Below are 114,412 nucleotides of genomic sequence, written 5' to 3' on the forward strand. Positions count from 1 at the left end.
GACAACTGACAACTGACAACTGACAACTGACAACTGACAACTGACAACTGACAACTGACAAATTTCACAGCTTAGTGTTTTTTGGCATATGCTTCAGCTTGCTTCCATACTCTTAGTGTATTGCCACTTAGTATTTTTTTTATGTCGCCATCGCTGTAGCCTCTATCCATAAGGCCTTGTACTAAGTTTGGATAACTAGACACATCCTTCAAGCCAATAGGTAACGAATCGCCAACACCGTCGTAATCAGAGCCAATGCCAACATAATCAATGCCAATCAACTCTACAACGTGGTCAATATGATCAAGCACTTGCTCAAGGCTGGCAAAAGGATACGGATTTTTAGCGCGATAAGCCGCATCAAAATCATTACTTAATTTAGTGCCTTGTTTTTTAGCAGACTCTTTTGTACTTTTTAGTTGCTTACCCCATGCACCTGCTTTTGCTGTAACAAAGCTTGAACCAAAGTTAATTTGAATCACACCACCGTTCTTTTTAAGGGCTAATAGCATATCGTCATTCATATTACGCTCAAAACCAGGGGTGTACTTACGCAATGATGAATGTGAGGCAATAACAGGAGTTTTAGACAATTCCATTACCTGATAAAACGCATCATCAGAAATATGCGATACATCTATTAACATCCCCATATTATTCATTGCAGTGACCAGCTCTTTACCAAAGGGGCTTAAGCCTTTCCATTTACGGCGAATATCGTAAGATGAGTCAGAAATATGATTACTTTGTGAGTGTGCAAGAGTGATGTAACGTACGCCACGGTCAAAAAAGTGCTGAAGGTTTTTTAAGTCACCTTCAATAGGGGAGCCGTTTTCCATGCCCATAGCAATAGACAATTTGCCATCTTTAAATTGTTGTTCTATGTCGTTTGTAGAGCTTGCCATTGCAAATTTAGCAGGCGCACGTTGTGCAATGGCTTCCATCCCATCAATTAACTGATTTGCTAATTGATAGCTTTTGCCTTTACCTTCAAACTCTAAATGAGCAGGAATATAAATCGACATAAATGGCGCGTTTAAACCGCCTTTTACTGCACGAGGGTAATCAAAATCGCCGCCATCAGTAGCTTTAGTCACATCCGCCCATTTATCATGAATACGGTAAGGTACATCAATGTGGGTATCGATTAAAATGGTATCGTGAGCAAGCTTGATTGCTTTATCCGAAGGGGTAACTTGCGTAGCGTGTGCCCCTGCAACGGTGAGTGCGATGGCGCTAAGTGCTAGACGTAATTTCATGTTCTTACCTGTTTTATTATAATAATGCTAATGATTGTAACAACAATCGATTCGTCCTGCCTACTATCCGTTTATCCTCTTTTTTAGCCATTAATCACTTATTACCCTTAGGTATCAGATGTAATCGTTATAGTCCTAGTCAACAAAGACTCAGTATGCATCTAAGGCGTACTGCAATTTAAGGGGTATCACTATGCAATTTACTATCAACAATAAGCAGTACAAACTATCTTTAAAACCAACCTTAGCAGTATTATTACTGGGGTTGTCATCAATTAGTTACGCCAATGAAACAGATGATAAAACCGATTTAGTGCTTAAATTTCATGAGGGTTTTTCTGTTGACTTTCAAACAGCCAAAATAAAAGACGTGTTTGATGGTAACGGTGTTGGTATTAATTACCAAGCTTCATTGAGCGAGCTTTCAGAAGACCAGCTTAATGGTAAGGTTGATCTTTATGGGCGTTTGCAGCACCAAATAAATGAAGAGGGTAGCAAATCTAATTTAACTCAAACCGAAATCACCTTAGGGGTTAATTGGGCATATTCAGATAAGACACATTTTTATATCGAAAGCGCATTAATGAAGCAGCAACTTGAAGTTAATAATCGCGTTGGTTCTCAAACATTTAATATTACTCGTCTCGGTGGCAAATATAATTTTTATAAGGATTTTGTGGTGAATGCGGCTCTAGAGCATCGCGATGCGTTAAAAAACGAGACCGGGTATAAGTTGGCACTTGAGACAACCAAGGCAAAATATGCTTTATTTAGCGCGGGTTACCTAAGTGTAGGTAATAATCAATCAATGTTTTTTACTTTAATATCAAAGTTTTGAGTAGCAAACTAACATAGCTTGGGTACAATACTGTGTATTATCAAAGGAGTGTACCCATGCGAACTTATTGGCTTTGTCAGTTTTTAGTTTTTATTAGTATTGTGCTTATAAATTTTGGTTTAGGAGTTGCGTTATTAAATACGTCAATTGAGCACCATGCTAATTTGCTTTTAAGGACTATCTCGCATGCATCTGTATTTGTTTTATTGACACATTTTATCCTTTACACCCTAGGTAACAGGCTATGTGGTAAGTTAAAAATAGCACGACTCAATATTTTTTTGCTAAGTGCATTGTCTATTTTGTTAGCGCTAATGCAGACGCTGAATGTGATTTATTTTACGCCTTTCATTTTACCTGAGATCGCGTCGAGTATGAGCATACAAATGTATGGAGAAACAACCGTAGATTTGAATGAAAAACAGTTTACCGGAATAATCTCAAGCTTTTTAAATGCATTAGTAATGAGTTTAATATGGAGTGGTTGTTACTTAGCTGTTGTATCGCGAAGAGAGAAAAAGCTTATTATGAGCCAGCTGAAAGAGCAGCAACTTGAAAGCCTTAAAAACCAAATAAACCCTCATTTTTTATTCAATACTTTAAATTCAATTCGCGGCATGATTTACCAAGATCAAGATAAAGCTGCTGATATTGTTACTCAGCTTTCGGAGTTATTTAGATATAACCTCACCACAGACTTACAAACCCACGTCAACTTTGATCAAGAGTGGAAGGTATGTGAACATTATTTAGCGATTGAAAAAGTAAGGTTTGGTAAACGGCTTTTAGTAACAATGCAGTGTGATGATTCGTTAAAAAAAGTTGTGTTACCGAGTATGGCTTTGTTAACTTTAATTGAAAACGCCACAAAGCATGGCATTGCTCATTTAGAAGAGGGTGGAGAAATAAAAGTAAATGTAGTCAGCACAGGGGAAACTGTCACGATTACAGTGAGTAACCCTTTTGATGAAACGAAACTTAAGTCCGGCACCAAATTAGGATTACAGAATATTCAATCAAGACTTGAACTAATGTTTGCGCAACGAGGTAAATTACTCATTCAAAAACAGAGCGGTCAGTTTAATGCAACTTTGGAGGTGCCCTATGCTGCATAATAAGCCAACCATAACAGCATTAATTGTTGATGATGAGCTCCTTGCTCGAAATGAGTTAGCCCGGTTATTAAAGCCTTATAAGCACATAGATATAATTGATGAGGCTGAAAATATTAGCCATGCCAATGAATTAATAAAAAAGCATAAGCCTGATGTTGTTTTTCTTGATATTGAAATGCCGGGCGGCACAGGTATTGAGCTTGCAGAGCAGCTTGCAGGTGAGACACCTATTATATTTTGCACAGCCTACAACGAGTTTGCTGTAGATGCCTTTAGTCTTAATGCCGTTGACTATTTACTAAAGCCCATTGTAAAAGAGCGTTTAGAAGGCACCTTAGAAAAGCTGGAAGGGCAACTGACACAGCGCCCTGTTAGTTACTTAGATGATAACTTTAAATTGATGGTTAAATTTTCTGAGAACATGAAAATTATCAAATTGGCAGATATTTTAAGGTTTGAAAGTATTGGTAATCATGCGGCGATCTATACTGCTTTCGGGAAGGCCTATATTCATAGCTCTTTAACTAAAATTGAAGCTCGCTTAAATCCAGGTTACTTTTTACGAGCAAGCCGCAGTGACATAATACGACTAGACGCGATAATAGAACTCGAAGAAACTATTAACTATGGGCTATTAGCAAAGCTCAGTAATGGTGCGCAAGTTGAAATATCTCGTCGTCAAGCAAGTAAATTAAAGCAACAATTAAGCTTTAATTTATAGTTATTGCTGCTGATGTTGCTCTTCACTTTGCATAGCTTTGAACTCGTTTTTTGAAATAATGGTGACCGATTCGTGCAGCTCTGAAAAAAACACCATGGCTTCGCCGCTTTTTAATTGTTGATTTACCTGCGCAACTTTACTTTCAATACTGAACTCTTGCTCGCCATAATCAGTGCCTTCACGCAGTACGTAGCTTTCTATTAAGTTGTATAGTGTGTCTTTATCAAGTTGTTCAAAAGGGATAATCATTACTGCTTGTTACTCGTTTTGTTTATTATGTGTTGGCCAAAATAGCTGGGTACAGCTTTTTCTAACCAAAAAATGGGTTTAAACGGATTACTACCGCTAATAAATCCAACGTGCCCACCTTTTTCAGAGACGCACAGGGTAACATCTTCACTCACATCTTGCTTGCTAGGCACCGCTTTAATCGACAGCATTGGGTCGTCTTTCGCATGAATGATTAAGGTAGGTACAGCAATATGTTTTAAGTAGGGCATAGCACTGGCTTGACGATAATAATCGTGTGCATTCTCAAAGCCATGCAAAGGGGCTGTTATATGGTTATCAAATTCTAATAAATCATTAATGTCCATTAATTCATCAGTTGTAATAGGTATTTGCTGCTTAATTTGAGGCAACTTGCGCTGCATCGATTTTTTCATACGATCGAGCAAATACTTTTGATAAATTTTACCTAAGCTTTTGCGTATTACATCACTTGATGATGATAAATCATACGGTGCTGATATAACGGCTGCTGCATTTAATGGGCATCGCTGGGCTTGCTCACCTAAATATTTTGCTAATACATTACCACCTAACGAAAAGCCAACCGCAAATAAAGGCCTGTTTGGAAACAGTAGTTTTAAGTGATTAATAAAAAAGGCTAAGTCGTCTGTGTCACCACTGTGGTACGCACGGGGAAGGCGGTTTACTTCTGTTGAGCAGTTTCTAAAGTGCATGAGTACAACGGCATACCCTTGCTTTTTTAGCGCTTTCATCATGCCTTTGGCATAAAAGCTATTGATATTGCCTTCAAGGCCATGCAATACAATGGCAAGTGGAGCGTTTTCGTTATGCGGAAGTGACCATGCAAGCTCAATAAAATCACCGTCGGGCGTATCAAGCTGTTCTAATTCGTAGCGAGTATTATGAAAAGGGCGGAAAAAACGCGGCATTATGGTTTGAACGTGACGATTGGTCATCCACCATGCGGGTTTAAACTTATGAGTCATGTTTATACTACACACTTTGCAAAAACGAAGCGTTAGTGTATCAAAAAGAATAAAAAGCGCCTAATTAATAACTAATTAGGCGCTTTGTGCGTCGTGCTTAATTTTTTAATGTTGTCCTTTCAGATCAGCGTCGTGTACTTTTTTCATGAAAAAATACACAAAAAATAGGCATAAACTAATAACGACGCCTAAAAAGCCAAATGATAAAAATAACACTGGGTCGCTAAAAAAATCTCTAAAGAATACGTCCATAATTGCCTCCTGATGTTTATGGGGTAATCATAGTCCGGGGTTGTATTGACATATATGATCCAGATCAAGCTATTTCCTATAGTTACCTAGCAGCAAACTAGAAGTTGATTTGGATCATATTTTGAGCGGAATTTGAAATGATAAAGGTTCAGGTTAAAGGTATTAGATAGTGAAACCTTAAGCAGGGGCTATTTTTCTCCAAAAGCAAAGCGCCTCTAACCCTCTTTGTGATTTATTGGCTTAAATATCTTTTGAACAAAGAGAAAAAGAGAGGTAAATGAGGGCTGGGTAATAAACTACTGAGCCAAACAACCGCTCAATAATTATATTTAAGTAATTTAGTTTGTTTTCCTCTAAAAGCGAAGCGTCTTCTAATCTCTTTGTGAATAAATCACTTAAAGACCTTTTGCACAAAGCGAAGAAATTGAGCAGTGCAATAGGGTATAAAACTCATTGCTTAAGTGGTTTTCACATATAGCTCAATATTGTTTGGCTCTGTATGTTTGACTAATTCAAACTCATTTACTGCTTCAATCAACATATGTTGCTGTTGTTTTTCAAGTTTCAGCTCAGTGTTTAGTAACTCTGCGCGTATTGTGGCGTAATCACTTATTGTATTCTGGTTAGCTTTTAAATAGCTGCGTGTGGCTCGCAGAGGTTGTAATGCGAGAGTATCAAACTCACTAACCACTTTTTGTAAGTGACTTAATTGCGCAGTATTAATACTTAAATTTAACGAATCTAAATAATAAAGTAATAAGCATAAATTTACATTTTTACCTTGCTGGTTTTGTAGTGCCAGCAAGGTTTGTTGTTGCCCAGGCTTTGCATACAAGGTGCATGCAAATTGCCAAAAGTCATCGCAGTTAAGCAAGTTCATCGGCAAAGGCCTGTTCTTTTTCTTCCATTTCTTCAAGCGCCATAAGCAACTCTTCTTCAATGTCGTTAAGTTTAGGCGTAAGCGTGGCTTGCTTAGCTATTAATTCTTTTAATTGGGCTTTGTTTTCATCGTTGTAGAGTTCGTTATCGCCAAGTGCAACCTCCACTTCGCTTAGCTCTGCGGCGTATTTGTCGAGCTGCTTTTCAAGTTTCTCAATTTGCTTTTTAAGCGGTTGAATGGCTTTTCTAAATTCAGCCTCTAAGCGCTTTTGCTCTTTTCGGTTAACCCCTGAGTTTGCTTTTGGCTCATCGGCTTGCTCCGATTTAGTAGCCGCTTTATTAGCATTAAGAAGCCATTGGTAATAATCGTCAAGTTCGTAGCCAAATTGAGTTACTTCGCCGCTGTCTACAAGGTAAAACTCATCGGCGGTGTTTTTCAGCATGTGGCGGTCATGCGACACGGTAACCATAGCGCCTTCAAATCCTTGCAGAGCCATAACAAGTGCATGGCGCATTTCTAAGTCAAGGTGGTTGGTAGGCTCATCGAGAAGCAGTAAATTTGGTTTTTGATATACCAGCATAGCCAGCACTAAACGGGCTTTTTCTCCACCTGAAAACGGGGCTACAGGCTCAAGCGCTTTATCGCCAATAAAGGCAAAGCCGCCTAAAAAGTCACGTAGTGATTGTTCAGTAGCTTTTGGGTTTAAACGTTGTAAATGCGTAATTGCGCTAGCTTTTAAGTCAAGGGATTCAAGCTGGTGCTGTGCAAAATAGCCAATATTAAGGCCTTGGTGCTGAAATACATCCCCTGCTTGTGGTTTTAAGTCGCCGGCAAGTAATTTAATTAATGTGGATTTACCTGCGCCATTTCTACCAAGCAGTGCAATACGGCTGCCAGGTACTAAGTTCAGCTTGATACTATTTAAAATAGTTACGTCGCCATACCCGGCTTGGGCTTTGTCGAGCGTCATAAGTGGGTTTGGTAGCGCTAATGGCTCTGCAAACTCAAAATTAAATGGTGAGTCAGCATGTGCTGGGGCAAGCTTTTCCATACGCTCAAGTGCTTTAACACGGCTTTGCGCCTGTTTAGCTTTACTGGCTTTTGCTTTAAAACGAGTAATAAATTGCTCAAGGTGTGCAATTTGCTCTTGCTGCTTGTCGAACATGGCTTGCTGTTGTAATAAACGCTCTGCTTTTTGGCGTTCGAACTGCGAGTAGTTACCTTTGTATACATTGATAAGTTGTTTATCTATGTGCCAAATTTGATCAACCACGGCATCTAAAAACTCGCGGTCGTGCGATATAAGTACCAGTGTGCCTGTGTAAGCACGTAAAAAGCGTTCAAGCCAATATACGGCATCTAAATCAAGGTGGTTTGTTGGTTCATCGAGCAATAGTAAATCAGCGTTTCGAATAAGTGCTTGGGCAAGGTTTAAACGCATGCGCCACCCCCCCGAAAAGGCGCTCACGGGGTTTTCTATTTGATTATTAGCAAATCCTAACCCATGCAACAGCTCGCCAGCTTGCGATTCAATGCTGTAGCCTTTCATGTTTTCTAGCTGAATATGCACTTTGGCTTGGGTATCACCATCGTTATTTTGTTCTGCTTCTCTGAGCGCAATACGCAGCGCGTAGTATTCAGGGTGCCCTTGCAATACATAATCAATGGCGCTTATTTCGAGGGCAGGGGTTTCTTGTTTAACCGAGGCAATAGACCAATCTTTAGGAATACTGCAATTACCAGCATCAAGTTGCAATTCAGATTTTAGTAAACCAAATAAGGTTGATTTTCCACAGCCATTGGCGCCCACAAGGCCTACTTTGTGCTCTGGAAATAACGTAGCTGATGCATTTTTTAATAAGGCTGTTCCGCCACGAAGGAGTTCTATTTCTGATATTTGAATCATGAATGCGTTACTTTACTGTACCCTTGTTAAGTTGGCGCTATCATACCATAGAACTTAATGCGCTTATCAAGCGTATCAACAAGAGTTGTTATACGATAAAATAGTTGTAGTTCAAACCACAGGAAAAATGTTGTGAGACAAAAGAAGCGATTTATTGCTGGTGCATCGTGCCCTGACTGCAAAGCCATGGATACAATGATGCTTTACAGAGAACATGATGTTGAAAAAGTAGAGTGTGTTGAGTGTGGGCATAAAATGTCACAACCAGAGAACGCTGTTCAGGCATCTACTCGCCAATTTGAGCAAGTCATTGGTGTGTTTAAACCGGGCGACTAACCCGGTTTTTATTGCCTAGGTACACACCTTTTAGTAATGCGGAGGCGGAGGCTCTGGCATATTAGACATCATAGAAGGCGAGGTTTGCGCTTCTTTAATTTTTTCTGCCAGCAGTTCTGTTTGGCGTTTCATTTTAGCTAGCATTTGCTGGTGCACTTTGATCTCATCGTTTAAGATTTCAATCGTTTCATCTTGAAAAGCCACTTTGGCTTCAAGTTCCATTACGCGGTGTTCAATTGTGTTCATTAGTGTCTCGTATAATAAATCGCTCTGCGATACCGCCGGAGCTTTCGGTTAACAACGACTTATCGTTATCTATAAATGCCACATCAAGCACAACGGCCGATTTTGGTTTACTGCCTTCTCGCGGCGTAACTTGCCACGTTTGAATTTTTTCACCGCTTGATATTTGCCATAAATCAACTCGCTTATTAGGCGAACCCGTAGCCAGCAATGTGCCTTGCTCGTTAAAGCGCACCGCGGTAAAAATTTTCTGACGCGCAATATACGCCAGTTTACTCACAAGATCACCTGTAGTCAGTTTCCATACATGTGCTTGTGCCATACTGTCGGCGGTAAATGCAAAGCGACCTTGCGGATCAAGGGTTACTTGAGTAACACGAGTTGGGTGGCTAAAGCGATGAATAACTTGGCCTGTATTGGTATCCCAAAAATAGGCAACGTAGTCGTTAGAGCCGCTTAATGCATAACGTCCATTTGGCGCCAAATCAACGGTGTTAACTTTATCTTGATGGCCTAAAAACTCAATGCGACGTCCGGTTTCAAGGTTTAAAAATACAACCACGCCATCGCTGCGGCCATATAATACACTGCGACCTTGGTTACTAATGGCAATATCTCGAATCGTGGCTTTTTGTATTTTGTAGTAGCCTTTGTTTTCGCCAGTGCTGATATCCCACACTGCGAAAGTTGTTTTTTCTGCGGTAACCGCCACGCTGTTATCAAATGCAATAGCCACGCTGTAAACTAAGTTGTCTTGAGATTGCTGCTGAAACCATTGGTATTTTAAAACGTGCTGTTGATTATCCCACAGTGCGACCCCATGGTTGATAGAAGAGATTAAACTGTACTTTCCATCGTGAGAGAGAGCTGACGAAAATGCACCTTGTGCGGTGTGTTCAAAGCTTTCTACCGATTGATTTTTTTTATCGGTACAAGCAATGGCTAAAAAACAGCTAAAAACGATTAAAAAAGTACGAAATATCGACATCTTACAGGTATTTCCTCTTAACTCTTAGTGACTGAGAGGTTAGACTAGGTACGTTAAATGCCTAGGTTGTTTGTCTAATCACTGGATATATATTTCTAAGTTTAGCTAACAATACAGACTTTAGTTATTAAACAAACAGCCTACCATGTAGGGCGTTAATCTTTAACTAGTAATATTACAATAAATGACAACTGCAAAGTATGTCGGAGATTTAAAATGAAAAAGACGATTAGATTGTCATTGATTGCAGCGTCGGTTTTAGCGCTTACAGCTTGTAATCAAGAAGCAAAAAAAGAGCAAGCTGAAGTAACATTAGACACTGTAGAGCAACAACAAGCATACGGTATTGGTGCTTCTGTAGGTAACTTTTTAAATAAAGACCTAGCAGACAAATCTGAAATTGGCATTGAGCTAGACCAAGCGCTATTAATTCGTGGTTTTGAAGATGCACTTGCTGGCAATGCAAAAATTGACGAAGAAAAAATTCGTGAAGTGTTAACCGCTTTAGATACCTCAGTACGCACTAAGCAAGAAGAAAAAGCGAAAGTTGAATCTGAAAAAAGCAAAGCGGCAGGTGTTCAATACCTAGCTGATAACGCTAAAAAAGAAGGCGTAACAGTAACTGAGTCTGGTCTACAATACGAAGTATTAAGCGAAGGCGAAGGCGAAAAGCCAGCAGCAACAGACGTTGTTAAAGTACATTACAAAGGTACTTTATTAGACGGCACTGAGTTTGATAGCTCATACGCACGTAACGAACCAACTACGTTCCCACTTAATCGCGTAATTGCTGGTTGGACGGAAGGTTTACAACTTATGCCTGTAGGGTCTAAGTACAAGTTTACTATTCCTTCAGAGCTTGCTTACGGCGATCGTGACCTTGGTAAAATTCCAGCTAATTCAACACTTGTTTTTGAAGTGGAATTACTAGAAATTCAAAATGCAGAAGCACCTGCAGAATAAGCCAAGCTTAAAACGTAAAAAGGGACCTTAGGGTCCCTTTTTTAATTCGTGTAACTTAATTAAATCTTAATTTAATCAGTATGATTAGAAAACAGGTTGTCAATCAGTTCATCTTCAAGCTCAAAACGAAGCTCTAATGACTCACCAATAACTGAAAGGTCGTTATCAAACCCTTCTAATAAGTCTTCTTTATTTACTTCAGCGTACTTGTCATTGAAATCAAGTGCGACATCGGTGGTGCCTGAAATACGCGGATAAATTGAGTTTGCAAGCTTTTGGCTCTCTAAGCCCTTTTTTTCACAGGCTTTAGCAATATCATCGTACACTTCAAAATGCCCTGCAGAGAGGTAATCCATAAGCAGTTGGCAAAAAGACTGTATTTGTTCAGGCTCGGGTAGCGCGTGATCTTTTTTATCATAAGGCGCAAACCCTGCAATCTTGCAATACAGTACAATAAGTTCTTGGCGTTCATTAAGCCAGTTATCGATTACTGTATGGCTACCACCCCATTTCTGTTGAGCTTTTTCTACACGCGTCAGCATAACTGTTCTCCTAAGCTGGGTTGGTTTTTAGTTACATTCGTTTTTATGTACATCAAGATATATTTAATTTGCGTGTATATCAACAAGTAATGCAGATGTTGTAAAAGTGCAGAAGAATTATTCGTTGAAAGGCTAAATATTTTATTGCAGGCAAGAAAAAACCACCGGTTAAGGTGGTCTAATTTCTTCAAGTGGCTTGTTATAACAAGCTTTCTTATTTTTATTAAATGATTTTTATTGTTATTATTTAAAACTTTTTATTTTTATTGTTTTAATAATTTATTATTGTTTTTGTTAACGCGGGAAAGACAATACCAAGGTTTTTGTTATGTTGCAAACATATTAACAAAAAGTTTTAAATGTTAGTGTTTTTTGCCTAATTTATAATCAAAATGGATTAAAACCATCAATATTATTGATCTGCTTCTATGTAAAGGCGTTTTCGTCTTTAAGAAATAGAGAGGCGATGAATATGGTGGTACAATCTTGCACAATTTCTATAAGCATTAGGATCATTTACGCCATGAGCGAATTAAAAAACGACCGTTATTTACGTGCACTTGCAAAACAACCTGTTGATGTAACGCCTGTATGGATGATGCGTCAAGCTGGACGTTATTTACCAGAGTACCGTGCTACACGTGCGCAAGCGGGCGATTTTATGAGCCTGTGCCGTAATGCTGAGCTTGCTTGTGAGGTAACACTTCAGCCACTGCGTCGTTACCCATTAGACGCGGCCATTTTGTTCAGCGATATTTTAACGATTCCTGATGCAATGGGTTTAGGTTTGTACTTCGAAACGGGTGAAGGCCCTAAGTTTGAACGTCCTATTTCGTCGCTTGCAGATGTTAAAAAAATACCTAAGCTCGATCCAACTGACGAGCTTGGTTATGTAATGAACGCGGTAAGTACTATCCGTCGTGAACTAAAAGGCGAAGTACCACTTATTGGTTTTTCTGGCTCACCATGGACACTTGCTACCTACATGGTTGAAGGCGGTAGCAGCAAAGTATTTGGTAAAATTAAAAAAATGGCGTTTGCAGAGCCGCAAACACTGCATTTACTGTTAGATAAACTTGCTGATTCAGTAATCGACTACTTAAACGCACAAGTAAAAGCCGGCGCGCAGTCGTTAATGGTATTTGATTCGTGGGGCGGTGTATTAAGCCCGCGCGACTACAACGAGTTTTCACTGCAATACATGCACAAAATTGTTGATGGCCTGATTCGTGAGTACGATGGCCGCAAGGTGCCAGTAACGTTATTTACTAAAAATGGTGGCCAGTGGATAGAAGCAATTGCAGCCACAGGTTGTGATGCAGTAGGCCTAGATTGGACCATTAATATTGGCGATGCTAAACGCCGCGTAGGCGATAAAGTGGCCTTGCAAGGTAACATGGACCCGTCAATGCTTCATGGTACGCCAGATCGTATACGCCAAGAAGTAGGCACTATTTTAGAAGACTTTGGTACAGGCAATGGCCATGTGTTTAACTTAGGTCACGGTATTACGCCAGATGTTGACCCAGAAAATGCCGGTGTATTTATTAATGCTGTGCACGAGCTTAGCGGCCAGTATCACAAATAATTAATGTGTTTTATGCATTAATACTAAAAAGCCCGCTTAACAGCGGGCTTTTTGTTTATACGCTTTAAAGTGCTTACTTAAACAAGCGATTTAAACCATTTAATGCTGCAACCCGATAGGCTTCTGCCATAGTTGGGTAGTTAAATGTGGTATTTACAAAGTAGTCGATATTATTGCCACCATTTTTTTGCTCCATAATGGCTTGGCCAATGTGAACAATTTCAGAGGCACGTTCGCCAAAGCAATGTACCCCAAGTACTTCTTTGGTTTCGGTGTGGAATAATATTTTTAAACTACCTACTTCAGTACCTGCAATCTGCGCGCGTGCAAGGTGTTTAAACTGAGCGCGGCCTACTTCGTAAGGTACTTTAGCCGCGGTTAGTTCTTGCTCTGTTTTGCCCACTGAACTCATTTCTGGAATGGTATAAATACCCGCCGGAATATCAATAATTAACTTATCATCACAGTTACCGCAGGCTATTGCATCAGCTGCAATGCGGCCTTGGTCAAACGCAGCACTAGCTAGGCTTGGATAGCCAATTACATCGCCTACCGCATAAACGTTTTCAATCTCAGTTTGGTAGGTTTCGTTTACTTTAATTTGCCCACGGCCGTCGGCTTTTAAGCCAATGGCTTCAAGGTTAAGTGTATCAGTGTTACCTGTGCGGCCATTCGCAAATAAAATACAGTCAGCTTTCACACGCTTGCCCGATTTTAAATGCATAACAACGCAATCGTCGCGCGTTTCTACACGATCAAACTCTTCGTTGTGACGAATAACAATGCCGCTATTCCAAAAGTGGTAGCTAAGTGCATCAGATATTTCAGCATCCATAAAGGCAAGTAAACGGTCGCGAGTATTCACTAAATCAACTTTAGCGCCTAAACCTTTAAAAATAGAAGCATACTCACAGCCAATAACCCCTGCGCCGTATATAAGAACGCGCTGAGGGTCGTGCTCAAGGCCTAAAATAGTATCGCTCTCGTAAATACGAGAATGGCTAAAATCAACTTCAGGTGGGCGGTAAGGGCGAGAGCCCGTAGCAATAACAATTGTTTTTGCAGTAATGCGCTCGGTTGAACCGTCAAGACGTTTTACTTCAACAGTGTGTTTATCAACAAAGCTCGCATCACCTTGAAACATATGAATGCGATTACGATCGTAAAAGCTGCTACGTAAATTAGACTGCTTAGAAATAACCGAACTTGCGTGACGTAAAATATCAGGGAACGTTAAACGACTCGGGCGTTCACCAATATTAAACAACGGGTTGGCTTTGTATTCAATATAGCGGCTAACCGAGTGACGTAATGCCTTAGAAGGGATAGTTCCCCAATGTACACAACCGCCGCCGACTGTTTCTTGGCGTTCTATAACCGCTACTTTTTTGTTGTTTTTCGAAAGGTTCATGGCGGTGCCTTCACCGCCAGGGCCCGTACCAATAATTATTGCGTCATATTGGAAACTTACGGGTGCTTTTTTCTGTTCTGGTTGTTTGGCCACAGCCACTCCTAAATTAATTAAAAGAGGCTTTTAATAACCTCGCATTAAGTGCTAGCCATGCCTGTTTTTGATTTTCCCAGGCGGCTTCCAGCTCGTGATATTGTGCCATTAAAGCCGAACGTTCACACTGCTTTGCCATATTATTTTTTTTAACTTCTAAAACTTGTTTTTGAAGTGAACAATAAGTCTGCAGTTTTTTCAGCAATAAATCGTATTCTTGTTGTAATAATGTAAGCCTATCTTGCGCTAAAGGCAATTTTGCAACGCGTGTTTGCGTTTTGCTCATAAGCGTATCGGCTTTGGCTTTTTCTATGCGCTCAACCGGTGTGCGCTTTAATTTACTGGCTAAACCAATAGCAGCTAAAGAGCGAATGATCCATTTAGTGGGGTCATAATGAAACCACTTAATCCCATTACGGTAATCACTTGCAAAAATATGATGAAAGTTATGGTAACCCTCGCCATAAGTGAATAACGCTAAAAAGCCATTATCGCGCGCAGTATTTTTTTCAGTGTATGGGCGTGAACCCCAAATATGGGCCACCGAGTTAATAAAAAAGGTAAAGTGTTGGCTTAATACTAAACGCAGTAAACCCGCTAAAATCAGCATACCCCACACATCGCCCACCAATAAACCAAGTACCAATGGTAGGCCAACATTCATGGCAATAACCAGTTTTAGGTAGTGCTTGTGTTGCCACATAACGATTTTATTACGCTGTAAATCACGACAATTACTGTAATCGCCATAGCTATCGCCTTGGTAGTCACGTAACATCCAGCCAATGTGGCTGTACCAAAAGCCATTAGTTGCGGCGTAAGGGTCTTTTATTGGGTCGTCAACTTGGCCATGGTGTATACGGTGATCGCAACTCCAGTGCAGAGCGCTGTTTTGCAACGCAAACGCACCGCCAAGGGCAAAAATAAATTCAATAGCAGGATGAGCATTATACGTTTTATGTGCCCATAAACGGTGGTAACCGGCTGTGATAGATAGACCCGCAAAAAACATGCAGGCTACAAATGCAATCCAATGTGCGCTGGTAAATCCGTAGCTAATGCCATACCAAGGAACAAGTGTGATAGCCGCTAAAAAGGTAAGGCTAAAAAATAGGACGTTTGTCCAGATAATCGGTGGTTTATTCATCATTCTCAATCTCAGCGTACAAGTGTAAGCTAAAATAGTATTTCAAACTCTCGCCGTCAAGTATTAGACTGGGGAATTGAGCTATTATCACTAAATATTAATATAAAATTATTCAGGGAGTTGTTGATGTCGGGTGTTAGAGCGCAACAGAAACAAAAAACACGACAAGCCTTAATTCAGGCGGCATTTAATCAGCTAAGTGCAGATCACAGCTTTTCTAATTTAAGTTTACGCGAAGTAGCCCGCGAAGCTGGCATTGCGCCCACCTCGTTTTATCGCCATTTTAAAGACATGAACGAGCTAGGTTTAACCATGGTAGACGAAGCCGGTTTAACCCTTCGCCAGCTAATGCGCCAAGCCCGCAGACGCATAGCAAACGACGGTGGCAGTGTAATCAACACCTCGGTTGTTACGTTTATGGAATTTATAGACAGCTCAAGCAACCAATTTAGGTTATTACTTCGTGAGCGCTCTGGCACATCTAAGGCATTTAGAGCCGCAGTCGCACGCGAAATCAAACACTTTATTTTAGAGCTTGCCCACTACTTAGAAAGCGAAACCAAGTGCGACGCCATGCACGCCTACATTCAATCAGAAGCCATGGTAACACTGGTATTTAATGCCGGCGCAGAGGCGCTAGATATAGAAGGCCAACAACTTGACGAACTTGTTGAGCGTGTTATTTGGCAGCTGCGTTACATAACGCGTGGTGCAACCCATTATGTAAGAGAAACAAATAAAGTAACTTAGCCTAAAAAATAGTAAAAAGTTAATATAAGCAGAGCAGCTTGTTTAGGTTGTATATTTAAGCGTTATTTTGACTTTTTTTGATATTTAAATCCTGAAATTAAAAATTTTTTAAATAATAAAACCTAAAATAATGTGGGTTTAAGTTATTTTTTGGAATTTTTATGCTTGCGCCCCTTGCGTTGTAATGTTAAAAATAGGCCTCACTGAACACACACACAAGAAACAAGATGCAAAATATTCGTTTAATTACACTAAAACTTAACCTCTTACTGCTATGGCAAGTAAGCGGGGATTAGTGTGTTTGCATTGAGTTGAACATTAAAAACCCCGCAATTGCGGGGTTTTTTTTATCTCGCGGCTGGGATAAATTGAAATTTGGGTAATCGAGGAATGAGGGGCAGTTATGCAAGACAAAGATAAAGTATGGATTTTTGATACCACCTTACGTGATGGCGAGCAGGCACTTAAAGCAAGCCTTACAGAAGACGATAAAATTCAGTTAGCGCATACTATCAGCCGCTTGAATGTTGATGTGATGGAAGTGGGTTTTCCAGTTTCGAGCCCTGCTGATTTTCGCTCGGTACAGCGTATTGCAACCGAAGTAAAAGGCCCGATTATTTGTGGTTTAGCACGCTCTGTTGCTAAAGACATTGAAGCCTGTGGCGAAGCACTTCGCACAGCACAGCAAAGCCGAATTCATACTTTTATTGCCACAAGCCCTTTACACCTTGAACATAAATTACGCATGAGCCTAGATGATGCAACGGCCATGGCGGTTAAATCAATTAAATTAGCGCGCAACTACACAGACGATGTGGAGTTTTCGTGTGAAGATGCAGGGCGCACGCCGCACTGGGATTTATGTAAAATTGTTGAGCAGGCCATTAACGCAGGTGCCTCTACTATTAATTTACCCGACACCGTTGGCTTTGTAACGCCAGATGAATACGCCGCGATGATCCGCCATTTAATGAATAATGTGCCGAACATAGATAAAGCGCGTTTAAGTGTACATTGTCATAATGATTTAGGTTTAGCTGTAGCTAACTCGGTCGCCGCGGTACAAGCGGGTGCTCGCCAAATTGAATGTACAATAAATGGTATTGGTGAGCGTGCGGGTAACTGTTCGCTTGAAGAAGTCGCAATGATCATGAAAATGCGCAAAGACCACTTAAAAGTTCACACCGATATTAAAAGCGAAGAAATTTATCGCGCATCTCGCCAAGTGGCAAAAATTTGTAATATGCCAGTACAGCCAAATAAAGCCATTGTGGGCGAAAATGCCTTTGCACATAGCTCGGGTATTCACCAAGATGGCGTATTAAAAGCACAAAATACGTACGAAATCATGTCGCCAGAAAGCGTTGGCGTACCAAACAACCAATTAAACATGACCTCGCGTTCGGGCCGTCATGTTATTGAGCACCGTTTAGAAGAGTTAGGGTATCAAAAAGCGGATTACGATATGGACAGTTTATACGAAAGCTTTTTAGCGTTAGCCGATCAAAAAGGCACGGTATACGACTACGACCTTGAAGCCATGATTTACTTAAATCAAATTAACGACAAAGACGAAAAATACCAGTTAGAGTTTGTAAACTCAGCGTCTAACTCACAGTCGGTAGCCAGCTCAACTATTGGTATGGTGATTGATGGCGAAGTTAAACAAGAAGCCGCAACAGGTAATGGCCCAGTAGAGGCGTCGTTTGCAGCTATTGAGCGCTTAACTGGTATGAGCGTTGAAATGATTGAATATAACTTAGAAGCAACAGGCCAAGGTGCAAGCTCATTAGGCCAAGTAAACATTATTGCTAAATACGATGGCCGCCCTTACCACGGTGCGGGCATTGCAGCGGATGTGGTAGAAGCGTCGGTACGCGCCATGATCCGTGTTTACAACTTAATTTATCGTGCACAAAAAGTGTCTGATTTAAAACAACAAAGGAAAGCAGGATGAGTAAAACAAACTACAGCGTTGCCGTATTAGCAGGCGACGGTATTGGCCCAGAAGTAATGGCAGCAGCAGAGCAAGTACTTGATGCTGTAAGCAATAAGTTTGGTTTTACTCTAAACCGCGAGCATCATGCTATTGGTGGTGCAGCCATTGATGAATTTGGTGAAGCATTACCACCAAAAACACTAAGCGCGTGTGAAAACGCTGATGCTATTTTATTTGGCTCAGTAGGTGGGCCTAAGTGGGAAAACCTTCCACCAAACGAGCAACCTGAGCGTGCATCGCTTTTACCGCTTCGTAAGCACTTTGGTTTGTTTTGTAACTTACGCCCAGCACAGTTATTACCAGCATTAAGTGCAGCGTCGCCATTACGTGCCGATATTAGCGAAAAAGGCTTTGATATTTTATGCGTACGCGAGCTTACCGGCGGCATTTACTTTGGTGAAAAAGGGCGAGGTGGCGAAGGCGAAGAAGAGTTTGCCTTTGATACGCAAAACTACTCGCGTAAAGAAATTGAACGCATTGCCCGCTTTGCTTTTGAAGCAGCAAAATTACGTAGTAACCATGTTACCTCTGTTGATAAAGCCAACGTACTTGCATCAAGCGTATTATGGCGCGAAGTAGTCACCGAAGTAAGTAAAGACTACCCAGAAGTAAGCCTAGATTATATATACGTAGATAACGCAGCTATGCAGTTAGTTAAACAGCCTAGCCAGTTTGACGTGCTACTTTGCGATAACTTATTTGGTGATATTTTGTCAGATGAGTGTGCGATGATCACAGGCTCAATGGGCTTATTACCATCGGCAAGCTTAAATCAATCGGGCTTTGGTTTGTATGAGCCAGCCGGTGGCTCAGCGCCAGATATTGCAGGTAAAGGCGTTGCAAACCCAATAGCACAAATTTTAAGTGCTGCACTGATGCTGCGTTACTCATTAGGGCAAGACGAAGCAGCACGCACCATTGAAAAAGCCGTAGCCGAAGCCGTAGAAGCAGGCGTTGGCACGCCAGATATCTACCCACAAGGTGGATACAGCACAAGCGATGTGGCAGCAGCCATCGTTTCACGTATTTAATTATTAAAGGCGCAGCACCGTTATGCTGCGACTTAACAAAGTAGGGAATTAGCAAGTGGCCCAAACGTTATACGACAAAATTTGGCAAGCACATACCGTTGCCAGCATAAACGAGCAAACTGATTTACTTTATATTGACCGTCATTTAGTTCACGAGGTGACATCACCACAGGCTTTTGCTGGCCTTCGTGAAAAAAACCGCACGGTGCGTTGCCCAGAAAAAACCTTTGCAACGATGGATCATAATGTATCGACTAAAAGCCGATCACTTGATGCTGCAAGCGAAGTCTCTAAAAACCAGTTAATGGCGCTAGATGCGAACTGTAAAGAGTTTGGCATTGTACTTTACGATTTAAACTCAATTAACCAAGGTATTGTGCATGTAATGGGCCCAGAGCAAGGTATTACGCTGCCTGGCACTACCATTGTATGTGGTGATAGCCATACTTCTACGCATGGTGCGTTTGGCGCATTAGCACATGGTATTGGTACGTCTGAGGTTGAGCACGTATTAGCTACGCAAACACTACAGCAAAAAAAGGCAAAGTCGTTAAAAATTCAAATTAACGGTGTGCTTCGCCCAACTGTCACCTCTAAAGATTTAATTATGGCGGTTATAGGCAAGTTAGGTACCGCTGGTGGTACAGGCTATGTTGCTGAATTTTGTGGTGAAGGCATTGAAGCACTTTCAATGGAAGCCCGTATGACGCTATGTAACATGAGTATTGAAATGGGTGCAAAAGCAGGTTTAATAGCACCAGATCAAATTACGTATGATTACTTAAAAGGTCGTCCGTTTGCGCCAAAAGGCGCTGATTTTGACGCAGCCGTTGAATACTGGGAAACCCTAAAAACAGATGACGGTGCACACTTTGATTTAGTTGTTGAGCTTGAAGCTAACGACATTCAGCCGCAAATTACGTGGGGCACAAGCCCAGAGCAAGTCATTGGCGTTGATGAATGCATACCAGATCCAGACCAAGAGCCAGATTTAATTAAAGCCGACGCTATTCGCAGCGCACTTAGATACATGGATTTAAAAGCGGGCGATAAATTATCAAGCGCGAAAGTAGATACAGTCTTTATTGGCTCATGTACAAATAGCCGTATTGAAGATTTACGTGCCGCGGCAAAAATTGTTGAAGGCAAGCAAGTAGTAGCAGGCATTGAAGCACTTATCGTACCGGGCTCTGGCCTTGTTAAAAAGCAAGCAGAAGACGAAGGCTTAGCCGATATTTTTAAAGCGGCAGGTTTTGAGTGGCGCGAGCCGGGTTGCTCAATGTGTTTAGCAATGAACGACGACCGCTTAGAAGCAGGCAAACGCTGTGCATCTACGTCTAACCGTAACTTTGAAGGTCGCCAAGGTCGTGGCGGACGTACACATTTAGTAAGCCCTGCAATGGCGGCAGCCGCTGCAATACATGGTCACTTTGTTGATATAAGAGGAGAAGCCTAATGAGCGTATTTTTTAGTGGCTTAATGGCCCCACTTGATAAAAACAATGTAGATACAGATCAAATTATTCCTAAGCAGTTTTTAACATCAACTAGCCGTGATGGTTTTGATGCAGCACTGTTTTACGATTGGCGTTACCTAGAAAACGGCGAACCAAATCCTGATTTTATTTTAAACCGCCCATGCTACCAAGGCGCACAAATATTATTAACGCGCGATAACTTTGGTTGTGGCTCATCACGTGAGCATGCACCATGGGCGCTTAAGCAATATGGTTTTGAAGTAATTTTAGCGGAAAGCTTTGCTGATATTTTCTTTAATAACTGTGGCAACAACCAAATGCTAGCCATTGCGCTACCCGCTGATACGCTTGAGCAATTGTTTGTACTTAGCGAGCAACACGACGATATAAACATTCAAATCGATCTTGAAAACCAAACACTAACAAGCGATAAGTTTGCGCCAATTAGTTTTGATATTCGTAAAGACGTAAAAGAGCGTTTATTAAGTGGCTTAGATTTTATTGGTGTGACCGAAACGCTAAATCCACAAATTGATGCGTTTGAAAAACAACTAGCAGCTGAGCGCCCTTGGCAGTAACGAAAAGCAATTAATTACATATGAAAACAAAGCGCGGCTGAGTATATAAGCCGCGCTTTTTTTATGTTTAAGTTTTCTAATTATTAATGTCTAAAATCTGCCATTAGCGCAGGTATGCCTGGCAACATACCAACAATAGCCATAACGGTAGTTAAAATAACAAACATAATTAGCGGAATAACCCAGCGGCTCATTTTAGTTAAATTAGCACTGCGCTCTTTACAGCCAATTAAGCCTAAGTTATCAAGCAGCATAGTTAGAGACCAACCAAAAGCAGGGTTAACCAAGCTTGACGCAAACACAACAATAGCGGCCGATTGCGTTGTCTTACCTTCGCGTGTCATTTCCATACCCGCCTCAAGCAGCGGAATAAACACACCTACAATAAGCGCAACACACAGCACAGGTTGCCAAATGGCTAAATCCATCGGGTAGCCCCATAAACCCGCAATAATACAAAATACGGCTGTTAAAATGGCGCCTGCCGGAATAGGGCGTTTAGCAATAGCGGCAGGGACAATGTAAGTCCCCCACGATGAGGTAAAGTTAGCACCACCGGCCAGCGAGCCAAAGGTTTGTCTAACCGATGCGCTTAGCATGGTGTCGTCTATGTTCATTTGAACTTTTTCAGTGCGTTGCGGGTAACTAATTTTTTGAAATACTTGATGCCCTAAAAAATCCGGTGACCACATAGCCACAGCTAATACCGCAAATGGCAGAACAACCACAAAGCTTTCAAGCGTTGGTAGGCCCAGCATCCAACCTGTGTTTTCGCCCCACCAATAAGCTGGGTTCATATTTGGTAAGCCCGGCGCGGTATTAAATTCAAACGGCGCACCGAGTGCAAATGCAACCACACCGCCAATAAGGCAGCTAAGCGGCACCGCTAGCCAGCGCTTTTTAAAGTGCTCAAGTAACGCATACAATAAAATGGTCGCCAAAATAACAATAAATGCAATGTGCGCCATATCAATGGCCTCAGCCCATGCAAACAGCTTTTTAACCTGCGAAATAGTACCAATAAAGCCTAAATATATAAGTAATCCCCCACACACGCCTTTACTCGTTAAGCGTGCCAGCAAGCTCCCTCCTTTGGTTATGGCTAAAATAAAGCCAAAGGCACCAATGAGTAAGCCAAACGCCATAGGGTGGCCGCCAGCGGCAACCACAATAGGAATTAACGGGATAAGTGGGCCGTGAGTACCGGCTAAGTTAGCCGTGGGTAAAATAAAGCCCGAAAACAAAATAATAAAAATAGAAACAATGAGTAATTCATAGCGTACGTTTTCTAACACAAACGCATCACTTAAACCCAGTGGCGCTGCAAAAGTAGCGGCAATAGCCCCCACCATAACGACTTTACCAATGGTGCCCGCCATGGCTGGAATCGTGTCTTCAAATTCAAAGCGGTAGTCTCTAAAAGGTAAATTAGGTCTCCAGCGCTTAGGCTGCATAATTTGCAGCTCGTGCTCTAGGTATTCGTCGCGGGTATTAAACTCTGAACTGGGTTTATGGTTGTTTTGATAGCTGTTGGTATTGTCGTGCAATGTATTTTTGTGATCTGAGTTGTGACCCTTTGGGGTTACTGACATAGTCCCTCCTGTTACTCGTTGCTTATTTACTAATACGGCTTTTGTTAAAGCAAATGAATAGTGAAGGGGCAGGGTAGATCAGCTTTTACTCAGGAATGTATAGGCAAAAGGTCGTGTATGGAGAAAAAGGAAGTCAATATACTAACAATCATTTATGTATAGTTAAAAACAATCAATAAAATTCATTGTTAATCAGTTTGTTATGTTTTTTCTGTATAGGGTGAAAGTAAATTTATTGCAGCTTTTTACAATATAAGCCATTAGTCTAATAACAAAGAGATTACTTATATTCAGCTGTTTTTAGCCACTTGTCGCAGCTATTTCCTATTATTAACTTAAACCGCTATGGTATTAAAAAACTATTATAAGAGTACTTTATGAAATTATTAACGGCAGTAACGTTATTACTTGCTTCATCAGCCGCTATTGCGCGCCCTGCGCCTTTGGTATCTATACCGACACACGATGCGTTTTTTAAAAATATTGCAGCGCACTGTGGTAAAGCGTTTGAGGGCAAAGTAAGTGTAGATAACGCAAAAGGCCCAAGCTCATTTGATAATAAAAAGTTAGTTATGCATGTACGTAAATGTACTGATAGCGAGCTACAAGTGCCATTTCATGTGGGTGATGATGCATCGCGTACGTGGATCATTACAAAAACAGGCAGTGGTTTGAGCTTAAAACACGATCATCGCCATGAAGATGGCACTGACGATGCTTCAACCATGTATGGCGGTCATACACTTGATGCGGGTTATGCACAAATGCAGTCGTTTCCTGCTGATCAATATTCTAAAGAGTTATTTGTAGCACAAGGTATTGCACAGTCGGCAGGGAATACATGGCAAATGTATATTTACCCTGAGGTATTCACTTACCGTTTAATTCGTCAAGGGCGCGAATTTAAAGTGGATTTTGATTTAACTAAACCTATTACGCCACCCGCTGCACCATGGGGATACGAAGAGTAAGCTTATTGTTCAGGCTCTTCGCATTGCAATAAAACCGTTAAAGATGGTTGATAGGCACGTGGCTTAGTAGGAAAACGTTCGTATTCTTGCACGCCTTCAAGCACTTTTAACATAAAGGTATTACCACGGCACAACCTGTCTGCATGGCGAAGTAAAAACATACTTTGATTGGCAAAATGCTTATAGTCGTCTGATTGTATTTCTATTTTATAATTGCTGTCGTCAATTTTGGTTTGGTAGTAATGCACTTTATTATCAAAGTCATATGATTTTTCTTTTTCGACGGTGTCGGCCTGCGCAGTGCCTATACTCGAAAGGCCCACCAGTACGCAACTAATGATAAAGCGCGGTGAAAATAACCCTTTCATAAAATGTATCCTTTAATTTGCGAACTTAATACCCATTAAATACTCATATAAGTTCGATTTATGTACGTTAAGTCTAACACCCAAAAGAGATAATGTGATGTTCAAACAAATAAAACAGCTTTTTACAGCATTCGATGATCCAGCGCCGAGTATAGAGCCGCACGATTTAAAAACAGCGGTAGCAGCGTTGCTAATCGAAGTCATGCGTGCCGATACTAAGCTTGACCATAATGAACAACACACCCTGACTGTAACCTTAAAAAAATACTTTAATTTAACAGATTCAGAGGTTGAAGAGCTCACCACCAATGCTACAAGTAGTTTAGATGGTGCAATTGATTACTTTCAGTTTTCAAAGCAGATTAATGAACATTGCAGTGCAGCCGAGCGCATCGAAATAATAGAATTGCTGTGGCGTTTAGCCTATGCAGACGGTGAAATAGACCCTCAAGAAGAGTACGTAATACGTAAAATAGCGGGTCTATTATATGTAACGCATGTTGATTTTATCGCCGCAAAAATAGCGGCGACAAAGCAAAAGTAAAGCGTATAAGGTTACTTTAATTTGCTTGCAACACTGACTAATTGATGAGCAAGCGAAGATACTTTATCGGCTACTTCTGGGTCGCTAATTTGGCTATTGTCATCAAAAACAGAAAACGCAGACGGTACAGCAAGTTGATCGGCAAGCACTAACGAACCAATGCCGCTTAAAATATCACGTACGTGGTTTAAACCGCGTAAACCTCCTAATCCACCCGGTGAAGTAGCAAATAAGGCCACAACTTTATTACGAAACGCCGGTACTGCACCTTGCTCAGTGCGTGAAGCCCAATCTATAGCGTTTTTTAACGGCGCAGTAATAGACCCGTTATACTCTGGGCTTGCCAGTAAAATACCATCTGCAGAGCGAAGTTTGTCTTTTAAAAGCTGGGCGTCGACTGGTGTGCCTTGCGCTTCAATGTCCTCGTTAAATAGTGGAATATCTAACTCGTTTAACTGAATAACTTCTACTTCAGCACCGGCTTGCAAAGCAAAACGTGCTGCTTCATTAATAAGTTTTTGATTAAAGCTTTCTTTACGTAAGCTGCCCGCAAGCGCGATAATTTTTGGTGCTGACATGGATTTGGCCTTTTTATGTTTTAAGTTACATACCTAATGTAGCAAACTTTTACTTGTAGAAAACCCAAATAAACGCAACACTTATGTGCGTATACGCACACAAGTTAAAGGCAGGGTACATGGCAATAAAATTTGACGACTGGCAAGACGTAAAAGTGGCCTTTGAAGTGGCCCGGCTTGGCACACTTACAGCTGCAGCAGAGGCACTAAATGTACACCACAGCACGGTACTAAGACGAATTAACAGCCTTGAAAAAAAACTAGATACGCGATTGTTTCATCGCCATGCTCGTGGTTACAAGGTAACTGAAATAGGCGCTAAATTATTTGCGACAGCGCAAACAATAGATACCTCGCTCGAACAGTTACATAACGATATTGCCGCTGCCGACAGTACTTTACGCGGAAGTTTATTGCTTACTACGGTGAGTGGGTTTATGGATGTTATGGGTGATGTATGTGAGCAATTTCAGACATTACACCCACAAGTGCAGCTTGAAGTTATTTTGGAGCAAAAACGCTTGCGGCTCGATCACGGGCAAGCACATATTGCGCTTCGTGCAGGCCCTAAACCTGATGAAGGTGATTACATAGCTCAGCACTTAGCAAAGCTTACATCGGGTTTGTATGCTAACAAACGTTACATTACAAAGCATGGTATGCCTAAATCATTAGGTGATTTATTGCAGCATAATTTTGTATCCGGAGTCGCGGGATATAATGCACGGGTACCTTATTTTGCTTGGGCAGACGAAAATATTCCTGCATCGCAAATCAAATTACGTGTATCAGAAACTGCCGAGGCTACACGCGCGATTATTAAAGGCTTAGGGATTGGTGGTTTACAACATGATGTAGCAGCGCAATATAGCGATTTGGTTCCTGTGCTACATAGTGAATTAAATTGGCCCACCGATGTGTGGTTAGTGACCCATCATTTAGTGCATCGCACCGCGAAAGTACAAGCTTTTGCAGGCTTATTAAAAGCGCATTTTAATAAACTTGCTAAGTAAAAAACAGAAGGTTTCCCGATCGAGTTATTTTTTGGCAATCAGCATTTTTTATAGTTTTACAATAAAAAGGCGCACAACAATTAGTTGTACGCCGTTTTAGTTATTAAATTACTGTGCTTTACAACGTACGTTTTTAAGCTCAATAGCGAGATCTTTTTTAGGGTAATAAAGCACGCATTGCTCGCCAATAATTTGTAAAACAAATTTTTCTGACTTTATATTATGCGCACCCATAATGGGCATGCCATTGGGATCTTTACTTGTGCCATGGCTTAGTAATAGCTCACTGCGTTTGGTAAAAACGGTGTCGGCCAGTGTAACTAGCGTGCCGCCTTTAGCTTTTATAATTGCCTGTTGCAGCACAGTTATAACGCCTGGGTTAACTTCTGTTAATAACGCAGGCTTTGCAACGGCATTACTCATACTATTACACCCTCCTATACTTATTAATACAGTGAGTACCGCCAGTAATTTTACCATTATTGCTCCTCAGACAACGTAGGCCATGTTAGGTCCATGTTACCGCGAGTAAGATCATTTGGTGCGTTTAAAGGTTGCAGTTTTTCGCTAGTTGCAGCAAAGCTTGGTACATCTACTTTACTATTAGCGACTGTTGTTGTGATTGGGCACTCGCCGTTATTGTCTATATGAAAAAGTGCTGTAGATAGTAACCTTTCGTTGCTATCACCAAGTTGATTATCAAAGTCATCACTAACAACACACCCTTGTACATCGGCATTAAATTGTGGTGTTGGTGTTGGGGTAAAGCCTGCGGCATATTCGCCAAAGCCTTTACTGTTAACGCCACTAAATTGAATGGTGTAGTAGGTTGTTCCACAGTTGTGTGTAGGCGTAAATCCGTATGGTTTACCACAGGTTGTGTCGCCAATAAGTACCACCTCTGCATCTATTCCCTTTAAGCCATTAATAAATGCTTCAGAGGCTGAACAGGTACCTGATGTACTTAGTACATACACTTTAGATAAGTTTAAATCAGGTAATTTATCGCCAGTACTAAAAAACGTTGAGTAATCTATTTCTTCGTCAATAAACGGAAATGGAGAATCAACAGGCTGTTTATCATTTTGTTGTGTTTGATAGTAAAAGCGGTTTTGTACATTGGCACTTCCTGCCACCATGTACGCTAGCTGCGCAGAAAGCGCTAATAAACCACCGCCGTTGTATCTAAAATCAATAACGAGTTCGTCTACGTTATCGGTTCTAAATTTATTTACTGCATCAATTAGGCCCTCTTGGGCAATACCTATATGACTATTAAACTGCATATAACCAACGCGCGTGTTATTGCTTGTTACAATCGTTTTTACATTTTGAACAGGCGTTTGCTCAATGTTTCCCGCTGTGACGTTAAATGTTTTTTCCGTGCCGTCGTTACTGCGGACAACGATTGTATGTGAATCACCGTTGGTTGGGCTAAATAAGCCTTCGTTTAAAGTATCAATCCCTGCTTGGGTATTGGTATTAATACTTACGCCATCAACTTCAAGTACGGTATCGCCTCGTTGAAAGCCAATTTGGCTTGCTGGTGAGTCATCTTCAAGGTAAGCAACACGTAAAATTCTATCGGCTGAATCTCCAATAAATGCCCAGTTAATACCATAACCAGAGGTAACGCCCGATTGTGCTTCTTGGAAGTAATCTTCAGAGGGTTCTGAAAAATGAAAGTTATCTTTTTTAGCGCCTGAATCGGTTAGTTCTTCAGTTTTCAGTTGAGCAAAATACTCAGCCACGGTATCGAACGATTCAGGGTCGTTATCAGCTATTTCGTCATACCACAGGTATGTTTCGTCGCTCCATGAGCGAAGCCATAGTTTTTCGTATAAGGCTGAACCAGCTTGGTCTGGGTATGGTTGGTTGTTATTAAACGGGTCACTACCTGTGCGCGGTGTTTCACAAAAGTTTTTAAGTTCGTCTGAAGGTTCAAATACACCGGCAGTCCATGTCGGTGTGTTACTAGTAGGTGGCGTGACAGGCGCTGGTGTAGTGTTGCTACCTCCGCCTCCACCACAACCTGTTAAAGCAAATACTGAGAGCGCGCTGATGATTGCAAGCGATAGTGTGTTGTTTTTAAACATATTCAGTACTTCCTGTAAATAAGTTGTTTAAAATACTACAACACCTGATTATTTATTCAACGTTTTGCTTTTTCTTTATGTAAATAATTGTGTCATTTTTTATCGGCAAGGCAGGATCTTATGTTTGCATATTAGCGGGAATATACCATTACATTTTTTGTACAGTATCTTTTAGTGCTAGGTCTTGCTTTTGCCACGCATTAAAAAGTTTTTGTTGTTGTTTTGAAATTTTTAAACCATAGGTTTTTTGCATATAAGCATAGGCGTCGGCAATTTGTTTACGGGCATAAAATGGTGGCTCAACAACACGTTGCTTAAAGTTTACTTTTACATCGCATTGGCCGTATTGAGTCGCGGCTTCACCTAGCATGCCAAAGCGGTAATTAGAACGGTCAGCGTTTATTTCGCCAATTACGGGGGCTAAGTTGTTTATGTCAGCTTCCATTTTTCGAAATTTTTCGCTGACTTTACGGCAGTTTTTACGCCCACCATTTTGCCAACATTGTAGTTGATGCCCAAACTCCCATGCCGATACAATATGCTCCCATTCAATACGTAAGGCGCGCTGGTTTACTTTGCCTGAGCGGGTAAATGTATTACGAGGTACATAGCCACAACCCGTTGGATCTGGCACTAGTTTTTTACCTTGTTTTTTAATATCACAACCGCAATACAGGCTTTTTGCATTGTTCGGTAGTGTTTTTATTAAGTGCTTTTTAGCAGTAGAGAAACGAGTAAAGTCTTTACTTGATACCGAAAAACAGACACAGCAAGCCAGTAAGGCCAAAATCAATCGGGTCATATCCATCACATACGTGAACTACAGGAGCGCCTAGTTTACTGGGTTAACAGGCAAACATACACTTATTTAAAACTGCGTTTAATCCTTATGTTTTGCAATAGCAGCAAAAAACCACTTAAACAAAAAAGTACACTGGTTGCTGCAAAGCTAATTAATAAAGGATTATTAAAGTTTTCACGTTCATCGTAATCCATAATATGTAGCATCCAAAAAAAGTCGAAAATTCGCCACAGTGTACTGCGCACAGTAATCACTTTGCCTGTATCTGATGACAAATAGAGGGTGGTGCTAAATGTATCGTTAAATTGTACTTGCCATACATTTTTTTTATAACCGCTTTCTCGTGGTCCTACAGCTAATAATGCGGTACTTTCGGGTTGAGCATCAATAAGTAAATGTGCGTGCGCATTAGCAATTATTTGCTGTTTATTCGGCGCTTTAAATGGTTGCCCAGTAATGCCATTAAAGCTTTGTTGGTTGTCTTTACTGGTTACAGTTATAAGTGGGGTGGATAAGAAATGTGTGAAGGTTATTTTGATCGGATTGGTTACTTTGGTTGCGATATCATCAATTGATGCGACGTAATCATGGCTTTTAAAAGGGTTGGCTAGCGTGCGTGTTGCTAGGTGTTTACCATGTACTTTTTCAAGCGGGATGGCGCTCATAACCAAACCGCCAAGCAACCAAGCTAGTATTTGTATTCCTAATAAATAGCCCAACCATTTATGAAGTTTACGTGCTGGTTTAAAAATTTTTTTCATGTGTGTTTATCATATTATTTTTAAAAGACATTTTACGCGATGGTTGAGCAAGGTGGGTGCGACAAAATGTCGCACTAATACATTAAAATAGCGTTTCAGCACAATAGCGCCAATTGTAAGCAGCAATAGCACTCTAAAATAAGAGTATTGCCATATAAAACGTCTATTTATAGGGTGTTGATTTGGTATAAAGGTAAAACTGCGTTAAAGTTTGCATGGTAACCATTAGAGGATAAATACGAGACAATGTCGGAAATTCAATTTTTAAATGTAGATCTAGAGCTTGAGTCAAAACAAGATATTAGTGTTCTGGTGGCCGATCTAAAAAAAGTCGCAACGATTTTACATTATGACAAAGACGAATACCGTCAATTAGCACGTATTGAGGTAGCTGGCGATGTAAAATCACCAGACAAAGCAATAAACCATATATGTGAGCTTATTGAATCGTGTTCACGCAATGCATTAAAGCAATGGTTAAGCTGCTCACGTAGAACGTTTGATATAGGGTTTGAGTCAGGCACATCGCCAAAGTGTTTTAATCAAGCTTTACATGCAGATACACTACTTCGTATATCTGCTATTGGCGCGGGTATGGAAATAACAATTTACCCTCTCGAGAAGTAACCTACGCTTTTCGCTCAACAACTGCTGCGGTCATTTTTGATACGCAGCACAGTTCGTTACGGCTGTTTGTGATTTTTATTTCCCAAACTGAACTACGTTTTCCAATATGAAATGCGCGTGCTGTTGCCGTTAATGTACCATTACGAGAAGCCTTTAAATGGCTTGCACTTATTTCTTGCCCAACACAGTAAAATTTTGTGAAATCGACAACAAAATTAGCAGCATAGCTGGCTACCGTTTCTGCCAGTACAACGTTAGCGCCGCCATGAACCATGCCAATAGGATTATGATGTGCAGGGATTGCAGGCATAGTTGCGACTAAGTAATCATCGCCTATCTCTGTTATTTCGATTCCCATGGTTTTCATTAGGGTACCTTGACCATTAATGCCTTCGTCCAATTGTTTACACAATGCTAATGTAATGGGTTGATGCCAAATACTCATATAGATTCCTTTAAATTTAATGAAGCAAGTTACTATTTTTATAGGCTATATTAGAAAGCCCCTAAAATGTACACGTAAGAAAGTAATTTGGCTATTTGAACGGGTAATTTAAATTTGCGATTTTTATTTAACTGTATATACTCACAGTTAAATGTACTGTATGGAAAACCAGTTGTATGCGCCCATTAACTAAACGCCAAGCTCAAATACTCGAATTAATTAAAGTGTTTATTAAAGACACTGGTATGCCGCCTACACGTGCCGAAATAGCACAAACGTTAGGGTTTAAAAGTGCAAATGCCGCTGAAGAACATTTAAAAGCCCTTGCCAAAAAAGGGGTGATTAAAATGAAACCAGGCGCAAGCCGAGGGATTCAACTTGTTGAAGAAGAGGAACCGGAGCAATTGGGTTTACCGCTTATTGGCCGAGTTGCAGCAGGTTCACCCATTTTGGCGCAAGAGCATGTTGAAAGCCACTGTAAAATTGACCCGTTAATGTTCAAACCAGCTGCTGACTTTCTACTGCGCGTAAATGGTATGAGTATGAAAGATATAGGCATTATGGATGGCGATTTACTTGCTGTGCATAAAACACAAGTGGCTGAAAATGGTCAAGTTGTGGTTGCCCGTGTTGATGACGATGTAACCGTAAAACGTATTGAAAAGGCAGGTCGTCAGGTATTACTTCATGCCGAAAATGACGAGTTTGCACCAATTAAGGTCGACCTCGAAACTGAGTCATTCAACATTGAAGGCTTAGCAGTGGGTGTTATTCGTAACGCGGACTGGATGTAGTTTTTTCTTATTTTATGAAAAGCGCACTATTTTGGTGCGTATTTTTATTTTTTTAAATTTATTTGTTTTTTATTCACACTCTTTCATTTCATCCTTAGCCCTTACTACCTCTCGATTTGAGCCATTTTTTTCTACGCTAAACTAAATCAACGCTCTACTTTTTACATATTTATTGTTTGTTTTTAATACAAAAAACTTGCATGCTGGTTAAATATTAACTAATTGTTAATGAACTGACGCTGGCAATACTCATCGCTTTTAAGTTTTGAGCACACACAATAAATTTGTTGCTAGCGCAGTGAATGCCAATTTTTATAAATAAAACGGCATTAATAAAAAAATAAAAATAACGAATTGGCGTTTAAGCCGTATGCCTCTTCGCTTTGCACTAGCAACAGCATCAAAGGAGTCGTCACATGGGTAAACTTAGTTGTACCTTGTGGCTTATATTGTGTGCTTTTCCGCAGTTAGCCTTGGCAAATAGCCAATTTAATATGCGTAAAGGCGTTACAGATATAAGTGAAAATGTTTACGAATTACACATGACCATATTTTTTATATGTTGTGTGATTGGGATAATAGTGTTTGCCATTATGCTTTGGGCACTCATTCATCATCGCAAATCTAAAGGAGCGGTTCCCGCTCAATTCCACGAAAGCACCAAAGTAGAAATTCTTTGGACAGCCATTCCATTTGTTATTTTAATTGCTATGGCAGTGCCTGCTACAAAAACCTTAATCGCTATGGAAGATGCCAGTAAAGCCGACTTAACAATTAAAGTTACAGGTTCACAGTGGAAATGGCATTATGAATACATGGGAGAAGATGTAGAGTTTTACTCAATGCTTGCAACTCCTCAGGATGAAATAACTAATTTAGCTGATAAAAACCCAAATTATTTACTTGAGGTAGACAAACCCCTCGTACTACCAATTAATCAAAAAATTCGTTTTTTAATGACCTCAGATGATGTTATCCACTCTTGGTGGGTACCAGACTTTGCCGTTAAAAAAGACGCCAATCCAGGCTTTATTAACGAAACATGGACCAACATAAACGAAGAAGGTATTTACCGAGGTCAGTGTGCCGAGCTGTGCGGTAAAGACCACGGGTTTATGCCTGTTGTAGTTGAGGCTAAATCTGAGGCTGATTTTAAAGTATGGCTTGCCGATGCTAAACAAGCTAAGCAACAAGCAGCTTTAGCTGATGCAGCTTTACTTGATCAAACATTACCTAAAGAAGAGCTAATGGAGCTGGGCGCTCAAGTATACATGGCAAGTTGTGCAGCATGTCATCAACCTACGGGGTTAGGGCTACCGGGCGTATTTCCGGCTCTAAAAGGCAGCCCAATTGTACTTGGCGATATAAAAGGTCATATAGACATACTTATTCATGGGAGCCCAGGTACGGCAATGCAATCATTTGCCAAGCAGTTATCTATAAAACAATTGGCTGCGGTTATTACTTACAAGCGCAATGCATGGGGTAACGATACCGGTGATGTTATTCAGCCTAGTGAGATTCAAGCAGCACTTGATGCCGACGCGGAGGCTAACTAATGAGTAGCATAGCAGAACAACCAAACGCCAATGAAGCGCATCATGCTCATCATCCAGCTAAAGGCTTTAAACGCTGGCTTTATACAACAAATCATAAAGATATTGGTAGCTTATATTTAATATTTTCGCTGACCATGTTTTTAATTGGTGGCGCCATGGCTATGGTGATCAGGGCCGAACTATTTCAGCCTGGGTTGCAGTTGGTCGATCCCCACTTTTTTAATCAAATGACTACAGTTCACGGTTTAATAATGGTGTTTGGCGCCGTTATGCCTGCCTTTACGGGATTAGCCAATTGGATGATACCGTTAATGATAGGTGCGCCAGATATGGCATTACCTAGAATGAATAACTGGAGTTTTTGGATTTTACCTTTCGCATTTTTAATTTTGCTTGCGTCTTTATTTATGCCTGGAGGGGGTCCTGCTTTTGGCTGGACCTTCTATGCTCCGCTTTCAACCACATACAGTAACGACAATACTGCCTTGTTTGTATTTGCTGTGCACATAATGGGCATTAGCTCGATTATGGGGGCTATTAACGTGGTGGTTACTATAGTTAACTTACGCGCTCCTGGTATGACGTGGATGAAACTCCCTCTGTTTGTATGGACATGGCTAATAACGGCATTTTTGCTCATTGCTGTTATGCCCGTTTTGGCAGGGGCGGTGACCATGGTTTTAACCGATAAATATTTTGCGACTAGCTTTTTTGACGCTGCCGGTGGTGGCGATCCGGTGATGTTCCAGCATATATTTTGGTTTTTTGGCCACCCCGAAGTTTACATCATGATTTTGCCAGCCTTTGGTATCATTTCAACTATAGTGCCTACTTTTTCGCGTAAAAAGCTATTTGGTTATGCATCTATGGTTTATGCCACGTCATCTATAGCACTGCTAAGCTTTATTGTGTGGGCGCATCACATGTTTACCACCGGTATGCCGGTAGCTGCAGAGCTATTTTTTATGTACTCCACAATGCTGATATCGGTACCTACCGGCGTGAAAGTATTTAATTGGGTAGCCACCATGTGGCGCGGTTCGATTAGCTTTGAAGTCCCTATGATGTTCAGCATTGCCTTTATAGTGTTGTTTACATTAGGTGGTTTTTCAGGGTTGATGCTTGCTATTACCCCCGCCGACTTTCAATACCACGATACTTATTTTGTAGTGGCTCATTTTCATTATGTATTAGTGACTGGAGCAGTATTTTCTATCATGGCTGGTGCTTATTACTGGCTGCCCAAATGGACCGGCAATATGTTTAATATCACGTTGGCTAAATGGCACTTTTGGTTGTCGTTAGTCAGTGTAAATGTGCTGTTTTTCCCAATGCATTTTGTGGGGTTAGCTGGTATGCCTCGTCGTATTCCGGACTATGCACTGCAATTTGCAGACTTCAACGCAATTATAAGTATTGGTGGCTTTGCATTTGGTTTATCTCAACTGTTGTTTGTGGTGGTTGTTTTTAAATGTGCCAGAGGTGGCGAAAAAGTCCCTGCTAAAGTTTGGGATGGTGCAGAAGGTTTAGAGTGGGAAGTTGAATCCCCTGCGCCATACCACACTTTTTCAACACCACCGGAAATTAAGTAATGACACATGCACCACTTCTTAAGCGCTTAATACTTATCAGCATAGGTATGTTTGCGTTTGCGTTTGCGTTAGTACCGTTATACGACGTGTTTTGTGATTTAACAGGGCTTAATGGGAAGCCATCGTTAGAGCAAGCACAACAAAGTACTATGGTTCAGCAAACAAGGGACGTCAGCGTGAGTTTTACTACCCATGCGCAAAGTGGTGCACCTTTTGAAGTGAAATCAAAAGAGTACAGTGTGGTTGTAAAACCCGGAGAAATGCGAGAAGTCGTTTTTAGCGCAAAAAATAGTAGTGAACTCGATAAAGTTATGCAGGCAGTACCGTCTGTTTCACCAGGCAAAGCGGCAAAATATTTACACAAAATGGCCTGCTTTTGCTTTGATCAACAACCCCTAAAAGCGGGAGAAGAGCTCGAATTTAAATTGCTTTTTTATGTTGATACAGCGCTTCCAGGTGATGTTGAAGAGCTAACTTTGTCTTACACCGTATTTGATATTAGTGAGCAACTAGTTGCCAGTAATAACTAGCAACAAACACTAGTGCGAAACTAGGAGCAAGTAAAATGAATCAAGAACATGAGCATTATTACGTACCAGAGCAAAGCCCGTGGCCCATTGTAGGGGCGGTTGCGTTGTTTTTTATCGCCGTAGGCGCAGGCTTAACTGTTATGGAGGTTGGAAAAGAAGGAGGTAGCGGTGTTTATTTGCTTTATGCCGGTATAGCCGTTCTTTTATATATGTTATTTGGCTGGTTTAAAAATGTTATACACGAGTCAGGCCAAGGGTTGTACTCAGCACAAATGGATCGTTCTTTTCGACAAGGCATGAGTTGGTTTATTTTTTCTGAGGTTATGTTTTTTATGGCCTTTTTTGGTGCGTTATTTTACGCGCGTATGATTTCGGTGCCTTGGTTGGGGGGCGCGGGTAACAACGCTATGACCAATGAGGTTTTGTGGCCTACTTTTGAAGCTATGTGGCCTTTAGTTGTTACACCTTCCGGTGATACAACCCAAGCTATGGGGTGGCAAGGGCTACCATTAATTAATACCTTAATTTTAATCGCGTCATCAGTTACGTTGCATTTTGCCCATGTCGCAATGGAAAACAATAAACGCAAACCACTTAAAGTATTTTTAGGGCTTACGGTGCTATTAGGTGTGTGCTTTTTAGCATTGCAAGTAGAAGAATATGTTCATGCATATAACGACCTAAACTTAACATTAGATGCCGGTGTTTACGGGAATACATTCTTTTTGCTTACTGGCTTTCATGGCATGCATGTCACGCTTGGAGCCGTACTTTTATTTGTTATTTTAATACGAATATTAAAAGGGCATTTTACAAAAGAAAAGCACTTTGCATTTCAAGCTGCTGCTTGGTATTGGCATTTTGTTGATGTGGTATGGCTGTGCTTATTTGTATTTGTATATGTGCTGTAACGTTTATGGGCGAACTGTTTGCCTTTATAAAACCGAGCTTAACTGCTGCAATTGCAACCACTAATACAATAACCGAAAACAACACTCGGCGACCTAAAAAATGAGACATAGGTCGTCCGTTTGTTTTCCCTGACACCATAATAAATAACGCTCTAAATAAGTTAAAAAGTATAAACATTAACAACAGTACAATAATAATTTTAATAATCACTGAGTTGACCCTTTATGCAAGTAGTTTTAAGGCACAAACAAAAGCTTAGTTCAATAATCACAATTTGTATGGTTGTGGTTGTTGTGCTGGTATGTGTGCGCCTAGGTTTTTGGCAATTAGAACGAGGTGAAAAAAAACAGCAACAGCTCACTGCCATTGCTCAAATACAAACTCATGGTGTTATGAGTTGGTCGCAGTTGCTTAATTTACCAAAGCAGTGGAATAAAACCGGCGTCTTAGTTGAGCTTAAAGGGACACTTTTAAGCGAACATTACTGGTTGTTAGATAATCAAGTATATAACGGACAAGTGGGTTACGACCTACTCGCCCTGTTAAAACCAAATAATGATATGCGTGCAGTATTGGTTAATTTAGGTTGGGTGAGAGCCCCACTATCACGGAATATTTTACCTACAGTAGTTATTCCCCAAGGTGAGTTTACGGTCAAAGCACAAATTAAAGAGAATAACCTCAGTAGTTTTACCCTAGAAGATAAGACTTCGAGTGGTGATCTGCCCAAACGCATTCAATCAATCGACTTAAGCTTTATACAATCACAAACTAATTTCCCATTGGTTAACTTTATGGCTTACCGCCAAGGTGAGGGTGATGAAATTGCGATACCGCATTACGAAGCGGTTGTAATGAGCCCACAAAAACATAACGCCTATGCAGTGCAGTGGTTTTTAATCGCCTTTGCATGTGTTGTTGTAGCCATTTTTGCGAGTAAAAAAAGGAATAAAAATGAAAAATAAACCCCTTTTATTGTTTGTAACCTGTTGTGCTATTCCTTTGCTTTTAGCTTATGGTGCGCTCAAATTTGATTGGTTACCCAGTGCGGTTACAAATCATGGTGAATTTCTAGATGAAGAAATAAAACTAGAAAACTGGCAACAAAATAACCCTAAACAATGGACGATAGCGCTTAATTATTCGAGTGAGTGCAGTGCGTCATGTAACGAGCAACTTGAGGCGCTTAATAATCTTTACATAGCACTAGGTAAAAACCAAGGCAAGGTAGATATGGCTGTTATGGGGAGCCCTTCACAAGCAGACTTACCATGGAAAAAAATGGCCCAGCAAGCAAGCTTGACCCCCGCAAGTTTGTATTTAATTGATCATATGGGGCTTGTGGTACTTGAGTACCCATACAAAGCAAAGCCTCAAGAAAACCGCTTAGTTCAAAAAGGGCTATTAAAGGATTTAAAAAAACTACTTAATTATTCTCGTTCAAGCTAATCCGTTTAGTGTGAGGTTAAAGATGTACAAAAATTATAAGAATTGGGTTTTATTGACCGGACTTTTTGCCTTAGTTGTTGTTGCATTAGGTGCTTACACTCGTTTGAGTGATGCAGGACTGGGTTGCCCAGACTGGCCAGGGTGTTACGGTTTTTTAACGGTTCCTAAACACGAAGCTGATATTGCTTTAGCGACACAAAGTTACCCTGACATGGTGTTTGAAAAAGCGAAAGCCTGGAAAGAAATGATTCATAGGTATTTTGCAGGCACCTTAGGGCTGATGATCTTAGCGTTGTTTATTGTTGCTTTTTTAAAGCGCCAATTTCCAACTACCCCATTGAGGCTAACATCTTTGTTGTTATTGCTTGTTGTGTTTCAGGCTGCATTAGGAATGTGGACTGTCACTATGAATCTGCAGCCACTTATTGTAATGGGGCATTTGCTAGGTGGCTTTAGTATTTTATCGTTGATTACTTTGCTGTATTTAAGGTTAACAGCAAAACCCATTATGGGGGGAGATGAGGGCGCTAAGCGGTACTTCGGGTTGAGTTTGATTGCGCTTTTTGTATTGGTTTTGCAAATAGCGTTGGGGGGTTGGCTTGCGGCTAATTACGCAGCACCACACTGTAATGGTTTACCTTTATGCGATTACGCTCAGCCTTTTTCATTGAGTAGTGTTTTTCAATTACCGTTTGAGCACAGCAACTACGAGTTTGGTGTGCTGTCACAGCAAGCAAGAATGTCCATCCATTTATTACACCGCATTTGGGCATTAGTGACCTGCATCGTATTGGCGCTTGTTATGTGGAAAATTTACAGCCACGCTTATTCTCAAAAAATTAAAAGCTGCGTAATAGCGGTATTGGTCACTTTATTTTGCCAAATTAGCTTAGGGCTTATTTTGGTACATTGGCACTTTCCGTTAGGGGTTGCACTGGCGCATAACTTAATGGCTGCCATACTGTTATTAAGTATGGTTAGGTTGTGTTATTACCTAAAATCACGCTCATAAAGGAGAAATATAATGGCACTAACAATTAACAAAAAAATAATACAGCCTGTACATACTCAATCACTTAGCTTGCGTGCTTACGACTTATTACAAGATTACTTAGCCATCAGTAAATTTAAAGTAGTGGCTATGTTGGTTTTAACAGCTTGGGTTGGATTAGCACTGGCCCCTGATGTTGGACGCGGAATAGGCGTTCAAGTTATTAGCTTATTAGGAATAGGCCTGTTGTCTGCTGCCGCTGCCGTTATTAACCATGTAGTGGATAGCGAAATAGACTCTAAAATGGCAAGAACGCGTCATCGCCCTGTTGCTAAAGGGCGTTTAAGTAAAACACATGCATTAACGTTTGCGGCAAGTATTGGTATCGCTGGTTTTATCATGCTTCTGGTGTGGGCTAATACGCTTACAGCAATATTAACGTTATTTGCATTAGTGGGTTATGCCTTTATTTATACGTCATTTTTAAAACGTGCGACACCTCAAAATATTGTAATAGGCGGACTTGCTGGAGCGATGCCGCCATTGCTTGGTTGGGTATCTGAAACAAACCAAATGGCAGCAGCGCCGTGGTTGCTTGTCATGATTATATTTACCTGGACCCCACCTCATTTTTGGGCTTTAGCCATTGCTCGAAAAAGTGATTACGAGCGTGCAAAAATTCCAATGCTGCCGGTAACCCATGGTATCGACTTTTGTAAAACATGTGTGGTTGCATACTCAGTTTTATTGGCCTTAGTGTGTGTGATGCCATACTTAATTGGTATGTCAGGAGGTATTTACTTAGTTGGAGCTTGTGCGCTAAATAGTGTGTTTATGTACAAAGCCATTAAGTTAAAATTTGCAGCTAATAACGACAAGGCTATGGATTTATTTCGTTTTTCGATAGTGCATTTAATGGTACTCTTCGTGATCTTATTTATAGATAAATGGCTCCCTTTATGAAGCGATTATGGCTTTTAGTAATTGTTATTTTAAGTTTATTCTTATCAGCGTGCTCAAGTGAAAATGATCCTCAAAATTTAAATGCACTTGTTTATGAAGACGCTAAATCACTTTCGGATTTTACGTTAAAAAATCAGCACGGCGAACCAGTGACAAAAGAACAATTTAAAGGGCAATGGAATTTAGTGTTTTTAGGGTACACAAGTTGTCCTGATATTTGCCCGTTAACATTGGCTAAGTTAAACGCAGTTTATAAAGAGCTGGAAGCTGATTACCCATTACAAATATGGTTTGTGTCGGTCGATCCAAACAGAGATACAGCAGAAAAACGAAAACAATATATAGATTACTTTAACCCCAATTTTTTGGCTGTTTCTGGGCAGCACAAAGATCTTTTTCCAGTAGTGAGAGAGCTTGGCCTAATTTACGCAATTAGTGATACAACAGAAGCTGATTATGCGGTTGATCATAGCGCATCAGTTGCGTTGGTTGATGATACTGGAGCGCTAAGAGCTATTTTTAAACCTGAGTTTAAGCAAGGCAGTGTGCCGCTTATAAATTCAACTCAATTAATGCAAGAGTTTAAAGTTATTGCAAACTACTACTAAAAACTGACTTTTTAAATTTTCATGTATTTTAAGGGGGTTTTAGGCTCCCTTTTTTGTTTTTTCATTCCTGTTTATAAATTTATTAAACTTTTTTTTGACCCTTTTATGGCAATTTTAACAACTAGAGCTAAGCTTTTGTTATGAATTGAAATGAAAGGGATTACACAATTTTAAATGTTAAAACTTCCAAGCGAACTTGTGATTACCCAAGTTGAAACGCTCCACCAAGACTTACTACAAGAACTCAATAGCAACGACGATATCAGTCTTGATATTAGCGATGTAGTGTCTGCAGATACTGCATCTATTCAGCTGTTATGTGCGCTTCAAAAACACTTACTTACCATCCAACACAAAATTATATGGGTCGGCAGTAGTGCAGCATTAGCACATACCATAAATCAGCTTGGCTTAAGTCATTATTTAACAATCGAAAGAAATAGTTAGAGGTTTATATGAAAAAAATCTTAGCAGTTGATGATTCAGCATCAATGCGTCAGATGGTGAGCTTTACCTTAAAAACCGCAGGCTTTGATGTAACAGAGGCCAAAGACGGCAGTGAGGCATTGGCTATTGCTAAGCAGCAAGGTTTTGATGCGGTTATTTCAGATGTAAACATGCCCATTATGGATGGTATTACATTAATTCGAGAGCTACGTACATTACCCGATTATAAATTTACGCCATTACTTATGCTAACAACCGAGTCGGGCTTAGAAAAAAAGGTAGAAGGTAAAGCGGCTGGTGCAACAGGCTGGATAGTAAAGCCATTTAATCCTGAGCAGTTACTAGCGGTGATTAAAAAGGTTATTCGTTAGTCAAGGAGCGCAAAGTGAGTATAGATTTAAGTCAATTTTTTGAAGTTTTCTTTGAAGAGAGTTTTGAAGGCCTCGATACCATGGAAGCTGAGCTTTTAAACTTAGTACCCGGTGAGGAAGACTTAGAAACTATTAACACTATTTTTAGAGCCGCTCATTCAATAAAAGGGGGAAGTGGGACATTTGGTTTTTCATCGGTGTCTGATTTTACTCATGTACTTGAAACCTTACTGGACCAAATTCGTCAAGGCGAGCGCACCCTGACAACCGAGCACGTTAATTTATTACTTAAAGCGGTTGATTGCCTTCGTTCGTTACTGGCTGGATTGCAGGCAGAGCAAGAGCCCGACTTAACTGAAGCCGATACTCTACGAGCACAATTTGAAGAAGTGCTAGGAATAAATAGCACAACGCAAGAGTCCAGCATTCAAACGTCTGATAATCAGTCTGATAGCGATACATACCAAATAGACTTTAAGCCTCATCATCACTTATTTAAAACAGGTAATGAACCACTCATTATGATTAGTGAGCTTGAGCAGTTAGGCGAGTTAGATACCACCGTTTTTTATGATGAAGTCCCTGAAATAACCAATTTGAGTAGTGATGAGTGCTTTTTACATTGGCGTTTTTTCTTAAATACCAGCCATGGTGAAAGCGCAATTAAAGAGGTGTTCGAATGGGTTGAAGATGATGCTGATATTACCATTGAACCGTGTGGCGGCCTGTTTACTGATGAGTTACCCGCTCCTGAAAATGACAGTAGTACAGTAGCTCAAGAGCCATTAATCCAAGAGCCAGAGCCAAAGCAGGCGGAACAAGCTAAGCCCATAAAGCCAACCTCTGCTAATACTAATAAAAAATCAACAACACCCGAGTCGACTTCTATTCGCGTTGGGATTGATAAAGTTGACTCATTAATAAACATGGTGGGTGAGCTTGTTATTACTCAAGCTATGCTTAATCAACTTAGCGAGCAAGACATTACGCCAGCAACAATTACGGCATTGCAAGAAGGTTTAGCGCAACTTGCGCACAACACTCGCGATTTACAAGAAAACGTAATGCGTATCCGCATGTTGCCTATTAATTTTGTATTTAGCCGTTTCCCACGTTTGGTTCGCGACATTGCGCAAAAGCTAAATAAACAGGTTGAATTAAAGCTGATAGGCGAGCAAACCGAATTAGACAAAACCGTGATGGAAAAAATTTCTGATCCTATGGTTCATCTGGTTAGAAACTCATTAGATCATGGCCTAGAAACGGTTGAGGAAAGACTGCAAGCCGGAAAAGATCCTGTAGGAACGGTCACTTTAAATGCATTTCACCAAGGTGGAAATATTGTTATTGAAATAATGGATGATGGGCAAGGGCTAAACACTAAAAAAATTCAAGAAAAAGCCATTGCTAATGGACTGATCTCTGCCGACAACCATCTTAGCAATGAGGAAATAAACGAGCTTATATTTATGCCTGGTTTTTCCACTATGGATGAAGTGAGTGACTTATCTGGCCGTGGTGTTGGTATGGATGTCGTTAAGCGTAATATTCAGTCATTAAATGGTTCTGTAGAGGTTACATCCGCGCCTGGTGTAGGATCAACGTTTACAATTAGATTACCACTTACACTGGCTATTTTAGATGGCCAATTAGTTAAAGTGGCCCAGCATACTTATATTATTCCGCTTATTTCTATTGTTGAATCGCTGCAAATCGATATTGCCAAGGTAAGCCGTGTAGGCAAAAACCTAGACGTACTTAGATTGCGTGATGAATACATTCCAATTTTAAGGCTCTACGATATTTTCAATCATGATAACGCCATTGAATCTCTCGATAAAACCTTACTTGTCGTAGTAGAAACTGACAACCAAAAGGTGGGTTTATTGGTAGATGACCTCCTATCGCAACAACAGGTTGTTATTAAAAGTTTAGAGGCAAATTATCAAAAAGTGGATGGTATATCCGGTGCGACTATTTTGGGCGAGGGACGGGTTTCATTGATAGTTGATATAAGCGGGTTGATAAAGCTTTCAGGTTTAAAAAAGCCGGGCAGCCAAGAGTTGAGTATTGAGTCGCAAGCTGCTTTGGAGGCGTTATGATTTCGGAGCTAAATCTGCAGCAGCAAAAGGGCGTGAAACAGTTTTTAACATTCATTATGGCTGATGAAGAGTACGGCGTAGATATTTTAACTGTGCAAGAAATTCGTAGCTGGGAGGAAATAACCGTTTTACCCAACGCTCCCGAATTTGTAAAAGGCGTTATAAATTTGCGTGGCACCATAGTGCCGATTATTGATTTAAGGCTGCGATTTGGTTTGCCCAGTATAGAGTATGGGCCGCTTACAGTGGTAATTGTAGTAAAAATAGAGTTTGAGCACGACAGTAAAATTATTGGTATTACCGTTGATGCCGTTTCTGAGGTTTACAGTATTTCAGAGCAAGACGCCAAAGCGGTACCAAGTATTTCAGAAACAAATAACGACGATTATGTGGCAGGGTTAGTTAACGTGGGTGAAAAAATGGTGGCGTTAATCGACTTGCAAAAAACAATGAATATTTAGAGTCAGTATTTGCTAAATAAAGTAAAAATAACTTAAAGGTGGTGATGAGCATGGGATGGTTTAGTAATCCAAAACAGTCTGAATCAAATAATGATTTAATTGTAAGCGCATTAAATAAGTCATTAGCTGTGATTGAGTTTGAGCCAAGCGGTAAAATAATTACCGCTAATGCTAATTTTCTTCGCGTAATGGAATATCAACTAGAAGAGATTCAAGGCCAGCATCACTCTTTATTTGTTGATAATACCGAGGCCCAAGGGAGTGACTACACACATTTTTGGGTACGATTAAACAGCGGCGAATTTATATCTCAAGAATTTAGGCGTTTTACCAAAAGCGGTAAGGAGGTTTGGATTCAGGCCACTTATAACCCAATTATAAACTCCCAGGGGCAAGTTATTAAGGTTGTAAAATTTGCGACGGATATAACACCACAAAAACTCGCTGCAGCAGAGGCAAGAGGGCAAATTAATGCAATTAGTAAGTCTCAAGCAGTAATAGAGTTTAATTTAGACGGCACTATTATTGATGCAAACGATAATTTTTTAAATACGTTGGGGTATCAGCTTAACGACATTATAGGGCAGCACCACCGATTATTTGTTACACCTGAACACGCAAATAGTGATGAATATAAAGCTTTTTGGGCTAAGTTAGGGCGCGGTGAATTTGACTCGGGTGAATATTTAAGAATAGGTAAACAAGGTCAGGAAGTTTGGATTCAGGCCTCTTATAACCCAATCTATGATATGAATGGCAAGCCATTTAAAGTAATTAAATACGCATCAGATATAACAGCTCAAAAAGAGTTAGAAAAATCTTCACGCAAAGCTGCAGACCTAGCTAGCGCCTTAAAAGTATGCCAAGCAAATGTAATGATTGCAGATCAAGACCTTAATATTGTATTTGTAAACGAGCGCGTGCAAGACATGCTAAAAGCGCGTGAAAAAGACCTAAAAACCGTATTGCCACATTTTTCTGTTGATAATTTAGTGGGGACTTGTGTTGATGATTTTCATAAAAAGCCGTCGCATCAACGAGAATTACTAAAAAATTTAGATAAACCTTACAAAGCAGAGCTGCGTTTAGCGGGGCTGATTTTTACATTAATAGCGACGCCATGGTACAGCCAAGAAGGAAAGAAACTCGGTACCATTGTTGAGTGGGACGATATTACTGAAAAGGTTGCTAAAGCTGACGCAGAGCGTGCTATAGCGCAAGAAAACCTTCGTGTGCGCCAAGCACTTGATACTGTCGCGACTAATACCATGATTGCAGATTCATCAAATGTCATTGTGTACATGAATAAAGCTGTTAGAAATATGATGCGTATTGCTGAAAATGACCTTCGAAAAGACTTACCTAATTTTGATAGCAAAAATCTACTTAATCAAAATATTGATGTATTTCATAAAAACCCAGCGCACCAACAAAACCTACTAGCAACGTTAAAAGATACTTACAGCACGCAAATAAAGGTTGGTGGACGCACATTTGGGTTGGTTGCAAACCCAATAATAACCCCAGAGCAAGAGAGAATTGGCACCGTTGTAGAGTGGGAAGATCGAACCGCAGAAGTTGCAATAGAAAGAGAAATAGCGCAATTAGTGAGTGCTGCAGGAGAGGGGGACCTCGATACGCGTGTAATGGAAGAGGGTAAAGAAGGGTTCTTTTTACGCTTGGCACAAGGGTTAAACAGTTTAGTTAAAATTGTTGACGATGCGGTCGCAGATACCGGCAATATGCTAGATGCCTTGGCAACTGGCGACCTATCTAAGCGAATTGAAAAAGAATACAAAGGCTCGTTTGATAAATTAAAACGCGATGCAAACACCACTGCAGATAAATTAACGGAGGTTATTAATCGTATAAGCTCATCAGCGACCTTAGTGGCCAGTGGCGCAGAGGAAATTTCTCAGGGGAACGCAGATTTAAGTCAGCGCACGGAAGAGCAAGCTTCATCATTGGAAGAAACCGCCTCAAGCATGGAAGAAATGACGAGTACAGTCCGTCAAAATGCAGACAATGCTAAAGTGGCAAATACACTCGCAGAAGAAACATGCGATAAAGCGATTCAAGGTGGTGAAGTGGTTAATCGCGCTGTGACGAGTATGTCGGCAATTAATGAATCGAGTAAAAAGATTGCAGACATCATTGGTGTGATTGACGAAATTGCATTTCAAACTAACTTGCTTGCACTTAATGCGGCCGTTGAAGCAGCTAGAGCGGGAGAGCAAGGGCGTGGTTTTGCGGTGGTCGCGGGTGAGGTGCGTAATTTAGCTCAGCGCTCTGCAGGTGCAGCAAAAGAAATTAAAGAGCTGATAAGAGATAGTGTAGGTAAAGTGGCAGATGGCTCTCAGCTTGTTAATGAATCAGGTGCAACGCTTAAAGAAATTGTGGTGTCGGTACAAAAAGTGACGCAAATGATTTCAGATATTACAGAGGCGTCTGAAGAGCAAAGTGCAGGTATAGAGCAAGTAAATAAAGCTATATCTCAAATGGATGAAATGACCCAGCAAAACGCAGCCTTAGTTGAAGAAGCGTCGGCTGCAGGTGAATCAATGGCTGAGCAAGCAAATGAAATGCGCAGACTTCTTAATTTCTTTTCACTGGGTCAGCAAGACATGGCTATTATGTCGCCCACAATGAATACCCCAAGCTTAGCTCACAAATCACAAAGTAATGCAGTACAAAGCAAGCCAAGAGGCGATAATTTTATTGACTCGGCAGACGAGTGGGAAGAATTTTAATTATTTGATTACAGGCCTTATTGGAAAAGCGCTCAATAAGGCCACACTCACTACTATGTATGAGAGCTGCTAATGAAAGAGTTTTTGTGTACCGATCGCGATTTTAAAGACATTGCCAATTTAGTTTACAACGCTTGCGGTATTGTATTGGGCGATCATAAACGTGAAATGGTGTACTCACGTTTAGCAAGGCGGATAAGAGCGCTAAAATTAAACGACTTTAAAGCCTACTTAGCCTACTTAGATACGCATAAAGACCAAGAGTTTGATGCGTTTATAAATGCAATTACCACTAATTTAACGTCTTTTTTTCGTGAAGTTCATCATTTTGAATTTATTAAATCTGAGCTTATACCTAACTTAATAAAGGCGAACAAAGACACCAAGCGGGTCAGAATATGGTCTGCAGGCTGCTCAACAGGAGAAGAGCCCTACAGCTTAGCAATGACGCTAAATAATGCATTTCCAAGTAATTGGGATGTAAAGATTTTAGCCACCGATTTAGATTCTAACGTGTTAGAAAAAGCGCAAAAAGGTGTGTATACCGCGGCAAACGTAAATGGCTTAGATGCCACTCATCTAAAGCGTTGGTTTTTAAAAAGTAAAGATGGCGAACACTATAAAGTGAAAGACACGCTGCGTGAGCGTATTTCTTTTAAGCGCTTAAACCTATTGCAAGACTGGCCAATGAAAGGGCCGTTTGATCTTATTTTATGCCGCAACGTGGTTATTTATTTTGATAAAGAAACGAAAGATCATTTATTTAAACGCTATGCAAATATTCTAAGCGATCACGGTTACTTATTTTTAGGTCACTCAGAGAGTATGGGTAAAGAGCACTCAAATTATAAAAATTTAGGAAAAACTATGTATCAACTGAGAGCACATGCAGGCTGAATTTAGAAGTGTTTTGCCCAGTTTTGAACACATTAAGCGTTACTGGGATTCAGGAAGAAATCATATAGTTGCCAAAGTGCTTCCAGGAGAATTTTATGTATCTAAAAATAATGAATTGATTTCAACGGTACTTGGCTCATGTATTGCGGCCTGTGTTTACGATGAAGTGTTAGGTATTGGCGGGATGAATCATTTTATGCTGCCGATACAAAAAGGCGTAGAGCTTAAAAGTGCACACGGCTTAAACTGCCGTTATGGTAATTGGGCTATGGAATACCTAATTAATGAAGTATTAAAAAACGGTGCGTCTCGTCATAATTTAAAAATTAAGCTATTTGGTGGCGGAAAAATAATTAGTGCAATGACAGATATTGGGCTGGGTAATATTAGTTTTGCTACCGCCTATGTCAAAGAAGAAGCCTTAAATTTAGTGGCCCATGATATGGGCGGCCCGTGGCCTAGAAAAATATTTTTTCATCCACAAACGGGTAAAGTGTATATGAAAAAACTTAAAAAATTACATAATGATACCATTGAAAAGCGCGAAGTACGTTATTTGCAAAACCTTAAAAAGCAAGAAGTGGTATCGAATATAGAGTTGTTTTAGGAGTCGCTATGATAAATGTATTAATAATCGATGACTCCCCTTTAATTAGAGGGTTGCTTACAGAAATACTGCAACAAGCTAACGACATTAACGTAGTGGGCTGTGCTGAAGATCCATACCAAGCACGCGAAATGATAAAAAAACTTAATCCCGATGTACTTACCTTAGACGTAGAAATGCCAAAAATGGATGGGATTAGCTTTTTAAAAAACCTAATGCGCCTAAGACCTATGCCTGTTGTTATGATTTCTACGCTTACGCAGAAGGGGTCGCCCATTACATTAGAGGCGTTAGAGCTAGGTGCTGTGGATTTTATTGCTAAGCCAACAAGTAACGTAAGAGCCCAGCTGAGTCATTACGCGTCACTGGTTCAACAAAAGGTGAGAATTGCGGCAGGTGCACGAATACGCAGCTTTAAAAAAGCGCCACCCGATACAAAACCTATAAGTTCAGAGACTGAATTTTTATTAAATAAAGTGATTGCAATTGGTGCATCTACCGGGGGTACCGAGGCAATAAAAGAAGTACTAATAAAAATGCCAGTTAATTGCCCGCCTATTGTTATTACTCAGCATATTCCTCCCGTATTTAGTGCCTCGTTTGCTGAGCGTATGGATAGAACATGCTTAATTAATGTGAAAGAGGCACAACATGGCGACAAGCTAAGCCCAGGTTGGGCTTATATTGCCCCCGGCGGGCTTCATTTAAGTGTAAAAAAGCGAGGAATTGCTTTGTATTGCCAGCTCGACGATGGTGAGCCTGTAAATCGGCATAAACCAGCCGTTGACGTACTATTTGATTCGCTTGTAGATTGTGGATCAAAAAATGTAGTGGCAACAATACTCACAGGAATGGGCGCTGATGGGGCTAAAGGACTGTTAGCACTTAAGCAAAACGGCGCGTACACGTTAGCGCAAGATGAATACTCGTCAGTTGTGTGGGGAATGCCTAAAGCCGCTATTGATTTAAATGCAGCCAATGAAGTGGCCGCACTTGATAAAATGGCTGAGCGATTATTAAGCCAAGCAGTTAAACCTAGCTAAATAAATAGGAATCTCAAAGTTATAGAATAACCCAAGGCTGAGAAAACCAATAATAGCTGTTCGGTTTTTTAATTGAAGGCGCTGTACAATTAAAGCGTGAACGGCCTTTGTTCAGTTTTTTAGGTGATGTTACTTCTACGGTGTTATCAGTCACCCAGTTCAAGTTTGCTTTGCCTATCCCCGACACATAACAAGCCAGTTGAGACTTGTTAAAATCATCAACTTGAAACCCAATAGTTAACGCAGGTGGATTTTGCTTTGTTACGCTATTCTCATAGCTTAATTGAGTAATATTAAATGCTTGAGAATTTAATTTGGTTGCCAGTGTTTTTATGTCGCTATAAACGCCAGATGCAGGAAAGCGAGGTAATCGACTGAAGTTGGAGTGTTTATTTAGAGCACCAGAATGCTGGCCAATGCCTATATAGCCAAGCTCTGTCACTAAAGCTTGTAACTCGTTATCAAATTCTCCGTAGGGGTAGGCTAAATACTTAAAGTCGTGGCCTATTTCATCTTTTATACGTTGTTGTGAATGAACAATATCTTGGGTGATACGTTCTTTCCATTGCGTGTTAGTTTCACCGTCAAGTTTTACATGTAAATAGTCATGCTGTGCGGTGTGGTTACTTATAAGTGCACCTTTTTTGCTCAGTTCTTTAAGTTTATCCCAACCCATCACATAGCGTTTACCTTCGTCTATGAGTTTAGGGTTAACAAAAATTGTGTATGGATAGCCAAACTTTTCGAGTATTGGAGCGGCTTGATCATAATTATTGTTGTAACCATCATCAAACGTGATGGCGACGGTTTTATCAGGTAAGGTATGGCCTTGCTTTAAAGCATCAAGTAGTTCATTTAAGGCAATAACATTAAAATTATTATTTTTTAAATAGTTTAGATGCTCTGTGAATGTCTCTTCGCTCACACTAGTGACCGCCGGCAGGGTTTCACTTACATGGTGGTACTGTAAAATAACACCAGCATGAGCACGTAAAGATAACCCAATAAGAGTCAATAAAACTAAATGAAACAATTTCTTATACATAATAAAGCACACCATAAAAGCTTGCTGTTGTTAGCAGGACCAATGATATTATCAAATATCACCGTGCCACTGTTAGGAATAGTTGATACCGCGGTCATTGGCCATTTAGGCAGTGCTCATTATTTGGCCGGTATTGCGTTGGGCTCAGCCGTTATCTCCATTTTATTTTGGCTCGCGGGTTTTTTAAGAATGAGCACGACCGGCATGGTTGCACAAGCCTATGGCCAAAATGACTTAACCCAGCTAGCGGCTTTACTCAAACGAAGCCTATTACTTGCCAGCATAGTGGCATTATTTCTTATTGCTATATCTCCTTTAATCAAACATGCCATAGCGTTTTTATCAGACGCAAATAATGCGGTGCTAAGCGAAGCCTACACTTATTTTAGTATTCGAATTTTTAGCGCGCCAGCGGCATTATGTAATTTGGTTTTACTGGGCTGGATGCTAGGCGTCCATTATGGACGAGGGCCTTTTTACCTATTGTTGGTGACAAATAGTGTAAATATTGTGCTCGATATTTATTTTGTTGTTTTTTTAGATTGGGCTGTTGCAGGCGCTGCATGGGCATCGTTAATCGCTGATTATACTGCGCTAGTATTTGCGCTGTTTTTGGTTACTAAACTCGCAAAAAAACAAGGTGTAGTATTGAGCACTCCGCACTGGTTTAGCTTTAAAAAAATGGCAGGGTTATTAAGTTTAAATCGCGATATTTTTATTCGGTCTTTAATACTTCAGTTGTGCTTTAGCTTTATGACTTTTTATGGTGCGCGTATAGGCGAAACAACCCTTGCAGCGAATGCCGTGCTACTAAATTTTTTGATGTTAGTTAGTTTTGCGTTAGATGGCATAGCCTATGCCAGTGAGGCTAAAGTAGGCCAAGCTAAAGGTCAGCAAAGTGTAAGTAAAATACAACTGTGGGTAAAAATAAGTGTATTTTGGGGGATGTTGTTTGGCGTGGTTTATAGCCTGTTTTTTGCTTTGTTTGGTGCACATATAATTACGCTACTGACCAACGTACCTGAGGTTATTAATGAGGCTACGCAATATTTACCGTGGGTAATTGCTTTGCCATTATTAGCAATGAGCTGTTTTTTATTTGATGGTGTATTTGTTGGTTTAACCCGTGCTAAGGATATGCGAAATAGTATGTTGCTTTCGGCAGCTGTTGGGTTTTTTGGTGTGTTTTGGGTGTTTATTGATTGGCAAAATAATGGGTTATGGCTTGCGATGAGCTGCTTTATGCTAATGCGTGGAGTTACATTAATAATTAAATATCAAAAACTTAAGGCTAATAATCAACTGCTAGATTAAGGTTTATTTCCATAGCTCTGGATCGTGATATTTTGGCCCTATGTCTTTAATTACTTGCGAAAAGCGATTGGCAAAAATGCCACTGTAGCCCCAAAAAGCAAAAAATAGCGCAGGTATTAAAATTAAAACACCAATAATTTGCAAACTATAATGGCTATAGTAACCCGCAAAAATAAAAATCACGGCTAGCACAAACAGTGCTACGCCGCGAAAAAACCGCTTTAAACTTAGCTTAGGGTTGCTCCCTAAGCGGTATATAAGAGGTTTTAGCATTTACTTGGCTTAATAGTAAGAGTGCTCGCCAGCTTCGTGATCAGTAATGTCTGCAACACCTGTGATCTCGTCAAACTTAGCAATCATTTCTTTTTCGATGCCTTCTTTTAACGTTACATCGATCATAGAACAGCCATTACAACCGCCACCAAACTGAAGCACTGCAACGCCAGCAGCTGTAATTTCTACTAGGCTTACTTGGCCGCCATGGTTAGCTAGTTGTGGGTTTACTTCTGTTTCAAGCATGTGCTGAACACGTTCGTTTAATGATGCATCATCACCAATTTTACGTGCTTTTGCATTAGGTGCTTTAAGCGTTAGCTGAGTACCCATTTTATCGGTAACAAAATCAATTTCAGCTTCTTCTAAAAAAGGAGCACTTTCAGCATCAACAACGGCATCAAATCCGTTAAAATTTAAGCGAATATCGTTGTCTTCAACGGCGTCTTCTGGACAATAAGAAACACCACACTCGGCTTGTGATGTACCAGGGTTTACAACAAAAACGCGAATATTGGTCTGTTGTGATTGATCTGCTAATAGTTTAGCAAAATGTGCTTGTGCTGTTTCGGAAATAGAAATCATAAAAACGGCTTTATACCTGACTAAATTACTCGGATACTGCATATCATACTCCGCTCATCGTGTTGCGGCTAGTGTTGAGCGTAAAAAGTTGGCATCTATTTTAAGCAATGCTAGCGTGCAATTAACAAACATTTTTAGAGTGATCTATATGCGTTTATTAATAACAATAATGGTGGTAATGCTGAGCTTTTCAAGTGTAGCAAAACCGCTTTCATACTATTTTGAAGACGATGTTGTATTCGATCCAACCATCCCTACGCCAGAAGAAGTATTGGGTTATCAAGTTGGTGAGTGGCATGTAAGGCACGACCAGCTCGTACGCTACATGGAAGTACTTGCTCAAAAGAGTGACAGAATAAACTTTGAGATAATTGGCCGCACACACGAGCAACGACCACTAGTAATGCTAACGATTACAGCGCCAAATAAGTTAACTCAAATAGAGCAAATACGCCAAGCGCACTTGGCTCGCTTGGGCAATAACAGCAAAAAAGCAAAAGATGAACCTGCAGTCGTGTGGATGGGCTACAGTGTGCACGGTAACGAATCATCGGGTAGTAATGCATCGCTCTTAACGGCTTATTACCTAGCTGCAGCACAAGGTGATGAAATAAATAACCTATTAAATAACACCGTTATTTTACTCGACCCATCACTAAACCCCGACGGACTTGCACGTTTTGCTAATTGGGCAAACAGTAATCGCGGCATGAATTTGTCGTCAGATCCAAAAACTCGCGAGCATACCGAAAATTGGCCAAGCAGCCGCACTAATCATTATTGGTTTGATTTAAACCGAGATTGGCTATTGCTACAGCACCCTGAATCGCGTGCGCGTATTGCAAAATTTCATCAGTGGAAACCAAATGTACTCACTGACTTTCATGAAATGGGCCCAAACAGCAGCTACTTTTTTCAGCCGGGTATTCCAAGTAGAAAGCACCCAATTACGCCAATTGAAAACGTAACATTAACCAAAGCAATTGCTAATTATCATGCCAAAACATTAGATGAAAATAATGCCCTGTATTTTACAGAAGAAAGCTTTGACGATTTTTACTACGGTAAAGGTTCAACTTATCCCGATGTGAATGGGGGGATTGGTATTTTATTTGAGCAAGCAAGCTCTCGTGGCCATATACAAGAGACCATTAATGGCCCTTTAACGTTTCCATTTACTATAAAAAATCAGCTACTAACGAGCTTATCTACCTTTAAAGCGGCGGTCGAAAACCGCCAAGCGTTGCTTGACTATCAAGCTAAATTTTATAATCAAGCAACAGAGCTTGCTAGTGATGAAAACTTTACGGGTTACGTGGTTGAAGGTGCAAAAGACAGCACCCGCATTACCGACTTTTTAGCGCTATTAAAACAACATAAAGTAAAGGCATTTGAGCTTACTAAACCATTAAAAGCAGGTGGCATAAACTTTACTACTAACAGCTACTACGTCCCTTTAGCTCAGCCCCAATATCGTTTAGTTAAAGCGATATTTAGCGAGCAGAAGAACTTTGCAGATAATACATTTTACGATGTATCTGGCTGGACATTAGCGCATGCATTCAATCTACCTTTTGCAAAAGTAAAAAGTAACTGGGGGCTGGGCGTTGCAGACACACCTTGGAGTAACAAACCTAAAGCGCCCTTAGCAAGTTTAGAGTCTGCGTACGCGTTTGGTTTTGCATGGGACGACTACTTAGCGCCTAAAATGCTAAATACATTATTAAAGCAAGGTATAAAAGCACGAGTAGCACTGAGTGCCTTAACGGCCAAATCAAGCGCAGGCGACATAAATTTTGAGCCAGGGAGTATTATTATTCCGGCTGGTTTACAAACACAGCAAAACTGGATTGCTTTGTTAAACACGGCACAAAGTGCATTTGGCATTGCTATAAAACCCATTACAACAGGCTTAACCAGTAAAGGTGCTGATTTGGGCTCACGCTCTATGGCAGTCGTTAAAGCACCTAAGGTATTACTGATTGGCGGGCAAGGTACTAGCCAATACGAAGTAGGTGAAGTGTGGTATTACCTAGATAGGTTTGTAGGTGTTGCCCCCACGATTGTTGAAATGACGCGTTTAAGCTCGCTTGAGCTTAGTGATTATAGCCATATTGTGCTGGCCCACGGCAATTACACTAGCTTAACGGATGCAGAAAAAGTAGCGATTAAAAGCTGGGTAAGAAAAGGCGGGGTTATTTGGGGTCATAAAGGCGGCGCTAAATTTTTAGTCGACCAGCAGCTACTTAAAGCAAATTATTTATCGCGAGAGGATTTAGCTGGTGCTTTCAAAACTGAAGGCCTCAGCTATGGCGATAAAGATCATCTAGCGGGGCGTCAGCGTATTGCTGGGGCTATTTTTAACACTAGCGTGGATTTAACGCACCCATTAACCTTCTCACTCACGCGCGACACCTTACCGGTATTTAAAAACAGTACATGGTTACTTGAAGCGTCAGATGCCCCTTTTGTAAATGTACTAACCTACACAAAACGCCCGTTGTTAGCTGGCTTTACTGACTCTGTAAATGTAGAACAAGTAGCTGAAGGCGCAGGTTTAATAGCACATTCGTACGGACGCGGCAGTGTTATTGCTATGACCGACAACCCCGTATTTAGAGGTTACTGGTATGGTACAAGTCGATTGCTTAGCAATGCACTGTTTTTAGGCCATACATTCCGCGCAAGTGGTCAGTAACATAAATTAACTAAATTGGCGTTAAACAGGTTGTGAATGCCCACACTTGTTTAGCGCCGGCCTTCTTTAAAGCCTGAGTTGCGGCATTTAATGTTGCGCCGGTTGTCATTATGTCATCAACAATAGCGACTGTTTTACCGTTCATATCTTCAGTACATATAAATGCATTGGTTAGATTTTTAATACGTTTTGCTTTAGTGAGCTGCGATTGCGCATGGGTTTTTTTATTACGAATAAGCGCATTACTTAAAACAACGCGAGAGCGTAAACAAGGGTGCCATACTTGGCTTACTTGATTAAAACCTCGTTTTAAAAATCGGCTTTTATGCAAAGGTAAAATTATAAATAAATCAGGTGATTGCGTACTACATGTAAAAAATGCATTGAGCTGCTTGTTTACAACCTGCTGAAGTGCTTTTTTATAATGTATTTGGTTACTAAATTTAAGTTGAGTTAGCCACTGCTCAAATGGAGGGCGGTAAAAAGCGCAGGCAAATAACCTGTCAAATTCGCAGTTAGGAAACATATCAACAATATCGGGTCGGTGAAGTAAATTTGGGTGTTTAGTTACATCTAGTAATGCTAAATCTTCTAAGCAATATTCACATAAACCTAGGCTTGCACTTACAGGGCTTTTGCACTGTACGCAATACGACGGGAACAGCCAGTTAAACAGACCTTTCATGAGATAGTGCCTTCCATTGCAATCATCTTTTTAAACGTTATTATGAGCCTAAGTTTGGTTAAGAATATGCAAATATGCAAAAAGAGTTAGTACTTTTACATGGTTGGGGAATGAATCAAGGCGTTTGGCAACTTATACAGCCAGCGCTTGAAAACTTATATACAGGACAAGTGCGTAGCCTTGATTTACCAGGGTTTGGCAATAGCGCAACCACATTACCAACCCCGTATAATTTGCATGATGCCGCTATGCAATTAAGCGAACAGTTAAAACCTCATTCTATTTTAATGGGGTGGTCTTTAGGTGGTTTGTTTGCTTTATACATTGCAAAGCATTGGCCTGAAAAAGTAGCGAAGGTTATTTTAGTGGCATCTACGCCTTATTTTGCAGAGCAGGATGAATGGCCGGGAATTAGTGAAAAAGTACTAACTCAGTTTAAAGACCAATTGGTTAATCATAGAGAAAAAACCATTGAACGCTTTTTGGCTATTCAGGCTATGGGAAGTGAGTCAGCCAGAGATGACATAAAGCAGCTTAAACAATTGCTAAATCAATATTCAACACCCAATAATGAGGCGTTAGCCGCCGGTTTAGATATTCTACAAAATGACGATTTACGCGATTTATTTGCAGCGTGTCCGGTAAAAATTATGGGTATATTTGGTCGCTTAGATGCATTAGTGCCGTATAAAGCAATAGCTAAAATGTCAGTACTAAATACTGAGTTTGAATACCAAGTAATAGATAAAGCCTCTCATGCTCCGTTTATTTCTCACAAAAATGAGTTTTTATCTATTGTTAAATCAATGCTTTAAAAATGCGACGATAATTGCGCACCGTAAAGCTTTATTTTGCGCACAAACTGAGCGATAATTAAACAATATTTAAGTGGTGGAGGTTTACCATGTCAATCGGATCTGTATTTAATAATGGTGTTGAAGGGTTTAACCGTGCAAGCCAAGGTATTGAAAAGGCCAGCGCAGAAATCAACCGTGCCAGTATAGAACAGCAAGACGATGCGCAACTTGCACAACAGCGACAGTTAGTTGCAGCAACGCCGGACGAAGCAGTAACAGCACCGGTTGCTCAGCCTGCGCGTATTGACGAATCACTTGTTAACCTAAAAGTTGAAGAATTTAACGCTAAAGCTAATGCGCAAACAATTCAAACAGCTGATGACGTACTAGGTACATTAGTCGACATTAAAGTGTAATTTAATGAATATTGTCACGCCATTTCCATCAATTAATATAAACACAGCCAATGTTTATACGGAAACCGCTCGGCGTGACAACCAACTGCGGGAAGTGATCCCTGCTCCGTCTGCAAATAGCGCAAGTAATACCGAAACCAAAGCACAAAGCGATGCTGAAAAAGCCAAATTACCAGGTAATAATGAGGGTGCAACGTATAGTGCATCGGGTAAGTTAGCTGACGAAAAAGTCGTTCAAGCACGTGATGATGAAAACGCCGAGAATCCTGACAGCTCTGAAGAGCAAAAAGCGCAGCAACAAGAGTCTGAACAAGAACAGCAAGTTTTAGAGCAAGAGCAGCAGCAAATAAAAGAGCTAAAAGCGCGTGATACAGAAGTGCGTATTCACGAACAAGCCCATGCTTCTGTGGGTGGTAAATACGCGGGTGCGCCAAGTTACGAATACCAGCGTGGCCCCGACGGCACTAACTATGCAGTAGGCGGCGAGGTACAAATTGACGTTGCTGAAATTCCAGGTGATCCCCAAGCAACCATAGAAAAAATGCAAACGGTTAGAGCCGCAGCCCTAGCTCCTGCCGAGCCTTCGGGTGCTGATCGATCAATAGCGGCAGATGCGACTCAAAAGCTGGTAGCAGCTCAGGCTGAACTTGCAGCGCCTCAAAATGAAGAAGACGACAGTGCTGAAAACAATAGCAAAGCGTCATTCACAAGCAGTGAAACGCAAGAAACTAAAACGGCTGAAAGTGAAGAGCAAACACGAGATGCTGACGTAGAAGCACGCGCAGGACGAATTGCTAATTTTTATCAAATGGCAACTTCGCCATCCACACAAAGTGGTTTTTCAGCAATCTCTTAGCAATAGACTTAACACCGACTATTAAACTCTCCTCAATAAATTACTTTTAATGCTTACTGATTTGAATTGAATAAAAAAACCGCTTTCGCGGTTTTTTTATTTTAAAGCGTAGAGCGCTTTCCGGTTTTTACTTAAAAGCTAAATGGCCAGCTATTTTTTTACTTTGGCATTCGCAAATGCATCGGCAAACGCGTTACCCATAACCGCATTACCGTTATCGCGTTTAGGTTTAGCAGCTTTTGGCTGCGCGTTGCTAGTACGCGGCTGTTGTTTTTGTGCAGCAGGGGCTGGTTTGTTGCTGGTGTCTATTTCGTCGTTTAAACGCATGGTAAAGCTAATACGTTTACGCGAGGCATCAACTTCCACTACTTTAACTTTTACAATGTCGCCCGCTTTAACTACTTCGCGAGGATCAGATATAAACTTATTAGTAATCGCCGAAATATGCACTAACCCATCTTGGTGAACACCCACATCTACAAACGCACCAAAGTTAGCAACGTTCGATACAACACCTTCTAAAATCATGCCTGGTTTTAGGTCACTTATTTTCTCTACACCCGCTTTAAACTCAGCCGTTTTAAACTCTGGACGGGGATCGCGACCCGGCTTATCAAGCTCAGCAATAATATCGGTAACCGTAGGTAAACCAAATTTTTCGTTGGTGTAGTCGTTAGCAACAAGCTTGTTTAAAAATTCGCTGTTACCAATTAATGTGGTTACTTCCGCGTTGTTTTTTTCGCAAATTTGCTTAACAACAGGGTAGGCTTCAGGGTGAACTGATGAGTTATCAAGCGGGTCGCTGCCATTGTTTATTCGTAAAAAACCAGCAGCTTGTTCAAATGCTTTTGGTCCTAAACGTTCAACCTTTTTCAGCTCGCTGCGTTTTGAAAATGACCCATTAGAATCGCGGTAATTTACAATGTTTTGCGCTAAGGTTTTGTTTAACCCTGATACACGTGTAAGTAAAGGAACCGACGCCATATTTAAATCAACACCTACCGAGTTTACACAGTCTTCCACAACCGCGGTGAGTGTTTGCCCCAGTTGGCTTTGTGATACATCGTGTTGATATTGCCCTACACCAATTGATTTAGGCTCTATTTTAACAAGCTCAGCAAGTGGGTCTTGCAAGCGACGTGCAATCGATACCGCGCCACGTAAAGATACATCTAAGTCAGGAAATTCGTTAGCTGCAAATTCAGATGCCGAATAAACCGACGCGCCTGCTTCGCTCACCATAATTTTATTTAGTTTTAATTCGGTGTTTGCTTTCATCAGCTCAGCAACCAATTTGTCTGACTCGCGCGACGCTGTACCGTTACCAATGGCAATAAGTTCTACTTTGTGTTGGCGGCAAAGTTGCTCTAATGTACGCAGCGACTTATCCCAATGATTTTGCGGGGCATGAGGGAAAATAGTTTGCGTAGTTAGCAGTTTACCTGTGCTGTCTACAACAGCAATTTTGCAACCGGTACGTAAACCGGGATCAAGTCCAAGTGTTGTGCGTGGACCTGCAGGTGCCGCCATTAGTAAGTCTTTTAAGTTTTTAGCAAATACATCAATAGCGCCTGCTTCTGCTTTTTCGCGCATGGCTGCAAAAAACTCGTTTTCTAAGTGTAAGCCTAGTTTAATTTTCCACGCCCATTGCACCACGCTTAAAAGCCAAGCACTCGCTGTTTGGTCGGTAATATTTAAGCGGTAGTGCTGTGCAATCATGTTTGCACAAAGTTGAGCAGGGTTTTCAGAACTTGGCTCTGGGTTCACATTTAATTGAAGTATACCTTCGTTGCGAGCTCGCAGCATAGCTAAAGCACGATGAGAAGGAACTTTGGTAAGTAACTCTTGATGATCAAAGTAATCGCGATATTTAGTGCCCGCTTGTTCTTGACCTTTAATTACCGTGCTTTGGATTGCACCGTTTTGGCTTATGTGACTTCTTAATTTAGCGAGTAATTTTGCATCTTCAGCAAAACGCTCCATTAAAATAAACTTAGCACCATCAAGCACGGCTTTTATGTCATTAAAACCATTTTCGGCATTAATGTACTGCTCAGCGTGTTGCTCAGGGTTTAAACTCGCGTCGGTAAATAACGCATCGGCTAGGGGCTCTATGCCTGCTTCTATGGCTATTTGGCCTTTGGTGCGGCGCTTTGCTTTATAGGGAAGATATAAATCTTCGAGTTCTGTTTTACTTTGCGCGCTAGTGATGTCGGCTTTAAGCTCTGCGGTGAGCTTTTTTTGAGATTCAATGGTCGATAAAATAAAGCTACGACGTTCTTCAAGTTCTCGAAGGTAAGATAAGCGCTGCTCTAGCAAGCGTAATTGAGTGTCATCTAAACCGCCGGTGACTTCTTTTCTGTAGCGGGCAATAAAGGGAACTGTTGCGCCTTCATCAAGTAATTTTGTTGCAGCAACAACTTGTTGTTGTTGTGCATTTAGCTCACTGGCTAAACGTGCAGAGATATCGCTCATGCAAAAACCTTTTTAAACAAAAAATAAGACCAGAAATAAATATCTGGGTCGGCTAATTGCTTGAATAATATCACATGAAGTTGTAATAAAAAGCTCTTAAAGCAAGCTATTTAACTTGCTTTAAGACGGTTGCTTTGGTTGAGACAGTTAAGCGATAAAACAGCCTCTAATGAGGGTGGTCTACGCTTTCTAGTACGTCGCTAAACGAGTTGGCAATTGGGCTAATATGCAGCGGAATATGCAATGTTTTAGCTATTTGGCGAGCTGAAATTAATCCACATATTTCGTTATTAGCTGTTGTGACTAATAAAAACATCGACCCTTGATGCTCCATTGTTTGCAAAGCATCGCCCACACAGGCATAACTTAAGCTTTGCATGCTGACACCCATTAGCTGGTTTATTGGTGTCATTATATGGCGAAGGCTTACTTCATTTCGTGGTGCATTTAAACGTTGAGCAATAATAGTAATTTTAGCGCTTTGTAAATCAGCACTTGAAACAATACCTATTAGCTTGTGGTCATCATCTATCACCAATACAAAGTCAGACTGCTGGCTGCTCGTTTGTTTTAGCGCATCAGCGATTGTTGTTTCGTGATGTGCTCGAACAGGTGTTTTTTGCGTAAAGTTATTCACCATTTTTAAAGCGGGTGAGGCTAAATCGATTAACGGTTGATTGTCAGCAAATGGTTTTGCAATAACCCCATGAGAGATATTTTGGGTACGTAATTCTTTAAAGTTAGACATAATATCCACCTATTAGTTAAAAATTTAATTAAATTGAAAGTAATAAATTAAATTAAATAACAGGGGGCCCACGTTGGTAAGCAGTGCTAAACGGTCTACTAAAAGATGAACTCTTATAAAAAGAGTGAGCGCCTTTAGGGAGTGGTTGAGCTGCTTTAAGGGAAGTGACATCAACAAATGAATCTTCGTCAAAGTCAGGGGTTGCCTGATCGGGAATATCCAGGGCAATTAAATTATTTAAAACGGTTGGGTGTTCTAGGTTGGTGTGTTGGTTGCTGGCATGCAAAGTCAAACTCACACTCATAAAAAGTGCAAACAATACGGCATTACTAAATATGCGCTGTACTACGTTTGACATAACCATTACAACCTTTGCTAATCTCACATTAAAATTATGTGCGAGCTATTTATATATAGCCTAATGCCAAAATTTAAACAATCAAAAGTTAATATGATCTGAATCAAATACTACTTAGCCGTTTTTTGATACTCAATTGAGTTTATGTACCATTCTTTTTTTCCCTGCGGGGTCATTACTACAAAATCGTCATCAACTTGTTTTTTAATAAGCGCCCGGGCCATGGGTGAATCGATAGAAATATAGTCTTTTCTGTCGTAAATTTCGTCTGGACCGACAATTCTGAACTTTTTTATATCGCCTTGTTCATTTTCTATTTCGACCCACGCGCCAAAAAATACTTTTCCGTCTTGCACGGGGGAGTAATCAATAATATTTAAATCGGGAATACGCTTTCGCAAATAGCGAACACGTCGGTCTATTTGGCGCAGCAGTCGCTTATTATATTGATAGTCGGCGTTTTCAGAGCGATCACCTAAGCTTGCTGCCCAGCTGACTATTTTTGTTACTTCAGGGCGTTTTACATTCCACAGGTGGTCGTGTTCTTGTTGCAGTTGCAAATAGCCTTCACGGGTAATTAAATTTGTTTTCATCGACTTTTAATTATTAGCTTCAATGATGGGCACGGTAATAAACTTAGAAAAATTTGTCGAGCTTAAAGTGTTTAAAGCAGCCATTATTGTTGTTTGAAATGTTCAGTAACAATCTAAGGCCGTAATTAGTTTTTGATTATTTGGTTTTTCATTTATATTAATACTTAATTGGATATAAAAATAAGAAACAGGTAATGGGACACGAAACGACAAAAGTATTGGTTGTAGACGACGATATGCGCTTACGCAGCTTATTGGAGCGTTATTTAGTAGAGCAAGGTTTTATTGTAAGAACCGCTGCAAACTCAGAGCAAATGGATAGGCTTTTAGAGCGCGAAAACTTTCACTTAATGGTGCTCGACTTAATGCTTCCCGGTGAAGATGGCTTATCTATTTGCCGTAGGTTACGCCAAAAAGAAAACGAAATTCCTATTGTTATGCTCACCGCAAAGGGCGACGAAGTCGACCGTATCATTGGTTTAGAGCTTGGCGCAGATGATTACATTCCAAAGCCATTTAATCCTCGTGAGTTACTTGCGCGCATTAAAGCCATATTACGCCGCCGCGCTAAAGAAGTGCCAGGTGCGCCCGCCGCAGAAGAAAACCTAATTGCCTTTGGTAAATTTACGCTTAATTTAGCCACTCGTGAAATGAGCGAAGGCGATAAAACAATATCGCTAACCAGTGGCGAGTTTGCCGTACTTAAAGCGCTTGTGTCACACCCAAGAGAGCCGCTTAGCCGCGATAAACTCATGAACTTAGCGCGTGGCCGAGATTACAGTGCCCTAGAGCGCAGTATTGATGTGCAAGTGTCGCGCCTTCGCCGCATGATTGAAATAGATGCGGCTAACCCGCGTTATATTCAAACCGTGTGGGGATTAGGGTACGTGTTTGTTCCTGACGGTGAAAAGTAGTTTTTATGGGATTTTTTCCACGTAGCGCGTTTGGGCAAACTGTATTTTTGGTCGCGGCGTTATTACTTATAAACCAAGTTGTATCTTACGTAACAGTTAGTTTATATGTTGTAAAACCCACCATAGAGCAAGTTAACTTAATGCTTGCTAAGCAAGTTAAAACCGTTTTTATTGACTGGGAAGACGGTATAGAAATAAACGACGACTTATCAGAAAAGTTTTTTGAAATAACCGGTATTGATGTCATGACCCAGCGCGAAGCCATGCGCCAAGGGCTTGGTCAAACCCGTGAGTACCCGATGCTTTCACGTAGTATGTCTGCGCAGTTAAATGGCTCGGCGAGAGTGCGTATTACGCAAACTGGCCCACTTGTTTATTGGATAGAGGCCCCGCAAGCGCCTGGCTATTGGGTTAAAATTCCGCTTTCAGGGTATCAAGAAAACAACCTCGAATTTTTAACGTTTTACTTATCAAGTATTGGCTTTTTGAGTGTACTAGGTGGTTGGTTATTTGCACGCCACCTAAACCGCCCGCTTAAAGCACTGCAACAAGCGGCTGTAAAAGTGGGTAAAGGCGATTTTAGCACCAAGCTAGAAGAGGAAGGCTCTACTGAAGTAATAGAAGTGACGCGTGCGTTTAACCAAATGTCGCGCGGTATTGCTGCCCTTGAAAACGACCGGCGTTTACTTATGGCGGGTGTGTCTCACGATTTACGCACACCACTCACACGTATTCGTTTAGCAACCGAGATGATGAGCGATCAAGACGAGTATCTTCGCGAAGGGATTATTTACGATATTGAAGATATGAACGGTATTATCGATCAATTTATTGAATATTTACGTCACCACAAACGCGAAGAACTCAGTTGTGAAGATATAAACGCGTTAGTGGGTGAAGTCGTTAATTGCGAGTTAAAGCATCAGCGTTCTATTACCTTTAAAAGTAACCCTAGTATAGAGAGTATTCCGCTCAGCAGCGTGGCTATAAAGCGTGTTGTAACTAACATGATTGAAAATGCAATTCGTTATTCTGACGGCGATATAGAGGTACTTAGTTATTATAACTCCAATAAAAAGTATGTGGTCATTGCGGTAAACGATAATGGCCCAGGTATTCCTGAAAGTGAATTAGAGTCAGTATTTGAACCGTTTAAGCAAGGTGATGCTGCGCGAGGCAGTGAGGGTAGTGGCCTAGGCCTTGCCATTATTAAGCGCATTGTTGATATGCACGACGGCAAAGTAAAACTTGAAAACCGGCCTGAAGGCGGCTTAAGTGCACAAATTTATCTGCCTATAAAAATACAAAACTCTGCACAGTAACCTGTGCGGAGTTTTGTATTTGTAACACTTATATATCTGTAAAACTGATATAACCGTTGAGCTTAAAGTGCTTTAAAGCGGATGGCAGTGCCGCCGCTGGTGGCAAGTGTTAGTGTTAGCTTGTCGTTTGCGGTCACCATGCGTTTTTGGATACTTAAATCGTACGGGTTGTTTTTCCATTCGGCGTTTTTACCATCTTGGTATATATGCGCTTCAAACTTTTTACCTTTTTCTAAAAAGTCGAGTTTTACCTCAATAGTGCGGGCTTTTTCGTCAGTGACTGCACCTAAGTACCAATCGTTTCCTGAGTATTTATCGCGTTTTCGTTCTTTACGGGCAAATACAATAAAGTCGCCCACCTCGCCATCAAGCGCAATACTTTGCTGCCAATCGGTTGGTACATCTTGAATAAATTGAAATGCATCAGGCTTAGCTAAGTAGTTTTTAGGTAGGTCGGCAGCCATTTGAATCGGACTATACAGCACAACATAAAGTGCAAGTTGCTTGGCAAGCGTTGTTTGTGGGCGGTTTGTATCATCGCCTAAGCCATTAAAGCTCATATCAAATATACCGGGGGTAAAGTCCATTGGCCCTGCCAGCATACGGGTAAACGCAAGCATAGGGATATGCTCTGGCGGGTTAGGCGGTGTGCCCCATGCATTAAACTCTTGCCCACGTGCGCCTTCGCGCGCAATCCAGTTGGGGTAGGTACGGCGCAGGCCAGTGTCTTTTATAGGTTCGTGAGTGTTAATACTAATTTTATGTTTAGCAGCGAGCTTTACGTTATAAAGGTATTCGTTAACCATAAATTGACCGTCGTGCCACTCATGGCGGGCAATGCCGTTTTTATCTATGCGTTTTATGTTTCCGCCATCGGCCACATAGCCCGTTTTAACTTGGCTTACGTTTGACTTTTCGTATAGGGCAAAGGCATCTTCCATTTGATTGCGATAGTTAGTTACGTTGCCTGAGGTTTCGTGGTGGCCAATTAACTGCACCCCTTTTTGCTTACCGTAGCGGGTAAGCTCCTCAATATCAAAGTCGTCGTAGGGTTGTGTAAAACTAAATACATCGCCATTAAAAAACCAGTCGCCATCCCAGCCTATGTTCCACCCTTCTACTAACACGCCGTCAAAGCCATATTCTGCGGCAAAGTCCATGTAGTATTTGGTTGTTTGAGTTGTAGCACCGTGTTTTTCACCACTGCCCCATGTTTGCGTATTTATGTGCATCCCCCACCAAATACCGACGTATTTCCCCGGTTTTACCCACGAAACATCACCTAATTTATTTGGCTCATTAAGGTTTAAAATGATATCGGAGTTAATCAGGTCGACCGCTTTGCTGCCTATTTGAATTGTACGCCACGGTGTATTAAATGCGCCTTGCTTTTTTACTGCAATGCCGTCAGACCACGGTGTTAAGTCAGCTTGAAAAATACCTGGTCGACGCTGGTTAAGGGTCATACCTGCATAATCGACAAGGGCTGCTTCGTGAATGCTAACGTGAACGCCCTCTTTGTTTTTAAACGTAAAAGGGGTGTGTACTAAGGGAGCGTCGTTAACTGGGCTGGTGTTATAAACATATTCGTAACGGTTCCAGCCTCGGGCTGGGATCCACCACGCTGTTGCACTTTGGCTATCGGCAATGGCAAATTCGGTAAGTTCTTTTGTGATTTCTATATTTTCAAAACCGGGTTGTTTAGGTATTTCGTACCTAAACCCTATACCGTTGTTAAACGCTCTAAATTTAACGGTAAATACGCCGCCTTGTGGTTTTTTAAATGTAACGGCAACTTCGTTATGATTGTCGGTAACGGTTTGTCGCTCGCCCCAGGGCTGTTGCCACTGGGTATTTTGTGTGTTTTTTTGTGTATGGGTTATTTTAAAGCCTTCGCTAAAAGGGGCTTGTTGTTTAAATTTAAACCCCAGTGCGGAGCTATTAATAACCGGTTTGTTTTTAAAGTCGATTGAATAGCTTGGGGTCGTTAATTCGTCAGAAATAGTTATTTTAATATTGCCGTTGGGCGATTGTAATGTGGCTGTTTGTGCAAAACAGCTGCCCGAAAAAGCGAAAAGCAAAAGTGCTGATATTCTCATTTAAGAGATCCTTACTGTGTCAGTGTGACTTATCAGAATAAAGGCTGTTGTTAACAAATACGAATATCTACATACGTATTCATTTATCAATAAAATAGAAAGAAATAAGTTACCTAATAGGTCTATACTGTAAATAATTTGAAAAATAAGAATAGTAAGATGATGTTCAAATATTTAACGTTAATGACTGCCATGCTGTTAACGTGGCAGGTACAAGCAGTTTCTATCACGATTAACAATAATAAAAATGAGCCTATGGCTAACGCCGTGGTGTGGCTGACTTCTGATGCGCTTTCTAGTCAACCCAGCCAAGCAGATACACTTTATTCTATGGTGCAAAAGGATAGGGAGTTTACGCCGCGTATTTTAGTTGTACCACAAAATGCAAAAGTGGAATTTCCGAACGCCGATTCAATTTTGCATCATGTGTATTCGTTTTCTGAGGCAAAAACGTTCGAATTAAAGTTATATAAGGAACAACCCAAGGCGCCATTAGTGTTTGATCAAACCGGTGTTGTTGAGTTGGGATGTAACATTCATGACTGGATGCTTGGTTATATTGTGGTTGTTGATAGCCCTATTTTTGCTATTACCGATAACAGCGGACATGTAAATTTAACCGTAGAGCCAGGCGAGTACACCCTTAATGTGTGGCATTCAGGGTTTGGCGATATAAGTCATGTTGAGTCTAAAAAAGTAACCATAGGGCAAGCTCCATTTATATATAAAATTAAACAAGCGATAACTGAGCAGTTTGATTTTGCTACGGATGAATTTGATGACTATTAACCACATGCTTAAATATGCGGTTGTGAGTGGTGTGTTTTTATTTAGCGCGTCAATCAGTGCACAGGTTAAGGGGCTGCTACAAGTACGTGCAGTTCAAGGTGATGCGCTAAAAAGTTTTCAAGAAGGAGGCACCGGCTTATACCGACACGATGCTAAAAACGATGGCTTTTTATTATCGCAAGGCATTATTGACGTGCGCGCCGATTTAGCAACAAGTTGGTCTGCTCATGGGGTGTTAAACGTTAATCAGGACCCTGATGTAGGTTTAGGTTTAACACAAGCCTATTTTACATATAAACCATTAACTAGTAGCGCTTATAAGTGGCATGTACGAGTGGGTGGGTTTTATCCGCTAATGTCGTTAGAGAACCCAGATATTGGCTGGACATCTCCTTACAACTATACCAATTCAGCAATTAATAGTTGGATAGGTGAAGAGCTTAGAACCGTTGGCGCAGAGGTAACAATAAAACGCCCCGCTAAACGTTTTAACAGCCCGCATAGTTTTAGTTTAGTGGGGGCAACATTTAAAGGTAACGACCCTACAGGCACGTTACTATCTTGGCGTGGCTTTGCCATGCACGACAGGCAAACTACATTTAACGAAGGTATTAGGTTCGCACCCGTTGCGGCACTTGATGACTTTTCACTGCGTTGGCAGGCAAATCAGGTTTTACCATTTGAAGAAGTTGATGGGCGCTTTGGTTATTACCTAGGTGCACACTGGGATTATTTAAAACAATCACAATTTAGAGTTTATTATTATGACAATAATGGCGATCCAACTAAACTGAACATTAGCTCAGGACAATATGCATGGCATACACGTTTTACCAGTGCTGCATGGTTATATAAATTTAATAATAAAACGCGTTTTATAACACAGGTACTAAGCGGTAAAACCGAAATGGGGCATAGCAAATTAATAGATAACGACTTTTACAGCCATTATTTAATGCTAAGCCATAAAGAAGGTAAACATAGAATATCGTTGCGGTACGATTACTTTAAAGTAACCGATAACGACACGACGGTATTTGACCCAAATGCAAGCAATGGCGAAGGGGTAACAGCCTCTTGGCGTTACGCGTTTAGCAAACATGGTCAAATTGGTATTGAAGGCTCAGCACTAAAAAGTTTTGTAGACAATAGAGCTGCAATGGGGCTGCAGCAGAGAGCTTCGCAGCAGCAAGTAATGATTAACACGCAATGGAAGTTTTAGGTTTTATCAACCTACTGCAATTTTAGGTTTAATTTGTAAGAGGCGTTTAGGGTCTTGTAGGATGATAAAATGAATTTGCATAGTATTCGCGTTAAAGTGTCGTTTCCGATAGTTGTTTTAGGGCTTGCCATACTCTCGTTAATTGTGGGGTATACCTACTTAATAACCTTACAAAAAAATGCACTTGATGTGCAGTCTGAAAAATTTATTAAGGCGCTGTCTCTTGCTTTAAACGCAGACCGCGACCTATATCAAGCTAAAGTGGCCGAATTAAATTTAGTAACTAGTTCAAAAAATACAGAAAAGTACCAGGCAGAGCACGAAGAAAATGCAATGCAAGTTACTGATAAACTTAATCAGTATTTATCTTTAATGAAAGATTACCCCAGTATAGCTAAAGAGCTAAATGGCTTTGAAAACGACTTTAATGCCTGGCTTACAGCGTCAAAAAGCTACATGGCTGATAAAAATAGCCAAGCTAAACAAACGAATTCAGAGCAAGCATTTGCCACTTTAAGGATTAAGCTTGATAAAGCTGGTGAGCTGGCTGAAAAAACCTCGGAGCAAGAAATCATCACGCTTTCATCCAATATCATTTCAACAAAAATGATGATGCTGACAGTGGTTGCTATTATTTTAATTGCAGCGAGTTGGTTTAGTTACAGTGTACCTAAACAACTTACTCGCCAAATTAATTATGTAACTAAGCGTATTAGTGATATTGCCTCAGGAGATGGCGATTTAACTGGTCGAATACAAGTAACGTCTAAAGATGAGTTTTCTGACTTAGCCACCGAATTTAATACTTTTTTAGATAACTTACAGCAATTGATACGCGACATATTAGAGCAATCTAAAGAGTTAAATGGTTTAGGTGTTGAGCTTAGCAAAGTGGCCACCCAAAATAACAGTGTAAACCAAGCCTTGGGGCAAGCGTCGGAATCTATTGTAAGCGCAGTACATGAAATGAGCACTGCTAGCAAGGAGGTTGCAGGGGTTGCACAGCAGTCATCAAGCGAAGCCGATAATTCGTTAAAACTAGCGCAACAAGGGCTTAGTGCGGTGGCTAATTCTAGTTCGCGAATTACCTCTCTTTCTAGCAACATGGAGCAAGCTATGGCGCGCTCTACTGAGCTGCAACAAAGTTCTGACAACATCGCCAAAGTCCTTGAGGTGATTCGTGCCATAGCAGAACAAACAAACTTATTAGCACTTAATGCAGCAATAGAGGCGGCACGTGCTGGCGAATACGGACGAGGCTTTGCGGTTGTGGCTGACGAAGTAAGGACGCTCGCTACGCGCACACAAGATAGTACCAACGATATTCAACAAATGATTGAGTTGTTTGCATCGAGTGTATCGCAGTCGATTAATGCCATAGGTGAGAGTAAGCAATTTGCAGATGATGCTGTGGAATCGTTTTCGCAAACTAACGATATACTCAATGCCATGCAAAGTTCATCGACTAAAGTAAACGATATGGCTATGCAAACTGCGCAAGCTACCGAAGAGCAAACAACGGTTTCTGATGAAATAAGCCATAACTTATCGTCACTTAACGATCAAACCGTAGAAGGCGGGTCGCTGGCGCGCACAACGCAAGATGTATCAAATAAAATGGAGCAATTAACAGACGAGCTTAATCGATTAGTTAACCGGTTTAAGGTTTAACGTAACAAAAAGGGAGCGTGTAGAGCTCCCTTTTTAGAATATTAACACTGATTATTTTTTATCAAACGCGCGTTTCATAAAGTTAGGTGTTGCTAATGCACCATGGTGAATACCGCTGTTATAGTATTCACTTTGCTCGGCAATTTGCGCTGCGCCATCTTCTCTGAAGCCGTTAAATGTTTCAGACTTACGAGCAAGTGTTACCGACCATAAACCGCTTGGGTAAATTGGTTGTGGGAATGGTAATGTTTGTAAATCGTTAAAGCCAACACTTAGCATCGCTTCACGCATTTCAACCAGTAGTGGCATATGCATAAGTGGCGATTCACTTTGCTGTACTAAAATACCACCAGGGCGAAGTGCATTTAAGCAGCTTGTGTAAAATGCATGGTTAAATAGACCTTCACCAGGGCCTACTGGGTCAGTACCATCAACAATAACAACATCGATAGACTCACCAGCGGCTTCACGCATATATTTAATGCCGTCGTCAAACATAACTGTAGCGCGTGCATCGTTATTAGATTCGCACAGCTCAGGGAAGTATTTTAACGACATTTGCGTAACTACTTCGTCTATGTCAATTTGCGTTACGCTTTCTACGCCAGGGTGCTTTAATACTTCACGTAACGTGCCGCAGTCGCCACCACCAATAATAACCACATTTTTAGGGTTTGGGTGTGCTAAAAGTGCAGGATGGCTGATCATTTCATGATAAAAAAAGTTTTCGCGGGTTGAGACCATGGTACAACCGTCGATGATCATTAAATTACCAAAGTCTGTGGTTTCGAACATTTCTACTTTTTGAAAAGGAGACTGTTTTTCATCTAACTTTTTGTTAATACGTAATGAAAATGCGCTGCCGTCACGATCGCTAATTTCAGTAAACCACTTACTTTGATCTAAGTTTGCCATAGTTGCTGATACACTTTTTAGGTTAAGGTAAAAAAAGGGCAATTCTGCCAGTGCTTGGCGGTTTGCTCAATGACATTTTAACTGATTTAGCGAATAAAGTTAGTGAGGAGTGAGTGAAAGTTCAATTTTTGTTAGCCTAGGAGATAGCGACGTATTAAAATGCGCCTTTATACCTAATTGACGAAAGAAGAGTTGCCATGACCTGGGGTTTAGAAACAGCACGTGCCACTTATAATGTTGCTCATTGGAGTGATGGCTATTTTGATATCAATGCACAAGGCGAATTGGTTGCCTACCCCGACGGCGATCAAAGCAAAGCTGCAATCTCTTTAACCGATTTAACTGAGCAATTTAAACAGCAAGGGTTAACACTGCCTGTTTTAGTGCGCTTTACCGACATTTTAAAAAATCGTGTCGATACGCTTACTAATGCCTTTACTAAAGCGCGGAGTAGCCGCGAATATAATGGCAAATACACCTGTGTTTATCCTATCAAAGTAAATCAGCAGCGCTCTGTGGTGAGTAAATTATTGGCGCACCCAAGTGGTTTAGTTGGTCTTGAAGCGGGTTCAAAACCTGAGTTAATGGCTATTTTAGGTGTGGCAAAAGAGCCAATTACCATTGTATGTAACGGCTACAAAGACAGCGAATTTTTACGTTTAGCGTGCATTGGTCAGGCCATGGGGCACAGCGTAAAAATAGTGGTCGAAAAGCTATCAGAGCTAACCACCTTACTTGAAGAAATAGATAACTTAGGCATAGAGCCTGCAATTGGTATTCGCATACGCTTAAATTCGGTGGGTAAAGGTAAGTGGCAAAATACCGGTGGCGAAAAAGGTAAGTTTGGTTTAACTGCAGGGCAAGTATTAAGCGCAGTAGAAGTACTTAAAAAACACAATAAATTACACTTAATGCAAATGGTACATTTTCATATTGGCTCTCAAATTGCCAATATTCGTGATATACACCGCGCACTTCGTGAGTGTGCGCGTCACTTTGCAGAGTTAACGCAACTAGGCGTTCCACTGAATACGGTTGATGTAGGTGGCGGTTTAGGCGTTGATTATGAAGGGTCGGGCTCTCGCAGTGCGTGCTCAATGAACTACACAGTGGAAGAGTACGCCCGTAACGTAGTCAATGCGTTTGCGGAAGTGTGCGACCAACACGATTTAACCCATCCAGCTATTATTACCGAGTCAGGCCGTGCTTTAACTGCCCATCATGCGGTACTCATTACCGATGTGATTGACGTTGAAAAAGCACCTAATCATTTAAACCCTGAACCACCGCTTGAAAACAGTGTTTTAGTGCTTGATGAAATGTGGCAATGTTTACAGCGTTTGAATCCGCGTATGGCGCTCGAAATTTATCACGATGCGATGCACTTATTTAGCGAAGCACACGATCAGTACGTACACGGTTTAGTAAGCATGCTAGAGTGGGCGAAAATAGAGCAGCTTTATTTTACTATTTTGCATCGCGTGCGTGCGTCGCTTAGCAATAACGCCCGCGCACACCGAGAAGTACTCGACGATTTAAATGAAAAATTAGCCGATAAACTGTTTGTTAATTTTTCACTGTTTCAATCGTTACCTGATGTGTGGGGCATACAGCAGTTGTTTCCGGTTATGCCAATCGAAAACTTAACGCAACCGCTTACTCAGCGCGCCATTATTCAAGATATTACTTGTGACTCGGATGGGCAAATTCGCGAATACGTTGAAGGTGCAGGTATTGAAACCAGCTTGCCAATTCCTGAATATAAGCATGGCGAACAATACCACCTTGCTATGTTTATGGTTGGCGCGTATCAAGAGATTTTAGGTGACCTACATAACCTCTTTGGTGATACCGATTCAGTGCATGTTGAGCTAAACGACGACGGCTATGTATTAACCAATGCCATAAAAGGTGATAGCGTTAAGGATGTATTAAAGTTTGTTGATTACGATAGTGCTATTTTAGCTGAAAATTTTGCTTATCAAATTAATAAACTAGACGCCTCAGAGCAGTGTAAAGCGGGTTATTTAGCCGAGCTCAATGCGGGCCTTGAAGGTTATACCTATTTTGAAGATTAATTTTTAAGTATAAAAGCGCAGTGTTTGCTGCTGCGCACCGTTAAAGGAATAGAAGTAATGTCAGTTATTCGTAGTGTTTTTAGTCTTATTTTTTATGCATTAAACACACTTTTTTGGTTTATACCTATTTTTATATGTGGCTTGTTAAAGCTTATTCCTATTAAACCATTACAAAAGTTATTGAGCTGGATTGCTAAACAGTGCGCCACTATTTGGGTGTCGTTTAATACCTTAAACCAGCGGCTGTTTACACCAACAAAACTTAACGTGACGGGCTTGGATTCTCTGAAACTAAAAGATTGGTATTTGGTGATTGCCAATCATCAAAGCTGGGTAGACATTTTAGTATTACAGCGCGTATTTAATCGCAAAATTCCGTTTTTAAATTTCTTTTTAAAGAAAGAGCTTATCTATGTGCCTATTTTGGGCTTATGTTGGTGGGCGCTCGACTTTCCATTTATGACGCGCACGAGTAAAAGTCAGCTTAAAAAGAACCCTAAATTACGTGGCAAAGACTTAGAAACAACACGTAAAGCCTGCGAAAAATTTAAAGAAATGCCTGTAACGGTAGTTAACTTTGTTGAAGGTACGCGCTTTACACAAAGTAAACATGCAAAACAGCAAAGCCCATTTCCGCATTTATTAAAACCAAAAGCCGGTGGCATTGCCTTTGTTATGCAAGCAATGGGTGAGCAAATTTCTCAAGTAGTGAATGTTACCTTGCATTACCCCGACGGTATTCCTACGTTTATGGACTTTGCTGGTGGGAAAGTAAAAAATATTAATGTACACGTGAATGTCATGCCGGTAAGTGATGAGTTAATTGGTGATTACACGGGTGATTCTGAATTTAGGGTTCGTTTTCAAAGCGAGTTAAATCGTTTATGGGAAGAAAAAGAACAAACGTTGCAATCACTTGACGCCCCAACAAGTACAAAATAACACGGTGAGCTTACAGTTATGCTAAAAAAATGGTTACCAAATTGGCTAAATGGCCTAATAGTAGGCTGCGTATTATTTACTAACCTTATAATTTTTGGTGTATTGGTATTACTTTTAGGATTAGTGAAGTTATTACTGCCTATTCATGCTGTTAATCGTTTATTACATAGCGCTTATCGGGGATGGTGTAACGGTAATCGGTTAGGTTTATGGCTAGGTTGCCCAGACATTAAAATTGATGTAAAAGGTGATTTAAACTCAAAAAGTTGGTACTTACTAATTTGTAATCATATGAGTTGGTTAGATATTACGGTACTTAGTTCTATGCATGCGTTACCCGCCCCTAAGTTTTTTTTAAAAGACGATTTAAAGTATGTGCCATTTATTGGCACTGGCGCATGGGCGATGGGAATGCCATTTATGAAGCGTGTAAGCAAAGCGCAAATAGCTAAAAACCCAAAGTTGAAAGGGTTAGACATAGAGCGTACCAAAAACAGCTGTCGTAACTTTCGTAACTACCCAACAACTATTATCAACTTTGTTGAAGGAACGCGTTATACCCCCGCTAAACATGCACAACAGCAAAGCCCGTTTAAGCATTTACTAAAGCCAAAAGCAGGCGGAATTGCATTTGCACTTGAGGTACTCGGAACTCAGTTTGATGCTATGTTAAATACCAGTTTGGTCTATAGCGGTAAGTCAGATCATGTGTGCCGCAACTTATTAAAAGGTGAGCTAGACTCTATTCACGTATCAATTGATGTAATGGCTATTACCGACACTATGTTAGGTAGCTATCAAACAGATGAAGCGTTCAAAGCTAACTTTCAACAATATGTGAACGACTTATGGGTTGCAAAAGATAAGCAATTGGCAGGTATTTATGCCCAGCAGGCAGTGCCAGATGCTCAAATTAGTAAGGAAGCCAAAACACTATGACCAACACCCATATACAAGAGCTAATTGCTCCTTGGTTTGAAAATGTTCCCGACGCTGCTTTTTTTAGTGCACTAACGGCTACCGCCATTGGCATTTGTTCGTTACTTGTTGTGTATTTATTTACTCGCAGGCTTATGCTGCCAGGTATTCAAAAGGTGGTTACTAAGTTATCGCCTGAGCGTATTGGCGCGCTTTCTCCAATGTTAACTAAGCTTAATAAGCGTATTGCTGGGCTACTGTGTTGTGTATTGTTTTTAGCCACCTTCGACAGTTTTTATCCGGTTGGTGAGTTAGCGGCTGAAATACTTAAAACCATAGGCCAAGCCTTATTAATTATTTATACCGGTTTTATTATCAGCAGCATTGTCAGTATAGCTGCTGCTATTTATAACCAATTAGACTTTGCCCGAGAAGTCCCCATTCAAGGCCTTGTTCAAGTTGTAAAACTAATTACCTTTATTGTGTGTGGCATTTTAATTGTTAGTATTGTGCTTGAAAAATCACCGACATATATTCTTTCGGGTTTTGGTGCTATTGCCGCCGTCACTTTATTAGTATTTAAAGATACAATTTTAGGGTTTGTTGCCAGTATACAAATTGCGGCTAACCGATTAGTAACTTATGGTGATTGGATCCAAGTTGATAATTACGGCGCCGATGGTGAGGTAATAGACTTAGGCTTAAACACGGTAAAAGTACGTAATTGGGATAATACCATTACGACGATTCCTACTTACATGCTGGTGGCCGGGTCGTTCAAAAACTGGCGAGGTATGCAAGAGTCGGGTGGAAGGCGGATTAAGCGCTCACTCAATATTGATATGAACAGTATTTGCTTAGTAAACGACGAGTTTAGAGCGCAAATTGATGCAGCTATTCCGCTACATGAGTATATTCGAGTGTCGGCATTACCAGAGCCTGTGTCTAATTTAGGGCTGTTTCGTCGTTATGCTGAAGGGTATTTAAAGCAGCATAGTAAAATAAACTCTTCGCTTACTTTAATGGTGAGAGAGCTTCAACCGTTAAACCACGGTTTACCTATTGAATTTTACTGTTTTAGTGAAGATAAGCGCTGGATTTCTTACGAACATTTACAAGCCGAAATAATGGATCATTTACTTGCCGTGCTGCCTATTTTTGGATTACGCGCTTATCAAAGTGTGAGTGGGCAGTTAAGCCCGCCAACCAATGCGGGGCAAAATGAAAAGCCCAGTATTAAAGTGCCCAATAATGCTGTGCAAGACCCACGCTAATAAAGATTATTAATAGCCACCAAATAGGTGGCTTTTTCAGTCGTAGCCATGCAAAAGCTACAACAACTAACCCAACATGTAACCAGCTGTGCACTGCCGATGTCCAAATAGGTGAGTATAAAGCTGCGGCCAAAAAGCCCACAACGGCAGCATTAAGTGCTGCAATTGAACTAGCAAAACGCGGTTTATTAGCCAAGTTAAGCCAGCTTTTTTGAAATGCTAACATCAATAAAAAGCCGGGTGAAAAAATTAATAACGTGGCAACCAGTGCGCCAAATAAAGGCTGCGCAGTATTAAGTTGTGCGCCCAAATAAGTAGCAATAGTAAACATAGGGCCAGGGATTGCTTGAGCGCTGGCATAAGCACTTAAAAATTGGTCATCACTTAGCGCGGGTACACCTGCTTGCAATACGGGTAATACAACGTGCCCACCACCAAACACCATAGCGCCTGCTTGGTAAAAAGGAGCAAATAACGCAAATTCTTTTCCAAGCGGGATAAAGCTAATTGCCAGTAGTAGTGCAAATAAGCTTAGAGCAACCCAATTAATATTATTTTTTGTGTTGGTATTAGTATTTTGAGTTGCCTCGCCTAATTTTAATAAAGGCCATATAGCACCAATAGTTGCAGCAATGATTAAAACTGCAATTTGTGTGCTCAATACCGGCAGTAGAACAAGCGCTAAGGTGCTAAATAGCGCAAGTAACTTAAGCACTGCACTTGTGCAAAAGCTTTTAGCCATAGACAGTGTGGCATCAGCTACGATGACCACGGCAAATAGTTTTAAACCCGCAATAATGGCATAATAAACGGCATCAAATTGGTGCGCACTAATGGCCAGTATTACCATAATTAAAAAAGACGGCAGCGTAAAACCAACAAATGCGGTAATACCACCTAATATCCCTGCGCGTTCAACGCCAATAGCAAAGCTTACTTGGCTCGACCCAGGCCCCGGCAATGCTTGGCTTAAACTAATTAATTGCGCGTAGCGTGTGTTGGTGATCCAATTTAATGTATCTACAAAGTGGCGCTTAAAATAGCCTAAGTGTGCCGCTGGACCACCAAAACTCATGCAGCCAAGTAAAAAAAACTGTCTAAAAATAGCAATCAGCATTGCGCTTTTATCCTTTTTTGAATTCATTAAATTGTCACAAAGGAATATGACATATTTATTAAAACTCAATTTTGTAGGGTTAATAACAAAATTATAAGGTGATTGTTACGCACTTCATAGTGTGTTCATACAGGTAATTACATACTGTTGCTAAATTCTAAATGAATAGGACATCATCATGACATTATCAAAATCACTTTTAAGCGTTACAGTGGTAGCCGTATTACTTTCAGGTTGCGAAATGAATAACACTGGCAAAGGCGCAGCAATTGGTGCAGCTGCTGGTGGCGTGTTAGGTAAAGCAACGGGTAACCACAAAGACAAGCGTATATTTATTGGTGCTGCTATTGGCGCATTAGCAGGTGCTGCTGTAGGTGACTACATGGATAAGCAAGAAGAAGCGTTTCGTGATGAATTAGCCGGTTCGGGTGTTGAGGTAGTACGTGAAGGAGATAACTTACGCTTGGTTATGCCCTCTAATATTACGTTTGCAACCGACCAATCGTATATTTCGACAGGGTTTAACGATACGCTAAACGCCATTGCTAAAGTTATGAATAAGTATGAAAAAACCTACCTAAGCGTAGAAGGGCATACAGATAGCACAGGGCAAGATAGCTACAATATGAACTTATCGCGCGAGCGTGCTCAAAGTGTAAAAGCTTACTTAGCCAACCAAGATATTATGGCAGCACGCATTAGCACTAGCGGCTTTGGCGAAACACGCCCAATTGCCACTAACGACACTGCAAACGGTCGTGCTCAAAACCGCCGTGTAGAAATTCAAATAGTACCTAATACAGAAGGTTAATCCTTATTAAATTGTAATTCACACAGCTTTTGATACAACGGGTTACTTGCGACTAATTCTTGGTGAGTGCCCGTTGCAATAATTTCTCCATTCTCCATAACTACAATCATATCTGCATGGATAACTGTTGCTAGTCTATGCGCAATTATAAGCGTGGTGCGATTTTGCATTAAGTGCTCAAGCGCGGCTTGAACATGGTGCTCGCTTTGCGCATCGAGTGCGCTGGTTGCTTCATCAAGAAGGAGTATTTTAGGGTCTTTTAAAATAGCCCTAGCAAGTACAATACGCTGCTTTTGACCACCGGATAACCTAACACCTTGCTCGCCTAAAAAGCTGTTATAACCTTTTGGTAATTGTTTAATAAATTCATCGGCATGAGCATGTTTGGCGGCTGCATATACTTGCTCGTCAGTGGCGTTTGGGTTGCCGTAACGAATGTTATGCATTACATCTGAGCTAAACAAAATAGGGTTTTGTGCCACCATGCCCATTTTGTCACGCAGGGTGTTTAAAGAGAGCGACTTAATATCAATATCGTGAAATTTTATTGCGCCACTAGCTGGGTCGTAAAAGCGCTGTAGTAGCTCAAATAAGGTTGTTTTACCTGCGCCAGATGGGCCAACAATAGCCACTGTTTGACCTTGCGAAATGCTTAAGCTTATTTTGTTAAGTGCACTGACATCCGGGCGAGACGGATAATTAAAGCTGATATTTTCAAGCGAGATTGCAGGTAAACTTGCGTTATTTTGTAGCTGAGCGTCTTGCGGGTTTTCAGGATTTTCAATTTCACTTTTAACCGCAAGTAATTCAAGTAAGCGGGCGGCTGCGCCTGCCGCTCTTTGCAATTCGCCGTACACTTCTGCAACCGTTGCCACCGACATTGCCACCATAATAGCGTAAAACACGAATGCACCCAGTTCACCCCCGGTCATAGTGCCTGCCATTACATCACTGCCGCCAACCCACAGCATTGCGCTGATGGCACTAAAGGTTAAAAATATTACAGCGGCAATTAAAAACGAGCGCTGTTTAATGCGGCTTTTGGCAACGTTAAAGGCTTTTTCGGTTTCAAGTGCAAAAGCATGTTGCTCTTGTGTTTCGTGGCTATAACTTTGTACCACTTTAATATTTTGAATGATCTCGCCGGCATAGGTGCTTATATCGGCAATGGCGTCTTGACTCGAGCTTGCAAGCTTACGCACCTTTTTGCCAAATACCATCATCGGCACTAATACTAGTGGCACACACGCAACCACTACGAGCGTAAGCTTTAAGTTGGTAATTAATAACATGACCAAACCGCCAACCAGCATTAACGCGCTACGCAGCGCCATTGAAAACGAGGAGCCAATAATAGATTGCAGTAAAGTGGTGTCGGTTGTTAAACGCGATATTAGCTCGCCACTGCGGTTTTCTTCAAAGTAGCTTGGATGCAAGGTAACAATGCGATTAAACACGGCTTTACGAATATCGTTACTCACTCGCTCGCCAATCCACGACATTAGATAAAAGCGGCTAAAGGTGCCTACAGCCAATAAGCTAATTAAACCAATAAGTACCAATACAGCTTGTTGAAGTTGCGCTTGAGATCCCGCAATAAAGCCATGATCTATGACAAATTTAACCCCTTGGCCTAACGATAAATTAACGCCAGCCGTTACTAATAAAGCGCCAAGGGCTGCTATAACCACCCATTTATAGGGTTTAATAAATGCAAAAATAGGCAATAAACTGCTAAATGCAGCTTTTTCGGTTGCGGGGGTACTGTTTGGCATAGTGGATTCTTTTTATAAGTTGAGGTATAGATATGGCATCATTGAGTTAAAAATCAATAGCTTTAAAAATCATCAATAAGGAATCGTTATGACAAGCAACATAATAACAGGCCAATTTACGGTGGCATTAGCCCCACTAGATGGCTATGCCAAAGGTCAAAACGGCATTAATTTAGGACGTATGTCTATTGATAAAACATTTAAAGGCGCACTTAATGCTTCCAGCCAAGGCGAAATGTTAAGTGCCATGACGCCAGTGCAAGGAAGTGCCGGTTATGTAGCAATTGAGCAAGTAATAGGCGAGCTTGAAGACAAAAAAGGCAGCTTTGTATTGCAGCATTTTGGCACTATGGATAAAGGCCAAGACAGCCTAATTTTAACTGTAATCCCCGACTCAGGCACTGATGAGCTAGAAGGATTAGCCGGCAGTATGAAAATACGCATTGAAAACGGTGTACACTACTACGATTTTCAATACACGTTATAAAATACACAGGGATTTAAATGCAAAAAGTAATCGAATTTAGAAAGACCCGCTTTATGGGTGGGGTAAATATAGCGGCGCTGAATGATCGCATACAGGAATTAAATCAAGATGGCTGGAAAGTAATTAGCGCAGTGCCAATAACCGGTTTTTATGGGCAAGTGCATGGTTATACATTACTTATTGAAATTGACGAGCTGTAAATGACACTCTCTATGTGGTTAGGCCTAGTGGCTATTTGTATGATGGGCGCAATGTCGCCGGGTCCAAGCCTTGCGGTTGTATTAAAGCATTCGCTCAACGGCAGTATGAAAAACGGCATGCTAGCGGCGCTAAGTCATGGTATTGGAGTGGGATTATATGCGGGAGCCTCATTACTTGGCTTGGGCGCATTAATGCTGCAGTTTCCTACTGTGTATCAGGTATTAGTGTATTTAGGTGCTGCGTATTTAGCTTACCTAGGAATTAAAATTTTATTGTCTAAAACCAATAACGATGAACTTAAAATACAAAAAAGCGAAGTGAGTAGCATCAAAGCATTGCAAGATGGGTTTGCCATTGCCTTTTTAAATCCCAAACTTGCTATTTTCTTTTTAGCCTTGTTTTCGCAGTTTATCGATCCAGAAAACCTTACCTTAAGCATTGCAATGGTGATGTGTTTAACTGTATTTGTGATTGATACCGGTTGGTACTTACTTGTTGCCGCCCTAACAGAGTTTTCTAAAAACCGTTTTGGGTTTACTAAACACAATCCATGGTTAGACAAAGTACTGGGTTTTGTATTTGTTGCCTTAGCCATTAGGGTGGTAGTGAGTATTTAAGCTATTGCTAGCTAAATTGCTCAAAATAGCTACAGCCTAAGCAGGCTATACTGCATACGTATTCATCACAAAATGTTCACCTTTTGGTTACAATTTGTTGGGTGTGTTTTTACTGCACTGACACACCACACAAAACAATAACCAAAAGGCACACACATGCAAAAGTTTAAATTAAATGCGCTCATGCTGGCATTATTTGCCGCTAATAGTGCTATTGCAGCTACTGAAGAACCACCTGAAGACACGAACAAACCTGCTCAAGTTCAAACCGATGTAGAAGTGATTGAAGTGCGCGGCTTTAGTCGCAGCTTAATTCAATCGCTTAACCAAAAGCGATTTAGCGATACGGTGTCAGAACAAATTTCTGCTGATGACTTAGGCGCCTTGCCTGATATTTCAATGGCCGATGCACTGACTCGTTTACCGGGTATTTCAGCTGTGCGTACTGGTGGGCAGGCTGCACAAATTAATATACGCGGGCTTTCGGGCGGCTTTGTATTTTCAACACTTAACGGTCGTGAGCAGGTGTCTACAAGTGGTAGCCGCAGTATTGAGTTTGACCAATACCCATCAGAATTAATTAGCTCTGCGGCGGTATATAAATCGCCAAAGGCATCGCTTATTGAAGGCGGTGTGGCCGGTACGGTAGAGCTTGAAACTGCCAGCCCACTTAATAATGATCAAAAACATAAATTTGTAGCTAATGTGCGTGGTATGTATAACGACCGTGCATCAGAGGTATCCGATGCCACTGAATTTGGCGACCGTATTAGCTTTTCGTATCAAGGTAAATATTTGGACGATACATTAGGTGTGGCACTGGGGTTTGCGCGTTTATTTCAACCAAGTGTAGCAACACAGTTCATTGGCCTTGCATACAACGATAGAAAAGATGTTGATGGCGCACCAAACGACACAAATGGCCCCATAGATAGCCCAGAAAGTGAATACATTAGCGAAGGCTTTGAGCTACAGCATTTGGGCGGTGAAGAAACCCGTAATGGCTATTTAGCTACCATAGAGTGGGCACCGGTAGATAATTTTAAATTAAAAGGTGATGCGTTTTTATCGCGCTTTGATAAAGAGTCATTTGCCCGCGGTTTTAGGGTTAAATTAGGCGGCCCATCTGCAGCATACGCAAATGCGCAACTTGATGGTAATGCTGTAATTGGTGCTGCTGTTAATCGTACTTCGAAAAGTTATACCCGTGTTGAAATAGTGAATGACGACAACCAAGATTTTGACGAAGTAGACAGCTTTGGCGTTAATGCCGATTGGCAAGTAACCGATAGACTAAATGTTAATGCCGATGTAGCGCTTTCTCGCGCAAAAAGTAATTTTAGAAATGGTTTGTTGTGGAGCTTAGTAGCTGAAGATGCCAATGCAGAAACGCCGGTATTTGATAACAACGTTGCAATTAACTATCAATTAAATGGCTTAAATTTACCTGACGTTGGGTTTAATCAGGCGGCCGCCTTTAGTGATATAGACCGAGTAATGGTCAGTAAATATGGCATTTACCCTGATCAAACCGAGGATGAAGTAACGGCATTTAGACTCGATTTTAAATACGAGCTAGAAAGCGATATTTTTAGCTCAGTAGAATTTGGTGCACGCTATTCAGATAGAGAATACAGCAGAAAGCGTTCGGTATTTGAGTACGGTAACGACGGGGCATTTTCATCAACGCAGCCCCCTTTGCGTTTAACCGACGATATGGCATCAGTAGTTGATTGGCAGGGCGACTTTAGTTATTTTCCATCGTATTTAGCCATTGATTTAGATAAAGCACTTAATGCCTGGTTTCCAGATGGTACGCCACAGCCAGTACAAACCTGGGGCAATGCCGATGGCGTTGACGACGCGCAAGGTTACACAACGAACTACTCGTGGTCAGTGTTACAAAGCGGTTCGGTGTTTGAAGATGTGCTAGCCGCGTACGTGATGGTAAACATTAACACGCAAATTGCAGGCCTTGACCTATCAGGTAATGTGGGTGTGCGCCGTATCGAAACCGACCAATCAGCAACCGTACTTGAAAACGTAGCAGGCGATGCGCGCTTAGGTGCGCAAAATATTGTTGATGAGAACGGCATTGTAAATGACTTATACGCGCCAAATATATTAGGCACTAAATATACAGATTACCTTCCTTCGCTAAATTTAAACCTGCAACTTAACGACAATTCACTTGTACGTTTTGCTGCGGCTAAAGTTATGTCGCGTGCGCCAATTAACCGCTTAGCGGGCGATGCCAGCGCAAACGTAAGTGACGATGGTGTTATTAACGGTTCAAGTAATAACAACCCATTTTTAAAGCCCTTTTATGCTGACCAGTACGATTTATCTTACGAATATTATTTTGAAGAAGGTAACGGTACTATCGCTGCGGCGCTATTTTATAAAAATATAGACTCGTTTGTAGAAACCTTATCAATCGAAAACTTCGACTTTAAAGGTAATGGCTTTAACGTACCTGACTCAATAGAAGATCCAGTCAGTGGTGAGCAAGTTGCAACGACCAACGGTATTTATACCACGGCAGTTAATAATGGCGAGGGTGGCTACATTAGAGGGCTAGAGCTTGCTTATACGCAAGTGTTTACCTTTTTACCTGAACCATTTAATGGTTTGGGCGCTAACGCAAGCTACTCATACACCGAAAGTGAAATTGAATCGATCACCAGTTTAGGGGGCGATACTCTCGTTCAATCTTTGCCTGGGTTGTCTAATAATGTGCTAAATGCCACGTTATTTTATGCCTTAGACGATTTTGAAACGCGCCTTAATGTGCGTTACCGCGATGAGTTTGTATCAGAGCAGGTTGCCATTAACGAACAAGTGGTTAATTTTGATGCTGAAACCGTCATTGATTTTCAAACGTCTTATCGCTTTAGCGATTCACTCACCATGCTTTTGCAAGTTAATAACTTAACCGATGAACCAACTCAAAGTTACTTTGGGTCGCAGCAGCGAACAGGGACTACTCAGTACTTTGGTCGTCAGTTTTATCTTGGTTTTACATACAGTCATTAATTAGCAAACGGAGCGTTTAAAAATGAAAATTATAACAATGTCTAAATATTTGCTAATAGCCTTAGGGTTAATGATATTAGCAGGATGTGGTGGGACAGATGAAGTTGAGTCGGGGCAGCAGCTTTTAACCTGTAATGTGCCACAAGTACCAAACGAAGCAGGCTCGCAATGTGTGGACCCTGAGCCTATAACGTGTGCAGCGCCTACTGTACCGGATGAAAAAAACGAAAGCTGTGTAGTGGGCGCCGACCCAACCCTGCCTGATCCTATTGTATTTGCTGGTGAAGGTGAGGCGGTTTTATTTTATAACCGTTTAGCCGACGATAACTACGAAGGTTACCGATTACATTCGTGGAATAATGATGTGTGTGATGCTTATGCACCTCCATTTGACACGAGCGATTGGGCTAACGGCCATGAATATGATGGCATTGACCCAAACTACGGTGCCTACTGGATAATTAACCTCAAAGAAGGTTATAACGAGTGTGCTAATTTTATTGTGCACATTGGTACCGAAGGATCGGGTAAAGCGTTTGGTGATGTTGATTTAACCATGCCGCTTATGCAAGACGATGAAAAGTTTCAGCGTATGAACTTTACCATTCATGGTGAGCCTTCGGTGTTTGAATACCCTATTTTAAGCTTGGGTGAACGTCCGGTAGCGATAGATGGTGCATCAGCACATTGGATTGATTTAAATACAGTATTGTATAAGCCAAGTAATGAGCTTACACAAATCATTAAGTTGCATTCTTCAGCAACCGCTGACTTGGTGGTTGATTTAGACACTGGACTAAATGGTGAAACTGTTGAGCTGACTGCAACCGAGTTAAGTGATGAGCAAGCTGTAAAAGTACCGCATTTAATGGATTGGACTGCTTATCAAGGAAATTGGGATGCAGACGCTGCAAAGCAGCTTATAAAGCAACAGCTTGTTGTTGCAGGCTACGATGCCGATGGCAAGCTACTAGAAGCGACCTTTGTACAATCAGCAAAAGCATTAGACGCACTTTACACTCAAGGTGAAAGCGACGCGAATGAAGCCATGCTAGGTGTGCATTATAATAACAATGCAATCGATGTATCGGTTTGGGCACCCACTGCAAATAATATGATGATCACGGTTTTCGATGCTGATAAAACGCAAGTTGATAGCAGTGCGATGACTTTTGATAGCAACACAGGTATTTGGTCTATCAGTTTAGATAGCAAATACGATCGTCATTATTTCCGTTTTGCATTTGATGTTTATCATCCAACCACTAAAGCAATTGAAAGCTTATGGAGTACCGACCCATACTCACTCAATGTATCGAGTAATGGGCTTTATTCGCAACTAATCAACTTAAGCGACGACGACACTAAACCCGAAGGTTGGGATGAGCGTATTGTGCCTACTATTACTAACCCAGAAGATGCGGTTATTTATGAAGGCCATGTACGTGATTTTAGTGTTCGCGACCAGTCAGTAAGCGAAGCAAACCGTGGTAAATACCTTGCATTCACTGAACTTGAAAGCGTGCCAATGCAGCACCTTAAGCAATTAGCAGATAAAGGCTTAACACACTTTCATTTACTGCCAGTGACTGATATTGGCACCATTGAAGAAAATGCTTCACAGCGTGTGGAAATTACAGACACCTTAGGTAAATTATGTGAGCGTATTAACGATGAAGCTGATGCATGTAAAATCGAAGATAAAAACAGCACGATTGTCGATATTATGCAAAGTTACCTACCTGGCTCAGATGATGCACAAGCATTAGCTAGTGCGATGCGTGATTTAGATGGCTTTAACTGGGGTTATGATCCTCATCATTTTATTGCGCCTGAAGGCTCGTATGCATCAAGCAGCGATGGCATTGCTCGCGTAGTTGAGACACGCGCTATGGTGCAATCACTACAAGAAGTAGGACTTCGTGTTGTACTGGATGTGGTTTATAACCATACAACGTCGTCGGGTATTTGGGATAAGTCGGTATTTGATAAGCTAGTGCCGGGTTACTACCACCGCTATAGCGAAGTAAGTGGTGAAATAGAGCGCTCAACCTGTTGTGAAAACACAGCGACAGAGCATGTAATGATGGATAAGTTTGTTGCAGATTCAATGGTTATTCTTGCTCGTGACTTTGGTTATGACAGCTTTCGTTTTGATGTAATGGGGCATATGCCTAAATCATCAATATTAGCTGCGCGTGAAGCAGTGCAAGCAGTCGACCCTGATAACTATTTTTACGGTGAAGGCTGGGATTTTGGTGAAGTAGCTAACAATCGTTTATTCACACAAGCTAAACAGGCTGATATGGCAGGCTCAGAAGTCGGTACCTTTAACGACCGTATTCGTGAAGCTGTACGTGGTGGTGCAATGTTTAGCAATAACCCGACAGATGGCAACCTAGCTGAACAAGATACGTTACGGTTATCGCTGGCGGGCAACTTACAAAATTACATTTTAAAAGACTTTAAAGGTAATTCATCGAAAGGGAATAGCTTTACTTGGAATACACAACCCACAGCGTATGCATTAGACCCAGCAGATAGCATTAACTACGTATCTAAGCATGATAACGAAACACTGTGGGATCAGTTGCAATACAAACATGCATCAAGCATGAGTATTGAGCAACGTGTGCGCGCGCACAACATGGCATTGTCTATTCCACTTATTAGCCAAGGCATTCCATTTATGCAATTGGGCGCTGATTTACTGCGTTCTAAGTCAATGGACCGTGATAGCTATAATGCCGGTGATTGGTTTAATGCTGTTGATTTAACTAAGGAAAATAATAACTGGAACATTGGTTTACCAAACGCGGAGAAGAACCAAGAAAAATGGTCTGAAATTATGCCTATCTCTGCTAATCCAGATGCACAGGCAATGCCGCAAGACATAGCGTATGCAGGTGATGTATTTCAAGAATTCTTGGCTATCCGCAGCGCAAGCCCGTTATTTAGATTAACAACTGAACAAGATGTTATTGACCGTGTCGGATTTCATAATGTGGGTAAAAACCAGCAACACGGCTTAATAGTAATGAGCATTGATGATGGTGAAGGGCTAACAGACTTAGATCCAGCATTTGATGCACTTGTTGTGGTGATTAACGCAACCGAGCAAACTCTTAGCCATAACATTGCCACTGCAGCGGGTTTTGAATTACATGACGTATTAAAAAACAGTGTTGATGCAAGCATGGCCAGCGCCAATTTTGCTGCTGGCGAAAACGAAGGCACATTTACTGTACCTCCTTATACGCTAGCTGTTTTTACTAAAAACCAAGGTGAGAGCCAAGGTACTGGCTTAAGTGCAAATGCAACCGTAGGCGCACCTGATGTTGTACCTTATGGCAGCACCGCAGTGTTTATTCGTGGTACGTTAAACGACTGGGGCACACGCGATGCATTCGACTATATTGGCGAAGGTGAATACCGTATAGCAATTGCGTTAAGCGCTGGCGACTACGAATTTAAAATTGCCTCTGAAGATTGGTCAACGGTTGATTTTGGCGCGCTTTCTGATGCCGATAAAGACGTTGTTGAAAACCAAAGCGAGCCATTAACGCGCTCAGGTGCAAACATGACCTTTAGTGCTGCTATTGATGCAACTTATGTATTTTCGCTTGATGCTTCAAACCCAGAAAATCCAACGCTTACTCTATATAATGAAGAGCCATTTGTAGGCACTGCCATCTATGTGCGTGGGACGCTTAATGGGTGGGGAATAACCGATGAGCTGAGCTATCAAGGTAAAGGTATTTATACGTTTACTAAAACACTGAGTGCTGCAAGCTATGAATTTAAAATAGCGTCTGAAGATTGGAGTACGGTTGATTATGGCTCTGGCGAGAGTGATGCAAGTGTAATGATAGGCACTGCAGAGCAGTTATCGGTTGCAGGCGCAAATATGACCATGGATATTGCAGAAGAAGGTGAATACCAGTTTATATTTGACGCCAGTGATTTAAATAACGTAGCACTGAAAGTACTTAACGCTGAAATGTTTGCACAAACACCGGTGTTTATTCGCGGCAGTTTAAATGGGTGGGGTACAGACAACCCACTGATGTACGAAGGTAATGCGGTTTACTCTACATCCATAGAGTTAGAAGCGGGGGATTATGAGTTTAAAGTAGCGTCTGAAGATTGGAGCACCGTTGATTATGGCGGTACAGGTGATGCACCTGTAGCCACTGTTGGTCAGCTTACTTCACTCGAAGCTATAGGCGCTAATATAGCACTCAATATTACCGAACAAGGTACTTACACCTTTAAGGTAATAGGTCCAGATAGAGAAAATGTGAGCATACTTATAGATAAACAGTAGCAGTTATATTTTCCCAGACCTAAGCCGAGCATACCTTTGTATGCTCGGCTTTTTAATGCCTTATTAAATGCATATTAAAAATTGGTGTTAACCCATGGTATTCGCGTTCCAATGTGAAAATAAACTTTATGTAAAGTGAAGCCAGTTCAGAGCATAGGTTGAAGATTTTTTTTGTTTAAAGGGAGATTATAAAAGGAAGTGTGACAATTTATTTCAATGTAAGAAATTAAATTGTATTAAAGTTACTGTTCACGTAACTTGAGTATCTAAAGGCGTAAAAACGACCTAGTACAGGGGATACGCTCTCATTAAATTAAGGATAAACTTATGAATAACCACGTTTTAAAAAGCGCATCTTTCGACCCTAAAGTGCAGCAATACTGGATGCTAATGGCCGCTTTTTTTAGTGTGTTAGCACTGGTGACCATTCCGTTATTACCTATTGTTTTGGCGATTGTGTGGCTGGTGGGAGGGCGAATATTGGCGGCTATGTCGGCACAATTGCTCACGCAAAAACTCGTTGTAAAACGCGGGATATTTTTTAAAGAAGAAAAATCAATACCACTTGAAAAAATAACCGATGTAGGCCTAAGTCAAGGCCCAATAATGCGCATGTTTGGGCTGTATCGTTTAAGTTTTGAAACGGCTGGGCAGTCTAGCCACGGTGCATTGGTGTCATTACTTGGTGTTGAAAATGCCAGTGAATTCAGAGAAGCCATACTTGAGCAAAAAGATAACTTAACCGCAAGTACACCAGTAAAATCATCAAATGAAGAAACCCCGCAAAGCCAACTAGAGTTAATACGTGCACTTACCTATAGCGTAAAAAACATAGAAAACATGCTTGTTACGCTACTTGATGAGAAAAAATAGCTTTTGCTACACACAAAAAGCACTTATTAAGGAAATTAAAAAAATATGCTGAGATATGGACTGTTTTTATGTTTATTGATTAATGCGGCTACGATTAAGGCCAGTGGCATGCCACCTTATTTTAATGAGGATATAGACGCAGAATATAGAGCATTGCTAAAGCATGCTGGAGATATATTACCTAAAAGTGATCTACCTCTCGCGTATCTGCCGTTATTTTATCCTTTTGGTTTTCTTGATGTTCATCCGACTAAATTTAAAAAAGACAAAGATAAACAAGCGTTTGCAAACTTTAATTTAGGTGTTTTGGGTCGTAATTTTTTAAATATAAATAAGACACAACTCTCCAAATTACCTACTGTTACGATATGTAAAAAACAGGCATGCAAAGAAGAACGGTTAGGCTTAATTGACGACTTTTTAAAAGTAACGATGAATGAGCTTATTAAATTCAATCAGTCAACAGATCTAAATCTTATTCAGCAAACAGACATGTTTGTTTATCGAATAAATAATACATTTTTCACGCCAGCTCAACTTGTTACTTATTATCCATCTAAGTATGCGGGATTTGTTCCCTCAGCTAATTATAAAGTTTTTGAGTTAGGTGAAAATGAAGAGTTAATGACGTTATCAGCAGAAACTAAGCAAGTTAGGGAGTTAATGAGTGCTTATAATGTTGCTGCTATCACTAAAAATGATGACAAAAGTATGAGCATAATTTTTGGAGGAGTGAGTGATAACCATTGGGGTGTTGTTGTTAATTACAGTTCAAGAATACCAACTCAAGGCGAGTATAATCACATGGGCTTAGAATATGACATTATTGAAAAAATAACAGAAACGCGTTTTTATTTTCAAACAAATTAAGCCAACTTGAATCAGTAGACTCGACGATTTTTATCGTCGAGTCTACTAACTAAGGCCCTAATTATTTGGGTTTACCATAATTAAAAAACTTCACACACTTGCGTTGCGTTACAAGTAATAACGGTGACGTTTTCATATCCTATACGTGTAATTGCTTCAGCACTTAATGTGGCGCGTGCGCCACTAGCGCAGTGCAGATAAATAGGGCGGGAAGCGTCTTTTTCTATTTCCATCAACTTCATTTCAAGTAAGCCACGCGGAATATTAATAGCGCCTACAGCAGGATTGGTGGCATGTTCTGCGGGTTCGCGCACATCAATAAGTAAGCCCTTGTTTTCGCTAATCTCTTGTTTTGCTTGTTCAGCGTCGATACGTCGTTGGTTAGGTGTAATAACTTTGAGTAAATCGGGGATAGAAGTAAGCATTATATTTATTCCTTAACGCCAAATTTGCGTAGTAGTGTAATCATAGGGCACCAGCTAGTGAAAGCCGATTGAATCAAGTTTAGGGCAATAAACACTGTAAAATATACCCACCTAGGATCGTGATAGGTTTGTAATAAAATTGAGATCACAATCATTATGCCAGCGATCAGACGAAGCGCATTATTGAGTTTCATTATAGTAGGTCACTTATCCAGTTAAATACCTAATTACTATAATCGCATTTCATATATTAGTAAATCCTAATATTAGACTTTTCTAATGTAACAATTTATACTGCGATCACATTAGATTATTAGAGCTTTATATGAATATTGATTTTACTGCTATGGCGGGGAACGTTGAGCAAGCAGAGCAGCTATTAAAAATTTTAGCTAATAAAAATCGTTTAATGATTTTATGTTCGTTGCAAGATACCGAAATGAGTGTAACACAGCTTAATGAAGCGGTGCCGTTAGCGCAGTCGGCACTTTCTCAGCATTTGGCTGCCCTTAGAAAAACGAATATTGTTGCGACTCGCCGTGAGGGGCAAACTATTTATTACCGTGTGATTGATCAAAATGCTATTCATCTTTTAGGCACATTGTATGGTTTGTTTTGTAAGGGGTAGTGGTAATGAACATGATTGATAACGCAGTAAAAAGCAGTTTAACGGGTCGTATTCCGGTTATTATTTTTGTGTTATCAATTTTGTTTGGTCTGTTTGCTTTAAAACAAACGCCTCGCGAGGAAGAGCCGCAAATAGTGGTGCCTATGCTTGATATATATGTATCGGCTCCGAATGTAGAAGCGCCCGAAGTAACACGGCTGGTGACTCAGCCTCTTGAAAAGTTACTTTCCCAGCTTGGCGGTGTTGAACATATCTATTCAACCACACAAACTGGCGCTAGCGTGGTGACACTTAGGTTTGAGGTGGGGCATGATCGCGAACAAGCTATTTTAGATACCTACGCCAAGCTTAATAGTTACCAGCATACAATGCCTTCTGTTATTAAAAATTGGCAAATTCGGCCCGTTGAGGTCGATGATGTTCCCATTGTTATGCTTGGGCTGTACAGTAAAGATCCACAACTCTATAGCGATTACGAATTAACACGATTTGCAAACGAAATTGCGAGTGCTTTACAGCGTATTGAAAACACCAGCGAGGTAAAAGTGATTGCTGGGCGTAAACGTACGCTCACTATTAATTTAAATGCCAGCGCGTTGGCTGCTCACCAAACGACTATAAGCGATGTACTTTATGCATTAAGTGTATCTAATCAACTTACGCAACTAGGCAGTGTTGTAAATGATCAGCAAAAAATAGCTTTGCAAGCGGGTGACGTTTTACGTAATAAGTCTGCAGTGGAGCAGCTTGTAGTGAATGTAGTAAACGGTAAGAGCGTTTACTTACTTGATATTGCAAGCGTGATTGACGGGCCTGGCGAGAGCGAACATTACCAATGGCTTGCACAATCTTCTAATGCTCAACAGTTACCCATGGTCACATTAAGTGTCGCTAAGCAAACAGGCACGAATGCCGTTGCGGTGGCAAACGATGTTCATCAAATGATGGCCGAGTTATCACGCACGCTTTTACCGCCAGAAGTGAGCTACTCGGTATTAAGAGATTACGGGCAAACCGCCAATGAAAAAGTAAATAATCTAACATCAAGCTTGGTGTTTGCAGTATTTACGGTAGTGATATTTGTTGGGGTGTTTTTGGGCTGGCGACCCGCCATTGTTGTTGGATTAGCGGTGCCTATTTGCTATGGCATTACACTAGCACTGGATTTTGCGTTTGGGTATACCATTAACCGAGTAACGTTATTTGCACTTATTTTATCGTTAGGTTTATTGGTAGATGACCCAATTACAGGCATTGATAATATAAGCCGCTTTTTAAATAAAAAAGGCAGCAAAAAGCAGCAAATAGTTGGCGCAATGAGCGAAATTCGCGGTGCGTTACTTATGTCAACTTTAACGATTATGGTGGCATTTATTCCGCTGGCATTTATTACCGGCATGATGGGACCGTACATGGCACCTATGGCATTTAACGTTCCAATCAGCGTGATGGTATCCACCATTGTGGCGTTTTTTGTAACGCCATGGCTTGCGATGAAGTTACTCAAGCCCAATACAGATACCCACACTGAAATTAAGCCCAAAATCAGTATTTATCAAACGTTATTAAGCCCACTGCTTGTCTCAAAGCAGCGCGCAAAATGGGTATTATGGGGCACATTAATTTTGTTTATTATTAGCGCAATGCTGCCAGTGATGCGTTTAGTGCCTTTAAAGCTATTACCGTTTGATAATAAAAATGAGCTACAAGTATTAATAGACATGCCAGAGGGCACAAATTTAGAACGAACCGCAGCCTTTACCAAACAAGTGCAAACACTCACTTGGCAATTAAACGAAGTAAGTGAAATAGCAGCCTACGTTGGTAAGCCTTCAAGTATGGATTTTAATGCCATGGTGCGTGGGTATTATCGCCGTGAAGCTTCACATTTAGCAGAACTAAGAGTGTTATTGATTGATAAGTCTGAGCGCGAGCATCAATCACATTCTGTGGTTATGCGCTTACGTAAACAGCTCGCACCTTTAGCAAAACAAGGCATAGTAATAAAAGTTGTTGAAGTGCCTCCTGGTCCGCCCGTATTAAGTACTTTAGTTGCTGAGGTTTACCGAGATGATTTTGTTGATGAGCAAACTCATTACCAAGCAGCTAAACAATTAGCTGAACGTTTAAAGCAAGAGCCACACGTAGTCGAAGTGGATACCTCTATGGTTGCGCCCGCACCTTTACAGCGTTTTATAACCGATAAGAGCAAAGCGGCAATCAGTGCAATTTCTACTCAAAATATTGCCCAATCGTTAAGTGTTGCCACGCAAGGTGAAACCGTGGGTGTGCTTTACGTAAGTAACGAAACAGAGCCTGTTGATATTAAATTACAGTTACCATACAGCGAGCGTAATCAAATTTCGCAATTACTTGCACTGCAAGTCAGAGGTGATAGAGACTTAGCTAAAACCAGCAATGAATTTGGCTTACAAAGTGCACCTAGGCCATTAGTGTCGCTTTCAGAATTAGGTGAATTTACGCAACATCAGGTTGCTGACATTCGGGTTCGTAAAGATCAACGCGATGTAATTTATGTTATGGCTGAGCTAAACGGGAGAACGCCAGCAGAGGTTATTGCAGACGTAAATGCTGATTTTAACGCCGAGCCTAACTATTTTGAAAAAACACCGTGGATAAACCGCCACTTTTTTAATAATGGCGGTACTGTGCCATGGCAATTACCTAAAGGCACTTATGCTAACTTTAGTGGTGAGGGTGAGTGGCGTATTACCATAGATGTGTTTAGGGATATGGGAATTGCATTTGCCTTCGCACTTAGTGCCATATTTATTATTTTACGTGTACAAACACAATCAGCGAGCTTGTCGTTAATTATTATGTCGGCTATTCCGCTCACGGTCATAGGTATTATGCCAGGTTTTTGGTTATTAAATCAGTTTGGAGAACGTGCTATAGCTGGCGCTCCTGAGCCGGTATTATTTACCGCCACAGCAATGATTGGGATGATTGCCCTTGCTGGTATTGTGGTTCGTAATTCGCTTATTTTAGTCGAATTTATTAATCAAGCCCGAGGCCAAGGCATGGCTATAAAAGATGCGCTGGTTGCTGCAGGAACAGTGCGCATGCGCCCTGTATTACTAACCGCAGGCACGACCTTATTGGGTAACTTAGTGATCACACTTGACCCGGTATTCAGCGGGCTCGCGATTGCGATAATTTTTGGTATTGTGGCGTCTACTGTATTTTCGTTATTTGTAGTGCCACTTGTTTATTATTTAGTGTTTGCAAGTTCAGAGGGTGAAGCGCATGCAGGGTAAATCAAAACTAATCGGTGCTTTAATCGCTTTATTGGTAATTATTATGGCTGTGCTTTACATGGCGGGCAGCTTTTCTGACAAACAAACTGCTGGTTTAAAAGAATCACAACACAGTAATTATCAGGGTGAGCGTGTCACCATTGCCCTGCAAAGCATCACCGGTATTGAGCAGGTATCGGGTAGTGTAATAGCAAAACAAAATACGCAAATTTCATCAAATGTGATGGCGCAGGTTGAGCAGTTAAAGGTACGAGCGGGCGATAAAGTCACTAAGGGCGATTTACTTATTACCCTCAAGCAAGATGATTTTAAAGCGGCGTTGGCACAAAGCGACGCTAATATTAACGCCGTGCAAGCATCGTTGACGCAAGCTCAAAAGCAATTAGTTAGAATGAGTGATTTAAATGCTAAGGGGTTGGTGTCTATTAGTGAATTGGATGATGCTAAGGCTAAATTTGATAACCTTACTGCTAATTTAGCCGCCGCTCAGCAGCAGCAAGCACAAGCAAAAGTGGCGCTAAATTATACTCAAATTATAGCGCCCATTTCAGGGGTTGTGGTTGAGCGCTTAACAGAGCCTGGCGATACCGCAACACCGGGTAAGCCACTTATTACTGTGTATAACCCATTGCAATTACAGCTTGAATTTAATGTGCGTGAACAACAAGCTGTAAAATTAAAACTCGGAGATAGCTTAAATGTGGTTCTTCCATCTTTGGCAATAACAACACCTGCCGTAGTAAGCGAGATAGTCCCTGTTGCCGATAGTAGCGCGCGTAGCTTGCTTATTCGCCTAGACACGAATACACAGTTAGGGTTAATTCCTGGGCTTTACGCACAGTTGCAGTTGCCTACAAAAAGCACTCAAGGTATTTTAATTGAGCCAAGCTGGGTACATGAGTTTGGGCAATTAAACATGGTGTATGTACTAGAAAACGAAACGCCAGTTAAACGTTTCGTAAGGTTAGGTACAATGGTTAATCACAAACACCATGTAATTGCTGGCCTGAAAGAAGGGGATGTACTTGCTATTGATTATTCCCCCTTGCACGGTATTAAATAAAACTGGCTATTTCATCAATCGATTTTTTATCTAGGGCGTGCATTGGTACTGTTGCATGCTCATCCGGGTAGCCTGCAATTAATAGCATATAAGGGCGCTCGTTATCTTTATCTCGGCTACAAATGTCTGTTAAAAAGCTCATAGGTTTTGGGGTGTGAGTAAGCGTTGCAAGGCCTGCTCGGTGCAGAGCTTGTATTAAAAACCCCGTTGCTAACCCAACAGACTCATGCACATAGTAATTTGTATTTTTATCGTCAGTACTCACGCCGCCCTTTTTTTGACTAAACACAGCAATAAGCCAAGGTGCATGCTCTAAATAGGGTTTGTTCGCGTCAGTCCCTAATGGTTTTAATGCATCCAGCCACTCCTCGCCTGCTCGCCCTTCGTAAAAAGAGCGCTCTAGCTTTTCAGCCGCGTCGCGTATTTGTTTTTTTACATCGCTACTGTTAATAGCCACAAAATGCCAAGGCTGGTGGTTTGCACCACTAGGTGCTGTACCTGCTGCTTTTATACAGGTTTCGATAATCTCTTTTGGCACTGGGCGGTCACTAAAACTGCGAATACTATGGCGGCGCTGGCTTGTTTGTAAAAATTCATTTGCACGGGCTAACATTTCATCGTGTGAGTATTCTATAAAATCGGTCAATGGCTGGCTTTTATGTTCTTGCATGGCTTTTCGCTTCTTGTAAGTCGTGTGTGCTTTTTATACCGAGAGGCTCACTGCTAAGCAAGTGTTATTAGAGTGTGTTGCTGTTTATTTATTGTTACAAAGTTGGCCACTGCGTAACTTATGTTCCCGTTTTTAATGTGGTATAAAACAGTATAAAAATAATACTTACAATTCAAGGAAGTAAAAAATGCTATCAATAACAGGGTTATCAAAAACCTACGACAACGGCGTGCACGCTCTGCAAGGTGTTGATTTATCAATAGGTAAAGGCATGTTTGGGCTGCTTGGGCCAAATGGTGCCGGGAAGTCATCGCTAATGCGCACTATTGCAACGTTACAATCTGCCGACGCGGGTTCAATTACCTTTGATGGTATTGATGTATTTAAAGACCCACAGGCACTACGCCAACGTTTAGGTTACCTTCCGCAAGATTTTGGTGTTTATCCGCGTGTTAGTGCTTACGACTTGCTAGACCATATGGCTGTTTTAAAGGGGATTCATAATAAAGGGGAGCGTAAAGAGTCGGTTGAAGGCCTACTAGCACATACTAATTTATATCAACATCGCTCAAAAGCGGTAAGTGGCTTTTCGGGCGGGATGCGCCAGCGTTTTGGTATTGCTCAAGCGTTATTGGGCGACCCTGATTTACTCATCGTTGATGAACCAACTGCAGGGCTAGACCCTGAAGAGCGAAATCGCTTTCATAACTTGTTAGTAAGCTTAGGCGAGCAAAAAGTCGTTATATTATCAACCCACATAGTAGAAGATGTGGCTGAACTATGCCCTAATATGGCAGTACTGGCAGGCGGAAAAATATTATTAGAGGGTAACCCCATTGCGCTTACCGATAAACTGCAAGGGCAAATTTGGCGCAAAGCCATGAGCCAAGAAGAAGCGCAAGAGCTTGAGCCACAGCTACCTGTTATTTCTAAACGCTTATTTGCTGGGCAAACCATATTGCATGTATTAGCCAATGAAGCCCCTGAAGGTTTTGAGCTCAGCAGTGCAAACCTAGAAGATGTGTATTTTTCTACGTTGCTTAATCATCGTAACAGCCAAGTAGCATAAGGGGGCGCTATGTTTTTTAATATGCTCGCTTTTGAGCTGCGCTATTTTGTGCGCCAGCCTTCATTTTATGTAACCTCATTAATCTTCTTTTTTATGGCGTTTTTTTTAAGCTCCAGTAGTAAGTTTCCGTTAGGTGGGGCTAATGTTCATATGAACTCGCCTTATACCATTATGGTTTTAACGGTTACCTTTTGTACGCTTGCTATGTTTTTAGTGGTTAACTTTGTTGCCAGCTCAGCGATTCGCAATAGTGAGACCAAAATGGATGAGCTGGTGTTTAGCAAGCCCGTTAACCCGCTTGCTTATCAATCAGGACGTTTTTTTGGTGCTTACTTGGTTGTGCTCGTTGTTTTTTTAACTGTGCCACTAGGCGTGTTTTTAGGATCTCAGTTTGGCTTGTTGGTTGGCTGGCTCGATAGTGAGCTAGTAGGCCCTAATAAGTTTATATATTACGCTGCGCCTTTTTTATATTTAGCGGTGCCAAGCTTATTGGTGCTCAGTGCTATCTTTAATAGTGTGGCGGTTTATTTTAAAACCATGATGGCGGTATATGTAACGGCCGTTGTTGTTTTTATAACCTATCAAATAGCCAGTGCTTATTTTGATGATTTAGCATTTAGAAATATAGTTGTTTACGCCGACCCATTTGGCTTGGGGTCTTTAATTGATTTAACGCGTTACTGGACTGTGAGTGATAAAAACACAGAAGTGCTAACGCTCACAGGTGACCTTTTAGTTAACCGTATATTGTGGGTGGCAATAAGTGTTGCAATGTTTTTTGGTCTTGGAAAGTTAGGTAGTCGCGTAGTAAGTAAAAAACAGAAAAAGCAATTTGCTGTTTCTACGTTTGTAAAAAACAAACAGGCAGCACTTATTAGCAGCGCTAAAAATTACAAGTCAAAAGGGGTCAATACGCAGTCGCAATTAGTAATGCGCAGCTTATTTGAGCTTAAGCAGGTTACATTAAGTGCTCCTTTTATGATTTTAGCGGGTGTAAGTATTACTATGTTGCTTGTGCCGCTCTTTGCGCCTATTGGCGCGTATGGCACGACGGATTGGCCGCTTACGCAAAATATGGTGAGCATTATTCAAAACTCCTCCGCTTTGTTTATGTTTATTATTATTGCTTATTACAGCGCTGAGCTAGTTTGGCGAGAACGCCACAGTGGTATGGGTGATATTGTTGACAGCTTCCCGGTTCATAACAGTGTGTTTTGGGTATCTAAAATTATCGCGTTAATCACTGCGGTGTGTGGTCTTTATTTAATAGGTATGATGTTTACCATTGCGGTGCAACTATTTAAAGGGCAATTTAATCTAGAGCTTGGGCAGTACTTATTTAGACTAGGTTATCTTACATTACTGCCTTTAATTATGATGGCTATTTTGGCGTTCTTTTTACAAATAATTAGCCCTAATAAATACATAGGTATGGGGTTATTTATTCTGTATTACATCGCCCAAATGGTAATGGGTGCTTATGGGTTTGAACATCACATGTATCATTTCTCACAAAGTAGTAGCGTACCGTATTCTGATATAAATGGTTACGGACACTTTTTACAAGGCGCGCATTGGTACACTCTATATTGGGGCGCGTTAAGTGTATTTTTGGCTATAGTTGGGTTTGCTTTATGGCATCGCGGTCCATCGCAAACATTGCGCACTCGCCTATCTTTAATACGTTACAATATGTCTTTAAAAGGCCAGATTGTAGCCGTTATAAGTTTATTAGTATTTGTGGGGGCGGGTTACAATATTTATTACAACACCCGAGTAATCAACGAGTTTGTAACAAGTGATGATAACGAAGCTTTACAGGTAAGGTATGAACAAGAATTTTCACAATACAAAGATTTGCCACTGCCTGTAATAACCGGTGTCGATTTACATATTGATATTTACCCTAAAAAGCGTGCTTTAACCGCTGTTGCTAACATTAAATTTACCAATACCGCAAACGAGCCAATAACCCGTGTATTAATCAACAAGCCAAACCAAGCTAAAAGCTGGGATGTAAAAATGGCGGGCGGCAAAATAGTAGAGCGTTTACCTGACTTTGACATGGTATGGTTTGAGTTTGAACAACCGCTAATGCCTAATGAAGTACGCAAAGGTGAGCTTTCAGTTGCTCGTGAACATAACGGTTTTGTTGATAGGTTTTCAGATACTCAGCTCGTGCATAACGGTACTTTTATAAATAATTTGGAGCTATTACCGAATTTTGGTTATCAAAAGTATTTTCAAATTGCGGATAAGTATGAGCGTCGTAAGCACGATTTACCTGAACTTGAACGTGCACATAAACTAGAAGATAGCCGGTACTATACACAAAGTGACTTGGGTCCTGCTAATGGGTTTATAAGCTACAAGGCAACGGTAACGACCGATGAGTCGCAATTTGCTATTACACCTGGTTACTTAAAAAGTGAAAGTGTAAAAGATGGACGCCGCACCTTTGTTTATGAAATGGATGCGCCCATTTTAAATTTTTATTCTGTGCTTTCGGCAGAGCTTGAAAGTAAAAAGGTTGAGCATAGCGGTGTTAATATTGAGGTTTACTACCACAAAGATCATGCATGGAATGTTGATCGTATGATTGAGTCGGTGCAAGACTCGATAGATTACTATACGCAAGCATTTGGCCCGTATCAGCATAAGCAGTTACGTATCATTCAGTTTCCTAAATATCGCTCATTTGCGCAAAGTTTTGCTAATACAGTGCCTTACTCAGAAAGTATTGGTTTTGTTACAGATTTGAGGGATGAGAGTAAAGTTGACCTTCCTTATTATGTAACCGCACACGAAGTGGCGCATCAATGGTGGGGTCATCAAGTATCAGGTGCTAATGTAGAGGGGAGTGCCGTTATATCAGAAACACTCTCCCAATACAGTGCGCTTATGGTGCTAAAAAAACGCTTTGGCGCCGAGAAGCTACGTAAGTTTTTAAAATACGAGCTAGACAAATACTTAATGGGCCGTACAGGGGAAGCGTTTGAAGAAATGCCGCTGTATAAAACGCAGGCTCAGCAGTATCTTCACTACAATAAAGGTTCTGTTGTGATGATGGCGCTATATGATCGCTTAGGTGAAAAACGCTTAAACGCTGCACTTAAGGCATTTTTGAATGAGTTTAAGTACCAATCAAAGCCATACCCAACAACACTTGATTTACTTACTTATTTAAAACAAGACGCAACCCAAGCTGAACAAAACTTTATCGACGATCAGTTTAAATATATCACTTTGTATGAGCTGGAAATGAAAGAGGTTTCGGTTTCAGACGAAGCCGACAGTGATGGCTTTTACAGTGTTACGTTAAACGTTGAAGCTGTTAAGCAACGTGCTGATGGTCAAGGTGAAGAAACAGAGCAGCCACTCGATGAGTTAATTGATATTGTGTTGTTTAGTGACGATCCTGAAAATCTACTGGCTGAAGATTTTGTGATTTACTCACAAAAACATCAAATAGTAACGGGTACTAATATTATTGAGTTAAAGGTAAAAGAAAAACCTTTATTTGCAGGAGTCGATCCGTACGTAAAACTGGTTGATAAAGATAACGTAAATAACTTAGCTAAGTTTTAATAGCTGGCAGCACATTTACTCAAAGGCCGCAATTTTGCGGCCTTTTTTTGTGTAAAAAACTGTTTGAAATCTGTAAGGCTGGCTACATTTTTCGCACAGCTTTTTACTCATTATTTAACTGGTTTACTGTAAGGTTTATTTACTGAAAGTGAGTACCAAGTAAGGACAAACATGAAATCATTAATAATGGGGTTTGTAGTGTTAGGCTTAAGCGCCTGTTCTGCGGTTACCATACAGCCACACGCTATCGCAAAAATTACAAGTAAAGCGACCTACGAAGATAGCCGTCCATTTTATTTATGGGGATTAGTAGGAGAGGAACGTGTGGATGTAAAAGAGATTTGTACAGATACACAAGCTGCTCAAATGCAGTCGCAGCAAACATTTAGCGATGGTGCATTGAGTTTAATTACGCTAGGCATTTATTCACCACATACCATAAAGGTATGGTGTGAAGAGCAAAATACGCAGGAGGCGTTATGAATCTTAAATTAATTTTAGGCAGTATTACTTTTGCTATGTTAACTGGTTGCACAAATATTTACTTTGATAATGGTGTACCTGAAAAAGTTAATAACCAGTCGCACAATAGTTCTCAGTGGCATCATAATTTTGCGTTAGCTTTGTATGAGGGATCTGATGCGGTTGATTTGAGTGAGCATTGTCCACAAGGACAATGGCAAACGGTGCACACGTATAAGTCATTTAGTAATGGAGTAGCGGAGGTTGTAGTTAATCAGATAGGCCCGGCTTGGTACCCTAAAACAGTTGAAGTGAGCTGCACTAAGGTACCTTTTAAATCTGAGTAATAATTTAAATACAACCCAATACAAAGAAAAGATGCTAGGTGCTAAAAAAAGGGCCAAATGGCCCTTCAGTTGCAGCAAGTAACACATGTTTGTCTATAGGCTGAAGTCTACAGCGTAAGCAACGTAAACTTTTACATCTGACTCGTCCATATCAGTGTCTGATACGCCAAATGTGAATCCATCTTTTGATACAGACACACCGTAATCAATGATGTCTTCGTCACCAATAAAGTCGCCAGAGTAATGACCTATGTGTAAAGCCATTTCTGTACCATTGCTGCCTACGGTAAAGCCGTAATCAGCTGTCAAATAAAGTGAGTCACCAAAGTCTGTACCGTCGCCACTTGCAGCAGATGTAGCAAGCACTGATGCACCAAAGGTAAAGCCTTCAACACTGATGCTACCGTAAATTTCTGAGAAATCAGCATCTGCGCTTGATGCCGCGTCTGGGTAAGCATAATAAATGTAACCTACATCGTAGCTAACACCTTCGCTAATATCGCCACCAAAGCCTGCGTAAAAATCTAGCTCGTAGGTCATTTCGTCAGCCCAAGATGCATTAGATACCCATGTACCAGCATAAAACCCAGATTCGTCAGCGTAATCAATACCACCAGAGATAGCTGCGTCACCGCCAGTTTGTTCTTGTCCACGCCATAAGTAATTTGAGGTAGCAGCTACATTCGCAGATACTTCAGCATTTACTGCTGTTGATGTAAGTGACGTTGCAGCCATTAATGCCACTGCGCTAAAAGCGATTGTTTTTTTTAGTTTTAACATGTTCCATTTCCCGTTATATGAATTTTTGCATAGGAAGGCTTTTATTATGTATGACCGTAGCCTTTTGATTTATGCGTTTTTATTGTTTAACTGAGAATAGAATTGCACTGTGTGTGCCAGCTTGATTTATTTTGTTTAAAATTTAAGTTTTATTATTTATTAACAATGACTTGTGTTTTGGATGGGTGGTTAAGATTATGAGGAAGAAATATTCTATCGCACATCGCTGGTGCATAAAATAATCAAGCTGCACCATGAAAGTACAGCTTGTTTAGAATTATTTAGCCAAATATGGTGCGCATTAGACTAATTGTTTCGTTTACACTGCGACCTTTTTGAACTTCGCTGATTATTGAGTCGCGTTTGCTACGAATATGCTCAGGAATATCATCGGCGGCCAAAGCGCGGTCAACTAAAATTTCAGCCGACTCTTTACCTCTGCGTTGTGTTTTACCCGTTTTAGTGGCGCTACGTTTTGGTTTATTGAGTAATTTAATGTAGTTAGAGCTATCTGGTGTTTTATTATCTGCGTAATAAAAAAAGCACGGTATAAGCGCTTTAATTGACACTAATTGCTCTTCTAATTCATTTGAAGCATTTGCCATTTTGTACCATGACATAGCTTGAATGCCTTTTACAATATCTTGCCAGTAACGCTCAAAATCACTATTTTTAAGTTTTGTAACCGCAAGTGCTGAGCACAATGCGTCTAAACGGCTATTTGTAATTGGCGTAAAAATATCAGGGCGACGCATTGCAAGTAGTCGTGTTGCCGGAGCAAGTGTTGGTTTTTCACTGCTATCAGTAAATATTTTGCTATAAGCAGCTACAAACTGTTGGTACTCGTAATGGGTAATGTCACCTTCAAGAGGAATATTAGCCAGTGCGTCATCAAACGCACCCGGTAAATCACCAATGAGTTGGTGGAAAACTTTAGCACTCTTAGTTGATGCAAACCACTCAACATCAAAATCGTATGTGCTTGGATCAAGTGAAGCCATATGCTTGCCAGTAAAAGCAAGAAGGTCTTCAGGGATCATGTCTTTTAATGATTGCTCACGAATACTTTTTACGTAACTTGCTAAACGAAGTTGTTCATCAAGTGCAATAACGTCTTTATGTTGCTCTATAAATACACTTACCACAGGCCAAGGGGCTACACGAAGCGTTTTAACTTGTAAAAAGCTGATAGCCGAAATAAGCTGATCATGTAGTTTTTTAAGAACAGGTAGCTGTTGCGGCTCAAGTAAATCGTAGTTAATACGATCTCTGCTTGCGTTTAATAGCTCATAACACCAAGGTAAAAAATCATCAGGATGGTTTTCTACTTTCACGGCCATAAGGTTAAGGCTTAATTCTGAAGATTGTTTCAGAATGTTCTGATAGATTTGATTTTCTTGCTCGCCTAGTGTCATTTTTGACGGTGAAATTAGCAGTTTTTTCATGCCTTGTAGATACTCCGGATTAACGATTTTGGGCTGCTTCATATAAGTGTTCAGGGCTTAAAGCAACTGGTAGGGTAATTCCCTTTATTATAGCAGAAGTAGCTTAATCTAGCTACTTAGTTAAATTTCTATAGCAAAAAAAGGTGTTTCATTGTAGCTTATTTGATCAATCACATTGGAGTGGTTAATTTAAATTTTAAATAGGATTTCTAGAATGAAAATAAGGACAACTCTTTTAACTTTTCTACTAACAACCAGTTCGGCTCATGCTGGATTTAGCTTGAACAGTTTAATGGATGATGATGGTTTGCCAGTTTTAACTTCAGCTAAAAAAACAGGTATTGGTTTTGCTAGTGTATCCGTACCTTATGTGAATACGGTTAATTACTTTGGTTTTATTGATGATAAATCAAAACCTGATGCTGTTGTTAAAGGTAAGGATGCATACTACTTATATATATGGATACCGGCAGCTATCGATGAGTTAGGAGTTAGGATGATTTCACCTGTTGGAAATTTAGCTGAACCAGAAAAAGAAGACTTCGTACAAGCTAATTACGGCCAAAAAGTAAAATCTGATAAGGAAACTTGGTTTGATACTTGGATTCGTGTTGAGCGCATGGATATTGTATCACCAGATAATATTAAAATGGCAAGTAAAGTAATTAACATACTCGAAAAAGATGATGATAGTGATGATACTTACGACGAGCAAAGACACGCTAAATACAATTCACTTGTTAGAATAGAAACTGACCTTAGCAGACCTGATAAAGCTCTAGTACGAGGCCTATATCGTGTGGTTTTTACTACTTATAAAAAAGGAAAGGTAGAAGGCTCATTTATAGCAACATTAGGAAGTAACGTACCTGGTATAAAAATAGCTTCTACTTTGAAAGAATTAAATGAATTAGTAAATGAATAGAGTATTAAATTAAAATTACTAATAGAAACAACTCATTGGTAAGAATAAGTCAATGAGTTGTCTTGATTTAATCAGTCTCTTCTAAAATGAAGAGGCTCTCAACGGGCATGTTAAAGTTAGCTGCAATTTTAAGCGCTATAATGACCGACGGCGTAAATCGATTTGTTTCTACAGTGCTTATTGTTTTACGCGATACGCTAATAGCATCGGCAAGTTCTTGCTGCGAAAGCCCTGCCTCTTTACGAAATGTTGCTATGTTATTTTGCACTTTTGTTCCTAATCTTTGCTTTGCCAAAGAATTGATACGCCATATATTAAACACATTACAGCAAGATAAAACGAGGCCATCATGGTGTGAGACACTTCTAAAGCCAAATCATCTGAGAATAAGTAAACGCCACCCATGCTAAAAAGTAAGCCAAGGACTACATGTTTATAGGCAATGGTGTCGATGGTGTTTAAGTACTCATCTTTGTAGGTAAGGTGGTATTTCATTTTCCATGTAAACCCGCCTCTGATCATAAACATACAGAATGAACCTAAAAAAGCAGCAGTGCCAAAAAACAACAGTGGGGCTGATGTTTGAGTAAGCAGTGGGTAAACACTGATGATTAATAAAGTGACTCCCATGAATAATGAGAACAAAGCATTTTGGCCCATAAACTTTTCTTCATTTTTAATATCATGATTTGACATATATCATTTCCTTTTAAAATTTAACATTATGTAACCTCTGGGTATCAATGTAACCTTGGGGTATCAATGAGTCAATTATTTTTTGTAACCTAAAGGTATCAAAATGTTTCAGGAACGATTCATATCAAATAAGTAAACTGCTTTTATGAGCTTTTTTGTATCTATAGCAATGCTTTTAGGCTTAACACTCGCTATGATAAAAACATAATTTGACCGCTTAAAGGACGAACATGAAAACCTTAATCAAAATTTTTGGTGTAATACTCTTACTTTGTATTGCGTTAATTGTTGCAGCACCTTTTTTAATTCCTACCGATACCATTTTTAATAAAGTATCAGAGGAAGTACAAAAAACGACGGGAAGAACGCTAACAATTAATGGTGATAAAACGCTTAGTGTGTTTCCTGCACTAAAGTTAGAGTTGAATGATGTCCACTTTGCTAATATGCAAACAGGTTCGCGAGCTGATATGGTAAGTATGCAGCAGTTAGCGATATATATACCTTGGTTTTCATTATTTGGCGGTGAATTTAAGCTTGATAAGTTTGTTATTAACGAACCAGATATTTTATTAGAGACAGATAAAAATGGTAAAGCTAACTGGCAGTTGTTTGATGCGGTAGCAGAGCAACCAACAGAGCAAACTGAGCCTGGTGAGGCAATTAAGCTACCTGCTAGCTTTGATATTGAGCTGGGTGAGGTCGCTATTTATGGCGGTACATTTACATATCTAGATGGTCAAACGGGCGCCAAGCAACAAATTAGTGATTTAGAGTTAGCTATTTTACTCCCTTCTCTTCGCAAAACATTAGAAGTTAAAGGCGGTATTACTTATATGCAAGAGCGTTTTGAGCTGGATATAACATTAGATACACCAGCTAAAGCAATCGAAGGCTCTACATTCAAAGTCACGCAAAGTCTTGACTCACGCTTAGTTGACTTAACTTTCAATGGGGATATTGCTCAGCAGGGGCAAGATATAAAAGGCGAATTAGCGCTCAGTGGTAACTCTGTTAAAGACCTAGCAACTTGGCAAGGGGTAGACTTAAACGCCAAAGAAAACGCGTTTAATGCCTTTAGTGTAAACGGTAAAATGCATCTTGCAGGTGAAACTTTTAATCTTGAACAGTTAATCGCTACATTAGATGAGCTAGAAATAAAAGGTAAGAGTGAGCTCAATTTAGGAAGTCGATTGGCCGTTAATGCTGATATTGACTTGGGCATGCTCGATTTAAACCCTTACTTACCAGAAGCCGTAGCAAAACAGCAAGAACCCGAAAGTAAAGAATCTACGCCTGCTCAGCCAATTGTATGGGACGATACGAAAATTGATTTAAGTGCATTAAATGCACTAGATGCTAATGTAGTTATTCGTTCAAGCGGTTTAAAAGCAAACGATATTGAGCTTGGTGCAAATCAATTTACAGTGGCGATTAACAAGGGTGTGGCTAAATTAAGCTTAGACAGTTTTTCAGCGTATGAAGGCGCTGGTAAAGGTGTAATTACTATTGATGCTCAAAATGCTCCTTATAAGATAGCTACAAACTTTAATTTAACAGATATTGATGCACAGCCGTTATTAACTGATGCAACTGGTTTTGACAAGTTACTCGGTAAAGGCTCTTTAAATTGGAATTTATCTACAGTTGGGCAAAGTCAAAAATCGTTTATAAGTGCACTTAATGGCCAATTAGGATTTAAATTTGCAGATGGTGCGGTAAAAGGAGCGAATGTCGCTGAAATGGTTCGCAAAGGTAAAGAAATTATATCAGGGAACTTTGGCGCAGCTTCAGAGGGTTTAGATACTGGTTTTGAAGACGCTGAGCAAACAGACTTTTCTGCGCTCACTGGTAGCTTTAATTTTATAAACGGCGTAGGTAAGAATAAAGACCTGTCGCTAATAAGTCCTTTAATTCGTATTTCCGGTGAAGGGGATGTGGATTTACCCCTGACTAAAGTAGATTACCGCTTGGTAACGGGCATTGTGGATTCAATTGAGGGTCAAGGCACAACCGATGACAGTACAGGCTTTAAAATACCATTGCGTATAAAAGGACCATTTCACGATGTGGGTATAAACTTAGATGTAAGTAATGCCTTAAAAGATGAAGCTAAAAAGAAACTCGATGACGCAAAAGAAAAAGCGAAAGAGAAGGCCAAAGATAAAGTAAAAGACAAATTAAAAGGACTATTTGGCTAAATAACTACTAGTAAAATAAACAAGGCACTTTTTAAGTGCCTTGTTTATTTTATAACCATTTAAAAAATAGTCACATAGCTTCACCAAGGTTAATAAAATTTCTTCAGTCCTTAAATTAATTAAAAAATAACCTATCGCTGCATGCTCAATGCTGGTACAATTGCCCGCCCTTAAGAGACAACTCGTTTGTTTTTGAGTGGGATTTAATCGAAATGTCTTGATTTTAAACAATTTTAAGACACGTTGTAATTACTACACCGGAGGTCATTAACATGATCCAAATGCAAACTCAGCTGGAAGTTGCTGATAACAGCGGCGCTCGCAAAGTGCAGTGTATAAAAGTCCTTGGTGGTTCACACCGTCGCTACGCAGCGATTGGCGACATCATTAAAGTTTCTGTAAAAGAAGCTATTCCTCGCGGTAAAGTGAAGAAAGGTGATGTTAAAAACGCGGTAGTTGTGCGTACCAGAAAAGGTGTTCGCCGTCCAGATGGTTCTCTGATCCGTTTCGACAGCAACGCGGCTGTTATCTTAAATGATAACTTGCAGCCAATTGGTACACGTATTTTCGGCCCTGTGACTCGCGAACTTCGTAATGACAAGTTCATGAAAATCGTTTCACTAGCCCCAGAAGTACTGTAAGGAGCCAATCATGGCAGCAAAAATCCGTCGTGGTGACGAAGTAATCGTACTAGCAGGTAAAGACAAAGGTAAGCGCGGTAAAGTGCTTTCAGTTGTTACTGAATCTGGTCGAATCTTTGTCGAAGGCATAAACTTGATCAAGAAACACCAAAAGCCGGTTCCACAATTGAACCAAGCTGGCGGCATTGTTGAGAAAGAAGCGTCTATGGACGCATCAAACGTTGCGATCTTCAACTCGGAAACGAGTAAAGCAGATCGTGTAGGTTTCAAGATTGAAGATGGTAAGAAATTACGTATCTTTAAATCTACTGGTAAAACTATCTAATAGTTGGAGTAGAATGATGGCGAAACTGCATGAAGTATATAAAGACAAAGTAGTAGCTGAACTTCAAGAGAAGTTTGGTTTCAGCTCTGTCATGCAAGTCCCTCAGATCGAAAAGATCACATTAAATATGGGCGTGGGCGAAGCCCTAGCTGACAAGAAAATTTTAGATCACGCTGTAGCTGATTTAACTGCAATCTCTGGTCAGAAACCTTTAATCACTAAAGCACGCAAATCTGTTGCTGGCTTTAAAGTGCGTGAAGGCTACCCAATTGGTTGTAAAGTAACCCTACGCGGCGAGCGTATGTGGGACTTTTTTGAGCGTTTGGTATCAATCGCTATCCCACGTATTCGTGACTTCCGTGGCGTAAGTGCTAAGTCTTTTGATGGACGTGGTAACTACAGCATGGGCGTACGTGAACAAATCATCTTCCCAGAAATCGATTACGATAAAGTAGACCGTGTACGCGGTATGGATATCACTATCACTACTTCTGCGAAATCTGATGAGGAAGGCCGTGCGTTGTTAGAAGCGTTTAACTTCCCATTTAAGAAATAAGGGTAGGGTTATGGCAAAGAATTCTATGAAAGCGCGCGAAGCAAAGCGCACAAAACTAGTTGCTCAGTATGCTGAAAAGCGTGCTGCACTAAAAGCTATCATCAGTGATGTTAATACATCTGAAGATGATCGTTGGGACGCGGTACTTAAGCTACAAGCTTTACCTCGTGATTCTAGCCCTGCACGTCAACGTAATCGTTGTAACATTACGGGCCGCCCACATGGTTTCCTTCGCAAATTCGGCATGAGCCGTATTAAAGTTCGCGAAGCAGCTATGCGCGGTGAAATTCCTGGCCTTAAAAAGGCTAGCTGGTAATAGAATCATGGGAGTAAGACTATGAGCTTGCAAGATCCTATCGCGGATTTGTTCACACGTATCCGTAACGGTCAATCAGCGAAGAAAGTATCTGTAACGATGCCAACTTCAAAGCTGAAAGTAGCATTAGCTAAAGTACTAAAAGACGAAGGTTACATCGTAGACTACGCAGTTAACGGTGAAGTTAAACCTGAGCTTTCTATCGAGTTGAAGTACTTCGAAGGCAAAGCTGTAATTGAAAATATCCAGCGTGTAAGTCGCCCTGGTTTACGTATCTATAAGAAACGTGACGAATTACCGAAGGTAATGGGTGGTCTTGGTATCGCTATCGTATCAACTTCTAAAGGCCTAATGACAGACCGCGCAGCACGTAGTGCTGGTGTTGGTGGTGAAATCATTGGCTTTGTAGCTTAATCGGAGGGGAACTATGTCTCGCATAGCAAAGGCACCAATTAATGTTCCTGCCGGTGTAGAAGTTACATTGAAAGGCCAGGAAATCACAGTTAAAGGCAAAAACGGTGAACTTACTCGTACTATCAACGACGCAGTTGAAGTACAAGTTAACGACAACGTTATTACAACTTTACCTCGTGAAGGCGTAGCAAATGCATGGGCACAAGCAGGTACTGCTCGCGCTCTAATCAACAACATGGTTGTTGGTACGCATGAAGGTTACGAGAAGAAACTTCAGTTAGTAGGCGTTGGTTACCGTGCTGCAGCTAAGGGTAAAGTTTTAGACTTAACACTTGGTTTCTCACACCCAGTTAATTTCGCAGTTCCTGAAGGAATTACGATTGAAACTCCAAGCCAAACAGAAGTTCTAGTTAAGGGCGTAGATAAGCAGTTAGTTGGTCAAACAGCTGCTAACATTCGTGCATACCGTAAACCTGAGCCTTATAAAGGTAAAGGTGTTCGCTATTCAGATGAGAATGTACGCCGTAAAGAGGCTAAGAAGAAGTAAGGTAAGACGATGGATAAAAAAACAGCTCGTCTACGTCGTGCTAAACGCACTCGTAGAAATTATATTGAACAAGGCACAACGCGTCTTGTTATCCACCGCACGCCACGTCACATTTACGCTCAAGTAATTAATGCTGAGGGTAATGTACTGGCTGCTGCTTCTACTGTTGAGAAGGCTATTAGCGAAACAGTTAAAGGCACCGGTAACGTTGAAGCTGCGCAAGCAGTTGGCAAAGCGGTTGCTGAACGTGCGGCTGACAAAGGCATCGAAAAGATTGCTTTTGATCGCAGTGGCTTTAAATATCACGGCCGTGTGAAGGCGCTAGCTGATGCTGCGCGTGAAGCCGGTTTGCAATTCTAGGAGTAGACAATGGCTAACGTAGAAGCAAAGCAACAACAGCCTGATCTAGCTGAAAAGCTAATCGCGGTAAACCGTGTGTCTAAAGTAGTTAAAGGTGGTCGTATCTTTAGCTTTACTGCACTAACTGTAGTTGGTGACGGCGCAGGTAAAGTAGGTTTTGGTTATGGTAAAGCACGTGAAGTTCCAGCTGCTATTCAAAAAGCAATGGAAAAAGCACGTCGCAACATGATCAATGTAGACCTAAATGGCAATACATTACAGCATCCTGTTAAGGGACGTCATGCTGGCTCACTAGTGTTCATGAAACCAGCCTCTGAAGGTACTGGTATCATCGCAGGTGGTGCTATGCGTGCAGTACTAGAAGTGACTGGTGTTCAGAACGTACTATCTAAATGTTACGGTTCTACTAACCCAATCAACGTAGTACGTGCAACGATTTCGGCTCTTGAGAATATGAATTCTCCACAGTCTATCGCTGCAAAACGTGGCCTTCGCGTAGAAGAAATACTGGGGTAACCATGGCTAATCAAACTGTAAAAGTAACACAAGTAAAAAGCTCTATCGGTCGTTTACCGAAGCATAAAGCTACATTACGCGGTCTTGGTTTACGTCGTATCAATCACACTGTTGAGTTAGAAGACACAGCATGTGTACGTGGTATGATAAACAAGGTTTCTTACATGGTTAAGGTAGAGGGTTAATTTCATGCATTTGAATACACTTTCACCTGCTGCAGGTTCAAAAACTGCCCCTAAACGTGTTGGTCGTGGTATCGGTTCTGGTCTTGGTAAGACTGGTGGCCGTGGTCACAAAGGTCAAAAGTCACGTTCTGGCGGTAAAGTACGCGTTGGTTTTGAAGGCGGTCAAATGCCTATGCAACGTCGTCTACCTAAATTTGGTTTTACTTCACGCAAATCGTTAGTATCTGCAGAAGTTAACCTTTTTGAAATCGCTAAAGTTGAAGGCGATGTGGTAGACCTAAGCGCGTTACAAGCAGCTGGTCTAGTTAAAAAGAACGTTCTTTTCGTTAAAGTTGTTAAATCTGGTGAAGTTTCACGCGCTGTTACACTTAAAGGTCTTAAAGCCTCTAAGGGTGCACGCGAAGCTATTGAAGCTGCCGGAGGCAAGGTAGAAGACTAAGGAAGTACAAATGGCTAAACCAGGTCAAGATACACAAAGTGCACAAAGTGGGCTTTCGGAATTGAAGCGTCGATTACTCTTCGTATTAGGTGCTATCATAATTTACCGTCTAGGTTCATTTGTGCCGATCCCTGGGATTGACGCCGCTGTACTTGCCGATTTCTTCGAGCAACAAAAGGGCACCATTGTTGAAATGTTTAACATGTTCAGTGGTGGTGCACTTGAGCGAGCTTCAGTGTTAGCGCTGGGTATTATGCCGTATATCTCGGCTTCGATTATTACGCAACTATTAACGCATATGTATCCTCCGTTTATAGAGCTTAAGAAAGAAGGTGAGCAAGGGCGTAAAAAAATTAGCCAGTACACACGCTACGGCACGCTTGTGCTAGCTACTATTCAATCTATCGGTATTGCTACTAGCTTACCGGGCATGATGAACGGGTTAGTTGTTAATCCGGGTATGGGTTTCTATTTCACCGCTGTGGTGAGCTTAGTGACTGGTACTATGTTCCTTATGTGGTTGGGTGAACAAATAACAGAGCGTGGTATCGGTAACGGTATTTCAGTTCTGATATTTGTTGGTATTGTAGCTAACTTGCCGTCTGCTATTGGTTCGACAGTCGAAATGGCGCGCCAAGGTGATTTGAATGTTTTTGTACTACTTATGGTTGCGGTTATAGTATTCGCTGTTACTTATCTTGTAGTGTTTTTCGAACGTGGACAACGACGTATTGTTGTTAACTACGCTAAACGCCAACAAGGTCGTCAAGTATTTGCTGCTCAAAGCACGCATTTACCACTAAAAGTAAACATGGCGGGTGTTATTCCACCAATCTTTGCTAGTAGTATAATTCTGTTCCCTGGTACAATTGCTAGCTGGTTCGGCCAAGGTGAAGGTCCTGTCGCTGATGCATTACAAGCTGTAGCTACAACGTTGACTCCAGGTCAACCTTTGTACTCACTTGTTTTAGCTGCGGCTATTATCTTCTTCTGCTTTTTCTATACAGCGTTGGTATTTAACCCGCGTGAAACTGCAGATAACCTTAAGAAATCTGGCGCATTTATCCCAGGTATTCGTCCAGGTGAGCAGACATCTAAATACATTGATAAAGTGATGACACGCCTGACATTGGCAGGTGCTTTGTATATAACCTTTATCTGTCTGGTGCCCGAATTCATGACTATGGCATGGCAAACGCCATTCTATTTCGGCGGTACATCAATTTTGATTATCGTTGTTGTAATCATGGACTTTATGGCACAAGTACAGACTCACCTGATGTCTCATCAGTATGATTCTGTGCTGAAAAAAGCGAACCTTAAAGGCTACGGTCGATAAGGTCAGTTTACGGAGTTGAGCAATGAAAGTACGTGCTTCCGTTAAGAAAATATGCCGTAACTGTAAAGTTATTAAACGTGCTGGTGTAGTACGCGTAATTTGCAGTGAGCCTAAGCATAAGCAAAGGCAAGGCTAAGTAAACAGTCGTGCAGGCTGAGATTTCTCGGCCTGTGTTTTTAGTAGTGATTTGGTCTTCGTTTGAGTATCCTTACGGGCTTTTCAAACTTTTGATTACCAAATTCGAATATAGGAGATGTGTTAGTGGCCCGTATTGCTGGCATTAACGTCCCTGATCATAAACATGCAGTTATTGGTTTAACAGCTATTTATGGCATAGGTAAGACTCGCTCTAAGGCTATCTTAGCAGCGACTGGTATCGCCGAAACCACAAAAATCGGTGAACTTTCTGACGAAACACTTGACGTACTGCGTGATGCAGTTGGCAAGTACACTGTTGAAGGTGACCTTCGTCGTGAAGTTACATTAAATATCAAGCGCCTTATGGACCTTGGTTGTTACCGTGGCCTACGTCACCGTCGCTCTTTACCACTACGTGGTCAAAGAACTAAGACTAACGCGCGTACCCGTAAGGGTCCTCGTAAGCCTATTAAGCGATAAGGGGATAGTATTATGGCTAAGACACCAATTCGTCGTAAAAAGGTTAAAAAACAAGTTGCTGATGGTATGGCTCATGTTCATGCTTCTTTCAACAACACTATTGTAACGATTACCGACCGTCAAGGTAATGCACTATCATGGGCTACTGCCGGTGGTTCAGGTTTCCGTGGTTCACGTAAATCTACACCATTTGCTGCTCAGGTTGCTGCAGAGCGTGCAGGTACTGCTGCTCAAGAATACGGTTTAA

The 114,412-nt window shown here is 40.9% G+C and carries 116 protein-coding genes (1 of these 116 cut by a window edge); 78 read left to right on the top strand and 38 right to left on the bottom strand.

Annotation, left to right across the window (positions count from 1 at the left end):
• Positions 1–71: 71 nt before the first annotated feature.
• Complete coding sequence (locus ACFI34_RS14940; RefSeq protein ID WP_462674074.1) at positions 72–1,259, bottom strand: dipeptidase; 1,188 nt, start codon at positions 1,257–1,259, stop codon at positions 72–74.
• A gap of 193 nt (positions 1,260–1,452) precedes the next feature.
• On the opposite strand from ACFI34_RS14940, the gene ACFI34_RS14945 reads away from it, so the two are divergent.
• The 3 genes from ACFI34_RS14945 to ACFI34_RS14955 are packed head-to-tail and all read left to right on the top strand — an operon-like array spanning position 1,453 to position 3,933.
• Entirely contained in the window at positions 1,453–2,097 is a 645-nt protein-coding gene (locus ACFI34_RS14945) for a hypothetical protein (RefSeq protein ID WP_462674075.1), read from the top strand.
• Between the two features lie 56 nt (positions 2,098–2,153).
• Positions 2,154–3,212 (top strand): sensor histidine kinase, encoded by a 1,059-nt coding sequence (locus ACFI34_RS14950; RefSeq protein WP_462674076.1) that lies wholly within the window; start codon positions 2,154–2,156, stop codon positions 3,210–3,212.
• Positions 3,202–3,933, top strand: a complete 732-nt coding sequence (locus ACFI34_RS14955) for a LytR/AlgR family response regulator transcription factor (RefSeq protein ID WP_462674077.1) — start codon at positions 3,202–3,204, stop codon at positions 3,931–3,933. Before ACFI34_RS14950 ends, ACFI34_RS14955 begins: the two co-directional genes overlap by 11 nt.
• Here the strand turns inward: ACFI34_RS14955 and ACFI34_RS14960 are convergent, their stop codons facing one another.
• From ACFI34_RS14960 to ACFI34_RS14975, 4 genes are all read right to left on the bottom strand, one after another.
• Positions 3,934–4,182: a YheU family protein gene (locus ACFI34_RS14960; protein ID WP_462674078.1), complete on the bottom strand. Its 249-nt coding sequence runs from the start codon at positions 4,180–4,182 to the stop codon at positions 3,934–3,936.
• Positions 4,182–5,171 carry a hydrolase gene (locus tag ACFI34_RS14965; RefSeq protein WP_462674079.1) on the bottom strand — a complete coding sequence of 330 codons (990 nt, stop codon included), beginning with the start codon at positions 5,169–5,171 and terminating at the stop codon, positions 4,182–4,184. Before ACFI34_RS14965 ends, ACFI34_RS14960 begins: the two co-directional genes overlap by 1 nt.
• A 709-nt stretch (positions 5,172–5,880) precedes the next feature.
• The gene (locus ACFI34_RS14970; RefSeq protein WP_462674080.1) at positions 5,881–6,303 is read right to left on the bottom strand and encodes a TIGR02444 family protein; all 423 of its coding nucleotides are present in this window, start codon (positions 6,301–6,303) and stop codon (positions 5,881–5,883) included.
• A complete protein-coding gene (locus ACFI34_RS14975) occupies positions 6,290–8,209 on the bottom strand; it encodes an ATP-binding cassette domain-containing protein (RefSeq protein WP_462674081.1) in 1,920 nt (639 codons plus the stop codon). Before ACFI34_RS14975 ends, ACFI34_RS14970 begins: the two co-directional genes overlap by 14 nt.
• Before the next feature lie 132 nt (positions 8,210–8,341).
• On the opposite strand from ACFI34_RS14975, the gene ACFI34_RS14980 reads away from it, so the two are divergent.
• Positions 8,342–8,545: a YheV family putative zinc ribbon protein gene (locus ACFI34_RS14980; protein ID WP_010557786.1), complete on the top strand. Its 204-nt coding sequence runs from the start codon at positions 8,342–8,344 to the stop codon at positions 8,543–8,545.
• Positions 8,546–8,575: 30 nt separating this feature from the next.
• Here the strand turns inward: ACFI34_RS14980 and ACFI34_RS14985 are convergent, their stop codons facing one another.
• Together ACFI34_RS14985 and ACFI34_RS14990 are read right to left on the bottom strand one after the other, a co-directional pair.
• Positions 8,576–8,791 (bottom strand): SlyX family protein, encoded by a 216-nt coding sequence (locus ACFI34_RS14985; protein WP_006793743.1) that lies wholly within the window; start codon positions 8,789–8,791, stop codon positions 8,576–8,578.
• Positions 8,778–9,776, bottom strand: a complete 999-nt coding sequence (locus ACFI34_RS14990) for a WD40 repeat domain-containing protein (protein WP_462674082.1) — start codon at positions 9,774–9,776, stop codon at positions 8,778–8,780. The genes ACFI34_RS14985 and ACFI34_RS14990 overlap by 14 nt, the downstream gene beginning before the upstream one ends.
• A gap of 216 nt (positions 9,777–9,992) precedes the next feature.
• Here ACFI34_RS14990 and fkpA point away from each other — a divergent pair, with 216 nt between their 5' ends.
• On the top strand, positions 9,993–10,739 hold the full coding sequence (gene fkpA / locus ACFI34_RS14995) for an FKBP-type peptidyl-prolyl cis-trans isomerase (RefSeq protein WP_008126756.1): 747 nt from the start codon (positions 9,993–9,995) through the stop codon (positions 10,737–10,739).
• Between the two features lie 71 nt (positions 10,740–10,810).
• Here fkpA and ACFI34_RS15000 read toward each other — a convergent pair whose 3' ends face one another.
• Positions 10,811–11,281 carry an Rsd/AlgQ family anti-sigma factor gene (locus ACFI34_RS15000; RefSeq protein WP_006793746.1) on the bottom strand — a complete coding sequence of 157 codons (471 nt, stop codon included), beginning with the start codon at positions 11,279–11,281 and terminating at the stop codon, positions 10,811–10,813.
• A gap of 523 nt (positions 11,282–11,804) precedes the next feature.
• Between ACFI34_RS15000 and hemE the strand changes: the two genes are divergently transcribed.
• Positions 11,805–12,869, top strand: a complete 1,065-nt coding sequence (gene hemE / locus ACFI34_RS15005) for a uroporphyrinogen decarboxylase (RefSeq protein ID WP_008126752.1) — start codon at positions 11,805–11,807, stop codon at positions 12,867–12,869.
• A gap of 73 nt (positions 12,870–12,942) precedes the next feature.
• Here the strand turns inward: hemE and sthA are convergent, their stop codons facing one another.
• Entirely contained in the window at positions 12,943–14,373 is a 1,431-nt protein-coding gene (gene sthA / locus ACFI34_RS15010; RefSeq protein WP_138527405.1) for a Si-specific NAD(P)(+) transhydrogenase, read from the bottom strand.
• Positions 14,374–14,386: 13 nt separating this feature from the next.
• Positions 14,387–15,520, bottom strand: coding sequence for an acyl-CoA desaturase (locus ACFI34_RS15015; protein WP_462674142.1), 1,134 nt, complete (start codon positions 15,518–15,520; stop codon positions 14,387–14,389).
• A gap of 126 nt (positions 15,521–15,646) precedes the next feature.
• Between ACFI34_RS15015 and fabR the strand changes: the two genes are divergently transcribed.
• The 5 genes from fabR to leuD all read left to right on the top strand — a co-directional run bounded on the left by fabR (position 15,647) and on the right by leuD (position 21,355).
• Positions 15,647–16,270 carry an HTH-type transcriptional repressor FabR gene (gene fabR, locus ACFI34_RS15020; RefSeq protein WP_058403645.1) on the top strand — a complete coding sequence of 208 codons (624 nt, stop codon included), beginning with the start codon at positions 15,647–15,649 and terminating at the stop codon, positions 16,268–16,270.
• Positions 16,271–16,673: 403 nt separating this feature from the next.
• Positions 16,674–18,227: a 2-isopropylmalate synthase gene (leuA, locus tag ACFI34_RS15025; protein ID WP_010557777.1), complete on the top strand. Its 1,554-nt coding sequence runs from the start codon at positions 16,674–16,676 to the stop codon at positions 18,225–18,227.
• Positions 18,224–19,300: a 3-isopropylmalate dehydrogenase gene (leuB, locus tag ACFI34_RS15030; RefSeq protein WP_006793757.1), complete on the top strand. Its 1,077-nt coding sequence runs from the start codon at positions 18,224–18,226 to the stop codon at positions 19,298–19,300. The genes leuA and leuB overlap by 4 nt, the downstream gene beginning before the upstream one ends.
• Before the next feature lie 55 nt (positions 19,301–19,355).
• The gene (gene leuC, locus ACFI34_RS15035) at positions 19,356–20,756 is read left to right on the top strand and encodes a 3-isopropylmalate dehydratase large subunit (protein WP_462674083.1); all 1,401 of its coding nucleotides are present in this window, start codon (positions 19,356–19,358) and stop codon (positions 20,754–20,756) included.
• Entirely contained in the window at positions 20,756–21,355 is a 600-nt protein-coding gene (gene leuD, locus ACFI34_RS15040) for a 3-isopropylmalate dehydratase small subunit (protein ID WP_004589386.1), read from the top strand. The genes leuC and leuD overlap by 1 nt, the downstream gene beginning before the upstream one ends.
• An 83-nt stretch (positions 21,356–21,438) precedes the next feature.
• Here the strand turns inward: leuD and ACFI34_RS15045 are convergent, their stop codons facing one another.
• A complete protein-coding gene (locus ACFI34_RS15045) occupies positions 21,439–22,947 on the bottom strand; it encodes a DUF3360 family protein (RefSeq protein WP_462674084.1) in 1,509 nt (502 codons plus the stop codon).
• Between the two features lie 377 nt (positions 22,948–23,324).
• Between ACFI34_RS15045 and ACFI34_RS15050 the strand changes: the two genes are divergently transcribed.
• The gene (locus tag ACFI34_RS15050; protein ID WP_462674085.1) at positions 23,325–23,918 is read left to right on the top strand and encodes a hypothetical protein; all 594 of its coding nucleotides are present in this window, start codon (positions 23,325–23,327) and stop codon (positions 23,916–23,918) included.
• 2 nt (positions 23,919–23,920) lie between these two features.
• Here ACFI34_RS15050 and ACFI34_RS15055 read toward each other — a convergent pair whose 3' ends face one another.
• Positions 23,921–24,286, bottom strand: a complete 366-nt coding sequence (locus ACFI34_RS15055; protein WP_462674086.1) for a hypothetical protein — start codon at positions 24,284–24,286, stop codon at positions 23,921–23,923.
• Positions 24,287–24,383: 97 nt separating this feature from the next.
• Between ACFI34_RS15055 and ACFI34_RS15060 the strand changes: the two genes are divergently transcribed.
• Positions 24,384–24,830, top strand: coding sequence for a tellurite resistance TerB family protein (locus tag ACFI34_RS15060; RefSeq protein ID WP_462674087.1), 447 nt, complete (start codon positions 24,384–24,386; stop codon positions 24,828–24,830).
• Positions 24,831–24,841: 11 nt separating this feature from the next.
• Here ACFI34_RS15060 and ACFI34_RS15065 read toward each other — a convergent pair whose 3' ends face one another.
• Entirely contained in the window at positions 24,842–25,408 is a 567-nt protein-coding gene (locus ACFI34_RS15065; protein ID WP_462674088.1) for an NADPH-dependent FMN reductase, read from the bottom strand.
• Positions 25,409–25,527: 119 nt separating this feature from the next.
• Here ACFI34_RS15065 and ACFI34_RS15070 point away from each other — a divergent pair, with 119 nt between their 5' ends.
• Positions 25,528–26,421: a LysR family transcriptional regulator gene (locus ACFI34_RS15070; protein WP_462674089.1), complete on the top strand. Its 894-nt coding sequence runs from the start codon at positions 25,528–25,530 to the stop codon at positions 26,419–26,421.
• A 108-nt stretch (positions 26,422–26,529) separates the two neighbouring features.
• Here the strand turns inward: ACFI34_RS15070 and ACFI34_RS15075 are convergent, their stop codons facing one another.
• The 4 genes from ACFI34_RS15075 to ACFI34_RS15090 all read right to left on the bottom strand — a co-directional run bounded on the left by ACFI34_RS15075 (position 26,530) and on the right by ACFI34_RS15090 (position 30,080).
• The gene (locus ACFI34_RS15075; RefSeq protein WP_462674090.1) at positions 26,530–26,901 is read right to left on the bottom strand and encodes a hypothetical protein; all 372 of its coding nucleotides are present in this window, start codon (positions 26,899–26,901) and stop codon (positions 26,530–26,532) included.
• Positions 26,901–28,517, bottom strand: coding sequence for a S41 family peptidase (locus tag ACFI34_RS15080; RefSeq protein WP_462674091.1), 1,617 nt, complete (start codon positions 28,515–28,517; stop codon positions 26,901–26,903). Before ACFI34_RS15080 ends, ACFI34_RS15075 begins: the two co-directional genes overlap by 1 nt.
• Before the next feature lie 148 nt (positions 28,518–28,665).
• On the bottom strand, positions 28,666–29,319 hold the full coding sequence (locus tag ACFI34_RS15085; protein WP_462674092.1) for an endonuclease: 654 nt from the start codon (positions 29,317–29,319) through the stop codon (positions 28,666–28,668).
• Between the two features lie 62 nt (positions 29,320–29,381).
• Positions 29,382–30,080, bottom strand: a complete 699-nt coding sequence (locus ACFI34_RS15090) for a hypothetical protein (RefSeq protein WP_462674093.1) — start codon at positions 30,078–30,080, stop codon at positions 29,382–29,384.
• Positions 30,081–30,326: 246 nt separating this feature from the next.
• Here ACFI34_RS15090 and ACFI34_RS15095 point away from each other — a divergent pair, with 246 nt between their 5' ends.
• Positions 30,327–30,707, top strand: coding sequence for a hypothetical protein (locus ACFI34_RS15095; RefSeq protein WP_006793771.1), 381 nt, complete (start codon positions 30,327–30,329; stop codon positions 30,705–30,707).
• Between the two features lies 1 nt (position 30,708).
• Here the strand turns inward: ACFI34_RS15095 and ACFI34_RS15100 are convergent, their stop codons facing one another.
• Entirely contained in the window at positions 30,709–31,152 is a 444-nt protein-coding gene (locus tag ACFI34_RS15100; RefSeq protein WP_006793772.1) for a PaaI family thioesterase, read from the bottom strand.
• A 176-nt stretch (positions 31,153–31,328) separates the two neighbouring features.
• Here ACFI34_RS15100 and lexA point away from each other — a divergent pair, with 176 nt between their 5' ends.
• From lexA to ACFI34_RS15125, 5 genes are all read left to right on the top strand, one after another.
• A complete protein-coding gene (gene lexA / locus ACFI34_RS15105) occupies positions 31,329–31,946 on the top strand; it encodes a transcriptional repressor LexA (RefSeq protein ID WP_006793773.1) in 618 nt (205 codons plus the stop codon).
• A 416-nt stretch (positions 31,947–32,362) separates the two neighbouring features.
• Positions 32,363–33,505: a cytochrome c oxidase subunit II gene (coxB, locus tag ACFI34_RS15110; protein WP_462674094.1), complete on the top strand. Its 1,143-nt coding sequence runs from the start codon at positions 32,363–32,365 to the stop codon at positions 33,503–33,505.
• The gene (gene ctaD / locus ACFI34_RS15115; protein ID WP_006793775.1) at positions 33,505–35,097 is read left to right on the top strand and encodes a cytochrome c oxidase subunit I; all 1,593 of its coding nucleotides are present in this window, start codon (positions 33,505–33,507) and stop codon (positions 35,095–35,097) included. The genes coxB and ctaD overlap by 1 nt, the downstream gene beginning before the upstream one ends.
• A complete protein-coding gene (locus tag ACFI34_RS15120) occupies positions 35,097–35,627 on the top strand; it encodes a cytochrome c oxidase assembly protein (RefSeq protein WP_462674095.1) in 531 nt (176 codons plus the stop codon). The genes ctaD and ACFI34_RS15120 overlap by 1 nt, the downstream gene beginning before the upstream one ends.
• Positions 35,628–35,662: 35 nt before the next feature.
• Positions 35,663–36,538 carry a cytochrome c oxidase subunit 3 gene (locus ACFI34_RS15125; protein WP_462674096.1) on the top strand — a complete coding sequence of 292 codons (876 nt, stop codon included), beginning with the start codon at positions 35,663–35,665 and terminating at the stop codon, positions 36,536–36,538.
• Here ACFI34_RS15125 and ACFI34_RS15130 read toward each other — a convergent pair.
• On the bottom strand, positions 36,438–36,749 hold the full coding sequence (locus tag ACFI34_RS15130; protein ID WP_462674097.1) for a DUF2909 domain-containing protein: 312 nt from the start codon (positions 36,747–36,749) through the stop codon (positions 36,438–36,440). The two genes, ACFI34_RS15125 and ACFI34_RS15130, sit on opposite strands and share 101 nt — an antisense overlap.
• A gap of 14 nt (positions 36,750–36,763) precedes the next feature.
• Here ACFI34_RS15130 and ACFI34_RS15135 point away from each other — a divergent pair, with 14 nt between their 5' ends.
• The 13 genes from ACFI34_RS15135 (at position 36,764) to ACFI34_RS15195 (ending at position 49,228) form a co-directional block, all read left to right on the top strand.
• Entirely contained in the window at positions 36,764–37,504 is a 741-nt protein-coding gene (locus ACFI34_RS15135) for an SURF1 family protein (protein WP_271479717.1), read from the top strand.
• On the top strand, positions 37,494–37,988 hold the full coding sequence (locus tag ACFI34_RS15140; RefSeq protein WP_462674098.1) for a transmembrane cytochrome oxidase associated protein: 495 nt from the start codon (positions 37,494–37,496) through the stop codon (positions 37,986–37,988). Before ACFI34_RS15135 ends, ACFI34_RS15140 begins: the two co-directional genes overlap by 11 nt.
• A gap of 22 nt (positions 37,989–38,010) precedes the next feature.
• A complete protein-coding gene (locus ACFI34_RS15145) occupies positions 38,011–39,000 on the top strand; it encodes a COX15/CtaA family protein (protein WP_462674099.1) in 990 nt (329 codons plus the stop codon).
• A 12-nt stretch (positions 39,001–39,012) separates the two neighbouring features.
• Positions 39,013–39,942 (top strand): heme o synthase, encoded by a 930-nt coding sequence (gene cyoE, locus ACFI34_RS15150; protein ID WP_462674100.1) that lies wholly within the window; start codon positions 39,013–39,015, stop codon positions 39,940–39,942.
• Positions 39,939–40,550, top strand: a complete 612-nt coding sequence (locus tag ACFI34_RS15155; RefSeq protein WP_462674101.1) for an SCO family protein — start codon at positions 39,939–39,941, stop codon at positions 40,548–40,550. Before cyoE ends, ACFI34_RS15155 begins: the two co-directional genes overlap by 4 nt.
• 174 nt (positions 40,551–40,724) lie before the next feature.
• Positions 40,725–40,997 carry an STAS domain-containing protein gene (locus tag ACFI34_RS15160; protein ID WP_010557759.1) on the top strand — a complete coding sequence of 91 codons (273 nt, stop codon included), beginning with the start codon at positions 40,725–40,727 and terminating at the stop codon, positions 40,995–40,997.
• An 8-nt stretch (positions 40,998–41,005) separates the two neighbouring features.
• Positions 41,006–41,368 carry a response regulator gene (locus ACFI34_RS15165; protein ID WP_006793785.1) on the top strand — a complete coding sequence of 121 codons (363 nt, stop codon included), beginning with the start codon at positions 41,006–41,008 and terminating at the stop codon, positions 41,366–41,368.
• Positions 41,369–41,382: 14 nt separating this feature from the next.
• Positions 41,383–43,470, top strand: coding sequence for a chemotaxis protein CheA (locus ACFI34_RS15170; RefSeq protein WP_462674102.1), 2,088 nt, complete (start codon positions 41,383–41,385; stop codon positions 43,468–43,470).
• Positions 43,467–43,931, top strand: a complete 465-nt coding sequence (locus ACFI34_RS15175) for a chemotaxis protein CheW (protein WP_006793787.1) — start codon at positions 43,467–43,469, stop codon at positions 43,929–43,931. The genes ACFI34_RS15170 and ACFI34_RS15175 overlap by 4 nt, the downstream gene beginning before the upstream one ends.
• Before the next feature lie 50 nt (positions 43,932–43,981).
• Complete coding sequence (locus ACFI34_RS15180; protein ID WP_462674103.1) at positions 43,982–46,681, top strand: methyl-accepting chemotaxis protein; 2,700 nt, start codon at positions 43,982–43,984, stop codon at positions 46,679–46,681.
• 72 nt (positions 46,682–46,753) lie between these two features.
• Positions 46,754–47,578 carry a CheR family methyltransferase gene (locus ACFI34_RS15185; RefSeq protein ID WP_006793789.1) on the top strand — a complete coding sequence of 275 codons (825 nt, stop codon included), beginning with the start codon at positions 46,754–46,756 and terminating at the stop codon, positions 47,576–47,578.
• Complete coding sequence (gene cheD / locus ACFI34_RS15190) at positions 47,568–48,185, top strand: chemoreceptor glutamine deamidase CheD (protein WP_462674104.1); 618 nt, start codon at positions 47,568–47,570, stop codon at positions 48,183–48,185. The genes ACFI34_RS15185 and cheD overlap by 11 nt, the downstream gene beginning before the upstream one ends.
• A gap of 8 nt (positions 48,186–48,193) precedes the next feature.
• Positions 48,194–49,228 (top strand): protein-glutamate methylesterase/protein-glutamine glutaminase, encoded by a 1,035-nt coding sequence (locus tag ACFI34_RS15195; protein ID WP_462674105.1) that lies wholly within the window; start codon positions 48,194–48,196, stop codon positions 49,226–49,228.
• Positions 49,229–49,247: 19 nt separating this feature from the next.
• On the opposite strand, the gene ACFI34_RS15200 is transcribed toward ACFI34_RS15195, so the two are convergent.
• The gene (locus tag ACFI34_RS15200; RefSeq protein ID WP_462674106.1) at positions 49,248–50,273 is read right to left on the bottom strand and encodes a polysaccharide deacetylase family protein; all 1,026 of its coding nucleotides are present in this window, start codon (positions 50,271–50,273) and stop codon (positions 49,248–49,250) included.
• 42 nt (positions 50,274–50,315) lie between these two features.
• Here ACFI34_RS15200 and ACFI34_RS15205 point away from each other — a divergent pair, with 42 nt between their 5' ends.
• The gene (locus tag ACFI34_RS15205) at positions 50,316–51,587 is read left to right on the top strand and encodes an MATE family efflux transporter (RefSeq protein WP_462674107.1); all 1,272 of its coding nucleotides are present in this window, start codon (positions 50,316–50,318) and stop codon (positions 51,585–51,587) included.
• A 3-nt stretch (positions 51,588–51,590) separates the two neighbouring features.
• On the opposite strand, the gene ACFI34_RS15210 is transcribed toward ACFI34_RS15205, so the two are convergent.
• Together ACFI34_RS15210 and nfuA are read right to left on the bottom strand one after the other, a co-directional pair.
• Complete coding sequence (locus ACFI34_RS15210) at positions 51,591–51,860, bottom strand: hypothetical protein (RefSeq protein ID WP_462674108.1); 270 nt, start codon at positions 51,858–51,860, stop codon at positions 51,591–51,593.
• A 9-nt stretch (positions 51,861–51,869) separates the two neighbouring features.
• On the bottom strand, positions 51,870–52,445 hold the full coding sequence (gene nfuA, locus ACFI34_RS15215; RefSeq protein ID WP_006793795.1) for a Fe-S biogenesis protein NfuA: 576 nt from the start codon (positions 52,443–52,445) through the stop codon (positions 51,870–51,872).
• Positions 52,446–52,593: 148 nt separating this feature from the next.
• Here nfuA and ACFI34_RS15220 point away from each other — a divergent pair, with 148 nt between their 5' ends.
• Complete coding sequence (locus ACFI34_RS15220) at positions 52,594–55,143, top strand: M14 family metallopeptidase (RefSeq protein WP_462674109.1); 2,550 nt, start codon at positions 52,594–52,596, stop codon at positions 55,141–55,143.
• 10 nt (positions 55,144–55,153) lie between these two features.
• Here the strand turns inward: ACFI34_RS15220 and ACFI34_RS15225 are convergent, their stop codons facing one another.
• Complete coding sequence (locus ACFI34_RS15225) at positions 55,154–55,828, bottom strand: ComF family protein (protein WP_462674110.1); 675 nt, start codon at positions 55,826–55,828, stop codon at positions 55,154–55,156.
• Positions 55,829–55,902: 74 nt separating this feature from the next.
• Here ACFI34_RS15225 and bioH point away from each other — a divergent pair, with 74 nt between their 5' ends.
• The 3 genes from bioH to ACFI34_RS15240 all read left to right on the top strand — a co-directional run bounded on the left by bioH (position 55,903) and on the right by ACFI34_RS15240 (position 57,897).
• Positions 55,903–56,643: a pimeloyl-ACP methyl ester esterase BioH gene (bioH, locus tag ACFI34_RS15230; protein WP_462674111.1), complete on the top strand. Its 741-nt coding sequence runs from the start codon at positions 55,903–55,905 to the stop codon at positions 56,641–56,643.
• An 89-nt stretch (positions 56,644–56,732) separates the two neighbouring features.
• Positions 56,733–57,041, top strand: coding sequence for a hypothetical protein (locus ACFI34_RS15235; RefSeq protein WP_006793799.1), 309 nt, complete (start codon positions 56,733–56,735; stop codon positions 57,039–57,041).
• 4 nt (positions 57,042–57,045) lie between these two features.
• Positions 57,046–57,897: a putative metalloprotease CJM1_0395 family protein gene (locus tag ACFI34_RS15240; protein WP_462674112.1), complete on the top strand. Its 852-nt coding sequence runs from the start codon at positions 57,046–57,048 to the stop codon at positions 57,895–57,897.
• 150 nt (positions 57,898–58,047) lie between these two features.
• On the opposite strand, the gene ACFI34_RS15245 is transcribed toward ACFI34_RS15240, so the two are convergent.
• The 4 genes from ACFI34_RS15245 to greB all read right to left on the bottom strand — a co-directional run bounded on the left by ACFI34_RS15245 (position 58,048) and on the right by greB (position 62,071).
• Positions 58,048–60,372, bottom strand: a complete 2,325-nt coding sequence (locus ACFI34_RS15245; protein WP_462674113.1) for a Tex family protein — start codon at positions 60,370–60,372, stop codon at positions 58,048–58,050.
• 166 nt (positions 60,373–60,538) lie between these two features.
• A complete protein-coding gene (locus ACFI34_RS15250) occupies positions 60,539–61,120 on the bottom strand; it encodes a CBS domain-containing protein (RefSeq protein WP_462674114.1) in 582 nt (193 codons plus the stop codon).
• Positions 61,121–61,172: 52 nt separating this feature from the next.
• On the bottom strand, positions 61,173–61,478 hold the full coding sequence (locus ACFI34_RS15255) for a hypothetical protein (RefSeq protein WP_006793803.1): 306 nt from the start codon (positions 61,476–61,478) through the stop codon (positions 61,173–61,175).
• 110 nt (positions 61,479–61,588) lie between these two features.
• The gene (greB, locus tag ACFI34_RS15260; RefSeq protein WP_058403604.1) at positions 61,589–62,071 is read right to left on the bottom strand and encodes a transcription elongation factor GreB; all 483 of its coding nucleotides are present in this window, start codon (positions 62,069–62,071) and stop codon (positions 61,589–61,591) included.
• Positions 62,072–62,265: 194 nt separating this feature from the next.
• Here greB and ompR point away from each other — a divergent pair, with 194 nt between their 5' ends.
• Both ompR and envZ read left to right on the top strand, forming a co-directional pair.
• A complete protein-coding gene (ompR, locus tag ACFI34_RS15265) occupies positions 62,266–62,985 on the top strand; it encodes an osmolarity response regulator transcription factor OmpR (RefSeq protein ID WP_006793806.1) in 720 nt (239 codons plus the stop codon).
• Positions 62,986–62,990: 5 nt separating this feature from the next.
• Complete coding sequence (gene envZ, locus ACFI34_RS15270; protein ID WP_006793807.1) at positions 62,991–64,307, top strand: two-component system sensor histidine kinase EnvZ; 1,317 nt, start codon at positions 62,991–62,993, stop codon at positions 64,305–64,307.
• 62 nt (positions 64,308–64,369) lie between these two features.
• Here the strand turns inward: envZ and ACFI34_RS15275 are convergent, their stop codons facing one another.
• Positions 64,370–66,406, bottom strand: a complete 2,037-nt coding sequence (locus ACFI34_RS15275; protein WP_462674115.1) for a glycoside hydrolase family 97 protein — start codon at positions 66,404–66,406, stop codon at positions 64,370–64,372.
• A 162-nt stretch (positions 66,407–66,568) separates the two neighbouring features.
• Between ACFI34_RS15275 and ACFI34_RS15280 the strand changes: the two genes are divergently transcribed.
• From ACFI34_RS15280 to ACFI34_RS15290, 3 genes are all read left to right on the top strand, one after another.
• On the top strand, positions 66,569–67,195 hold the full coding sequence (locus ACFI34_RS15280) for a methylamine utilization protein (RefSeq protein WP_462674143.1): 627 nt from the start codon (positions 66,569–66,571) through the stop codon (positions 67,193–67,195).
• Positions 67,185–68,417 (top strand): hypothetical protein, encoded by a 1,233-nt coding sequence (locus tag ACFI34_RS15285; RefSeq protein ID WP_462674116.1) that lies wholly within the window; start codon positions 67,185–67,187, stop codon positions 68,415–68,417. Before ACFI34_RS15280 ends, ACFI34_RS15285 begins: the two co-directional genes overlap by 11 nt.
• Before the next feature lie 69 nt (positions 68,418–68,486).
• Positions 68,487–70,088, top strand: a complete 1,602-nt coding sequence (locus ACFI34_RS15290) for a methyl-accepting chemotaxis protein (RefSeq protein ID WP_462674117.1) — start codon at positions 68,487–68,489, stop codon at positions 70,086–70,088.
• Positions 70,089–70,139: 51 nt separating this feature from the next.
• On the opposite strand, the gene speE is transcribed toward ACFI34_RS15290, so the two are convergent.
• Positions 70,140–71,003 carry a polyamine aminopropyltransferase gene (gene speE, locus ACFI34_RS15295; protein ID WP_006793813.1) on the bottom strand — a complete coding sequence of 288 codons (864 nt, stop codon included), beginning with the start codon at positions 71,001–71,003 and terminating at the stop codon, positions 70,140–70,142.
• A gap of 197 nt (positions 71,004–71,200) precedes the next feature.
• Between speE and speA the strand changes: the two genes are divergently transcribed.
• From speA to ACFI34_RS15315, 4 genes are read left to right on the top strand one after another with little or no spacing between them, the layout of a single operon-like run.
• Positions 71,201–73,081 carry a biosynthetic arginine decarboxylase gene (speA, locus tag ACFI34_RS15300; protein ID WP_010557735.1) on the top strand — a complete coding sequence of 627 codons (1,881 nt, stop codon included), beginning with the start codon at positions 71,201–71,203 and terminating at the stop codon, positions 73,079–73,081.
• 57 nt (positions 73,082–73,138) lie between these two features.
• Entirely contained in the window at positions 73,139–74,023 is an 885-nt protein-coding gene (locus ACFI34_RS15305) for an acyltransferase (protein WP_138740604.1), read from the top strand.
• An 18-nt stretch (positions 74,024–74,041) separates the two neighbouring features.
• Positions 74,042–74,962 carry an acetyltransferase gene (locus tag ACFI34_RS15310; protein ID WP_462674118.1) on the top strand — a complete coding sequence of 307 codons (921 nt, stop codon included), beginning with the start codon at positions 74,042–74,044 and terminating at the stop codon, positions 74,960–74,962.
• Positions 74,959–76,215, top strand: coding sequence for a mechanosensitive ion channel family protein (locus ACFI34_RS15315; protein WP_462674119.1), 1,257 nt, complete (start codon positions 74,959–74,961; stop codon positions 76,213–76,215). Before ACFI34_RS15310 ends, ACFI34_RS15315 begins: the two co-directional genes overlap by 4 nt.
• Here ACFI34_RS15315 and chrA read toward each other — a convergent pair.
• Positions 76,178–77,332, bottom strand: a complete 1,155-nt coding sequence (gene chrA, locus ACFI34_RS15320; protein ID WP_462674144.1) for a chromate efflux transporter — start codon at positions 77,330–77,332, stop codon at positions 76,178–76,180. The genes ACFI34_RS15315 and chrA overlap by 38 nt on opposite strands.
• Positions 77,333–77,510: 178 nt before the next feature.
• Between chrA and ACFI34_RS15325 the strand changes: the two genes are divergently transcribed.
• Complete coding sequence (locus tag ACFI34_RS15325) at positions 77,511–78,143, top strand: OmpA family protein (RefSeq protein ID WP_008129859.1); 633 nt, start codon at positions 77,511–77,513, stop codon at positions 78,141–78,143.
• On the opposite strand, the gene ACFI34_RS15330 is transcribed toward ACFI34_RS15325, so the two are convergent.
• On the bottom strand, positions 78,140–79,918 hold the full coding sequence (locus tag ACFI34_RS15330; RefSeq protein ID WP_462674120.1) for an ABC transporter transmembrane domain-containing protein: 1,779 nt from the start codon (positions 79,916–79,918) through the stop codon (positions 78,140–78,142). The genes ACFI34_RS15325 and ACFI34_RS15330 overlap by 4 nt on opposite strands.
• Before the next feature lie 88 nt (positions 79,919–80,006).
• On the opposite strand from ACFI34_RS15330, the gene ACFI34_RS15335 reads away from it, so the two are divergent.
• The 7 genes from ACFI34_RS15335 (at position 80,007) to ACFI34_RS15365 (ending at position 90,329) form a co-directional block, all read left to right on the top strand.
• Complete coding sequence (locus tag ACFI34_RS15335; RefSeq protein ID WP_462674121.1) at positions 80,007–80,405, top strand: DUF3224 domain-containing protein; 399 nt, start codon at positions 80,007–80,009, stop codon at positions 80,403–80,405.
• 17 nt (positions 80,406–80,422) lie between these two features.
• The gene (locus ACFI34_RS15340; protein ID WP_462674122.1) at positions 80,423–80,605 is read left to right on the top strand and encodes a hypothetical protein; all 183 of its coding nucleotides are present in this window, start codon (positions 80,423–80,425) and stop codon (positions 80,603–80,605) included.
• The gene (locus tag ACFI34_RS15345; RefSeq protein ID WP_462674123.1) at positions 80,606–81,223 is read left to right on the top strand and encodes a LysE family translocator; all 618 of its coding nucleotides are present in this window, start codon (positions 80,606–80,608) and stop codon (positions 81,221–81,223) included.
• Positions 81,224–81,379: 156 nt separating this feature from the next.
• A complete protein-coding gene (locus ACFI34_RS15350; RefSeq protein ID WP_462674124.1) occupies positions 81,380–84,259 on the top strand; it encodes a TonB-dependent receptor in 2,880 nt (959 codons plus the stop codon).
• Positions 84,260–84,281: 22 nt separating this feature from the next.
• Positions 84,282–88,586, top strand: a complete 4,305-nt coding sequence (pulA, locus tag ACFI34_RS15355; RefSeq protein WP_462674125.1) for a pullulanase-type alpha-1,6-glucosidase — start codon at positions 84,282–84,284, stop codon at positions 88,584–88,586.
• 327 nt (positions 88,587–88,913) lie between these two features.
• Positions 88,914–89,459, top strand: a complete 546-nt coding sequence (locus tag ACFI34_RS15360; RefSeq protein ID WP_462674126.1) for a PH domain-containing protein — start codon at positions 88,914–88,916, stop codon at positions 89,457–89,459.
• 45 nt (positions 89,460–89,504) lie between these two features.
• On the top strand, positions 89,505–90,329 hold the full coding sequence (locus ACFI34_RS15365) for a hypothetical protein (RefSeq protein WP_462674127.1): 825 nt from the start codon (positions 89,505–89,507) through the stop codon (positions 90,327–90,329).
• Between the two features lie 80 nt (positions 90,330–90,409).
• Here ACFI34_RS15365 and ACFI34_RS15370 read toward each other — a convergent pair whose 3' ends face one another.
• On the bottom strand, positions 90,410–90,754 hold the full coding sequence (locus ACFI34_RS15370) for a rhodanese-like domain-containing protein (RefSeq protein WP_462674128.1): 345 nt from the start codon (positions 90,752–90,754) through the stop codon (positions 90,410–90,412).
• A gap of 5 nt (positions 90,755–90,759) precedes the next feature.
• Positions 90,760–90,948, bottom strand: coding sequence for a YgaP family membrane protein (locus tag ACFI34_RS15375; protein ID WP_010557722.1), 189 nt, complete (start codon positions 90,946–90,948; stop codon positions 90,760–90,762).
• A 131-nt stretch (positions 90,949–91,079) separates the two neighbouring features.
• Here ACFI34_RS15375 and ACFI34_RS15380 point away from each other — a divergent pair, with 131 nt between their 5' ends.
• The 3 genes from ACFI34_RS15380 to ACFI34_RS15390 are packed head-to-tail and all read left to right on the top strand — an operon-like array spanning position 91,080 to position 95,726.
• The gene (locus ACFI34_RS15380) at positions 91,080–91,382 is read left to right on the top strand and encodes an ArsR/SmtB family transcription factor (RefSeq protein WP_006794225.1); all 303 of its coding nucleotides are present in this window, start codon (positions 91,080–91,082) and stop codon (positions 91,380–91,382) included.
• 5 nt (positions 91,383–91,387) lie between these two features.
• Positions 91,388–94,663, top strand: a complete 3,276-nt coding sequence (locus tag ACFI34_RS15385) for an efflux RND transporter permease subunit (RefSeq protein WP_462674129.1) — start codon at positions 91,388–91,390, stop codon at positions 94,661–94,663.
• Complete coding sequence (locus ACFI34_RS15390; protein WP_462674130.1) at positions 94,653–95,726, top strand: efflux RND transporter periplasmic adaptor subunit; 1,074 nt, start codon at positions 94,653–94,655, stop codon at positions 95,724–95,726. The genes ACFI34_RS15385 and ACFI34_RS15390 overlap by 11 nt, the downstream gene beginning before the upstream one ends.
• Here ACFI34_RS15390 and ACFI34_RS15395 read toward each other — a convergent pair.
• On the bottom strand, positions 95,719–96,396 hold the full coding sequence (locus tag ACFI34_RS15395) for a nitroreductase family protein (protein ID WP_462674131.1): 678 nt from the start codon (positions 96,394–96,396) through the stop codon (positions 95,719–95,721). The two genes, ACFI34_RS15390 and ACFI34_RS15395, sit on opposite strands and share 8 nt — an antisense overlap.
• Before the next feature lie 187 nt (positions 96,397–96,583).
• Between ACFI34_RS15395 and ACFI34_RS15400 the strand changes: the two genes are divergently transcribed.
• The 4 genes from ACFI34_RS15400 (at position 96,584) to ACFI34_RS15415 (ending at position 101,862) form a co-directional block, all read left to right on the top strand.
• Positions 96,584–97,465: an ABC transporter ATP-binding protein gene (locus ACFI34_RS15400; RefSeq protein WP_462674132.1), complete on the top strand. Its 882-nt coding sequence runs from the start codon at positions 96,584–96,586 to the stop codon at positions 97,463–97,465.
• Between the two features lie 9 nt (positions 97,466–97,474).
• A complete protein-coding gene (locus ACFI34_RS15405) occupies positions 97,475–101,053 on the top strand; it encodes an ABC transporter permease/M1 family aminopeptidase (protein WP_462674133.1) in 3,579 nt (1,192 codons plus the stop codon).
• 171 nt (positions 101,054–101,224) lie between these two features.
• The gene (locus tag ACFI34_RS15410; RefSeq protein WP_462674134.1) at positions 101,225–101,536 is read left to right on the top strand and encodes a Bor family protein; all 312 of its coding nucleotides are present in this window, start codon (positions 101,225–101,227) and stop codon (positions 101,534–101,536) included.
• On the top strand, positions 101,533–101,862 hold the full coding sequence (locus tag ACFI34_RS15415; RefSeq protein WP_462674135.1) for a Bor/Iss family lipoprotein: 330 nt from the start codon (positions 101,533–101,535) through the stop codon (positions 101,860–101,862). Before ACFI34_RS15410 ends, ACFI34_RS15415 begins: the two co-directional genes overlap by 4 nt.
• A 93-nt stretch (positions 101,863–101,955) precedes the next feature.
• Here ACFI34_RS15415 and ACFI34_RS15420 read toward each other — a convergent pair whose 3' ends face one another.
• Both ACFI34_RS15420 and ACFI34_RS15425 read right to left on the bottom strand, forming a co-directional pair.
• Positions 101,956–102,642, bottom strand: a complete 687-nt coding sequence (locus ACFI34_RS15420) for a TorF family putative porin (protein ID WP_462674136.1) — start codon at positions 102,640–102,642, stop codon at positions 101,956–101,958.
• A 281-nt stretch (positions 102,643–102,923) separates the two neighbouring features.
• Positions 102,924–104,087, bottom strand: a complete 1,164-nt coding sequence (locus ACFI34_RS15425; protein WP_462674137.1) for a hypothetical protein — start codon at positions 104,085–104,087, stop codon at positions 102,924–102,926.
• A gap of 214 nt (positions 104,088–104,301) precedes the next feature.
• On the opposite strand from ACFI34_RS15425, the gene ACFI34_RS15430 reads away from it, so the two are divergent.
• Positions 104,302–105,012, top strand: coding sequence for a LipL32 family surface lipoprotein (locus tag ACFI34_RS15430; RefSeq protein WP_462674138.1), 711 nt, complete (start codon positions 104,302–104,304; stop codon positions 105,010–105,012).
• A 67-nt stretch (positions 105,013–105,079) separates the two neighbouring features.
• Here the strand turns inward: ACFI34_RS15430 and ACFI34_RS15435 are convergent, their stop codons facing one another.
• Positions 105,080–105,280, bottom strand: coding sequence for a helix-turn-helix transcriptional regulator (locus tag ACFI34_RS15435; protein WP_462674139.1), 201 nt, complete (start codon positions 105,278–105,280; stop codon positions 105,080–105,082).
• Between the two features lie 8 nt (positions 105,281–105,288).
• On the bottom strand, positions 105,289–105,708 hold the full coding sequence (locus tag ACFI34_RS15440) for a hypothetical protein (protein ID WP_462674140.1): 420 nt from the start codon (positions 105,706–105,708) through the stop codon (positions 105,289–105,291).
• A gap of 230 nt (positions 105,709–105,938) precedes the next feature.
• Here ACFI34_RS15440 and ACFI34_RS15445 point away from each other — a divergent pair, with 230 nt between their 5' ends.
• The 15 genes from ACFI34_RS15445 to rpsK all read left to right on the top strand — a co-directional run.
• Positions 105,939–107,909, top strand: coding sequence for an AsmA family protein (locus ACFI34_RS15445; RefSeq protein WP_462674141.1), 1,971 nt, complete (start codon positions 105,939–105,941; stop codon positions 107,907–107,909).
• Between the two features lie 272 nt (positions 107,910–108,181).
• Entirely contained in the window at positions 108,182–108,550 is a 369-nt protein-coding gene (rplN, locus tag ACFI34_RS15450) for a 50S ribosomal protein L14 (RefSeq protein ID WP_002959498.1), read from the top strand.
• Positions 108,551–108,560: 10 nt separating this feature from the next.
• A complete protein-coding gene (gene rplX / locus ACFI34_RS15455) occupies positions 108,561–108,875 on the top strand; it encodes a 50S ribosomal protein L24 (protein WP_006794243.1) in 315 nt (104 codons plus the stop codon).
• A gap of 16 nt (positions 108,876–108,891) precedes the next feature.
• Positions 108,892–109,431, top strand: a complete 540-nt coding sequence (gene rplE, locus ACFI34_RS15460) for a 50S ribosomal protein L5 (protein WP_006794244.1) — start codon at positions 108,892–108,894, stop codon at positions 109,429–109,431.
• A gap of 10 nt (positions 109,432–109,441) precedes the next feature.
• Positions 109,442–109,747: a 30S ribosomal protein S14 gene (gene rpsN / locus ACFI34_RS15465; RefSeq protein ID WP_006794245.1), complete on the top strand. Its 306-nt coding sequence runs from the start codon at positions 109,442–109,444 to the stop codon at positions 109,745–109,747.
• 21 nt (positions 109,748–109,768) lie between these two features.
• Positions 109,769–110,161 (top strand): 30S ribosomal protein S8, encoded by a 393-nt coding sequence (gene rpsH, locus ACFI34_RS15470; protein WP_006794246.1) that lies wholly within the window; start codon positions 109,769–109,771, stop codon positions 110,159–110,161.
• 13 nt (positions 110,162–110,174) lie between these two features.
• Positions 110,175–110,708 (top strand): 50S ribosomal protein L6, encoded by a 534-nt coding sequence (gene rplF / locus ACFI34_RS15475; protein ID WP_006794247.1) that lies wholly within the window; start codon positions 110,175–110,177, stop codon positions 110,706–110,708.
• A gap of 9 nt (positions 110,709–110,717) precedes the next feature.
• The gene (rplR, locus tag ACFI34_RS15480; RefSeq protein ID WP_006794248.1) at positions 110,718–111,068 is read left to right on the top strand and encodes a 50S ribosomal protein L18; all 351 of its coding nucleotides are present in this window, start codon (positions 110,718–110,720) and stop codon (positions 111,066–111,068) included.
• Between the two features lie 9 nt (positions 111,069–111,077).
• Positions 111,078–111,584: a 30S ribosomal protein S5 gene (gene rpsE, locus ACFI34_RS15485; RefSeq protein ID WP_006794249.1), complete on the top strand. Its 507-nt coding sequence runs from the start codon at positions 111,078–111,080 to the stop codon at positions 111,582–111,584.
• Positions 111,585–111,586: 2 nt separating this feature from the next.
• The gene (gene rpmD, locus ACFI34_RS15490; RefSeq protein WP_002959482.1) at positions 111,587–111,769 is read left to right on the top strand and encodes a 50S ribosomal protein L30; all 183 of its coding nucleotides are present in this window, start codon (positions 111,587–111,589) and stop codon (positions 111,767–111,769) included.
• A 4-nt stretch (positions 111,770–111,773) separates the two neighbouring features.
• Positions 111,774–112,208, top strand: a complete 435-nt coding sequence (rplO, locus tag ACFI34_RS15495) for a 50S ribosomal protein L15 (protein WP_006794250.1) — start codon at positions 111,774–111,776, stop codon at positions 112,206–112,208.
• Between the two features lie 10 nt (positions 112,209–112,218).
• Positions 112,219–113,547 (top strand): preprotein translocase subunit SecY, encoded by a 1,329-nt coding sequence (gene secY, locus ACFI34_RS15500; RefSeq protein ID WP_058403567.1) that lies wholly within the window; start codon positions 112,219–112,221, stop codon positions 113,545–113,547.
• A gap of 22 nt (positions 113,548–113,569) precedes the next feature.
• Complete coding sequence (gene rpmJ / locus ACFI34_RS15505) at positions 113,570–113,683, top strand: 50S ribosomal protein L36 (RefSeq protein ID WP_002959476.1); 114 nt, start codon at positions 113,570–113,572, stop codon at positions 113,681–113,683.
• A 125-nt stretch (positions 113,684–113,808) separates the two neighbouring features.
• On the top strand, positions 113,809–114,165 hold the full coding sequence (gene rpsM, locus ACFI34_RS15510) for a 30S ribosomal protein S13 (RefSeq protein ID WP_006794252.1): 357 nt from the start codon (positions 113,809–113,811) through the stop codon (positions 114,163–114,165).
• Positions 114,166–114,177: 12 nt separating this feature from the next.
• Positions 114,178–114,412 carry the 5' portion of a 30S ribosomal protein S11 gene (rpsK, locus tag ACFI34_RS15515; protein ID WP_002959471.1) on the top strand. Its footprint extends 152 nt past the window's final position, so only the first 235 of its 387 coding nucleotides appear in the window; the start codon lies at positions 114,178–114,180; its stop codon lies beyond the right edge, outside the window.

Source organism: Pseudoalteromonas sp. PSi26 (assembly GCF_054960575.1).

What these genes read in the sequence shown, in the direction of transcription:
- ACFI34_RS15135 (WP_271479717.1), top strand. Translation starts at nt 36,764, where the DNA reads ATGCAAGTAGTTTTAAGGCACAAACAAAAGCTTAGTTCAATAATCACA.
- ACFI34_RS14985 (WP_006793743.1), bottom strand. Translation starts at nt 8,791, where the DNA reads ATGAACACAATTGAACACCGCGTAATGGAACTTGAAGCCAAAGTGGCT.
- cyoE (WP_462674100.1), top strand. Translation starts at nt 39,013, where the DNA reads ATGGCACTAACAATTAACAAAAAAATAATACAGCCTGTACATACTCAA.
- ACFI34_RS15070 (WP_462674089.1), top strand. Translation starts at nt 25,528, where the DNA reads ATGGCAATAAAATTTGACGACTGGCAAGACGTAAAAGTGGCCTTTGAA.
- leuB (WP_006793757.1), top strand. Translation starts at nt 18,224, where the DNA reads ATGAGTAAAACAAACTACAGCGTTGCCGTATTAGCAGGCGACGGTATT.
- ACFI34_RS15325 (WP_008129859.1), top strand. Translation starts at nt 77,511, where the DNA reads ATGACATTATCAAAATCACTTTTAAGCGTTACAGTGGTAGCCGTATTA.
- hemE (WP_008126752.1), top strand. Translation starts at nt 11,805, where the DNA reads ATGAGCGAATTAAAAAACGACCGTTATTTACGTGCACTTGCAAAACAA.
- rplF (WP_006794247.1), top strand. Translation starts at nt 110,175, where the DNA reads ATGTCTCGCATAGCAAAGGCACCAATTAATGTTCCTGCCGGTGTAGAA.
- rplO (WP_006794250.1), top strand. Translation starts at nt 111,774, where the DNA reads ATGCATTTGAATACACTTTCACCTGCTGCAGGTTCAAAAACTGCCCCT.
- ACFI34_RS15075 (WP_462674090.1), bottom strand. Translation starts at nt 26,901, where the DNA reads ATGGTAAAATTACTGGCGGTACTCACTGTATTAATAAGTATAGGAGGG.
- ACFI34_RS15370 (WP_462674128.1), bottom strand. Translation starts at nt 90,754, where the DNA reads ATGCTTACTTCTATCCCCGATTTACTCAAAGTTATTACACCTAACCAA.
- bioH (WP_462674111.1), top strand. Translation starts at nt 55,903, where the DNA reads ATGCAAAAAGAGTTAGTACTTTTACATGGTTGGGGAATGAATCAAGGC.
- rplR (WP_006794248.1), top strand. Translation starts at nt 110,718, where the DNA reads ATGGATAAAAAAACAGCTCGTCTACGTCGTGCTAAACGCACTCGTAGA.
- ACFI34_RS15100 (WP_006793772.1), bottom strand. Translation starts at nt 31,152, where the DNA reads ATGAGTATTTGGCATCAACCCATTACATTAGCATTGTGTAAACAATTG.
- ACFI34_RS15375 (WP_010557722.1), bottom strand. Translation starts at nt 90,948, where the DNA reads ATGAAACTCAATAATGCGCTTCGTCTGATCGCTGGCATAATGATTGTG.
- ACFI34_RS15060 (WP_462674087.1), top strand. Translation starts at nt 24,384, where the DNA reads ATGTTCAAACAAATAAAACAGCTTTTTACAGCATTCGATGATCCAGCG.
- fkpA (WP_008126756.1), top strand. Translation starts at nt 9,993, where the DNA reads ATGAAAAAGACGATTAGATTGTCATTGATTGCAGCGTCGGTTTTAGCG.
- ACFI34_RS15405 (WP_462674133.1), top strand. Translation starts at nt 97,475, where the DNA reads ATGTTTTTTAATATGCTCGCTTTTGAGCTGCGCTATTTTGTGCGCCAG.
- ACFI34_RS15085 (WP_462674092.1), bottom strand. Translation starts at nt 29,319, where the DNA reads ATGACCCGATTGATTTTGGCCTTACTGGCTTGCTGTGTCTGTTTTTCG.
- ACFI34_RS15180 (WP_462674103.1), top strand. Translation starts at nt 43,982, where the DNA reads ATGGGATGGTTTAGTAATCCAAAACAGTCTGAATCAAATAATGATTTA.
- ACFI34_RS15390 (WP_462674130.1), top strand. Translation starts at nt 94,653, where the DNA reads ATGCAGGGTAAATCAAAACTAATCGGTGCTTTAATCGCTTTATTGGTA.
- ACFI34_RS15385 (WP_462674129.1), top strand. Translation starts at nt 91,388, where the DNA reads ATGAACATGATTGATAACGCAGTAAAAAGCAGTTTAACGGGTCGTATT.
- ACFI34_RS15330 (WP_462674120.1), bottom strand. Translation starts at nt 79,918, where the DNA reads ATGCCAAACAGTACCCCCGCAACCGAAAAAGCTGCATTTAGCAGTTTA.
- leuA (WP_010557777.1), top strand. Translation starts at nt 16,674, where the DNA reads ATGCAAGACAAAGATAAAGTATGGATTTTTGATACCACCTTACGTGAT.
- ACFI34_RS15305 (WP_138740604.1), top strand. Translation starts at nt 73,139, where the DNA reads ATGTCAGTTATTCGTAGTGTTTTTAGTCTTATTTTTTATGCATTAAAC.
- rpmD (WP_002959482.1), top strand. Translation starts at nt 111,587, where the DNA reads ATGGCTAATCAAACTGTAAAAGTAACACAAGTAAAAAGCTCTATCGGT.
- ACFI34_RS15080 (WP_462674091.1), bottom strand. Translation starts at nt 28,517, where the DNA reads ATGTTTAAAAACAACACACTATCGCTTGCAATCATCAGCGCGCTCTCA.
- ACFI34_RS15425 (WP_462674137.1), bottom strand. Translation starts at nt 104,087, where the DNA reads ATGAAAAAACTGCTAATTTCACCGTCAAAAATGACACTAGGCGAGCAA.
- ACFI34_RS15240 (WP_462674112.1), top strand. Translation starts at nt 57,046, where the DNA reads ATGAATATTGTCACGCCATTTCCATCAATTAATATAAACACAGCCAAT.
- ACFI34_RS15200 (WP_462674106.1), bottom strand. Translation starts at nt 50,273, where the DNA reads ATGTATAAGAAATTGTTTCATTTAGTTTTATTGACTCTTATTGGGTTA.
- ACFI34_RS15395 (WP_462674131.1), bottom strand. Translation starts at nt 96,396, where the DNA reads ATGCAAGAACATAAAAGCCAGCCATTGACCGATTTTATAGAATACTCA.
- ACFI34_RS15280 (WP_462674143.1), top strand. Translation starts at nt 66,569, where the DNA reads ATGTTCAAATATTTAACGTTAATGACTGCCATGCTGTTAACGTGGCAG.
- ACFI34_RS15250 (WP_462674114.1), bottom strand. Translation starts at nt 61,120, where the DNA reads ATGTCTAACTTTAAAGAATTACGTACCCAAAATATCTCTCATGGGGTT.
- ACFI34_RS15350 (WP_462674124.1), top strand. Translation starts at nt 81,380, where the DNA reads ATGCAAAAGTTTAAATTAAATGCGCTCATGCTGGCATTATTTGCCGCT.
- cheD (WP_462674104.1), top strand. Translation starts at nt 47,568, where the DNA reads ATGCAGGCTGAATTTAGAAGTGTTTTGCCCAGTTTTGAACACATTAAG.
- lexA (WP_006793773.1), top strand. Translation starts at nt 31,329, where the DNA reads ATGCGCCCATTAACTAAACGCCAAGCTCAAATACTCGAATTAATTAAA.
- ACFI34_RS15225 (WP_462674110.1), bottom strand. Translation starts at nt 55,828, where the DNA reads ATGAAAGGTCTGTTTAACTGGCTGTTCCCGTCGTATTGCGTACAGTGC.
- rpsE (WP_006794249.1), top strand. Translation starts at nt 111,078, where the DNA reads ATGGCTAACGTAGAAGCAAAGCAACAACAGCCTGATCTAGCTGAAAAG.
- ACFI34_RS15205 (WP_462674107.1), top strand. Translation starts at nt 50,316, where the DNA reads ATGATATTATCAAATATCACCGTGCCACTGTTAGGAATAGTTGATACC.
- ACFI34_RS15440 (WP_462674140.1), bottom strand. Translation starts at nt 105,708, where the DNA reads ATGTCAAATCATGATATTAAAAATGAAGAAAAGTTTATGGGCCAAAAT.
- chrA (WP_462674144.1), bottom strand. Translation starts at nt 77,332, where the DNA reads ATGCTGATTGCTATTTTTAGACAGTTTTTTTTACTTGGCTGCATGAGT.
- ACFI34_RS15195 (WP_462674105.1), top strand. Translation starts at nt 48,194, where the DNA reads ATGATAAATGTATTAATAATCGATGACTCCCCTTTAATTAGAGGGTTG.
- ACFI34_RS15430 (WP_462674138.1), top strand. Translation starts at nt 104,302, where the DNA reads ATGAAAATAAGGACAACTCTTTTAACTTTTCTACTAACAACCAGTTCG.
- ACFI34_RS15275 (WP_462674115.1), bottom strand. Translation starts at nt 66,406, where the DNA reads ATGAGAATATCAGCACTTTTGCTTTTCGCTTTTTCGGGCAGCTGTTTT.
- ACFI34_RS15050 (WP_462674085.1), top strand. Translation starts at nt 23,325, where the DNA reads ATGAAATTATTAACGGCAGTAACGTTATTACTTGCTTCATCAGCCGCT.
- ACFI34_RS15315 (WP_462674119.1), top strand. Translation starts at nt 74,959, where the DNA reads ATGACCAACACCCATATACAAGAGCTAATTGCTCCTTGGTTTGAAAAT.
- ACFI34_RS15185 (WP_006793789.1), top strand. Translation starts at nt 46,754, where the DNA reads ATGAAAGAGTTTTTGTGTACCGATCGCGATTTTAAAGACATTGCCAAT.
- ACFI34_RS14945 (WP_462674075.1), top strand. Translation starts at nt 1,453, where the DNA reads ATGCAATTTACTATCAACAATAAGCAGTACAAACTATCTTTAAAACCA.
- greB (WP_058403604.1), bottom strand. Translation starts at nt 62,071, where the DNA reads ATGAAAACAAATTTAATTACCCGTGAAGGCTATTTGCAACTGCAACAA.
- ACFI34_RS14940 (WP_462674074.1), bottom strand. Translation starts at nt 1,259, where the DNA reads ATGAAATTACGTCTAGCACTTAGCGCCATCGCACTCACCGTTGCAGGG.
- envZ (WP_006793807.1), top strand. Translation starts at nt 62,991, where the DNA reads ATGGGATTTTTTCCACGTAGCGCGTTTGGGCAAACTGTATTTTTGGTC.
- ACFI34_RS15400 (WP_462674132.1), top strand. Translation starts at nt 96,584, where the DNA reads ATGCTATCAATAACAGGGTTATCAAAAACCTACGACAACGGCGTGCAC.
- rplX (WP_006794243.1), top strand. Translation starts at nt 108,561, where the DNA reads ATGGCAGCAAAAATCCGTCGTGGTGACGAAGTAATCGTACTAGCAGGT.
- ACFI34_RS15165 (WP_006793785.1), top strand. Translation starts at nt 41,006, where the DNA reads ATGAAAAAAATCTTAGCAGTTGATGATTCAGCATCAATGCGTCAGATG.
- ACFI34_RS15160 (WP_010557759.1), top strand. Translation starts at nt 40,725, where the DNA reads ATGTTAAAACTTCCAAGCGAACTTGTGATTACCCAAGTTGAAACGCTC.
- ACFI34_RS14970 (WP_462674080.1), bottom strand. Translation starts at nt 6,303, where the DNA reads ATGAACTTGCTTAACTGCGATGACTTTTGGCAATTTGCATGCACCTTG.
- ACFI34_RS15000 (WP_006793746.1), bottom strand. Translation starts at nt 11,281, where the DNA reads ATGCTGACGCGTGTAGAAAAAGCTCAACAGAAATGGGGTGGTAGCCAT.
- rplE (WP_006794244.1), top strand. Translation starts at nt 108,892, where the DNA reads ATGGCGAAACTGCATGAAGTATATAAAGACAAAGTAGTAGCTGAACTT.
- ACFI34_RS15340 (WP_462674122.1), top strand. Translation starts at nt 80,423, where the DNA reads ATGCAAAAAGTAATCGAATTTAGAAAGACCCGCTTTATGGGTGGGGTA.
- ACFI34_RS15420 (WP_462674136.1), bottom strand. Translation starts at nt 102,642, where the DNA reads ATGTTAAAACTAAAAAAAACAATCGCTTTTAGCGCAGTGGCATTAATG.
- ACFI34_RS14960 (WP_462674078.1), bottom strand. Translation starts at nt 4,182, where the DNA reads ATGATTATCCCTTTTGAACAACTTGATAAAGACACACTATACAACTTA.
- speE (WP_006793813.1), bottom strand. Translation starts at nt 71,003, where the DNA reads ATGGCAAACTTAGATCAAAGTAAGTGGTTTACTGAAATTAGCGATCGT.
- ACFI34_RS15310 (WP_462674118.1), top strand. Translation starts at nt 74,042, where the DNA reads ATGCTAAAAAAATGGTTACCAAATTGGCTAAATGGCCTAATAGTAGGC.
- ACFI34_RS14990 (WP_462674082.1), bottom strand. Translation starts at nt 9,776, where the DNA reads ATGTCGATATTTCGTACTTTTTTAATCGTTTTTAGCTGTTTTTTAGCC.
- rpsN (WP_006794245.1), top strand. Translation starts at nt 109,442, where the DNA reads ATGGCAAAGAATTCTATGAAAGCGCGCGAAGCAAAGCGCACAAAACTA.
- ACFI34_RS15220 (WP_462674109.1), top strand. Translation starts at nt 52,594, where the DNA reads ATGCGTTTATTAATAACAATAATGGTGGTAATGCTGAGCTTTTCAAGT.
- ACFI34_RS14965 (WP_462674079.1), bottom strand. Translation starts at nt 5,171, where the DNA reads ATGACTCATAAGTTTAAACCCGCATGGTGGATGACCAATCGTCACGTT.
- ACFI34_RS15095 (WP_006793771.1), top strand. Translation starts at nt 30,327, where the DNA reads ATGTCGGAAATTCAATTTTTAAATGTAGATCTAGAGCTTGAGTCAAAA.
- leuD (WP_004589386.1), top strand. Translation starts at nt 20,756, where the DNA reads ATGAGCGTATTTTTTAGTGGCTTAATGGCCCCACTTGATAAAAACAAT.
- ACFI34_RS15045 (WP_462674084.1), bottom strand. Translation starts at nt 22,947, where the DNA reads ATGTCAGTAACCCCAAAGGGTCACAACTCAGATCACAAAAATACATTG.
- speA (WP_010557735.1), top strand. Translation starts at nt 71,201, where the DNA reads ATGACCTGGGGTTTAGAAACAGCACGTGCCACTTATAATGTTGCTCAT.
- ACFI34_RS15090 (WP_462674093.1), bottom strand. Translation starts at nt 30,080, where the DNA reads ATGAAAAAAATTTTTAAACCAGCACGTAAACTTCATAAATGGTTGGGC.
- pulA (WP_462674125.1), top strand. Translation starts at nt 84,282, where the DNA reads ATGAAAATTATAACAATGTCTAAATATTTGCTAATAGCCTTAGGGTTA.
- rplN (WP_002959498.1), top strand. Translation starts at nt 108,182, where the DNA reads ATGATCCAAATGCAAACTCAGCTGGAAGTTGCTGATAACAGCGGCGCT.
- ACFI34_RS15410 (WP_462674134.1), top strand. Translation starts at nt 101,225, where the DNA reads ATGAAATCATTAATAATGGGGTTTGTAGTGTTAGGCTTAAGCGCCTGT.
- ACFI34_RS15125 (WP_462674096.1), top strand. Translation starts at nt 35,663, where the DNA reads ATGAATCAAGAACATGAGCATTATTACGTACCAGAGCAAAGCCCGTGG.
- ACFI34_RS15285 (WP_462674116.1), top strand. Translation starts at nt 67,185, where the DNA reads ATGACTATTAACCACATGCTTAAATATGCGGTTGTGAGTGGTGTGTTT.
- rpmJ (WP_002959476.1), top strand. Translation starts at nt 113,570, where the DNA reads ATGAAAGTACGTGCTTCCGTTAAGAAAATATGCCGTAACTGTAAAGTT.
- ACFI34_RS15345 (WP_462674123.1), top strand. Translation starts at nt 80,606, where the DNA reads ATGACACTCTCTATGTGGTTAGGCCTAGTGGCTATTTGTATGATGGGC.
- ACFI34_RS15360 (WP_462674126.1), top strand. Translation starts at nt 88,914, where the DNA reads ATGAATAACCACGTTTTAAAAAGCGCATCTTTCGACCCTAAAGTGCAG.
- ACFI34_RS15365 (WP_462674127.1), top strand. Translation starts at nt 89,505, where the DNA reads ATGCTGAGATATGGACTGTTTTTATGTTTATTGATTAATGCGGCTACG.
- fabR (WP_058403645.1), top strand. Translation starts at nt 15,647, where the DNA reads ATGTCGGGTGTTAGAGCGCAACAGAAACAAAAAACACGACAAGCCTTA.
- ACFI34_RS15015 (WP_462674142.1), bottom strand. Translation starts at nt 15,520, where the DNA reads ATGAATAAACCACCGATTATCTGGACAAACGTCCTATTTTTTAGCCTT.
- ACFI34_RS15145 (WP_462674099.1), top strand. Translation starts at nt 38,011, where the DNA reads ATGTACAAAAATTATAAGAATTGGGTTTTATTGACCGGACTTTTTGCC.
- ACFI34_RS14955 (WP_462674077.1), top strand. Translation starts at nt 3,202, where the DNA reads ATGCTGCATAATAAGCCAACCATAACAGCATTAATTGTTGATGATGAG.
- ACFI34_RS14975 (WP_462674081.1), bottom strand. Translation starts at nt 8,209, where the DNA reads ATGATTCAAATATCAGAAATAGAACTCCTTCGTGGCGGAACAGCCTTA.
- secY (WP_058403567.1), top strand. Translation starts at nt 112,219, where the DNA reads ATGGCTAAACCAGGTCAAGATACACAAAGTGCACAAAGTGGGCTTTCG.
- ACFI34_RS14950 (WP_462674076.1), top strand. Translation starts at nt 2,154, where the DNA reads ATGCGAACTTATTGGCTTTGTCAGTTTTTAGTTTTTATTAGTATTGTG.
- coxB (WP_462674094.1), top strand. Translation starts at nt 32,363, where the DNA reads ATGGGTAAACTTAGTTGTACCTTGTGGCTTATATTGTGTGCTTTTCCG.
- ACFI34_RS15065 (WP_462674088.1), bottom strand. Translation starts at nt 25,408, where the DNA reads ATGTCAGCACCAAAAATTATCGCGCTTGCGGGCAGCTTACGTAAAGAA.
- ACFI34_RS15210 (WP_462674108.1), bottom strand. Translation starts at nt 51,860, where the DNA reads ATGCTAAAACCTCTTATATACCGCTTAGGGAGCAACCCTAAGCTAAGT.
- ACFI34_RS15235 (WP_006793799.1), top strand. Translation starts at nt 56,733, where the DNA reads ATGTCAATCGGATCTGTATTTAATAATGGTGTTGAAGGGTTTAACCGT.
- ctaD (WP_006793775.1), top strand. Translation starts at nt 33,505, where the DNA reads ATGAGTAGCATAGCAGAACAACCAAACGCCAATGAAGCGCATCATGCT.
- rpsH (WP_006794246.1), top strand. Translation starts at nt 109,769, where the DNA reads ATGAGCTTGCAAGATCCTATCGCGGATTTGTTCACACGTATCCGTAAC.
- ACFI34_RS15175 (WP_006793787.1), top strand. Translation starts at nt 43,467, where the DNA reads ATGATTTCGGAGCTAAATCTGCAGCAGCAAAAGGGCGTGAAACAGTTT.
- ompR (WP_006793806.1), top strand. Translation starts at nt 62,266, where the DNA reads ATGGGACACGAAACGACAAAAGTATTGGTTGTAGACGACGATATGCGC.
- ACFI34_RS15380 (WP_006794225.1), top strand. Translation starts at nt 91,080, where the DNA reads ATGAATATTGATTTTACTGCTATGGCGGGGAACGTTGAGCAAGCAGAG.
- ACFI34_RS15245 (WP_462674113.1), bottom strand. Translation starts at nt 60,372, where the DNA reads ATGAGCGATATCTCTGCACGTTTAGCCAGTGAGCTAAATGCACAACAA.
- ACFI34_RS15335 (WP_462674121.1), top strand. Translation starts at nt 80,007, where the DNA reads ATGACAAGCAACATAATAACAGGCCAATTTACGGTGGCATTAGCCCCA.
- ACFI34_RS15120 (WP_462674095.1), top strand. Translation starts at nt 35,097, where the DNA reads ATGACACATGCACCACTTCTTAAGCGCTTAATACTTATCAGCATAGGT.
- ACFI34_RS15415 (WP_462674135.1), top strand. Translation starts at nt 101,533, where the DNA reads ATGAATCTTAAATTAATTTTAGGCAGTATTACTTTTGCTATGTTAACT.
- ACFI34_RS15155 (WP_462674101.1), top strand. Translation starts at nt 39,939, where the DNA reads ATGAAGCGATTATGGCTTTTAGTAATTGTTATTTTAAGTTTATTCTTA.
- ACFI34_RS15055 (WP_462674086.1), bottom strand. Translation starts at nt 24,286, where the DNA reads ATGAAAGGGTTATTTTCACCGCGCTTTATCATTAGTTGCGTACTGGTG.
- nfuA (WP_006793795.1), bottom strand. Translation starts at nt 52,445, where the DNA reads ATGATTTCTATTTCCGAAACAGCACAAGCACATTTTGCTAAACTATTA.
- ACFI34_RS15255 (WP_006793803.1), bottom strand. Translation starts at nt 61,478, where the DNA reads ATGTCAAACGTAGTACAGCGCATATTTAGTAATGCCGTATTGTTTGCA.
- ACFI34_RS15290 (WP_462674117.1), top strand. Translation starts at nt 68,487, where the DNA reads ATGAATTTGCATAGTATTCGCGTTAAAGTGTCGTTTCCGATAGTTGTT.
- ACFI34_RS15445 (WP_462674141.1), top strand. Translation starts at nt 105,939, where the DNA reads ATGAAAACCTTAATCAAAATTTTTGGTGTAATACTCTTACTTTGTATT.
- ACFI34_RS15140 (WP_462674098.1), top strand. Translation starts at nt 37,494, where the DNA reads ATGAAAAATAAACCCCTTTTATTGTTTGTAACCTGTTGTGCTATTCCT.